At 55.4% G+C, this 115,343-nt stretch carries 98 protein-coding genes and 1 pseudogene (1 of these 99 running past the window's edge); 32 read left to right on the top strand and 67 right to left on the bottom strand.

The annotated features are described in order from the left end of the window. A protein-coding gene (ompF, locus tag ACQG1K_RS07880; RefSeq protein ID WP_022647640.1) for a porin OmpF crosses the window boundary here: on the top strand, window positions 1-889 show its 3' portion. The gene continues 170 nt to the left of window position 1, outside the view; 889 of the gene's 1,059 nt are visible here — the last part of the coding sequence; the start codon falls outside the window, past its left edge; the stop codon is at window positions 887-889. Window positions 890-1,073: 184 nt separating this feature from the next. Next, complete coding sequence (locus ACQG1K_RS07875; protein WP_023299734.1) at window positions 1,074-2,264, top strand: amino acid aminotransferase; 1,191 nt, start codon at window positions 1,074-1,076, stop codon at window positions 2,262-2,264. A gap of 52 nt (window positions 2,265-2,316) precedes the next feature. On the opposite strand, the gene ACQG1K_RS07870 is transcribed toward ACQG1K_RS07875, so the two are convergent. From ACQG1K_RS07870 to cmoM, 7 genes are all read right to left on the bottom strand, one after another. Then, window positions 2,317-2,964: an MBL fold metallo-hydrolase gene (locus tag ACQG1K_RS07870; RefSeq protein ID WP_023299733.1), complete on the bottom strand. Its 648-nt coding sequence runs from the start codon at window positions 2,962-2,964 to the stop codon at window positions 2,317-2,319. 20 nt (window positions 2,965-2,984) lie between these two features. Continuing rightward, window positions 2,985-3,536, bottom strand: a complete 552-nt coding sequence (locus tag ACQG1K_RS07865; protein WP_003858202.1) for a YcbK family protein — start codon at window positions 3,534-3,536, stop codon at window positions 2,985-2,987. A gap of 175 nt (window positions 3,537-3,711) precedes the next feature. Further along, window positions 3,712-5,535 (bottom strand): L,D-transpeptidase, encoded by a 1,824-nt coding sequence (gene ldtD / locus ACQG1K_RS07860; protein WP_063199515.1) that lies wholly within the window; start codon window positions 5,533-5,535, stop codon window positions 3,712-3,714. Between the two features lie 179 nt (window positions 5,536-5,714). Further along, window positions 5,715-10,163: a chromosome partition protein MukB gene (mukB, locus tag ACQG1K_RS07855; protein WP_023299731.1), complete on the bottom strand. Its 4,449-nt coding sequence runs from the start codon at window positions 10,161-10,163 to the stop codon at window positions 5,715-5,717. Further along, window positions 10,163-10,867: a chromosome partition protein MukE gene (mukE, locus tag ACQG1K_RS07850; RefSeq protein ID WP_003858208.1), complete on the bottom strand. Its 705-nt coding sequence runs from the start codon at window positions 10,865-10,867 to the stop codon at window positions 10,163-10,165. Before mukE ends, mukB begins: the two co-directional genes overlap by 1 nt. After that, window positions 10,848-12,170, bottom strand: coding sequence for a chromosome partition protein MukF (gene mukF / locus ACQG1K_RS07845; RefSeq protein WP_022647635.1), 1,323 nt, complete (start codon window positions 12,168-12,170; stop codon window positions 10,848-10,850). Before mukF ends, mukE begins: the two co-directional genes overlap by 20 nt. A gap of 3 nt (window positions 12,171-12,173) precedes the next feature. Next, entirely contained in the window at window positions 12,174-12,953 is a 780-nt protein-coding gene (gene cmoM, locus ACQG1K_RS07840) for a tRNA uridine 5-oxyacetic acid(34) methyltransferase CmoM (RefSeq protein ID WP_006809373.1), read from the bottom strand. A gap of 120 nt (window positions 12,954-13,073) precedes the next feature. Here cmoM and elyC point away from each other — a divergent pair, with 120 nt between their 5' ends. Then, window positions 13,074-13,853 (top strand): envelope biogenesis factor ElyC, encoded by a 780-nt coding sequence (gene elyC / locus ACQG1K_RS07835; RefSeq protein WP_063137586.1) that lies wholly within the window; start codon window positions 13,074-13,076, stop codon window positions 13,851-13,853. Here the strand turns inward: elyC and ACQG1K_RS07830 are convergent. From ACQG1K_RS07830 to ACQG1K_RS07770, 13 genes are all read right to left on the bottom strand, one after another. After that, window positions 13,830-14,723 carry a YcbJ family phosphotransferase gene (locus ACQG1K_RS07830; RefSeq protein WP_023299729.1) on the bottom strand — a complete coding sequence of 298 codons (894 nt, stop codon included), beginning with the start codon at window positions 14,721-14,723 and terminating at the stop codon, window positions 13,830-13,832. The two genes, elyC and ACQG1K_RS07830, sit on opposite strands and share 24 nt — an antisense overlap. Window positions 14,724-14,853: 130 nt before the next feature. Next, a complete protein-coding gene (kdsB, locus tag ACQG1K_RS07825) occupies window positions 14,854-15,600 on the bottom strand; it encodes a 3-deoxy-manno-octulosonate cytidylyltransferase (protein ID WP_063150010.1) in 747 nt (248 codons plus the stop codon). Then, window positions 15,597-15,779 (bottom strand): protein YcaR, encoded by a 183-nt coding sequence (ycaR, locus tag ACQG1K_RS07820; RefSeq protein WP_003858220.1) that lies wholly within the window; start codon window positions 15,777-15,779, stop codon window positions 15,597-15,599. Before ycaR ends, kdsB begins: the two co-directional genes overlap by 4 nt. Before the next feature lie 45 nt (window positions 15,780-15,824). After that, window positions 15,825-17,054 (bottom strand): winged helix-turn-helix domain-containing protein, encoded by a 1,230-nt coding sequence (locus ACQG1K_RS07815; RefSeq protein ID WP_063150009.1) that lies wholly within the window; start codon window positions 17,052-17,054, stop codon window positions 15,825-15,827. Window positions 17,055-17,097: 43 nt separating this feature from the next. Beyond that, entirely contained in the window at window positions 17,098-18,075 is a 978-nt protein-coding gene (gene lpxK / locus ACQG1K_RS07810; RefSeq protein ID WP_063150008.1) for a tetraacyldisaccharide 4'-kinase, read from the bottom strand. Continuing rightward, the gene (gene msbA, locus ACQG1K_RS07805) at window positions 18,072-19,820 is read right to left on the bottom strand and encodes a lipid A ABC transporter ATP-binding protein/permease MsbA (RefSeq protein ID WP_003858227.1); all 1,749 of its coding nucleotides are present in this window, start codon (window positions 19,818-19,820) and stop codon (window positions 18,072-18,074) included. Before msbA ends, lpxK begins: the two co-directional genes overlap by 4 nt. A gap of 36 nt (window positions 19,821-19,856) precedes the next feature. Further along, window positions 19,857-22,121, bottom strand: coding sequence for a ComEC family protein (locus ACQG1K_RS07800; RefSeq protein WP_161177747.1), 2,265 nt, complete (start codon window positions 22,119-22,121; stop codon window positions 19,857-19,859). A gap of 212 nt (window positions 22,122-22,333) precedes the next feature. Continuing rightward, window positions 22,334-22,621: an integration host factor subunit beta gene (ihfB, locus tag ACQG1K_RS07795; RefSeq protein ID WP_003858233.1), complete on the bottom strand. Its 288-nt coding sequence runs from the start codon at window positions 22,619-22,621 to the stop codon at window positions 22,334-22,336. Window positions 22,622-22,791: 170 nt separating this feature from the next. Further along, window positions 22,792-24,465 carry a 30S ribosomal protein S1 gene (gene rpsA / locus ACQG1K_RS07790; protein ID WP_003858235.1) on the bottom strand — a complete coding sequence of 558 codons (1,674 nt, stop codon included), beginning with the start codon at window positions 24,463-24,465 and terminating at the stop codon, window positions 22,792-22,794. 111 nt (window positions 24,466-24,576) lie between these two features. Continuing rightward, on the bottom strand, window positions 24,577-25,260 hold the full coding sequence (cmk, locus tag ACQG1K_RS07785) for a (d)CMP kinase (protein WP_015570968.1): 684 nt from the start codon (window positions 25,258-25,260) through the stop codon (window positions 24,577-24,579). A gap of 185 nt (window positions 25,261-25,445) precedes the next feature. Further along, window positions 25,446-26,729, bottom strand: a complete 1,284-nt coding sequence (aroA, locus tag ACQG1K_RS07780) for a 3-phosphoshikimate 1-carboxyvinyltransferase (RefSeq protein ID WP_426720887.1) — start codon at window positions 26,727-26,729, stop codon at window positions 25,446-25,448. A 68-nt stretch (window positions 26,730-26,797) separates the two neighbouring features. Then, complete coding sequence (gene serC / locus ACQG1K_RS07775) at window positions 26,798-27,886, bottom strand: 3-phosphoserine/phosphohydroxythreonine transaminase (RefSeq protein ID WP_022647627.1); 1,089 nt, start codon at window positions 27,884-27,886, stop codon at window positions 26,798-26,800. Window positions 27,887-28,048: 162 nt separating this feature from the next. Next, window positions 28,049-28,741: a DUF421 domain-containing protein gene (locus ACQG1K_RS07770; protein WP_023299721.1), complete on the bottom strand. Its 693-nt coding sequence runs from the start codon at window positions 28,739-28,741 to the stop codon at window positions 28,049-28,051. Between the two features lie 127 nt (window positions 28,742-28,868). Between ACQG1K_RS07770 and ycaO the strand changes: the two genes are divergently transcribed. The 4 genes from ycaO to pflA all read left to right on the top strand — a co-directional run bounded on the left by ycaO (window position 28,869) and on the right by pflA (window position 35,170). Continuing rightward, a complete protein-coding gene (ycaO, locus tag ACQG1K_RS07765) occupies window positions 28,869-30,629 on the top strand; it encodes a 30S ribosomal protein S12 methylthiotransferase accessory factor YcaO (RefSeq protein WP_199008407.1) in 1,761 nt (586 codons plus the stop codon). 405 nt (window positions 30,630-31,034) lie between these two features. Next, complete coding sequence (gene focA / locus ACQG1K_RS07760; RefSeq protein WP_017384832.1) at window positions 31,035-31,892, top strand: formate transporter FocA; 858 nt, start codon at window positions 31,035-31,037, stop codon at window positions 31,890-31,892. A gap of 51 nt (window positions 31,893-31,943) precedes the next feature. Then, on the top strand, window positions 31,944-34,226 hold the full coding sequence (gene pflB / locus ACQG1K_RS07755; RefSeq protein ID WP_022647624.1) for a formate C-acetyltransferase: 2,283 nt from the start codon (window positions 31,944-31,946) through the stop codon (window positions 34,224-34,226). A gap of 203 nt (window positions 34,227-34,429) precedes the next feature. After that, the gene (gene pflA / locus ACQG1K_RS07750; protein WP_003858250.1) at window positions 34,430-35,170 is read left to right on the top strand and encodes a pyruvate formate lyase 1-activating protein; all 741 of its coding nucleotides are present in this window, start codon (window positions 34,430-34,432) and stop codon (window positions 35,168-35,170) included. Between the two features lie 36 nt (window positions 35,171-35,206). On the opposite strand, the gene ACQG1K_RS07745 is transcribed toward pflA, so the two are convergent. From ACQG1K_RS07745 to lrp, 10 genes are all read right to left on the bottom strand, one after another. Beyond that, the gene (locus ACQG1K_RS07745) at window positions 35,207-35,728 is read right to left on the bottom strand and encodes an anti-virulence regulator CigR family protein (protein WP_032624534.1); all 522 of its coding nucleotides are present in this window, start codon (window positions 35,726-35,728) and stop codon (window positions 35,207-35,209) included. 123 nt (window positions 35,729-35,851) lie between these two features. Then, entirely contained in the window at window positions 35,852-37,000 is a 1,149-nt protein-coding gene (locus ACQG1K_RS07740; RefSeq protein WP_022647622.1) for an MFS transporter, read from the bottom strand. Between the two features lie 274 nt (window positions 37,001-37,274). Then, window positions 37,275-38,138 carry a dimethyl sulfoxide reductase anchor subunit family protein gene (locus ACQG1K_RS07735; protein WP_367074716.1) on the bottom strand — a complete coding sequence of 288 codons (864 nt, stop codon included), beginning with the start codon at window positions 38,136-38,138 and terminating at the stop codon, window positions 37,275-37,277. Between the two features lies 1 nt (window position 38,139). Next, window positions 38,140-38,757: a DMSO/selenate family reductase complex B subunit gene (locus ACQG1K_RS07730; protein ID WP_017384545.1), complete on the bottom strand. Its 618-nt coding sequence runs from the start codon at window positions 38,755-38,757 to the stop codon at window positions 38,140-38,142. Between the two features lie 10 nt (window positions 38,758-38,767). After that, window positions 38,768-41,212 carry a dimethylsulfoxide reductase subunit A gene (gene dmsA, locus ACQG1K_RS07725; RefSeq protein WP_023299718.1) on the bottom strand — a complete coding sequence of 815 codons (2,445 nt, stop codon included), beginning with the start codon at window positions 41,210-41,212 and terminating at the stop codon, window positions 38,768-38,770. 211 nt (window positions 41,213-41,423) lie between these two features. Next, the gene (gene serS / locus ACQG1K_RS07720; RefSeq protein WP_003858266.1) at window positions 41,424-42,716 is read right to left on the bottom strand and encodes a serine--tRNA ligase; all 1,293 of its coding nucleotides are present in this window, start codon (window positions 42,714-42,716) and stop codon (window positions 41,424-41,426) included. A gap of 92 nt (window positions 42,717-42,808) precedes the next feature. Further along, on the bottom strand, window positions 42,809-44,152 hold the full coding sequence (gene rarA, locus ACQG1K_RS07715; RefSeq protein ID WP_022647619.1) for a replication-associated recombination protein RarA: 1,344 nt from the start codon (window positions 44,150-44,152) through the stop codon (window positions 42,809-42,811). 9 nt (window positions 44,153-44,161) lie between these two features. Next, window positions 44,162-44,776: an outer membrane lipoprotein chaperone LolA gene (gene lolA, locus ACQG1K_RS07710; protein ID WP_022647618.1), complete on the bottom strand. Its 615-nt coding sequence runs from the start codon at window positions 44,774-44,776 to the stop codon at window positions 44,162-44,164. Window positions 44,777-44,903: 127 nt separating this feature from the next. After that, window positions 44,904-48,587 (bottom strand): DNA translocase FtsK 4TM domain-containing protein, encoded by a 3,684-nt coding sequence (locus ACQG1K_RS07705; RefSeq protein ID WP_367074712.1) that lies wholly within the window; start codon window positions 48,585-48,587, stop codon window positions 44,904-44,906. 135 nt (window positions 48,588-48,722) lie between these two features. Then, window positions 48,723-49,217, bottom strand: coding sequence for a leucine-responsive transcriptional regulator Lrp (gene lrp / locus ACQG1K_RS07700; protein WP_000228469.1), 495 nt, complete (start codon window positions 49,215-49,217; stop codon window positions 48,723-48,725). Window positions 49,218-49,760: 543 nt separating this feature from the next. Between lrp and trxB the strand changes: the two genes are divergently transcribed. The 5 genes from trxB to infA all read left to right on the top strand — a co-directional run bounded on the left by trxB (window position 49,761) and on the right by infA (window position 55,584). Further along, complete coding sequence (gene trxB, locus ACQG1K_RS07695; RefSeq protein WP_022647616.1) at window positions 49,761-50,729, top strand: thioredoxin-disulfide reductase; 969 nt, start codon at window positions 49,761-49,763, stop codon at window positions 50,727-50,729. Window positions 50,730-50,843: 114 nt separating this feature from the next. Next, window positions 50,844-52,610, top strand: coding sequence for a heme ABC transporter permease/ATP-binding protein CydD (gene cydD / locus ACQG1K_RS07690; protein ID WP_022647615.1), 1,767 nt, complete (start codon window positions 50,844-50,846; stop codon window positions 52,608-52,610). Next, entirely contained in the window at window positions 52,610-54,331 is a 1,722-nt protein-coding gene (cydC, locus tag ACQG1K_RS07685) for a heme ABC transporter ATP-binding protein/permease CydC (RefSeq protein WP_367074710.1), read from the top strand. The genes cydD and cydC overlap by 1 nt, the downstream gene beginning before the upstream one ends. Before the next feature lie 45 nt (window positions 54,332-54,376). Further along, window positions 54,377-55,081 (top strand): leucyl/phenylalanyl-tRNA--protein transferase, encoded by a 705-nt coding sequence (gene aat / locus ACQG1K_RS07680; protein ID WP_069596401.1) that lies wholly within the window; start codon window positions 54,377-54,379, stop codon window positions 55,079-55,081. Window positions 55,082-55,365: 284 nt separating this feature from the next. Continuing rightward, complete coding sequence (infA, locus tag ACQG1K_RS07675) at window positions 55,366-55,584, top strand: translation initiation factor IF-1 (protein ID WP_002211347.1); 219 nt, start codon at window positions 55,366-55,368, stop codon at window positions 55,582-55,584. 71 nt (window positions 55,585-55,655) lie between these two features. Here infA and ACQG1K_RS07670 read toward each other — a convergent pair whose 3' ends face one another. The 3 genes from ACQG1K_RS07670 to clpS all read right to left on the bottom strand — a co-directional run bounded on the left by ACQG1K_RS07670 (window position 55,656) and on the right by clpS (window position 58,986). Then, window positions 55,656-56,105, bottom strand: coding sequence for a hypothetical protein (locus ACQG1K_RS07670; RefSeq protein ID WP_367074708.1), 450 nt, complete (start codon window positions 56,103-56,105; stop codon window positions 55,656-55,658). Window positions 56,106-56,358: 253 nt separating this feature from the next. After that, window positions 56,359-58,638 carry an ATP-dependent Clp protease ATP-binding subunit ClpA gene (gene clpA, locus ACQG1K_RS07665; protein ID WP_022647611.1) on the bottom strand — a complete coding sequence of 760 codons (2,280 nt, stop codon included), beginning with the start codon at window positions 58,636-58,638 and terminating at the stop codon, window positions 56,359-56,361. 27 nt (window positions 58,639-58,665) lie between these two features. Beyond that, complete coding sequence (gene clpS, locus ACQG1K_RS07660; RefSeq protein WP_006174393.1) at window positions 58,666-58,986, bottom strand: ATP-dependent Clp protease adapter ClpS; 321 nt, start codon at window positions 58,984-58,986, stop codon at window positions 58,666-58,668. 267 nt (window positions 58,987-59,253) lie between these two features. On the opposite strand from clpS, the gene cspD reads away from it, so the two are divergent. Then, entirely contained in the window at window positions 59,254-59,475 is a 222-nt protein-coding gene (gene cspD, locus ACQG1K_RS07655) for a cold shock-like protein CspD (RefSeq protein ID WP_006174390.1), read from the top strand. Window positions 59,476-59,545: 70 nt separating this feature from the next. Here cspD and macB read toward each other — a convergent pair whose 3' ends face one another. Genes macB through ACQG1K_RS07640 form a run of 3 tightly spaced genes read right to left on the bottom strand, consistent with a single transcriptional unit; the run spans window position 59,546 to window position 62,768 of the window. Next, a complete protein-coding gene (gene macB / locus ACQG1K_RS07650; protein ID WP_367074705.1) occupies window positions 59,546-61,486 on the bottom strand; it encodes a macrolide ABC transporter ATP-binding protein/permease MacB in 1,941 nt (646 codons plus the stop codon). Next, a complete protein-coding gene (gene macA / locus ACQG1K_RS07645) occupies window positions 61,483-62,598 on the bottom strand; it encodes a macrolide transporter subunit MacA (protein ID WP_022647609.1) in 1,116 nt (371 codons plus the stop codon). Before macA ends, macB begins: the two co-directional genes overlap by 4 nt. Then, window positions 62,595-62,768, bottom strand: coding sequence for a hypothetical protein (locus tag ACQG1K_RS07640; RefSeq protein WP_154817112.1), 174 nt, complete (start codon window positions 62,766-62,768; stop codon window positions 62,595-62,597). The genes macA and ACQG1K_RS07640 overlap by 4 nt, the downstream gene beginning before the upstream one ends. Between ACQG1K_RS07640 and ACQG1K_RS07635 the strand changes: the two genes are divergently transcribed. Further along, a complete protein-coding gene (locus ACQG1K_RS07635; protein ID WP_367074703.1) occupies window positions 62,758-63,714 on the top strand; it encodes a VirK/YbjX family protein in 957 nt (318 codons plus the stop codon). The two genes, ACQG1K_RS07640 and ACQG1K_RS07635, sit on opposite strands and share 11 nt — an antisense overlap. On the opposite strand, the gene ACQG1K_RS07630 is transcribed toward ACQG1K_RS07635, so the two are convergent. After that, window positions 63,711-65,369, bottom strand: a complete 1,659-nt coding sequence (locus tag ACQG1K_RS07630) for an ATP-dependent endonuclease (RefSeq protein WP_023299709.1) — start codon at window positions 65,367-65,369, stop codon at window positions 63,711-63,713. The two genes, ACQG1K_RS07635 and ACQG1K_RS07630, sit on opposite strands and share 4 nt — an antisense overlap. Before the next feature lie 291 nt (window positions 65,370-65,660). On the opposite strand from ACQG1K_RS07630, the gene aqpZ reads away from it, so the two are divergent. From aqpZ to ACQG1K_RS07590, 8 genes are all read left to right on the top strand, one after another. Beyond that, the gene (aqpZ, locus tag ACQG1K_RS07625; protein WP_026080729.1) at window positions 65,661-66,356 is read left to right on the top strand and encodes an aquaporin Z; all 696 of its coding nucleotides are present in this window, start codon (window positions 65,661-65,663) and stop codon (window positions 66,354-66,356) included. A 177-nt stretch (window positions 66,357-66,533) separates the two neighbouring features. Further along, window positions 66,534-67,433, top strand: a complete 900-nt coding sequence (locus ACQG1K_RS07620) for a lysine exporter LysO family protein (protein ID WP_367074700.1) — start codon at window positions 66,534-66,536, stop codon at window positions 67,431-67,433. Window positions 67,434-67,577: 144 nt separating this feature from the next. Continuing rightward, the gene (gene hcp, locus ACQG1K_RS07615; RefSeq protein ID WP_367074698.1) at window positions 67,578-69,230 is read left to right on the top strand and encodes a hydroxylamine reductase; all 1,653 of its coding nucleotides are present in this window, start codon (window positions 67,578-67,580) and stop codon (window positions 69,228-69,230) included. A 10-nt stretch (window positions 69,231-69,240) separates the two neighbouring features. Next, window positions 69,241-70,209 (top strand): NADH oxidoreductase, encoded by a 969-nt coding sequence (gene hcr / locus ACQG1K_RS07610; protein WP_161177789.1) that lies wholly within the window; start codon window positions 69,241-69,243, stop codon window positions 70,207-70,209. Between the two features lie 238 nt (window positions 70,210-70,447). Then, window positions 70,448-72,166, top strand: coding sequence for a ubiquinone-dependent pyruvate dehydrogenase (gene poxB / locus ACQG1K_RS07605; protein WP_023305792.1), 1,719 nt, complete (start codon window positions 70,448-70,450; stop codon window positions 72,164-72,166). A gap of 38 nt (window positions 72,167-72,204) precedes the next feature. Next, window positions 72,205-73,206 (top strand): low-specificity L-threonine aldolase, encoded by a 1,002-nt coding sequence (gene ltaE / locus ACQG1K_RS07600; protein WP_032624552.1) that lies wholly within the window; start codon window positions 72,205-72,207, stop codon window positions 73,204-73,206. Between the two features lie 10 nt (window positions 73,207-73,216). Then, window positions 73,217-74,653 (top strand): SDR family oxidoreductase, encoded by a 1,437-nt coding sequence (locus tag ACQG1K_RS07595; protein WP_045623357.1) that lies wholly within the window; start codon window positions 73,217-73,219, stop codon window positions 74,651-74,653. Window positions 74,654-74,745: 92 nt separating this feature from the next. Further along, window positions 74,746-75,759, top strand: coding sequence for an NAD-dependent epimerase/dehydratase family protein (locus ACQG1K_RS07590; protein ID WP_367074696.1), 1,014 nt, complete (start codon window positions 74,746-74,748; stop codon window positions 75,757-75,759). Between the two features lie 144 nt (window positions 75,760-75,903). Here the strand turns inward: ACQG1K_RS07590 and ACQG1K_RS07585 are convergent, their stop codons facing one another. The 15 genes and pseudogenes from ACQG1K_RS07585 to gspC all read right to left on the bottom strand — a co-directional run bounded on the left by ACQG1K_RS07585 (window position 75,904) and on the right by gspC (window position 92,145). Then, window positions 75,904-77,730, bottom strand: a complete 1,827-nt coding sequence (locus ACQG1K_RS07585) for a chitinase (RefSeq protein ID WP_022647599.1) — start codon at window positions 77,728-77,730, stop codon at window positions 75,904-75,906. A gap of 134 nt (window positions 77,731-77,864) precedes the next feature. Then, window positions 77,865-78,305, bottom strand: coding sequence for a type III secretion system invasion protein IagB (gene iagB / locus ACQG1K_RS07580; RefSeq protein ID WP_367074693.1), 441 nt, complete (start codon window positions 78,303-78,305; stop codon window positions 77,865-77,867). 101 nt (window positions 78,306-78,406) lie between these two features. Beyond that, window positions 78,407-81,130, bottom strand: a pseudogene (locus ACQG1K_RS07575) (glycosyl hydrolase family 18 protein). A 253-nt stretch (window positions 81,131-81,383) separates the two neighbouring features. Further along, window positions 81,384-82,181 (bottom strand): prepilin peptidase, encoded by a 798-nt coding sequence (locus tag ACQG1K_RS07570; protein WP_367074692.1) that lies wholly within the window; start codon window positions 82,179-82,181, stop codon window positions 81,384-81,386. After that, on the bottom strand, window positions 82,178-82,663 hold the full coding sequence (gene gspM / locus ACQG1K_RS07565; RefSeq protein ID WP_048966129.1) for a type II secretion system protein GspM: 486 nt from the start codon (window positions 82,661-82,663) through the stop codon (window positions 82,178-82,180). The genes ACQG1K_RS07570 and gspM overlap by 4 nt, the downstream gene beginning before the upstream one ends. After that, complete coding sequence (gene gspL / locus ACQG1K_RS07560) at window positions 82,660-83,793, bottom strand: type II secretion system protein GspL (protein ID WP_367074691.1); 1,134 nt, start codon at window positions 83,791-83,793, stop codon at window positions 82,660-82,662. Before gspL ends, gspM begins: the two co-directional genes overlap by 4 nt. Before the next feature lie 15 nt (window positions 83,794-83,808). Beyond that, the gene (gspK, locus tag ACQG1K_RS07555) at window positions 83,809-84,819 is read right to left on the bottom strand and encodes a type II secretion system minor pseudopilin GspK (RefSeq protein ID WP_023299700.1); all 1,011 of its coding nucleotides are present in this window, start codon (window positions 84,817-84,819) and stop codon (window positions 83,809-83,811) included. Beyond that, window positions 84,816-85,469, bottom strand: coding sequence for a type II secretion system minor pseudopilin GspJ (gene gspJ / locus ACQG1K_RS07550; RefSeq protein WP_023299699.1), 654 nt, complete (start codon window positions 85,467-85,469; stop codon window positions 84,816-84,818). Before gspJ ends, gspK begins: the two co-directional genes overlap by 4 nt. Then, window positions 85,466-85,846 carry a type II secretion system minor pseudopilin GspI gene (gspI, locus tag ACQG1K_RS07545; protein WP_022647591.1) on the bottom strand — a complete coding sequence of 127 codons (381 nt, stop codon included), beginning with the start codon at window positions 85,844-85,846 and terminating at the stop codon, window positions 85,466-85,468. Before gspI ends, gspJ begins: the two co-directional genes overlap by 4 nt. Continuing rightward, window positions 85,839-86,324, bottom strand: a complete 486-nt coding sequence (gene gspH / locus ACQG1K_RS07540; RefSeq protein ID WP_023299697.1) for a type II secretion system minor pseudopilin GspH — start codon at window positions 86,322-86,324, stop codon at window positions 85,839-85,841. The genes gspI and gspH overlap by 8 nt, the downstream gene beginning before the upstream one ends. Beyond that, a complete protein-coding gene (gene gspG, locus ACQG1K_RS07535; RefSeq protein ID WP_038415752.1) occupies window positions 86,324-86,773 on the bottom strand; it encodes a type II secretion system major pseudopilin GspG in 450 nt (149 codons plus the stop codon). Before gspG ends, gspH begins: the two co-directional genes overlap by 1 nt. Before the next feature lie 3 nt (window positions 86,774-86,776). Next, window positions 86,777-87,985: a type II secretion system inner membrane protein GspF gene (gene gspF, locus ACQG1K_RS07530; protein WP_023305783.1), complete on the bottom strand. Its 1,209-nt coding sequence runs from the start codon at window positions 87,983-87,985 to the stop codon at window positions 86,777-86,779. Then, a complete protein-coding gene (gspE, locus tag ACQG1K_RS07525) occupies window positions 87,985-89,463 on the bottom strand; it encodes a type II secretion system ATPase GspE (protein WP_023299694.1) in 1,479 nt (492 codons plus the stop codon). Before gspE ends, gspF begins: the two co-directional genes overlap by 1 nt. A gap of 14 nt (window positions 89,464-89,477) precedes the next feature. Then, window positions 89,478-91,400, bottom strand: a complete 1,923-nt coding sequence (gene gspD, locus ACQG1K_RS07520) for a type II secretion system secretin GspD (RefSeq protein WP_023299693.1) — start codon at window positions 91,398-91,400, stop codon at window positions 89,478-89,480. Window positions 91,401-91,413: 13 nt separating this feature from the next. Then, window positions 91,414-92,145, bottom strand: a complete 732-nt coding sequence (gene gspC / locus ACQG1K_RS07515) for a type II secretion system protein GspC (RefSeq protein ID WP_032621712.1) — start codon at window positions 92,143-92,145, stop codon at window positions 91,414-91,416. A 300-nt stretch (window positions 92,146-92,445) separates the two neighbouring features. Between gspC and ACQG1K_RS07510 the strand changes: the two genes are divergently transcribed. Both ACQG1K_RS07510 and ACQG1K_RS07505 read left to right on the top strand, forming a co-directional pair. Beyond that, entirely contained in the window at window positions 92,446-94,008 is a 1,563-nt protein-coding gene (locus ACQG1K_RS07510; protein WP_367074687.1) for an ExeA family protein, read from the top strand. Next, window positions 94,008-94,640, top strand: a complete 633-nt coding sequence (locus ACQG1K_RS07505; RefSeq protein WP_367074685.1) for a hypothetical protein — start codon at window positions 94,008-94,010, stop codon at window positions 94,638-94,640. The genes ACQG1K_RS07510 and ACQG1K_RS07505 overlap by 1 nt, the downstream gene beginning before the upstream one ends. A 3-nt stretch (window positions 94,641-94,643) precedes the next feature. On the opposite strand, the gene ACQG1K_RS07500 is transcribed toward ACQG1K_RS07505, so the two are convergent. From ACQG1K_RS07500 to ACQG1K_RS07490, 3 genes are all read right to left on the bottom strand, one after another. After that, on the bottom strand, window positions 94,644-95,267 hold the full coding sequence (locus ACQG1K_RS07500) for a helix-turn-helix domain-containing protein (protein WP_022647582.1): 624 nt from the start codon (window positions 95,265-95,267) through the stop codon (window positions 94,644-94,646). 261 nt (window positions 95,268-95,528) lie between these two features. Further along, window positions 95,529-96,359: an N-acetylmuramoyl-L-alanine amidase gene (locus ACQG1K_RS07495; RefSeq protein ID WP_023299688.1), complete on the bottom strand. Its 831-nt coding sequence runs from the start codon at window positions 96,357-96,359 to the stop codon at window positions 95,529-95,531. Beyond that, window positions 96,356-96,679, bottom strand: a complete 324-nt coding sequence (locus ACQG1K_RS07490) for a heavy metal-binding domain-containing protein (protein ID WP_003858361.1) — start codon at window positions 96,677-96,679, stop codon at window positions 96,356-96,358. The genes ACQG1K_RS07495 and ACQG1K_RS07490 overlap by 4 nt, the downstream gene beginning before the upstream one ends. A gap of 97 nt (window positions 96,680-96,776) precedes the next feature. Between ACQG1K_RS07490 and ACQG1K_RS07485 the strand changes: the two genes are divergently transcribed. From ACQG1K_RS07485 to artJ, 6 genes are all read left to right on the top strand, one after another. Then, window positions 96,777-97,295 (top strand): lipoprotein, encoded by a 519-nt coding sequence (locus ACQG1K_RS07485; protein WP_022647580.1) that lies wholly within the window; start codon window positions 96,777-96,779, stop codon window positions 97,293-97,295. A gap of 226 nt (window positions 97,296-97,521) precedes the next feature. Then, on the top strand, window positions 97,522-98,250 hold the full coding sequence (gene artP / locus ACQG1K_RS07480) for an arginine ABC transporter ATP-binding protein ArtP (RefSeq protein ID WP_367074684.1): 729 nt from the start codon (window positions 97,522-97,524) through the stop codon (window positions 98,248-98,250). Between the two features lie 18 nt (window positions 98,251-98,268). Continuing rightward, window positions 98,269-99,000, top strand: a complete 732-nt coding sequence (gene artI, locus ACQG1K_RS07475; protein ID WP_006174322.1) for an arginine ABC transporter substrate-binding protein ArtI — start codon at window positions 98,269-98,271, stop codon at window positions 98,998-99,000. 6 nt (window positions 99,001-99,006) lie between these two features. Next, window positions 99,007-99,723, top strand: coding sequence for an arginine ABC transporter permease ArtQ (gene artQ, locus ACQG1K_RS07470; RefSeq protein WP_003858367.1), 717 nt, complete (start codon window positions 99,007-99,009; stop codon window positions 99,721-99,723). After that, window positions 99,723-100,391 carry an arginine ABC transporter permease ArtM gene (gene artM / locus ACQG1K_RS07465; protein ID WP_022647579.1) on the top strand — a complete coding sequence of 223 codons (669 nt, stop codon included), beginning with the start codon at window positions 99,723-99,725 and terminating at the stop codon, window positions 100,389-100,391. Before artQ ends, artM begins: the two co-directional genes overlap by 1 nt. 173 nt (window positions 100,392-100,564) lie before the next feature. After that, on the top strand, window positions 100,565-101,296 hold the full coding sequence (artJ, locus tag ACQG1K_RS07460) for an arginine ABC transporter substrate-binding protein ArtJ (RefSeq protein WP_015571008.1): 732 nt from the start codon (window positions 100,565-100,567) through the stop codon (window positions 101,294-101,296). A gap of 75 nt (window positions 101,297-101,371) precedes the next feature. On the opposite strand, the gene ACQG1K_RS07455 is transcribed toward artJ, so the two are convergent. The 11 genes from ACQG1K_RS07455 to nfsA form a co-directional block, all read right to left on the bottom strand. After that, window positions 101,372-102,841 carry a sensor histidine kinase gene (locus ACQG1K_RS07455; RefSeq protein ID WP_023299687.1) on the bottom strand — a complete coding sequence of 490 codons (1,470 nt, stop codon included), beginning with the start codon at window positions 102,839-102,841 and terminating at the stop codon, window positions 101,372-101,374. After that, the gene (locus ACQG1K_RS07450; protein ID WP_023299686.1) at window positions 102,825-103,532 is read right to left on the bottom strand and encodes a response regulator transcription factor; all 708 of its coding nucleotides are present in this window, start codon (window positions 103,530-103,532) and stop codon (window positions 102,825-102,827) included. Before ACQG1K_RS07450 ends, ACQG1K_RS07455 begins: the two co-directional genes overlap by 17 nt. Window positions 103,533-103,604: 72 nt before the next feature. Beyond that, window positions 103,605-104,732, bottom strand: coding sequence for a 23S rRNA (uracil(747)-C(5))-methyltransferase RlmC (gene rlmC / locus ACQG1K_RS07445; protein WP_032676348.1), 1,128 nt, complete (start codon window positions 104,730-104,732; stop codon window positions 103,605-103,607). Between the two features lie 40 nt (window positions 104,733-104,772). Then, entirely contained in the window at window positions 104,773-105,270 is a 498-nt protein-coding gene (locus ACQG1K_RS07440; protein WP_087878582.1) for a YbjO family protein, read from the bottom strand. A gap of 42 nt (window positions 105,271-105,312) precedes the next feature. After that, window positions 105,313-106,158 (bottom strand): putrescine ABC transporter permease PotI, encoded by an 846-nt coding sequence (gene potI / locus ACQG1K_RS07435; protein ID WP_022647574.1) that lies wholly within the window; start codon window positions 106,156-106,158, stop codon window positions 105,313-105,315. Continuing rightward, entirely contained in the window at window positions 106,155-107,108 is a 954-nt protein-coding gene (gene potH / locus ACQG1K_RS07430) for a putrescine ABC transporter permease PotH (protein ID WP_022647573.1), read from the bottom strand. The genes potI and potH overlap by 4 nt, the downstream gene beginning before the upstream one ends. A gap of 9 nt (window positions 107,109-107,117) precedes the next feature. Beyond that, the gene (potG, locus tag ACQG1K_RS07425) at window positions 107,118-108,251 is read right to left on the bottom strand and encodes a putrescine ABC transporter ATP-binding subunit PotG (RefSeq protein WP_006809449.1); all 1,134 of its coding nucleotides are present in this window, start codon (window positions 108,249-108,251) and stop codon (window positions 107,118-107,120) included. Between the two features lie 143 nt (window positions 108,252-108,394). After that, window positions 108,395-109,507, bottom strand: a complete 1,113-nt coding sequence (gene potF, locus ACQG1K_RS07420; RefSeq protein ID WP_022647572.1) for a spermidine/putrescine ABC transporter substrate-binding protein PotF — start codon at window positions 109,505-109,507, stop codon at window positions 108,395-108,397. A 350-nt stretch (window positions 109,508-109,857) separates the two neighbouring features. Further along, the gene (locus tag ACQG1K_RS07415; protein ID WP_022647571.1) at window positions 109,858-110,334 is read right to left on the bottom strand and encodes a YbjN domain-containing protein; all 477 of its coding nucleotides are present in this window, start codon (window positions 110,332-110,334) and stop codon (window positions 109,858-109,860) included. A gap of 63 nt (window positions 110,335-110,397) precedes the next feature. Further along, on the bottom strand, window positions 110,398-111,300 hold the full coding sequence (rimK, locus tag ACQG1K_RS07410; protein WP_032621711.1) for a 30S ribosomal protein S6--L-glutamate ligase: 903 nt from the start codon (window positions 111,298-111,300) through the stop codon (window positions 110,398-110,400). A 64-nt stretch (window positions 111,301-111,364) separates the two neighbouring features. Further along, window positions 111,365-112,087, bottom strand: a complete 723-nt coding sequence (gene nfsA, locus ACQG1K_RS07405; protein ID WP_023299683.1) for a nitroreductase NfsA — start codon at window positions 112,085-112,087, stop codon at window positions 111,365-111,367. 185 nt (window positions 112,088-112,272) lie between these two features. Between nfsA and ACQG1K_RS07400 the strand changes: the two genes are divergently transcribed. After that, on the top strand, window positions 112,273-112,542 hold the full coding sequence (locus ACQG1K_RS07400; RefSeq protein ID WP_014169305.1) for a GrxA family glutaredoxin: 270 nt from the start codon (window positions 112,273-112,275) through the stop codon (window positions 112,540-112,542). Window positions 112,543-112,572: 30 nt separating this feature from the next. On the opposite strand, the gene ACQG1K_RS07395 is transcribed toward ACQG1K_RS07400, so the two are convergent. After that, complete coding sequence (locus tag ACQG1K_RS07395; RefSeq protein ID WP_367074679.1) at window positions 112,573-112,947, bottom strand: inner membrane protein YbjM; 375 nt, start codon at window positions 112,945-112,947, stop codon at window positions 112,573-112,575. A gap of 274 nt (window positions 112,948-113,221) precedes the next feature. Here ACQG1K_RS07395 and ACQG1K_RS07390 point away from each other — a divergent pair, with 274 nt between their 5' ends. Then, entirely contained in the window at window positions 113,222-114,907 is a 1,686-nt protein-coding gene (locus tag ACQG1K_RS07390; RefSeq protein ID WP_367074678.1) for an aspartate:alanine antiporter, read from the top strand. Window positions 114,908-115,343 lie beyond the last annotated feature (436 nt).

Genomic DNA, 115,343 nt, shown 5'->3' with positions numbered 1-115,343 from the left:
CGCGCGTCTGGGCTTCAAAGGTGAAACTCAGATCAACGATCAGCTGACTGGCTACGGTCAGTGGGAATACAACTTCCAGGGTAACAACTCTGAAGGCGGCGATGCGCAGAACGGCAACAAAACCCGTCTGGCATTCGCAGGTCTGAAATTCGGTGACGCAGGCTCCTTCGACTACGGTCGTAACTACGGTCTGGTCTATGACGCAATCGGCATCACCGATATGCTGCCTGAGTTCGGCGGCGACACCGGCGCGAGCGATAACTTCTTCGCAGGCCGTACGGGTGGTCTGGCGACTTACCGTAACAGCAACTTCTTCGGCCTGGTTGACGGTCTGAACTTTGGTGTTCAGTACCTGGGCAAAAATGAACGTGATGACGCGGTACGTTCCAACGGCGACGGCTGGGCGACCTCTCTGAGCTATGACTACGAAGGCTTCGGCATTGTCGGTGCTTATGGCGCCGCTGACCGTACCAACAACCAGCAGACTCTGGAATGGGGTGAAGGCGACAAAGCTGAACAGTGGGCAACCGGCCTGAAATACGACGCGAACAACATCTACCTGGCAGCCATTTATGGCGAAATGCGTAACGCAGCGCGCCTGGGCAGCCGTGGTTTCGCTAACAAGTCTCAGGACTTCTCTGTTGTCGCTCAGTACCAGTTCGATTTCGGCCTGCGTCCATCCATCGCTTACTACAAATCTAAAGCGAAAGACGTAGAAGGTATCGGTGACGAAGACTACATCAACTACGTTGATATCGGTGCGACCTACTACTTCAACAAAAACATGTCTACCTATGTTGACTATCAGATCAACCAGCTGAAAGACGACAACAAGCTGGGCATCAACAACGACGACATCGTGGCTCTGGGTCTGGTTTACCAGTTCTAATCAGCACACATCGTTGCTATATGCTTAATGAACAGGGCTTCGGCCCTGTTTTTTTATTCCCGAGAGAAAATAATAGCGACTTTTGAAAAGCCGCACGCTTTTCGTCGCAAACGGTTGGCATTTTGTAAATCTACCGTTAACCTGATAGCGGATTTCACTTCTGTAATCACAATGGAACTTCGTCATGTTTGAGAACATTACTGCCGCTCCTGCCGACCCAATTCTGGGCCTGGCCGATCTGTTTCGTGCCGACGACCGCCCTGGCAAAATCAACCTGGGTATTGGTGTATATAAAGATGAAACCGGCAAAACTCCGGTACTGACCAGCGTCAAAAAAGCTGAGCAGTATCTGCTGGAAAACGAAACCACCAAAAACTACCTCGGTATTGATGGTATCCCTGAATTTGGTCGCTGCACCCAGGAGCTGCTGTTCGGCAAAGGCAGCACCATTGTGAGCGAAAAACGCGCCCGCACGGCGCAGACCCCAGGCGGTACCGGCGCACTGCGCGTGGCGGCAGATTTCCTGGCGAAAAACACCTCTGTGAAGCGTGTCTGGGTAAGCAATCCAAGCTGGCCGAACCACAAGAGCGTGTTTAATTCTGCGGGTCTGGAAGTCCGTGAATACGCCTACTATGACGCGGCAAACCATGCGCTGGACTTCGATGGTTTGCTGGCCAGCCTGAGCGAAGCCCAGGCGGGCGATGTGGTGCTGTTCCATGGCTGCTGCCATAACCCAACTGGTATCGATCCTACGCTTGAACAGTGGGAACAGCTGGCTAAGCTGTCCGTTGAAAAAGGCTGGCTGCCGCTGTTCGACTTCGCTTACCAGGGCTTTGCCCGTGGTCTGGAAGAAGATGCTGAAGGTCTGCGCGCATTCGCCGCCGTCCATCAGGAGCTGATTGTCGCAAGCTCCTATTCCAAGAACTTTGGTCTGTATAACGAGCGTGTCGGCGCCTGTACGCTGGTGGCCGCTGACGATCAAACTGTCGATCGCGCATTCAGCCAGATGAAGTCCGTGATCCGCGCTAACTACTCCAACCCACCGGCACACGGTGCGTCTGTAGTTGCGACGATCCTGAGCAACGATGCGCTGCGCGCAATCTGGGAACAAGAGCTGAACGATATGCGTCAGCGCATTCAACGCATGCGTCTGCTGTTTGTGAACACGCTGGCTGAGAAAGGCGCCGACCGTGACTTCAGCTTCATCATCAAGCAGAACGGCATGTTCTCCTTCAGCGGCCTGACCAAAGAGCAGGTGCTGCGCCTGCGTGAAGAGTTTGGCGTCTATGCCGTTGCCTCTGGCCGCGTGAACGTTGCAGGTATGACGCCTGACAACATGGCGCCACTGTGCGAAGCCATTGTCGCGGTGCTGTAACCTGCACCCATAAAAAAAGCCTGCATCGCGCAGGCTTTTTTATTGAAAGGGTTTACCAGACAGGCATTTCATCCTGAAGGAACGGGTTATGCAACCGCTCATCGCCCAGCGTTGACATTGGTCCGTGTCCAGGGATAAACGTCACATCATCACCTAACGGTAATAACTTCTGCTTAATCGACTGAATCAGCTGACCGTGATCGCCGCGTGGGAAATCGCTGCGTCCTACGCCCCCTTTGAAAATCACGTCACCGGAAATCAGCAGGCGTGACACGTCATCAAAGAAGACAATATGGCCAGGCGTATGCCCGGGGCAATGCAACACCTGTAAAGTTACATTCCCTACGTTAACGCGATCGCCTTCGTTCAGCCAGCGGTCCGGTGTCAGTGGCTGACAGTCATCCAGACCAAACATGCGGCTTTGGGCAGGCAGCCCCTGAAGCCAGAACTCATCTTCTTTTTCCGGGCCGATAATCGGCACACCGTAGTGTTCAGCCAGTTCAGCCGCTGCACCCACATGGTCAAGATGGCCATGGGTCAGTAAAATCTGCATCAGCGTTACACCGCTGGCAGCGACCTCCTGCTTGATTGTCTCAGCGTCGCCACCGGGATCAACAAGCGCGGCCAGTTTAGTTTGTTCACACCAGATCAATGAACAGTTCTGTGAGAACGCGGTAACCGGAATAATACGATAGTTCATACTGCTCCTGTGTTTCGTTATTACCAGTGCCGAACCGGCCCGGTATCAATATGCACAAAGTTGCTACGTGGGTAGTATCCTACACCACCTGCGCGCATAGATAACGCCGCTTTGCGAATATTGGCTAACGAAACGCCTTCAATATGGAAATCCATCGCCTGCCCTTTGGTGTGATAGCTTTTTTTCGCTACCCCACGGCTGTGGGCGCGCAGTTCATTGTTGGTATCCAGAGAGCGATAGCCAGAAATGAGTTGCACCGGCCTTTTGGTCCCCAGCAGTCCCTGCAAGCGGTAAAGCTGATCGAATAATCCAGGGTCGATGGCTTTGATTTTGTTCGCGCGGAAATCACGGAAAAAATGGTTGAGTCGTGCTAATTCATCCTGAATATAGCCTCTGCCATCGAAAAATTCCGCTTTAAGCGTCTCACCAGTATGCAGATTGTTGAGCGTTAAAATACGCGGACGAGGTGTCGAGAGGGTGGCAAATGCTGGCGTCGGAAGGATGGCTGCTGCGCCCAGCGCAACGCCACCTAACGCCAGCAATTTGCGGCGATTAGCGTCAAATTTGTCCATGATAATCAGGTCTACAGGTAAAAGAAATTGTCAATATGCTTAGCGCACGAAGGGCACCATAACTGGCAAAGCCTGCTACGTCAAGGCGCCCAATCCCAGTGAATACGCGGCTTTCAGCCAGATCGCCTCATATTCACCATAACTTACGACAATCATTTTTACCGAACTACTTCATTTACCTGATTAATTGTTCCGCTTTTGGCAAGATTTGTGCGCCGGATCGCGCTGTCAGATCATAATTGTAAATATCTGTACGATACTGGGTACGTCCGTCCGCGCCCACAAACGCCGTCAGATAGTAAAGATTGACCGGAATATTGTGGCGGATATTGACGTAACGCGTATCCCCCTGCTTCAAGGCATCTGATATCCGCGTATCGTTCCAGCCTGCATCCTGCAACAGCATATTCGCCAGCTCCGAGGCCTTATTCACGCGAACGCAGCCAGAACTGAGCGCGCGTGCGTCTTTCTGGAACAGATTATGGTTCGGGGTATCATGCAGATAGATTGCGTCCGAACTTGGCATATTGAATTTGTAACGTCCGAGCGAGTTATGCGCACCCGGTGCCTGCTGGAAACGGAACGGCAGGTTCGAAGGCGTAATCGTTGACCAGTCGACCATCCAGGGGTCAATCGCTTCTTTGCTGTTCCAGCCACGCATCACCGTATAGTTATGTCGCTCCAGATATCCCGGGTCATTCCAGACCTTAGGCAGGATATCTTTGCGCGCCAGCGTCGGCGGCACGTTCCACGGCGGGTTAACCACCACGTTATTCAGCGCGCTGCTCATCATCGGCGTTTTGCGGTCAGGTCGACCCACAATCACGCGGGACGCCAGCACTTCGCTACCGTCCTGATAGTAGACCAGGGAGTACGCCGGAATGTTGACCATAATGCCGGTGGATAACGTGCCCGGCAGCAAGCGCAAGCGCTGGATATTCAACGCCAGCACCCCTGCCCGCTGGGCCGGAGAGACGTTCAGCCAGTCGCGAGTCGATGGACCAATCACGCCGTCGGCGCCCAGCCCCTGCGCGGCCTGGAACTGCTTCACTGCCGCGACCAGCTCGCGATCGTAAGCGGCGGGCTTATTGCTCAGCGCAACGGCGGTTTTCTCTTTTACCGGCGCCGACGGGCTGACGACTGCGTTTTGCGTCTCGTCGCCGGGCAGCGCAATTTTAGGGCCCCTGTCAAGCATGCCAGACCGTTTCATAATTTCGCGAATCGCAGGCACATCGCTGCTCCATTGTCCCGGACGCAGCGTTGCTGTTCCACGCAACTGAGGCCACGGGCGGGAATCCGCGACCAGCTCAAGAAGCGACTGATGCATCGTGGCATACTGCGGGTGGGCGGGCGCAAGGCTTGCGATAAAGCGCGGCAGTTCACCGTTGTCCAGCGACAGCTGCCACTGATTAATGACGGACAGCGCGGGCGTCGCCAGCTTGTACGGTTTACTGCTGTATAACCAGCGGTTGCCGTTCACCGAAATCCCCGCCACAAACTGCAAGTAGCCCATCATGGCATCAGACAGCACCACGTCACGCGCCTGTCCGGTAACGGCAGGGTCGGTCAGGAGTTCAACCCAGGTCGTGAACTGTGGCTGAAAACCTGCAATCGCCACTTCAGCCAGCTGCTGCTGGAAAGCACGTACCGCCTCGCGATTTTCCCACATCGGTTTCATATCGCGCGCAGCGTAAAGCAGCGTGAGCTGGTTAATATAAGCGGGAGTATAGCCCAAGGGCAGCCCGGTCATCAGCTGCTGGCGTAATGATTCAGTATCGATGCCTTCCGGCAGCGGTTTAATGCCGGCCATGATGGCCGTCGCCGGAGACTGATCCAGCGGTTGTGACAGCGACGTCGGCTGCGCGCCCATCGTCGCGGAGCTGTCAGTCGGTACAATTTCAGGCTCATCGGCCTGAGCGGTAAACAGTGGAGCAAACATCACTGTCAGGCACAAACTCAGCGCAGACAGCTGACGACCACGATCTTTCTTAAGCAACATCCCTTGCCCCCTGTTTTTCACGACATGCCCAGTATTCTGGAGCTTTCCTTCAGTATAGGAAGGCATACACGCTGCTGCCTTACCTTATGTAAAGAAGTTTAAAGATAACGCAGCCCTGAACACAAGTTAAGTGAATAAAAAAAGCGACGCCTGAGCGCCGCCTTTTATCATACCCGGGGTTAAGAGGCGTCAGCCGTGCCCGGTAAAGACTCCGGAGGCTGCGGCGCAAAGCCACGCAGACCTACGACGTGTACATGTTCACTGTTCTGGAACACTTTACGCACCAGCTTATAGGTGGTCCCTTTTTCCGGACTGATGTTTTCCGGCGCCGCGATGATGAGCTGCATATCGAGTCGCTCGCAAAGCTCAAACAGCGTGGCGATGGAGCGGGCGTCGAGACGCGCGGCTTCATCGAGGAACAGCAGACGGCATGGAGAGATGTCCTTGCCGCGCAGACGACGCGCTTCATCTTCCCAGCTCTGCACCACCATCACCAGAATCGACATACCGGTACCGATGGCTTCACCGGTAGAGAGCGCACCGGATTCCGCGCGCAGCCAGCCGTCTGAGCCACGGTTAACCTCAACTTCCATTTCCAGATAGTTGCGGTAGTCCAGCAACTCCTCGCCGATGGTTTGCGGCGTACGCTGGCCCATGTCAATCTGCGGATTCAGACGCTGATACAGCTTCGCCAGCGCTTCGGAGAAGGTCAGGCGGTTACTGTTGAACAGATCCTGATGCTGCTCATGCTGTTCAGACAACACGTCAAGCAGCGTGGAGTGCGCCTCACGCACGTTCACGTTCAGCCGCACGCTGTTGACCTGGCCAAACGACACGCTTTGCAGGCCCTGGTTCAGCTGACGGATACGGTTCTGCTCGCGCTGAATGGTTTTACGAATAATATTCGCCACGCTGCGGGAGCTGATTGCCAGCTTCTGCTCGCGGGAGGTCAGCTCCTCCGTCAGACGGCCCAGCTCGATCTCCATCTGTTCGATCGCTTCAACCGGATCGTCGGTACGGATGATGTCCTGACGAATACGCTCGCGTAAGTGCTGATAAACCGCCACGAAGAACTGAATTTTGCGCTCAGGACGCTTCGGATCTTCGGACATGCGCAGCACGTCGCGCAGGTGTTCATTGTCCGCCACGGCCAGACGCAGCGCACCCAGCGCCTTATCCGACATAGAGCGCAGTTCATCGGCTGACAGGTACGCCAGCTCGCGACGGTGCAGACGACGCTCCACGTTGTTGTCTTTCACCATGCGCATCACCGCGCACCAGCCCGCCTTCGCGGTCACAACCTGTTCACGCATCTCAAAATAGTCGCGCTCCAGCTTGCGCAGACGACGCGTCAGGTTGTCCATCTCCGCTTCACAGAAGGTCAGCGCTTTTTCGAGCTGATTACGACGCGCACGGTTGTTGCTGAGCTGAGCATGCAGCTCATCGCGGCGAATACGCGCCCGCTCTTCTGCTCCGCTGTCGGCGCGCACACCAATGTCCTGCAACTCTTTATGCAGGTCATTTAACAGCTCTTTCTTGGTGTCGAAGGAGCTTTTCAGCGATGCCATGACCTGGCTGTACTGGCTCAGCTGTGCAGCGTGAGTACGCATCGCTTCACGGGCGCGCGTTCGTTCCGCTTCGGCCTGCTCAAGACGCTGGCGCAGCTTTTCATTCAGATCGCTGTTCCCGCTCAGCATTTCTGCTGAATCGGAGTAGCCGAAGTGTGCGCGACGTTGCACCACTTCCGTGAGGGCAAACGCCTGCTGACGCGCTTCGCGCTGCACCTGCTGTGACCAGGCGTAATCTTCTTTTAACTGCTCAAACTGTTCCGGGTCGCTCTGGAGAACGGAAACCATCGGCTCCAGTTTTGCCAGCTGATTGCCGTGTTGCTGCACAAAGCGCGCCGCTTCCTGCGCTTCGTCCAGACGCTCCTGAATCTCATCCACGCGGTCGGCGAGCGTATCGTCCGCCAGCAGGTTCAGGCGCGGCAGGATGCGGTTAAGGGCCGCAACGCCTTCTTTCGCCTGCTCAAACTGCACGCGGCTTTGCTGGTTGTCATTTTCATGGCTGGCAAGCGCACGCTCCAGCTCACCGCGGCGGGTGTTGAGCTTACGAATTTCGGCTTCCGGATCGGGCTGGAAGGCAACGCCCAGATGGCTGCCGATAAAGCGGCTGAACGCCTGATGCAGACGCTGGGTTTTCTGCACGTCAAACGACAGGGTCGCAAAACGCTCTGAAAGCGTTTCACGCTCGGCGTGCAGGCTTTCAATACGGTTTTCACGCGCGGCGCGGCCAAACAGCGGCAGTTCCGGGAAGCGCGAATAGCGCCACTGGCGATCGGCGATTTTAACCACCACCGCTTTTTCCAGCTCGTCGACGCTGAATACGCTGTCATCAAACGACTGCGGATCCCCTTCGATGAGGTAGAGATCTTCCGGGCAGTCTTCCAGCCCTGCAAGCTGGTCAGAAATCAGCGACAGATCCGGCACTACAATCGCGTTACGGGACGGACCGTACAGCGCGGAGAAGTACGGCGCATCGTCCAGGCCGACGTCGTCGTAAATTTCAGACAGCAGCACGCCGCCGAAACGCTCGGCTAACGCATTCAGGCGCGGATCTTCTGAGCCGCCAGGCTGGCTTAAACGCTCGATTTCTTCATCGACGTCACGCTTGCGCGCGCCCACTTCGTCACGCTCAACAATCGCTTCGCGTTCGCGCTCCAGCAGCTGTTGCATGTATTCGGTGACGTCCTGGCTGGAGGCAAACTCCTGACCACACTGCTCGCTGAGCTGGTTCAGGCTGCTTTGTGCGGCCAGCCAGATCGGCGCACGCTGTAAGAGCGTCTTCGAACGGGACTGAAGCTGTTCCAGCTCCTGACGCAGCGTCATGCGCTGTTCGCTGGCGTTCGATACGGTATCGGACAGGGCCGCAATACGCGCTTCCAGCTCCTGATGCAGAGCCTCAAGCTCGTCGAAATCGTAATTTTTACCCTGACGTTTGCAGAATTCCGCCAGCAGACGCTCAGCTTCCTGCTGTTCACGCAGACGCTGTTCCAGCTCGTTCAGGCGCATGCGCAGCGGCTGCACCTGCTCGGCCAGATGGCGTTGATTGACGCCGTCGCGCAGTAGCTCACGGGCAACGTCCCATGCTTCGTTACGCGCCAGCGGACCGTTGATCGCCACCACCAGCTGGTACGCCTGCTCAAACTGGCTGTGTGCCGTTTGCGCCACGCTCATTTTCTGATCGAGAGAAAGCAGTTTCTCAGTGGCTTCCTGCTCTTTGGCCTGGAAGGTATCCAGCCATTCGTCAGCGCTTTCAGGGGTCAGGTCCGGCAGGTGGCACAGCTCTTTGGCACGCTGCAACGCCTGCAGCGCCTGGTTGTATTGGATCGCGCGGGTCTGCTGCACGTCCAGCGCCTGCTGGTAGTCTGCGAGCTGGCTTTTCAGCTCATCCACTTCCAGCTCGGCGGCTTCCGCGCGGGCTTCGTTCTCTTCCTGCAAATCGGCGGCTTCTGCCACCACTTCATTTTGCTCTTCAAGACGAATTTGCAGCTCATCGAGATCGGCTTCATAGCGCTCGATTTTTTCCTGCTGACGCAGCGCGGTTTGCACCAGGTTCAGATGATCGCTGGCCGCCTGGTAATCGGCTTCCAGATCCCCTTCGGCACCGTTGTGCTCGCCCAGTTCGCGCGCCATTTCGACATGCTTATACTGCTCGGCGACCAGCTGTTTGCGGGAGGTAAACAGCTCGCGGCGGTATTCCAGCGCCTGATCGAGATGAATACGGCGCTCGTTGGCGTGACGCATATAGTCTGCCGCCACGTAGTTGGTGGCTTCGCTGATCAGGTGCTTAAACAGATCGCGGTCAGATTGCGTAACGCGAATCGCTTCCAGCGTCATGCGGTTTTCACGCAGCGCGGCTTCCATATCCTGGAAGGCCTTACGCACGCCGCTGTTTTCCGGCAGCAGGTAGTCGCGCAGGGAGCGGGTAATGGCGCTTGAGATACCGCCGTACAGGGAGGCTTCAATCAGACGGTAGTATTTACTACGATCTGACGCGCTGCGCAGACGACGGGCCACCACGCCGAGATCGAACATCAGAGAGTGGTAGTCGGTAATGGAGTTAAACTGCTTAAACTGCACGCCTTCGATGGCTTCCAGCTTGTCCTTCAGCTCCTGGAGCGTCAGAACGCGCGCCTGACGTTCATTCAGGGTTTCCGTCAGCAGCGCGGTCGGCTGCACGGAGGTTGGCAACCCCTGGATCGCAAACGGTTTGATATCTACTTTACGGTCGCGGCCGGCAACCTGCTGCAGGCGCACGCCTACAACCACGCGCTGATGACGGGAGTTGATCACGTCCAGCACCGAATAACAGACGCCCGCTTTCAGCTTACCGTGCAGCCCTTTATCTCGGGAGCCGCTCGTTGCACCCGCTTCAGTGGTGTTACGGAAGTGCAGCAGGGTCAGGTCAGGGATCAGCGCCGTCACGAAGGCCGCCATGGTGGTGGATTTACCTGCCCCGTTACCGCCGGAGAGCGTTGTCACCAGCTCATCCAGATCGAAGGTTCGGGCAAAGAAGCCGTTCCAGTTAATCAGCGTTAGTGAGCGAAATTTACCGCGTTCAATCATTACTCTTCCTCCCCGCTATCCGGCTGATTCTCTTCGTGCTCGTCATTGAGCTGCAAATGGTTTTCCACCGGCATCGCTTCACCGTCACGGATCATGCGCAGCTGTGCTTCACGCGCATCGTCACCCGCACGCACGTCGGCACCAAAGCGGAAGACCGATTCGGTAATGCGGAACTTGCTGCTGTCGTGACCCATGAACCAGACCATTCCCAGACGGCGCAGACGGTTCAGGGAAGAGCGAACTTTTTCCTGTAATTTCTGACGGTCCAGATCGGACCCCGTCGAGCGGTTATTTACCAGCTTGAGCAGCTTGCTTTCATCCGCCAGCGACAGCAGCTCATCGTAAAGCTCCTGCTGGGTGAAGATCCCTTCATTCGCCAGACGTTCCGGGCTGAGGTAGAGGTAGCAGAGAATTTTGCCGACCATCATATCCAGTTCGGAAAGCACCGAGCGCGGAATAAGCGTAGTAGAGCGCGGACGCAGGTAGAAAAACCCTTCCGGCGCGCGGATCAGCTCAACGTTATAGCGAGCGTAAAACTCTTCCAGATACTCCTGAAAGTCCATCAAAAAGGCGTGATTATCCAGCTCGTCAAGGCCAATGTGACGACCGGCACGCAGCTGGCTGTCCAGCGCCGGAAACAACGGATTCGCCAGCGCCTGTGCCAGCTTAACTGGCATCACTTGTTCAATATTTGTCAATGACATGCGCCTGTACCTTGGCTCCGTAATCGTTAATCGGCTGCCACTTCGGCGGCAGTCCGGTGAAATCGGCTTGTGCGATGCCCAGGCGCACCGCCTGGTCTACAACAATGCGGGCTACATCGAAGTGGCGCGCTCGCGGATACTGCGCCAGATAGTCGCGTACCACGAGGCCAAGATCCAGCGGTGCTTGTCTGGCTTTATAGACAGCGAGCTGTTCTTCGATCATCGCCGCAAGCTGCTCGCGAATTTCGTTAAATTCTTCGTATTCCAGATCCGGCGGCAGTTCACCGGTGACCTCTTCATCACGCAGCGCCATCTCTTCGTCGCGCATATCCAGAAGACGATCGGCGTTGGCGTAGGTCAGCGCCCACGGCGCATCAAAGTAGGTCTGTACCGACTGGCGCAGACGCTGAGCAAAGACGCGGTTCTTATCCATATCGATGGCGGTACGGATAAATTTATGCACGTGGCGGTCGTAACCGATCCACAGGTCGATCGACTGCTGGCCCCAGCTGATAATGCGGTCAAGCTTACTCTGCAAATCAAACACCAGACGGTCGATAAAATGCAGATCGTCGTGCGCCATCGTCGCGTCCTGGATGCGCAGCAGGTTGGCCTGTAGCTTATCCCCAGCCGCCTCCAGCGTATCCTGCAACTCACGTAGCGTACCGGACGTTTCTGACAGCAAAAGTTCACAGCTGGAGATGGCCGCACGCCAGTCTTTATTCAGCAGTTGAGCGATATCGTCTTTGACCTGCTGCTGCTGTTCGTCCATCAGACGTTGAGTCAGATCGATACTGTCGAAAATCTCGGCGACCGAGTATTTTAGCGGCGCGTAAACGTTGCGATGCCAGTGGAATTCGTCACCGTTTTCATCAGCCGCGTCGGCGGCACGCTTCAGCTCGCCTGCAACAATGGAGAGCTGCATGGAGAGACGCAGCGTGGAAAATTCGCGCTGGCGGATGTAATAGTCGGTAATGCCAATGCCCAGTGGCGTAAGACGATAGATGGCGTTTCCTTCCGCCTGCTCGCTGGTAAAGCGGTTCAGCAGACGTTGACGCACCATATCATTGATTGCGTTGTTGGCACGCACGCTAATGGTTTCGCTGGTTTGCTCAAACGCATCACTGACGTGGCGGAACGCATCCACCAGTTCGCCTTCACTCATTTCGCCATCCAGGCGTTCGCCGTTTAGCGTCGCAACCGCCAGCAGGAATGAGAGTCTGTCTACCGGCAGCGAGATGGAGAAATCGTTTTTCCTGGCCCAGGCAACCAGTTCGGGGACTGTCTGGGAAAATTCACTCATAGATTATCCTTGCATCTGCGGCTTGCGCGCGGTGACGTGGATATACCGGCCAAGGCTCAGATAAGGCTCCTGGCGGCAGTACCGCGTCTCTATTTCTGTTAAGGCGTCTAAACAGTCATCCTGTTTTTGTTTATCACGCAGATAATCATGAAACACCCTCACGCCGGTTTTGCCGGTAATTTCCCAACCGATCTCCTCCAGCCAGCCATAGACCTGCTGCGGTTCACGGGGGAAATCCGGTGAAAGCGTGCGTCGTTTCTTTTTATACATGCCCTGCTGTACATAGCCAAAATTGCCGACCAGCACGTTTCGCATTAGCAGGCCGTTGGCATTGTAAAACATCAGCGATAACGCACCGCCCGGGCGCAACATCGACCACAGCGTTTTTAACATCGCTTGTGGTTCGGCGACCCATTCGAGCACAGCATGAAACAATATCAGATCAACCTGCGTTTCCAAATGCTGCGGAATGTCCTGAGCGGCGCAATGTATAAAATGCATGTTGTCGCTCACACCTTTCTCTTCTGCCGCTCGCCCGGCGCGCGCAACCATCTCGGCAGAAAGATCGCAAAGCGTGACGTGATGTCCCCGCTGTGCCATCAGAATCGCAGTCTGCCCTTCCCCACCGCCGGCATCCAGTACGCGCAACGGTCGGTCACCAAATTCAGCCAGCAGCTTATCCAGATCCTGCCAGAGGATCGTCTGACGAAGCTGACCTTTGGTGGTGCCATAAATGTTGCGCGAAAACTTTTCCGCGATGTCATCAAAATTGCGATCCCGCATTGGGAGGGTTCCACTCACTGCAAAACCGCTATTTTGTCACACCCGCGCGGAGAATGAACCACTCTGGTGTAATATCACGGGCAATCGCCTGCTGTATGGTTAAAAAAGGAACCAAAAAGGATGCTTTTTACCCTAAAAAAATATATCGGAGGCATGATGCTTCCCCTTCCCCTGCTGTTGCTTCTCATCGCGCTGGGGCTGGCATTGATATGGTTTAGCCGCTTTCAGAAAAGCGGTAAATCCCTCGTCACCGTGGGCTGGCTGGCGCTGCTGTTACTCAGCCTGCAACCGGTCGCTGACGGTTTGTTACGCCCGATTGAAAACACCTACCCGACGTGGCAGGGAAACCAGAAGGTGGACTACATCGTGGTGCTGGGCGGCGGGTATACCTGGGATCCGAACTGGGCGCCCAGCTCGAACCTGATCAACAACAGTCTGCCGCGTCTGAACGAGGGGATCCGCCTGTGGCTGGCCAATCCGGGATCGAAGATGATCTTCACGGGCGCTGCGGCAAAAACCAACCCGGTAAGTACCGCTGAAGCAGGGGCAAGAGTGGCTGAATCGCTTGGCGTACCACGTTCCGCCATCATCACGCTGGATAGCCCAAAAGATACCGAAGAAGAAGCTGCTGCGGTGAAACAAGCCATCGGTGATGTGCCGTTCCTGCTGGTGACCTCTGCTTCACACCTGCCGCGCGCAATGATTTTCTTTGAGAATCAGGGCCTGCATCCGCTTCCTGCTCCGGCAAACCAGCTGGCCATTGACGCCCCGCTCAACCCGTGGGAACGGATAATCCCGTCCCCGGTATGGCTGATGCACAGCGACCGCGTCGGTTACGAGACGCTTGGCCGCCTGTGGCAGTGGCTTAAGGGTTCGTCAGGCAAGCCAGGGCAGGAGTGATTTTGCGGCCAGATCGAAACTGGCTCGATTAAAGCGCCCGGTGTTGACCAGTTGCGCCACCTCATCCCAGAGAAGATAGAGCCAGCGTCGCCAGAGAAAGGCCTCCGCAACGGGGGCGCGCTGAAGATAGTGCCAGAGCAAATCTTCCGCCGCCCCGCCCTCGCTCAGCCTGAACAGTTCGTACTCGCGCGGCGCCCAGAGCATGATCCCCGGCCCGACCATTGCCAGAAGCTGATCGCTGCGCGAGTCTTTAAGCATACTGCGCAGCGTGAAGTTGCCGTGAACCAGCACGCAGTTGTCGTTAAAACCCTCAAACAGCGTCGGAAGACATTCCCGGGTGCGGAACAGAATACGTTTGTCCTGCATCGTTAAACCGGTGTTGTTGAACTGGTTCAGCGTGCCCCAGAGCACTTCGACACGCTGGCGATACCATAGCGGCCACAGGTTTTCCTGAGTGCTGTCTACCGCGCCAACAAGACCCCGGCTGTCCTGCCGATGCCAGGCTAGCAGGGCCTCGACAATCTGATCTTTCAGCTGTTCCCAGCGCTCCGGTGTACGCGTCGGAGCTTCAACAGAAACCCCGCGTAAACGTTCAATAAGCAGAACATCCGGGCCGGGATGCTCCTCATGGGTCATCACGCCGTAGACCGTCGGCATACGGACAGTCCCTTCCCGCGCCAGCATCGACATTTTCCAGGCCAGCTGTCTGGCGACGCCCGGCGATGTAAAACTTCTGGCCATCAGCGGCATGGGGTTTCCCTGACTGTCGTACAACGACCAGAGTGCGGTATCGGCCTTTTCATTCACGCATTCCACCCGGCTTAGCTGTTCGCCAAGGAGATGGCTGAGTTCAGCACGCAGCTGTTCCATATGAGATTACCCCCATTAAGACTACTGCTTTTATAATGAGCGCGCGAACCCCGGATGTCACCCGGTCGAGATCAATAATGAAAAAGAAAAGGAAGATAACATCCCCCCAGAAAGAGGGGATGGCAGCGAATTAACGCAATTCGACGCGTACGCGCTCGAGATCTTCAGGCGTATCCACGCCGGTGCCAGGGACTTCCTGGGCAACCGCAACGTGAATTTTCTCGCCGTACCACAGCACGCGAAGCTGTTCGAGCATTTCGATATGCTCAAGCGGGCTTGGTGCCCAGGCGACATAGCGACGAATAAAGCCGGCGCGGTAGCCGTAAATACCGATGTGGCGCAGGAAGGTTTCGCCGATCGTCTCTTTCGATTGCGCGAAACGATCGCGATCCCACGGAATGGGGGCGCGGGAGAAATAGAGCGCGTAGCCCTCTGCGTCCATGACCACTTTCACCGCATTCGGATTGAACGCCTCTTCAGCGTGGTGAATCGGCACCGCGAGGGTCGCCATGCCAACCTTACGCTGGGCCAGGTTGTCGGCCACCTGACGGATAATAGCCGCCGGGATCATCGGCTCATCGCCCTGCACGTTCACAATCACCGTCTCGTCACTGAAACCGCATTTTTCGACGACTTCCGCCAGGCGCTCGGTGCCTGACTGGTGGTCGGCACGGGTCATGCACACTTCCCCACCCGCGGCCTCAACCGCTCGCGCGACATCCGGGTGATCGGTGGCGACGATGACGCGTCCGGCGCCCGATTCGCGTGCCCGTTCAAGGACATGCACAATCATCGGTTTACCGTTGATATCCACCAGCGGTTTACCTGGCAGGCGCGTTGAAGCATAACGCGCAGGGATAATGACAACAAAACTCATGGTTTGATCTCTTCTGCCACCAGGGAACGGGCTTCATTTTCCAGCAGGACCGGAATACCGTCACGCAGCGGGAACGCCAGGCTGTCCAGTTTGCAAATCAGCTCTTGTTTATCCTGGCTGTAATACAGTTTGCCGTTGCACACCGGGCAGGCAATAATTTCAAGTAAACGGTGATCCATAGTTCCTCCGTATGGGTAATTGCTAAAGCTTACCACATTCTTTTTTCAGGGAGTGCCTGTTTCCCAGCCACCTCGACAGGTCGTAAACAGCCCCGCAGGCACGCGACCGAGTACAATTTCATACGCCCCCTGCCAGCGCGCAAATTCACTGAGCGCAGACGTTAGCCCTTTTTCCAGGCCAGCCGTGACTTTTATGCCCTCTTCCAGCCAGAGCGCGATAATTTCAAGAGTGCCGGTTTTACGGTGCATTTTAGCGTCCATGCGCCCGACAAGCTGCCCTTTATGAAGCAACGGCAAAACAAAATAACCGTACTGACGTTTTTGCGCCGGGGTGTAGCATTCCAGACGGTAGCTGAAATCAAACAGCTGTTCGGCCCGCTTTCTGTCCCAGACTACGGGGTCGAATGGCGAGAGCACGGCACTGTGGGTCGCCTGGAGTTTGCCCTCTTGCGCCTGCGCCAGCAGAGGGAACAAATCCGCATGCAGCCACATTTCACCTAACGACTCAACCGAGACCGGCATCACGCGCTGTTCACGCTGCCACGTTTCCAGCAGCGGTTTTAGCTGCGGCTGACGCAGGCGATAATAATCCGCCAGCCACTGTGGGCGGAATATGCCCAGGCTGCGGGCGCTGTTCCCGAGCATGATGGCTTCGGCTGCGGCCTGAGACAGCAGGTCACGCGTATCGTCCCAGTGAGGCATAACGCGGTGCGTGAGGTCATAAACGCGCTGAAAGTTGCGGCGCTCGACCACCATCACTTTGCCCGACGTAAACAGCCCTTCAAGATGGCGTTTGTGCGGTTTCCACTCCCACCATCCGCTTGCGCCTTTTCGCGGGTGTTCAAAATCCGCGGAGCGTACCGGACCGTTTTCCTGAATATGGGCAATCAGTTGTTCTATTTCATCCGCGTGTTCCACCATCCACTCCTGACGGTATTTCCAGCCCATTTTGTCCGGGGCGAGCATGCGGTGACGCACCAGTGCAAAATCGCTGCGCGGGAGAAAACAGGCTTCATGCGCCCAGTATTCCATCAGTTCGCCCTGACTTAGCGCATTATCCAGCCACTGCGGAGGATAGTTTCCCAGGCGGCTAAACAGGACCAGATACGGGCTACGCGCCACGATGTTAATGGTGTCGATTTGCAGCAACGACATGCGTTGCACGGTAGAGAGGATATCAGCTGGCTGCGCGCGGCGGCGGGACTTCTTCAGAAGCCCCTGGGCGGCAAGATGCAGGTTGCGTGCGGCTGCAAGTGAGAGTTGCGGTAGAGACATGCGTTTTCCTGTCAGTCAAAGCGCCACCGGAACTGCGTAGAAGTTACTGCACTAACGCGAGCAGTTCCTTGAGCAAATGTTCCGGCTGTTCGCCGCTGAGTTCAGCATCAACCGGCAGATACCACCAGTTTTCTTTCGCAAAGGCCCGGCATTTTACCGCGTCTTTTTCCGTCATGATCAGCGTCTGGCCCGGTGCGGCCAGCCTCTCAATCTCTTCGGCAACCAGCGCCTGGTGATCGGCCAGCGGTACCCGTTTCTCCAGCCGCGCGCCGCACTGCTCCAGCGTCGCGAAGAAACGCGGCGGATGACCAATCCCGGCCATCGCAATCAGATGATCCAGTAACGCGACGTCTTTACGCTCGCCGGTCAGCATATTCACTGCCTTTCCGGGACGAAGATGCATCGGGATCTCACCCGCTCTGGCTTCACCACCGTTTACAATCACGGCATCGACGCTCTTCAGGCGCGACGCACGCTCACGCATTGGACCGGCTGGCAGCCACCAGCCGTTGCCAAAACGCCGCACGCCGTCAATAACCACGATCTCTTTGTCACGCGCCAGCGCGTAATGCTGCAAACCATCATCGGTAATTATGATTTGTACGTCATGCTCTGCAAGCAGTGCCTTTACGGCATCACTGCGCATCGGCGATACCGCAACCGGCGCGCCAGTACGTTGGTAAATCAGTACCGGCTCATCACCGGCTTCAGCGGTTGACGTAGCTGGGCTCAGCACCAGTGGATACTGCGCCGCTTTACCACCGTAACCGCGTGAGACAACTCCCGGGCGGATACCGCGCTTCTGGAGCTGTTCTACCAGCCAGATCACCACCGGCGTTTTGCCGTTTCCACCCGCCGTCAGGTTGCCGACCACCACTACCGGTACCGGTGCGCGCCAGGCGCGCTTGATCCCGATGCGATAAAGCAGACGAATAGCACCGCTCACCAGGCCATACAGCCAGGAGAGCGGGAGAAGCAGCACCCACAGAGGGGATTCACCCGACCAGATGCGTGCAATCATTGACCGAACTGCATTTTATGAAGCTGCGCGTATACACCACGTTGTTCCAGCAGGTCCGCATGGCTGCCGCGTTCAACGATAACGCCGTCTTCCACCACCACGATTTCGTCAGCCTGTTCGATGGTCGACAGACGGTGCGCGATAACCAGCGAGGTACGGTTTTTCTGTAATTCATCCAGAGCCGACTGGATAGCGCGTTCAGATTCCGTATCCAGTGCGGACGTTGCTTCATCGAGGATCAGAATCGGGCTGTTGCGCAGCAGCGCTCGGGCAATCGCGATACGTTGACGCTGACCACCGGAGAGCAGCACCCCGTTTTCGCCAATGATCGTATCCAGACCGTTATCCATTTTGTTAATGAAGTCCATCGCATAGGCCATACGCGCCGCATTCTCGATCTCTTCACGGCTGTACTCTTCGGTACGGGCATACGCAATGTTGTTCGCCACCGTATCGTTGAACAGATGCACGTTCTGCGAAACCAGCGCGACCTGGTTACGCAACGACTGTAGGGTATATTCCCGCAGGTCGTGACCATCAAGCAGGATTTCGCCCTGGTCGATATCGTAGAAACGGGTAATCAGGCTGGCAATAGTCGACTTGCCCGAACCGGAACGACCGACCAGTGCAACGGTTTTACCCGCCGGAATGGACAGGCTGATATCACGCAGCGCCGGCACTTCACGGCCTGGATAGGTAAAGGTCACGTTGCGGAATTCCAGGTCACCTTTAGCGCGCTCGATCACGCGTGTACCTTCATCTTTTTCCTGTTCGGAATCGAGGATGCTGAACAGCGTCTGACAGGCTGCCATCCCGCGCTGGAACTGGGCGTTGACGTTTGTGAGCGATTTCAGCGGACGCATCAGCGCAATCATGGATGAGAACACCACGGTAATGGTACCCGCAGTCAGGGTTTCCATGACGCTCGGGAAGCTTGCTGCATACAGGACGAAGGCCAGGGCCAAAGAGGCAATCAGCTGAATGATCGGATCGGAAATCGACGAGGCCGATACCATTTTCATCCCTTGCAGGCGCATTCTGTTGCTGACCTTGTCAAAGCGTTTGGTTTCGACTTCCTGACCGCCGAAGATCAACACTTCCTTATGGCCTTTCAGCATCTGCTCGGCGCTGGTAGTCACCTGCCCCATCGTATTCTGCATATTTTTACTGATGTTGCGAAAACGCTTTGATACCACGCGGATCGCGATGGAGACAATCGGCGCCAGCACAATAAGGATCAGCGACAGTTGCCAGCTGTAATAGAACATCATCGCAAAAAGACCGATGATGGATGCGCCTTCACGCACAACGGTAATCAGTGCGCTGGAAGAGGACGACGCCACCTGCTCTGAATCGTAGGTAATACGCGACAGCAGGGTACCGGTTGACTGTTTGTCAAAGAATGAGACTGGCATCCCCATCATATGGCTGAATAACCGACGGCGCATGGTCATCACCACTTTACCGGATACCCAGGAGATGCAATAGCTGGATACATAGCTGGAGATTCCGCGTAAGATCATCAGCCCAATAACCACCAGCGGCATCCATAGCAGCACTGAACGATCCGTTTTACCAAAACCGTCATCCAGTAACGGTTTGAGAAGCGATAACATAAACGTATCGCTGGCTGCGTTGAGGATTAACGCTACGCCCGCCACGATCAAGCCTGCTTTGAAAGGTGCAATCATCGGCCAGAGCCGGCGGAACGTTTGCCACGTGGAGAGATCTTTGTCGTTATGCATTCAAAAAACCAGCATTTGTTGAAATAGCCGCATATTCTACCCGTTATCTACGGGCGCGCCAAACCACTGATGATACCAACGCGGTAAATAGTGTTCACGTAAGCGGCGAATTTGCCGACTTTGGTGCGAAAACGTCACAGTTATCTGTCCGGACTGCGGGGTATCAAGCCAGAGATATCCCTCAGTTCGATAGCGCCTGACTACTTTGATGGAAGGGAAACGCCACGCGTTATAGCGGGCCATCGAGGCCAGCGAAACCTGCCCCTCCACGCGCTGTAGCAGCGGTGTTGAAGATGACGTGTTACTCCCATGATGCGGCACCTGAATCAGTGTAGCCGCAAGTTGACGCCAGCGGTGGCTCAACATTGCCAGTTCTGCCTGCGCTTCAATATCTCCGGTCAGTAAAACGCTCTGTTCGCCGTCATCGATTTTTACCACGCAGGAGCGGTTGTTACCTTTCGCCGGGGTGTTTTCGGGTGGCCAATGCACGGAGAACGTTAACCCATGCCACTGCCATCGCTGTCCACGAAAGCATGGAAGATGTCCGGCCCAGGCTAAGGGGCTTCTGATCCACATTGCAGGCCAGGCAGCTTTTAGCGATGTCAGTCCCCCCGCGTGGTCGAGATGTTCATGGCTCAGGATCACCCCTTCCGGCCTCAGATGATGCCAGCGTAGCCAGGGGATAATCAGCTGCTGCGCGCTGTCCCCACCGGGCCATGCCAGCCCGGTGTCATACAGAATGGCCTTCCCGTGACGCTCAATGACCATCGCCAGCCCTTGCCCTACATCCAGCATATGCAGGGACCAGCTGTCAGTTTTAATCCTGTGCCAGAGGGGAAATGCCATCACCACGCTGCCTGCCAGACATACTGCGGGTACTGCGCTGAAGGCCCTGAATCGCCAGCCAATGATCAGCAGCCACGACAGTAACGTCAGGTATTGCCAGCGTTCATCCACGTCCTGCCAGCCATTCGGTAAACGCATCAATAGCCAGAAAAGTCCTGCCAGAGATTTATCGGCTGCCAGCCAGACGATACTTTCCAGCGTCGCCACCGGAAACAGATGCAGAAACATGCCGAGCAGGATCAGTGGAACTGAGATAAACGTTACCAGAGGAACAGCAAACAGATTCGCCACCAGCGAGGAGAGACTGAAACCATGGAAAATCAGTACCTGAAGCGGCAACAGAAGCAGCAGCATTCCAACCTGCAAATACAACAGCGTAACCAGCGGCCGCAGGCACCGGCCACGTTGCCAGTGCGGGAGAGGCAACCACTGATACCAAAAAATAAGCGCGGCGACCGCAAACGCGGATAACGCCAGGCTTTGTGACAGTACCGCCAGCGGATCGAAAAACAGGATCGCCGCCACGCAAGTAAGCCATACCTGCCAGGGCGACCACTGGCGACCACTCATTTTTAATGCAGCCAGTACCACAAGCGCCATAACCGTACGCAGCGCGGGCGGCTGCAAGCCCGTTAGCCATGCGTAAAACGCGGCAAAAAGCAGACCTGCCAGTAAGGGCACTTGCCAGATAATCCAGCGGCCCGGCAGGAAAAATTGGATGCCCCGAGCCAGTAGCCAGACAGCAGAAGCGGCCAGCGCAATATGCAATCCCGAGATTGCCATCAGATGCATCGTTCCGGTCTCACGCATCAGGTTTTTTATCTCCCGCGAGACCGACAACCGCTCCCCCATCCCCAGCCCCAGGATCACGGGCCCCCACTGATATGCTGAAAGCGTATTCTGTAGTGATGTCAGGTATTGCGAACGCAGGCTACAGCGTGCGTCGATAATCTCCGCATGGGTAAACCGTCCGCTCAGCGTCTGGTGTCGGGCAAAGGCGTTTTTCTGCGAATCATAGCCGCCATCGTTGAGTTCTCCGTGTACCGCCCTGAGCCGCAGGGTCATCACCCAGCGTTGACCCACGCAGACATTTTGAGGCAGGTAGTTGCCGTAGAGTGACACGCCCATGGCAGCCCACACGCGTTCTCCATTGAGGCTGATAATCCTTCCCTGATGCATCGTTGCGCCGTCCGTTGCGGTAATAACCACCTCGGCCTGCTGCGGAACTTTCGTTAAATGGTTCATCGGCCACACGCTTTCCTGAGCGGCCAGGATCCCCCAGCACATAAAAAGCAATGCGAGGCCTGAAAACCTGAGCCATTTTCTCTGCTGTACGGATAACGCAATTCCTGCGGCAATCAGCAACCAGACAATATGCAAGTCTGGCAAAACGGGTAACCAATAGAGCGGGATTATGGCCAGAATGGCGCACATACTGATAACGTGGATCCCCATCTTCACCTCCATGTTTCAGGCGATTATGCGACGGGAGTGATGCGTCGTCAGACAGAAAAGGCGTGATTTACAGCGGGCGCTGCAACGTTTTTAAGCGTTTACAGCAAGGAGAAAATGAGAATGCGGCGCGTATTCAGAAATGCAGGGGCGGGATACAAAAAAAGCACCCTAAGGTGCTTTCTTTAAACTCAGTTTAACCCTGATGATTAAACTCAGTTACCGTAAATATTGGCGCGATCGCGCAGTTCTTTACCCGGCTTAAAGTGCGGAACATACTTTCCTTCCAGCTCCACTTTATCGCCAGTCTTCGGGTTACGCCCGGTACGTGGTGCACGATAGTGCAGGGAAAAACTACCGAAACCGCGGATTTCAATGCGCTCGCCCTGGGCAAGAGTGGTAGCCATATGCTCCAGCATCTCTTTAACGGCATCTTCCACAGCCTTGGCAGGGATATGCGGTTGCTGACTGGCAAGTCTTTCAATCAATTCTGACTTGGTCATGATTCCTCCGGTTCCTTTCAAACCCATTAGCTGAACAGCTTATTAAACAAGGGCGGCCGTAGCCGCCCTTTGTTATTGATTACAGGACGAATCCTGCAATCTGTCAAGTCTGCTCTCCATCCTTCGCGCTGTAAATGCGTTACAGCTCAAATGATGGTGCGAACCTGAACTTACTCGCCTTTAGCTGCTTTGAAAGCTTCAGCCATTGCGTTGTTAGAGAAGTTTGCATCTTCCTGTTTGTTCACAGTTGCGATTGCATCTTTCTCATCAGCTTCGTCTTTAGCACGAACAGACAGGCTGATTGCACGGTTCTTACGGTCAACACCGGTGAACTTAGCTTCAACGTCGTCACCAACGCTCAGAACCAGAGTTGCATCTTCAACGCGGTCACGTGAAGCTTCGGAAGCGCGCAGGTAACCTTCAACGCCGTCAGCCAGTTCTACGGTTGCGCCTTTAGCGTCAACAGCAGTCACTTTACCGTTTACGATTGCGCCTTTCTTGTTCAGTGCAACCCAGTTGTTGAACGGATCTTCTGCGAGCTGTTTAACGCCCAGGGAGATACGTTCACGCTCTGCGTCAACCTGCAGAACAACTGCTGCGATTTCGTCGCCTTTTTTGTATTCACGAACTGCTTCTTCGCCTGCAACGTTCCAGGAGATGTCAGACAGGTGAACCAGGCCATCGATGCCGCCGTCCAGGCCGATGAAGATACCGAAGTCAGTGATAGACTTGATTTTACCTTCAACACGGTCGCCCTTGTTGTGGGTTTCCGCGAACTGCTGCCATGGGTTGTTTTTGCACTGCTTCAGGCCCAGGGAGATACGACGACGTTCTTCGTCGATATCCAGAACCATCACTTCCACTACATCACCAACGTTAACAACTTTGGATGGGTGGATGTTTTTGTTGGTCCAGTCCATTTCGGAAACGTGCACCAGGCCTTCAACGCCTTCTTCGATTTCAACGAAGCAGCCGTAGTCGGTCAGGTTGGTAACGCGACCAGTCAGTTTAGTACCTTCTGGGTAACGCTTAGCGATAGCTACCCATGGATCTTCGCCCAGCTGTTTCAGGCCGAGGGATACACGAGTACGCTCGCGGTCGAACTTCAGCACTTTAACAGTGATTTCGTCGCCCACGTTCACGATTTCGCTTGGGTGCTTAACGCGTTTCCACGCCATGTCGGTGATGTGCAGCAGGCCATCAACGCCGCCCAGGTCAACGAATGCGCCGTAGTCAGTGAGGTTCTTAACGATACCTTTGACTTCCATGCCTTCCTGCAGGTTTTCCAGCAGCTGATCGCGTTCTGCGCTGTTTTCGGATTCGATAACGGCACGACGGGAAACAACAACGTTGTTACGCTTCTGGTCCAGCTTGATTACTTTGAACTCAAGCTCTTTGCCTTCGAGGTGCAGGGTGTCACGGACTGGACGAACGTCTACCAGAGAACCTGGCAGGAACGCACGAATACCATTCAGCTCAACAGTGAAGCCACCTTTAACTTTGCCGTTGATAACACCGACCACAGTTTCAGCTTCTTCGTAAGCTTTTTCCAGCGTGATCCATGCTTCGTGACGTTTAGCTTTCTCACGAGACAGCAGGGTTTCGCCGAAGCCGTCTTCTACTGCGTCCAGAGCAACGTCAACTTCGTCACCTACCTGGATTTCCAGCTCGCCCTGGGCGTTTTTGAACTGCTCAGCCGGGATGGCGGACTCAGATTTCAGACCGGCGTCAACCAGTACTACGTCTTTGTCGATAGCAACAACAACACCGCGAACGATGGAACCCGGACGGGTTTCGATTTCTTTTAAGGATTCTTCAAACAGTTGAGCAAAAGATTCAGTCATGTTTAATCTTCAGGTTAATATTAACGTCCACCTGGCTCCGTGCCGGATGGGGTTGTTTCACATACCCGCCGTCAATCCATTGCAGCGGGGGTACTGCTAAATCGGTCGCGATTACGCGAGTGCCAGTTTTTGGCGCGCATATTGTAGCGCTTTTTCAATCACTTGCTCAATAGTTAAACTGGTTGAATCCAGCACTAATGCGTCTTGCGCGGGAACAAGTGGTGCGACGGCGCGGTTACGATCGCGGTCATCGCGCTCTTTTATCTCGGATAAAAGGCGATCAAAGTTAACACTAAACCCCTTTTCCTGCAACTGAAGCATGCGGCGTTGAGCACGTTCTTCCGAAGAAGCGTCAAGGAAAATTTTCACTGGCGCATCAGGGAATACCACGGTTCCCATGTCGCGGCCGTCGGCGATCAGCCCCGGCGCTTCGCGGAAACCGCGCTGGCGACGTAACAGCGCTTCACGAACGCGTGGGAAAGCCGCCACCTGAGAGGCCGCATTGGCCACTTCCTGCGTACGGATTTCACCGCTGACATCTTCCCCTTCCAGGATCACTTCAAGGTTGCCATCAGTAGAGACAAAGCGCACATCCAGATGTGCAGCCAGCGGTACCAGCGCTTCTTCAGACGCAACATCTACATGATGATGCAGCGCAGCCAGCGCCAGCACGCGATAGATTGCTCCCGAATCTAAAAGATGCCATTGCAATGCTTCCGCCATCGCTTTGCACAGAGTACCTTTCCCTGCGCCACTTGGCCCATCAATGGTGATTACCGGGGCAATTGCCGTCATCTTTTTCTCCTTAATTAAGGCATACCGTTTACATGAACGCCGCGCATTATACGCGCCAACGTGCGCAACTGTTACCTTTGCGTGCAAATTACGGAATGATTGAAGCAGAGTGTAGAAGAAATGAAAGAGGATGACTGTCAGAAAGCGTAAGGAAATGCCGCATCAGGAGATGCGGCACACGATCGTCAGGCCAGGGTGCTAATGCGCGCCAGCTGTTCGAAGTAGTCCGGGAAGGTTTTCGCCGTGCACTTCGGGTCAAGGATGGTGACTGGCGTATCTGACAGCGCCACCAGCGAGAAACACATCGCCATGCGGTGATCGTTGTAGGTGCCAATTTCTGCAAATTGCAGTTTTGCCGGCGGCGTGACGCGAATGTAGTCTTCGCCCTCTTCTACCACCGCCCCCACTTTACGCAGCTCGGTTGCCATTGCGAACAGGCGGTCAGTCTCTTTTACGCGCCAGTTATAGATGTTACGCAGCGTGGTGGTGCCTTTCGCAAACAGTGCAGCGGTGGCGATGGTCATTGCCGCGTCAGGAATATGGTTCATGTCCATGTCGATGGCGTTCAGCTCACCGTGCGTACAGGAGATGAAGTCATCGCCCCAGGTCACAACCGCGCCCATTTTTTCCAGCACGTCGGCAAAACGAATATCGCCCTGCACGCTGTTGCGACCAATACCCGTCACTTTTACCGTACCGCCTTTAATCGCACCCGCGGCCAGGAAGTAGGACGCGGATGACGCATCCCCTTCAACCAGGTAGTTGCCCGGAGACTGGTACTGCTGTGCCCCGCGCACCACGAAGCGCTGATAAGTCTGGTTTTCCACCTCAACACCAAAGGTTTTCATCAGGTGCAGCGTGATATCAATGTACGGCTTAGAGACCAGATCGCCTTTAATGCTAATCACGGTATTATTTGGAGCCAGCGGTGCGGTCATCAGCAGTGCCGTCAGGAACTGGCTGGAGACGCTACCATCAACCTCAACATTACCGCCAGTGAAACCACCGCGCAGACGCAGTGGCGGGTAATTTTCTTGCTCAAGATAATCAATCTGCGCGCCGCCCTGACGCAGGGCATCGACCAGGTGGCCGATCGGACGCTCTTTCATGCGCGGCTCGCCGGTCAGCACAATATCGTTGCTCCCAAGACACAGCGCAGCGGCCAGAGGACGCATCGCCGTACCGGCGTTACCCAGGAAAAGCTCCAGCGCTTCAGCGGAATGTAATGCGCCGCCGTTACCGGTGACTTCACAACGGGTACGATCGTCTGACAGCGCGTACTGAACGCCCAACGCTTTCAGTGCATTGAGCATATGGCGCACGTCATCGCTGTCCAGCAGGTTGGAAAGGACGGTGGTGCCGTTTGCCAGAGCTGCCAGCAGCAGAGCGCGGTTCGAGACACTTTTTGAACCAGGCAGATTAATGGTGCCATCTACCCGCGCGATAGGTTGTAACGTCAGGGATTCCATGAAACTTAACTCTCAACTCAACATAATAAAAACCCCGCAGGAACGCTGCGGGGGTGAAAAACAGCCAATTAACCGTGACGACGTTCGAAGTCGATCATGAAATCAGTCAGGGCTTTAACGCCTTCCAGCGGCATCGCGTTATAGATAGAGGCACGCATACCGCCTACCACACGGTGACCTTTCAGCGCATGCAGACCCGCCGCGAAGGACTCTTCCAGGAACACGTTATCCAGGTTGTTGTCCGCCAGCTGGAACGGCACGTTCATGCGCGAACGGTTAGTTTTGGCGACATCGTTACGGTAGAAATCGCTCTTGTCGATTACGCCGTACAGCAGTTCAGCTTTTTGCTGATTGATCTTGTCCATCTGCGCCACGCCGCCTTTTTGCTTCAGCCATTTGAAGACCAGGCCGGAGAGATACCAGGCGAACGTTGGTGGAGTGTTGAACATGGAATCGTTGTCGTTCAGGACGGTGTAATCCAGAATTGACGGGCAAGACTTATGGGCTTTCCCCAGCAGGTCTTCACGCACGATAACGATAGTCAGACCCGCAGGACCGATGTTTTTCTGGGCACCCGCGTAGATGACGCCGTAGCGGCTGACGTCCAGCGGCGTGGACAGAATGGTGGAGGAGAAGTCCGCCGTCACAATGACATTTTCGCCAAAGTCTGGCTCTTCGTGAATAGCGATACCGTCGATGGTTTCGTTCGGGCAGTAATGAAGATACGCGGCGTTGTCAGAAAGCTGCCACTCACTCATCGGCTTCACGGCGCGCATACCGTCAACGGTCACTTTGGCATCGATAACGTTCGGCGTGCAATATTTGTGCGCTTCTTTTACCGCACTGGCCGCCCAGTAGCCGGCATCAACGTAATCAGCGGTGGATTTGTCGCCCAGTAGATTGAGCGGAATACCCGCAAACTGACCGCGTCCACCGCCGTGACAGAACAATACTTTGTAGTTCGAGGGAATGTTCAGCAGATCGCGAAAATCCTTTTCTGCCTCTTCCGCCACCTGAATAAACGCTTTACCCCGGTGGCTGACTTCCATCACCGACGTACCCAGACCGTTCCAGTCACACAGCTCCTGTTGAGCCTGTTTGAGCACGTCTGCCGGTAACATTGCCGGACCTGAACTGAAATTAAAGACTTGAGCCATTTCCCCTCACCACGCTAAAAGCCATAAGTTATAACTGTGGATATCGGTTTTATCATTCAGTGACACGCGCCGCAATGTCTAAAACTTATGGCCGAAGAAATGTGCCCCTCGTCACACAAAACAATCTGCCGTACCGTTGTCGCAATACCGACAATATCGCTGTCAGGTAATGCGTTTAGCCCGGCTAACCTTCGTCCATTCTGGATTTGTACAGCGAGGGCATAATTGATGATCGCCCGCCTGCATGACCACCACGTGGCTGCATTTTATGCAAGCATACTGGCCCGCATCAGGGACGGTTTTGTATCGCTCGATAAGCATATCCGGCAGTATGCACAGGCCGGGCTTGACCTCATCGTCAGGATAGTAATAAACGCTGATTTGACCGTTCGTTTCCATAATCGCCAGACGCACCTGCCCCAGCTGTTCAACGCTGCTTATACGTAGCTCCATAAAGAACTCAAACTCCGTCATATTGGCGCTTTGCACATTCTCCCAGGCCAGTTGACCATCTTCGACAATCACCACCGGTTTTCCTTCGAACAGATCTTCCAGTTTTTCACTTTTCGACATCAGCCACATGACCAGCCGGTACAGCAGCGCAAGCGTCACGAAGACGATAAAAACCGGCACCATCGGCACATCGTCATAAAAGGCAACGTCCCCTGCCGCCGAACCCAGCGTCAGGATAATCAGCACTTCAAACAGTGACATCTGCCGCACGCCGCGACGTCCGGTGATTTTCAGAAACAGGAAGACGAGTACAAAGGTGTACAGGCTACGCAACGCCACTTCGCCTAAAAACTCAGGTGGGACTTTATCAAACGCCATCCGCTGGAGATCAAATGCTTTCATTTTTTTATGCCTTAACAGTAGGTTACTGCTTATAAGCATAGCCCAGCCATTTATTTTCGCCGGAGATAGCACCCGTCACGCAAAACCCGTATCATTGCGCGCTTTACGTACGATAAAAGTGAACGCCATGACTCAAACGTTTATCCCCGGCAAAGACGCCGCTCTGGAAGATTCCATCGCTCGCTTCCAGCAGAAACTGACCGACCTGGGCTTTAATATCGAAGAAGCCTCCTGGCTGAATCCGGTGCCTCACGTCTGGTCCGTGCATATTCGCGACAAAGACTGTGCGCTGTGCTTTACCAACGGCAAAGGCGCGACCAAAAAAGCGGCACTGGCCTCTGCGCTGGGTGAGTATTTTGAGCGTCTGTCCACCAACTATTTCTTCGCCGACTTCTGGCTGGGTGAAACGATTGCCAACGGCCCGTTCGTTCACTACCCGAACGAAAAATGGTTCCCGCTACCCGAAGACGACGAACTGCCGGAAGACATTCTCGATGCCCGCCTGCGCGCGTTCTACGATCCGGAAAACGAACTGACCGCCAGCATGCTGATCGACCTGCAATCCGGCAATGAGGATCGTGGTATCTGCGCCCTGCCGTTCACCCGTCAGTCTGACGAGCAGACCGTTTACATTCCAATGAACATCGTTGGCAATCTGTATGTGTCTAACGGTATGTCTGCCGGTAACACCCGTAACGAAGCGCGTGTACAGGGGTTGTCTGAAGTTTTCGAGCGTCACATCAAAAACCGTATTATTGCTGAATCCATCAGCCTGCCGGAGATCCCGGCTGACGTGCTGGCGCGCTACCCGGGCGTGGTGGAATCCATCGCCAAACTGGAAGCGGAAGGTTTCCCAATCTTTGCTTATGACGGCTCTCTGGGCGGCAAATATCCGGTTATCTGCGTGGTACTGTTTAACCCGGCAAATGGCACCTGCTTCGCCTCTTTCGGCGCGCACCCGGACTTCGGCGTGGCGCTGGAGCGTACCGTGACCGAACTGCTGCAAGGTCGTAGCCTGAAAGATCTCGACGTATTCACCCCGCCAACCTTTGATGATGAAGAAGTCGCCGAGCACACCAACCTCGAAACGCACTTCATCGACTCCAGCGGTTTGATCTCCTGGGATATGTTCAAACAGGACGCAGACTATCCGTTCGTGGACTGGAGCTTTGCCGGTACGACGGAAGAAGAGTTCGCCACCCTGATGGCGATCTTCAACGCGGAAGATCAGGAAGTCTATATTGCCGACTATGAACACCTCGGCGTTTATGCGTGCCGTATTATTGTGCCGGGTATGTCGGACATCTATCCGGCAGAAGATCTGTGGCTGGCGAACAACAGCATGGGCGCGCATCTGCGTGAAACCCTGCTGGCCCTGCCGGGCAGCGAGTGGGATAAAGAAGATTATCTGAACCTGATCGCCCAACTGGACGAAGAAGGACACGATGATTTCACCCGCGTACGCGAACTGCTGGGTCTGGCAACCGGAAAAGATAACGGCTGGTACACGCTGCGCATCGGCGAGCTAAAAGCGATGCTGGCGCTGGCGGGCGGCGATCTGGATCAGGCTTTGGCCTGGACCGAGTGGACGATGGAGTTTAACCAGTCCGTCTTCTCCGCCGAGCGCACTAACTATTACCGTTGCCTGCAAACGCTGCTCTTGCTTTCTCAGGAAGACGACCGCGAGCCATTGCAGTATCTGAACGCCTTCGTCCGCATGTACGGTGCAGATGCCGTTGAAGCTGCCAGCGCGGCGCTGAGCGGTGAAGAACCGTTCTATGGCCTGCAAGCGGTTGACAGCGATCTGAAAGCCTTCCCGGCGCATCAGTCGCTGCTGAATGCGTATGAAAAATTGCAGAAGGCTAAAGCCGCTTACTGGTCAAAATAAGCGCATATAACATTAATGGCTGTAGGCGTATTCAATCGCCTGAGCTATATTACGGGGCAATTTCATTGCCCCTTTTTTTTATTTTTCCGCAATGACGTTTAATTGTAATAATTAAGTTAACCACGGGTAAATATAAAAACGCTTACCTGGGCTTTACTGTTACTAATTCTAATAAATACTCCATTTTAATTAACTGTTCCACGGGAGGCTGAAGGAAAAAATTCAACTCTTTTCATAACTTTTAAAATTTATTTTTATACGGATAATCAAATACTTACTCCGCTTTTGCTGTAAAACCATACACACTGCGGGCCTATAAGCCAGGCGAGATATGATCTATATCAATTTCTCTTCTATAATGCTTTGTTAGTATCTCGTCGCCGACTTAATAAAGAGAGAGTTAGTGTGAAAGCTGACAACCCTTTTGATCTATTACTCCCCGCTGCGATGGCGAAAGTTGCCGAAGAAGCGGGTGTCTACAAAGCAACGAAACATCCGATGACGACGTTCTTTCTGGCCATTACGGCTGGGGTGTTCATCTCCATCGCTTTCGTCTTCTATATCACAGCCACCACCGGCACTGCCGGGATGCCTTTCGGCATAGCGAAACTGATTGGTGGTATTTGCTTCTCACTGGGCCTGATCCTCTGCGTCATCTGCGGCGCCGACCTCTTCACCTCAACGGTGCTGATTGTTGTGGCAAAAGCCAGCGGAAGAATTACCTGGGGTCAACTGGGGCGCAACTGGCTCAACGTCTACGTTGGCAACCTGATTGGCTGTCTGCTCTTTGTTCTGTTGATGTGGCTTTCTGGCGAGTACATGACCGCCAACGGCGGCTGGGGGCTTAACGTCCTGCAAACCGCCGACCACAAAATGCACCATACATTTATCGAAGCCGTTGCTCTCGGCATCCTTGCAAACCTGATGGTCTGCCTGGCGGTCTGGATGAGCTACTCTGGTCGTAGCCTGATGGATAAAGCCATGATTATGGTTCTGCCGGTTGCGATGTTTGTTGCCAGCGGCTTTGAGCACAGTATTGCGAATATGTTCATGATCCCGATGGGGATTGTTATCCGCAACTTTGCAAGCCCGGAGTTCTGGACTGCTGTTGGTTCAACCCCGGAAAGTTTTTCACACCTGACTATTATGAATTTCATTACTGATAACCTGATCCCCGTCACTATCGGGAACATTATCGGTGGGGGTCTGTTAGTTGGGTTGACATACTGGGTCATTTACCTGCGTGGCGGCGATCATCATTAATGGTTGTCTCAGGCAGTAAATAAAAAATCCACTTAAGAAGGTAGGTGTTACATGTCCGAGCTTAATGAAAAGTTAGCCACAGCCTGGGAAGGTTTTACGAAAGGTGACTGGCAGAATGAAGTCAACGTCCGTGACTTCATTCAGAAAAACTATACCCCGTATGAAGGTGACGAATCCTTCCTGGCTGGTGCGACTGATGCAACCACCAAGCTGTGGGACAGCGTAATGGAAGGCGTTAAACTGGAAAACCGCACTCACGCGCCAGTTGATTTTGACACCTCCGTTGCTTCTACCATCACTTCTCACGATGCTGGCTACATCAACAAAGCCCTTGAGAAAATCGTTGGTCTCCAGACTGAAGCACCACTGAAACGCGCAATCATCCCGTTCGGTGGCATTAAAATGGTTGAAGGTTCCTGCAAAGCGTATAACCGCGAGCTGGACCCAATGCTGAAAAAAATCTTCACCGAATACCGTAAAACCCATAACCAGGGTGTATTCGATGTTTACACCAAAGACATTCTGAACTGCCGTAAATCTGGCGTTCTGACCGGTCTGCCAGATGCCTATGGCCGTGGCCGTATCATCGGTGACTACCGTCGCGTTGCGCTGTACGGTATCGACTTCCTGATGAAAGACAAATACGCGCAGTTCGTCTCTCTCCAGTCTGACCTGGAAAACGGCGTAAACCTGGAAGCGACTATCCGTCTGCGTGAAGAGATTGCTGAACAGCACCGTGCGCTGGGTCAGATCAAAGAGATGGCGGCTAAATACGGCTGTGATATCTCTGGTCCTGCAACCAACGCTCAGGAAGCTATTCAGTGGACCTACTTCGGCTACCTGGCCGCGGTTAAGTCTCAGAACGGTGCAGCAATGTCCTTCGGCCGCGTATCCACCTTCCTGGATGCGTATATCGAACGCGATATCAAAGCAGGCAAAATCACCGAGCAAGACGCTCAGGAAATGATTGACCACCTGGTCATGAAACTGCGTATGGTTCGCTTCCTGCGTACTCCAGAATATGATGAGCTGTTCTCTGGTGACCCAATCTGGGCAACCGAATCTATCGGCGGTATGGGCGTAGATGGCCGTACTCTGGTAACCAAAAACAGCTTCCGCTTCCTGAACACCCTGTACACCATGGGTCCTTCTCCGGAGCCGAACATCACCGTTCTGTGGTCTGAAAAACTGCCACTGAACTTCAAGAAATTCGCCGCTAAAGTGTCCATCGACACCTCTTCTCTGCAATACGAGAACGATGACCTGATGCGTCCGGACTTCAACAACGACGACTACGCTATCGCGTGCTGCGTAAGCCCAATGGTTGTTGGTAAGCAAATGCAGTTCTTCGGTGCGCGTGCAAACCTGGCGAAAACCATGCTGTACGCAATCAACGGCGGCGTTGACGAAAAACTGAAAATGCAGGTTGGTCCTAAGTCTGAACCGATCAAAGGCGACCTTCTGAACTTCGACGAAGTGATGGAGCGCATGGATCACTTCATGGACTGGCTGGCTAAGCAGTATGTCACTGCGCTGAACGTCATCCACTACATGCACGACAAGTACAGCTACGAAGCCTCTCTGATGGCGCTGCACGACCGTGACGTCGTTCGCACCATGGCGTGTGGTATCGCAGGTCTGTCCGTTGCGGCTGACTCCCTGTCTGCAATCAAATATGCGAAAGTTAAGCCAATTCGTGACGAAGATGGTCTGGCTATAGACTTCGAAATCGAAGGCGAATATCCGCAGTTTGGTAACAACGACGCTCGCGTTGATGACATGGCGGTTGACCTGGTAGAACGTTTCATGAAGAAAATTCAGAAACTCACTACCTATCGTAACGCTATCCCGACTCAGTCTGTTCTGACCATTACCTCTAACGTTGTGTATGGTAAGAAAACCGGTAACACCCCAGACGGTCGTCGTGCTGGCGCGCCATTCGGCCCAGGTGCTAACCCAATGCACGGTCGTGACCAGAAAGGTGCGGTTGCCTCTCTGACCTCCGTTGCTAAACTGCCGTTTGCATACGCGAAAGATGGTATCTCTTACACCTTCTCTATCGTGCCAAACGCGCTGGGTAAAGACGACGAAGTGCGTAAAACTAACCTCGCGGGTCTGATGGATGGTTACTTCCACCACGAAGCGTCCATCGAAGGTGGTCAGCACCTGAACGTGAACGTGATGAACCGTGAAATGCTGCTCGACGCGATGGAACATCCTGAGAAGTATCCTCAGCTGACCATCCGCGTATCTGGCTACGCAGTACGTTTTAACTCCCTGACGAAAGAACAGCAGCAGGACGTTATCACCCGTACTTTCACTCAGTCCATGTAAGTGGAATTGACTGAAATCACGCGTTAAAAAGCGTACAATAAAGGCTCCACGCAAGTGGGGCCTTTTTAACACCCTCGCTTCATCAGTCTCTTTTGTCCGCTATCTATACTTAATGGATAACAGCCAAAACAGACTCGACATAGCCTTTGAGCTGTGCATCTACATAGGCCCCCGGATGGGCCAAATTCGGAGATATCACCGCAATGTCAATTATTGGTCGCATTCACTCCTTTGAATCCTGTGGCACCGTCGATGGCCCGGGGATCCGCTTTATCACTTTCTTCCAGGGCTGCCTGATGCGCTGCCTGTACTGCCATAACCGTGACACCTGGGACACCCATGGCGGTAAAGAAGTCACCGTTGAGGATCTGATGAAAGAGGTGGTGACCTATCGCCACTTCATGAACGCGTCCGGTGGTGGCGTGACGGCATCCGGCGGTGAAGCTATTCTTCAGGCTGAATTTGTGCGCGACTGGTTCCGCGCCTGCCATAAAGAAGGTATTCATACCTGCCTCGACACCAACGGCTTTGTGCGCCGTTACGATCCGGTTATTGATGAACTGCTTGAAGTGACCGATCTGGTGATGCTCGATCTCAAGCAGATGAACGATGAGATCCACCAGAATCTGGTTGGCGTCTCAAACCACCGTACGCTGGAATTTGCCAAATACATTGCCAACAAAGGCGTCAAGACCTGGATCCGCTACGTGGTGGTGCCGGGCTGGTCAGATGATGATGATTCTGCACATCGTCTGGGCGAATTTACCCGGGATATGGGTAACGTGGAGAAAATTGAACTCCTGCCCTATCACGAGCTGGGTAAACACAAATGGGTGGCAATGGGTGAAGAGTACAAGCTCGATGGCGTGAAGCCGCCGAAAAAAGAGACGATGGAGCGCGTCAAAGGTATTCTTGAGCAGTATGGCCACAAGGTCATGTATTAACGAAAAGGCCCGGTGAAAACCGGGCCTTTTTATATTCTATTTAAAGACGCCGTTAATCACGGAAGTCACAATCGCGGTACTCAGCGCAATTAAGACCAGGTCGTCACCCACCACGCGCCATTCATAGCCCGGATAAGAAGGAAGCTGACCCAGCATATCGGCTGGCACGGTTTTCTTCGCAATGCCCGGAGGCAGTGGCTTACCGCGCGCCAGGTTTTTCGCAATACCCGGAGGCAGAGAGTCGTAGCCCGTTAAGCCGTAATTCAGTGCCAGATGGCGGGCATGATCGAAGCTCACGCGGACGTCAACATCATGACCAACATCGTTGCTGTTTTTAAAGCTCTTATCCGATTTTCCTGGATTATCCTGGCCGTTATTGTGCTTATTACCATGGTTACCAGCGTTCCCGTTACCATGATTGCCGCTATTACCTTGTCCGCCACCGTTTCCGTGACCACCGCCATTCCCGTTTCCAGGATTAGCCATGGCCGGAGCCGTTGCAAACGTTAAAGCCAACACTACGGCAAGTGCGGTAGTGGAAAAACGACGAGTAGACATGATTGCTGCCTTTTAGTGGTAGAACTCATTTGAATTATCGCCAGGCAGTAAAAACTCACAATAAGTAAAAGTCTTATATGTGACAGGGACAAAAAAGCCTGTCATCGACAGGCTTTTATTTAATCAGGCATGTGCCACTGGCGTTGGGTGCTCGCCCGCTTTGCGCAGCAGCATTAACAGATAAATAAACGATACGCTGGCGATCATGATAAACAGCAGATTATCAGAGTAATTTTGCATGAGCATAGCGGTAAAAGTCGGCCCCAGTAAACTGCCGATGGTGTAACTCAGCAACAATGCCTGGTTCATCGCCACCAGCTGGTGATGCTCAACTTTCTCACAGGCCCAGGCCATCGCGACCGGATAGAGCGTAAAACCCGCAGCCCCCAGAATGAACAGCGCAGGCGCCATCGCGGCGTTGCTGAGCATGGCGAGACAGCCCATGATGACCACGAAAACCTGGACGCGCAGCACCAGCAGACGACCAAAGCGGTCCGCCAGGCGGCCAATCGGCCACTGGCCGACAATCCCCGCGCTGACCATCACCGCCATCCAGAAACCGATCCCGGAATCGCTGACGCCCTGATGGTTGAGATAGAGCGGCATCAGGCCATAGAGCGACCCCAGCACAATCCCGGAAATAATACAGCCGTTAATCCCCAGGCGCGCCTGACGCAGTCTCAGCATCGGCCAAACGTGCGTGGCCTCCTGATGCTCACTGCTCTGGTTCACGATACGGGTAAAGAGCAGCGGCAGAATTGCGGCCAGCACCATCCCTGTTACCCATGGCAGAACGCTCATCAGGTCGGTTGGGAATTTGCTGACCATCAGTTGTCCCAGAACGGTACCGACGTAGTAAACCATCATATAAGCCGCCAGCAGACGCCCGCGATTACGGGACGTGCCGCTGCACATCAGCGCACTTTCAACCACCACCCAGATCATGGCGCAGCCAACGCCCGCAATAAAGCGCCAGACCATCCAGCTCCAGAAGCCGACCATCAGTCCTAAACCGGCGCATCCGACGGCAAAGATCAGTGACGCCAGATAATAACTGCGGTTAAAACCAAAGCGCTTAATAAGGCTGCCCGTTAATAAGGTACCCAGCAGATTGCCCGTAAAAAAGGACGAGCTAACCATACCCACCTGCCAGGTTGGTAAGTTTTCATGGGCGAGCCATAGCGGGACGAGTGTGTTCAACACCGCGATCGCCAGGGTCAGCAAAAGCAGGCCACAGAGCAACAAAAGCACCGGGCGGGTATAGGTGGTCATGGATTAAAAACCGTGAGGAAGTTCAGATTTCGTGCGCATCATGCCACTGGCAAAAACAAAGTCAATCCACCGATTCAGGCGTCACGCACGATATGCGCCTTGTCGATTTAAAAAACTCATCCTGCTAATGCAAAGCCTGCTACCAATATTAATTATCTATTTGTTTTTATTTATTTCCGGGAATTTTTACAACGAAACATCAGTCGAAAAATTTCATGAATGAAAAAAGAAAAGCCGGGCACTATGTCCCGGCTTTTTATAACAAAATCTAAAATTAGCTGGCGACAGCCATACCGACCGTCATATGCAGACCGTAAAATACGCCGCGACCAATTAACTCCCCTGCCAGCACCAGCACAAAGGCCAGTGACAGCAACGGTAGCGCAGGCGCGTAACCTTTAAGCTGAGGGGCAATCCAGCACACCAGCGCCGCCGTCAGCAGCACCACACGCCAGGCCATCAGAGAACCGTAATCCGGTACCAGCGCCGAAGCCTGTTGGATAGAGCTGTGAATCGTCGCCAGCTCCGCTCCCTGCATAAGCGCTACAACGGTACTGATGACCAGTGCCAGCAGCGAGACCGCGGGCAGCAGGCGCATCGCCCAACCATTAATGCCAGCTACACGCAGAAGCAGATAACCCAGCAGCGGCCCGCCAATAAACATGGTCAGGAAGAAGCTCATCGGCGTCCAGACGCTGTACCAGGTCGGAACGGTATCGATGGTGTTGTACACCCGGACCATCATCCAGACGAAGACAACGCCCAGTACCATGGTGACGATGAGCCACAACGCACGTAACCCTGACGGCAGCTTTTTCAGCGCTGCCAGTAACCACCCCAGCCCGCCAACTGCAAAGAAGATTGCGCCGCTGGTAATCTCGTTACTCAGCGAAGAGGCACCTACGCGGTTCAGGGAGTTAAACGCGCGCATCGGTGAGCCCAGGTGCAGAGTAGAGGCGATAAACCCAATCCCCATCAACACCCACAGGCCAAACATGCTCAACACTAAACGCTGCTGCTGTTCAGCATTGAGGTTCCCTTTTAACAGCGCCAGCGCAAGGACGATAAACCCGCCTGCAACACACTGCCCAAAGACCGTGAAGATCATAAGCGGCCATTCATGCCATCCACTTCCCATCTCACACCTCCTTCGGGTTTGCCAGGTAGCCGGTGGTATCACCCGTCGGACGGCTGTTGGCGTTAGGTTTAATCACAATACTCGGCTTCGTGAAGTGCGCAGACGGCAGCGGCGCGACCGCAGCAAGCTGACCGTGTTTTTTACGCAGCTCTTCAATCGGGCCAAAGTCCAGCGCGCGCAGCGGGCAGGACTCGACGCAGATGGGCTTTTTGCCGTCCGCCACGCGGCTGTGGCAGCCGTCGCACTTGGTCATGTGGCCTTTAGCCGCGTTATACTGCGGCGCACCGTACGGGCAGGCCATGTGGCAGTAGCGACAGCCAATGCAGACATCCTCGTCCACCACCACAAAACCGTCGTCGCGCTTGTGCATTGCCCCGCTCGGGCAGACCTTGGTGCAGGCCGGATCTTCGCAGTGGTTGCAGGCAATCGACAGGTAATAGGCGAAGACGTTCTGATGCCAGACGCCGTTATCCTCCTGCCAGTCGCCGCCCGCGTATTCATAAATACGACGGAAGCTGACGTCCGGGGTCAGGTCTTTATAATCCTTGCAGGCCAGCTCGCAGGTTTTGCACCCGGTGCAGCGGCTGGAATCAATAAAAAATCCATACTGGGTTGTCATCGGTTACTCCTTACGCCTTTTCAACCTGAACGAGGTTTGTGTGGGATGGGTTGCCCTTCGCCAGCGGCGATGGACGCTGCGTAGTGAGAACGTTGATGCAGCCAGCCTGATCGATACGGTTCGCATCCGGGTTATACCAGGCCCCTTCCCCCAGCGCGACAACGCCAGGCATCATGCGCGGAGTCACTTTAGCTTCGATATGCACTTCGCCACGTCCGTTGAAGATACGTACGCGATCGCCATTACTGATGCCGCGCGCTTTCGCATCCATCGGGTTGATCCACATCTCCTGTCGGCAGGCCGCTTTCAGAACGTCAACGTTGCCGTAGGTGGAGTGAACACGCGCTTTGTAGTGGAAACCGGTTAACTGAAGTGGGAATTTCTCCGTCAGCGGATCGTTGTAGTTTTCGAAGCCAGGCGTATAGATCGGCAGCGGATCGATAACGTCCCCTTCCGGCAATTCCCACGTTGCGGCAATTTTTGCCAGCTCTTCGGAGTAGATCTCGATTTTGCCCGACGGCGTGGTCAGCGGATTGGCCTGCGGATCGTCGCGGAAGGCTTTATACGCCACGTGATGCCCTTCCGGATCGCGCTGCTTGTACATGCCCTGCTTGCGGAAGGTATCGAAGTCCGGCAGGTCTGGAATGGCTTTGCGTGAGAGCTCGTGCAGATGGCGCATCCACTCTTCCTGAGTACGCCCCTCTGTGAACTGCTGCTCAACGCCAAGACGTTTCGCCAGCTCGGACGTCATCTCATAGATGGTTTTGCACTCGAAGCGCGGTTTGATGGCCTGGTCTGTGAAGATCACATAGGACATGTTGCCGCAGGAGGCGTCCAGCGCGAAATCCATCTGCTCAGAGGCGGTGCAGTCTGGGAGCAGAATATCGGCATACTTCGCCGATGAGGTCATGTGGCAGTCGATCACCACAATCATTTCGCACTTCTTGTCGTCCTGCAAAATTTCATGGGTGCGGTTGATCTCTGAGTGCTGGTTGATCAGGCAGTTACCGGCATAGTTCCAGATCATTTTGATTGGCACATCCAGCTTATCTTTGCCCCGAACACCGTCGCGTAGCGCGGTCATTTCCGGGCCGCGCTCAATCGCGTCCGTCCACATAAACATGGAGATGCTGGTCTGAACCGGGTTATCCAGCGTTGGCATACGTTCAAACGGTACTTCATACGAGCCTTCACGCGCCCCGCTATTACCGCCGTGAATGCCGACGTTGCCAGTCAGAATCGAGAGCATAGAAATAGCGCGGGTGGCAATTTCGCCGTTCGCGTGACGCTGCGGTCCCCAGCCCTGGCTGATATAAGCCGGTTTTGCTGAACCAATTTCACGGGCCAGCTGAACAATACGTTCGACTGGAATGCCGGTGATGGTGGATGCCCACTCAGGGGTTTTCGCTACCCCGTCGCTGCCCTGACCAAGAATATACGCTTTGTAATGCCCGTTAGCCGGTGCGCTGGCTGGCAGCGTCTTCTCGTCATAGCCGACGCAGTATTTATCAAGGAACGGCTGATCGACGAGGTTTTCAGTGATCATCACATACGCAAGCGCATTGACCAGCGCCGCATCGGTACCAGGGCGGATAGGGATCCACTCGTCTTCTCGCCCCGCGCCGGTATCGGTGTAGCGCGGATCGACGATGATCATACGTGCGTTGGATTTGGCGCGCGCCTGCTCAAGATAATAGGTTACCCCACCGCCGCTCATACGCGTTTCGCCCGGGTTGTTGCCGAACAATACCACCAGCTTGCTGTTTTCTATATCCGACGGGCTGTTACCGTCTGCCCAGCCGCCATAGGTGTAGTTCAGGCCCGCGGCAATCTGTGCGGAAGAGTAGTCGCCATAATGGTTGAGATAGCCGCCGCAGCAGTTCATCAGGCGCGCTACCAGCGTTTTACCCGGCGGCCAGGAGCGGGTCATGGTGCCGCCCAGCGTCCCGGTGCCATAGTTCAGGTAGATGGATTCGTTGCCGTATTCTTTGATCAGGCGCTGCATGTTGGTCGCGATAATATCGTAGGCTTCGTCCCAGCTAATGCGCTCGAACTTCCCTTCCCCACGCTTACCGACACGCTTCATCGGATATTTCAGACGATCCGGGTTATAAACGCGACGGCGCATTGAGCGGCCACGCAGACAGGCACGAACCTGGTGTAACCCTTCGTAGTTATCATCGCCGGTATTGTCGGTTTCAACGTATTTGATTTCACCGTCCACAACATGCATACGCAGGGGACAACGGCTACCACAGTTAACGGTACAGGCACTCCACACCACTTTTTCCGGGGCTGAAGCGGGAGACAGAGCCTCCGCCGCCGACGCCAGACGGGTAAAAGGAAGCGTAAAGGCGCTGCTGGCAACCGCCAGACCACCTATTGCCGTGGTTTTCATCAACCCACGGCGAGTGACCTCGGCAGCCATTAACGCTTCAGGCGCTTTGATTTTCATAAAGACTCACTTTGGTTGCTCACAAAGAAAAGAGAGGCGGCGCATACCGCTATGTAGTTTTATATATAACGAATTTCTTCGTTACAGGTGTTTTATGCTAACTTTCGTTCGGAGGAGTATTACTACTTTAGAGGGAGGGAATATTGCGTCGTATCAAATCAAAGATATAAAAAAAGCGCCCTGAGGCGCTTTTTTGTTTTGCAGCAAAATATTAGCCGATGAACTGCTGGCCTTTCATGTAAGGACGCAGCACCTCAGGGATCTCAATACGACCATCTGCCTGCTGGTAGTTCTCCAGCACGGCAACCAGCGTACGGCCAACCGCCAGACCAGAACCGTTCAGGGTATGAACCAGACGGGTCTTCTTGTCGGACTTGCTGCGGCAACGCGCCTGCATACGACGCGCCTGGAAATCCCAGACGTTAGAGCAAGAGGAGATTTCACGGTAGGTGTTTTGCGCAGGCACCCAGACTTCGAGGTCGAAGGTTTTGCAGGCGCCGAAGCCCATGTCACCGGTGCACAGCGCCATACGGCGGTATGGCAGCCCCAGCAGCTCCAGCACTTTCTCTGCGTGACCTGTCATCTCTTCCAGCGCGTCCATAGACTCTTCCGGACGAACGATCTGCACCATCTCAACTTTATCGAACTGGTGCATACGGATCAGACCGCGCGTATCACGACCGTAAGAACCGGCTTCAGAACGGAAACATGGAGAGTGCGCAGTCAGTTTGATTGGCAGATCGTCTTCGTCGATGATCTCATCACGCACGAGGTTGGTCAGCGGCACTTCCGCGGTTGGGATCAGCGCGTAGTTGCTGCTGTCAGCTTCTTCGTCCAGCGGACGGGTATGGAACAGATCGCCGGCAAATTTCGGCAACTGGCCTGTACCGTACAGCGTATCGTGGTTAACCAGATACGGAACGTAGGTTTCGCTGTAGCCATGCTGCTCGGTGTGCAGATCCAGCATAAATTGCGCCAGCGCGCGATGCAGGTGAGCAATCTGACCTTTCATTACCACGAAGCGAGAACCGGTCAGCTTAACCGCAGCCGCAAAGTCCAGGCCCGCGTGCATTTCGCCCAGCGTCACGTGATCGCGCACCTCGAAGTCAAACTCGCGAGGCGTACCCCAGCGTTTCACTTCAACGTTGTCGTTTTCGTCTTTGCCGACAGGGACGCTGTCGTCAGGAATGTTCGGGATCGCCAGAGCGATATCACGAATTTCAGCCTGAAGAACGTCCAGTTCAGCTTTCGCCTGATCCAGCTCTTCTCCCAGTTTGTTCACTTCCAGGCGTAATGGCTCAATATCTTCCCCGCGCGCTTTCGCCTGGCCAATGGATTTCGATCGAGAATTACGCTCTGCCTGCAGATTTTCAGTTTGTACCTGCAAAACTTTACGACGCTCTTCAAGAGCGCGCAGCTTATCTACATCCAGCTTAAAGCCCCGGCGTGCCAGTTTTTCAGCGACTGCGTCTGGCTCATTACGCAGCAGATTGGGATCGAGCATGCTTATCCTGTGCTTATCGAATTAAAAGAGGAAAAAGTGACCACAGCCTGCGGCCACAGAGATATATTGCCAACATTACCGCAACGATTGAACTAACGGTAGCGTTTTATAGGGCTATTTTGATCCTGTCCGGCAAGCCAGGCGAGCTTTTCGCCAATCTTACCCTCAAGACCTCTGTTTGTGGGGTGATAATAGCGGGTTTGTGCCATCTCCTGCGGGAAATACTCCTCGCCGGCGGCGTAGGCGTTGGGTTCGTCATGGGCGTAGCGATACTCCTGCCCGTAACCCATCTCTTTCATCAATTTGGTTGGCGCATTGCGCAGATGAACCGGCACATCGTAGTCCGGACGTTCACGTGCATCCGACATCGCCGCTTTGAAGGCGGTATACACCGCGTTACTTTTCGGTGCGCAAGCCAGATACACAATCGCCTGCGCAATGGCACGCTCGCCCTCCGCAGGCCCGACGCGGGTAAAGCAGTCCCAGGCGGAAATAGCGACCTGCATGGCGCGTGGATCGGCATTACCGACATCTTCTGACGCAATCGCCAGGCAGCGACGCGCGACATATAACGGATCGCCACCGGCGGTGATGATACGCGCATACCAGTAGAGCGCCGCATCCGGAGCGCTGCCGCGCACGGACTTATGTAAAGCAGAGATGAGGTCGTAAAAACGATCGCCTTTATTATCGAAGCGCGCGCTGCGCTCACCGGCAATTTCGGTGAGCAGTTCAGGCTTTAATACGCGCTTGCCCGCATCGTCCACTTCGGCCATATCGGCCATCATTTCGAGCGTGTTCAACGCACGACGGGCATCACCGTTAACCAGTTCGGCGATAGCAAGACGCGTCTCGTCCGGCAGAACGATATCCTGTCCGCCGTAACCACGCGCGTTGTCCTCCATCGCCTGCGTCAGAACTTTTTCGATATCTTCCGTGGTCAGCGATTTAAGCAGATACACGCGCGCCCGGGAGAGCAGCGCAGAGTTCAGTTCAAACGACGGGTTTTCCGTGGTGGCGCCGATAAAGAAAATCGTACCGTCTTCAATGTGCGGCAGAAAGGCGTCCTGCTGGCTCTTGTTGAAGCGGTGAACTTCGTCGACAAACAGAATGGTGCGACGTCCGGCATTGCGGTTTTGTCGCGCCCGCTCGATCGCCTCGCGGATCTCTTTCACCCCCGACGTGACCGCCGAGATGCGCTCAACGTCCGCGTTGGCATAGCGGGCAATCACTTCAGCGAGCGTGGTTTTTCCGGTGCCGGGTGGCCCCCAGAGGATCATGGAGTGCAGATGTCCCGCCTCAATAGCGCGCGGCAAGGGTTTCCCCGCAGCCAGCAGATGTTGCTGACCGATGTACTGCGCTAAATTTTCTGGCCGCATACGGGCGGCCAGAGGTTGAAACGCATTATCTGAAAAATCGAGCGACAGGTTGCTCACTCATGCCTCTTACTTATTGCGTTGGTCGTCCACCGTTACGCCCTGCGGCGGGGTAAAGGTGAATTTCGATGCATCAATGGCGCCGTTTTGCTGAGACTTCAACTGATAGCTGCTGCGCTGATCGTCCTGCTCAACCGCGCCGAACTGATTGATGGTACCGTTGCTGCTCACATTAATGGTGAACTGCTTCAGATTACCGTTGCTGCCTTTTGGCGTAAGGACGAACTCATCACCGTTTTGTTTTATGTTGTACTGCTGCCAGTCGCTGGACTGGTTACGGGCAATGAGCATAAACGGCGTATTGCTGGTCGCGTCTTTGAGCCAGGTGGCGGTCGCCTGCTCAACAAACGGATTGTAGAACCACAGGGTTTTACCGTCAGACACCAGAACGCTTTCATCCGGCTGGGTCATGTGCCAGTTGAACAGATTTGGGCGTTTTACCCACAAATCTCCCTGGCCTTCCTGCACCGCGTTGCCGCTGCCGTCAGTCACTTTTTGCGTGAAGCTGGCGTGGAAACTGCTCACTTTATCCAGTCGGCTTTTAAGGTCGCTGGCTGCATCAGCCCAGACGCTGCTGGCAACAAAACTGGAGAGTAATGCACAGGCGATGGCGATTTTTTTCATTGTTATTCCTTAAAATACGTCTTCCCGATATGGGGGTTCCGTTTCTATTCTGTACCTGCCCGAAGGCAGGCGACAGAAGAATATGCTTAATTTTTGCTGATTTACCCTTCTTTGCAATCGCTGAAGATTACTCAAAAGGCGGTGGCGCCAGCACCTCACGGTTACCGTTGTGCCCCTGTTCGCTCACGATGCCCTGGGCTTCCATCTGCTCAATGATACGCGCCGCGCGGTTGTAACCGATACGGAACTGGCGCTGCACGCCGGAGATGGACGCTTTGCGTTTTTCGGTGACGAAATTAACCGCCTGGTCGAATAACGGATCCAACTCTTCGCCGCCGTCAAAACCACCGCCGCCACCTTCGTTTTCGCTGTCAGAGGTGATGCCGTCAACATATTGCGGTCGCCCGCGCGCTTTCCAGTCTTGCACAACCGCGTGCACTTCCTGGTCGCGAACAAACGCACCGTGAACACGCACCGGCGAGGTGGAGTTCGGCCCGGAATAGAGCATATCACCCATCCCCAGCAGCGACTCTGCTCCGCCCTGGTCAAGGATAGTACGGGAGTCAATTTTACTCGACACGGTAAACGCGATACGGGTCGGGATGTTTGCCTTAATAAGACCGGTGATTACATCCACGGACGGACGCTGCGTTGCCAGTACCAGGTGGATGCCCGCCGCACGCGCTTTCTGTGCCAGACGCGCAATCAGCTCTTCCACTTTCTTGCCAACGGTCATCATCAGGTCGGCAAATTCATCCACCAGCACCACGATGTAAGGCAGTTTTTCCAGCACCGGATGCTGGGCATCCATGCTGTCACCTGGCTTCCAGTATGGGTCCGGAATCGGACGGCCCATACGCGCCGCCTCGGCGATTTTCTCGTTATAACCGGCCAGGTTACGCACGCCCAGCGCCGACATCAGCTTGTAGCGACGCTCCATTTCATTGACGCTCCAGCGTAATGCGTTGGCGGCGTCCTTCATGTCGGTAACCACTTCCGTTAACAGATGCGGAATGCCTTCGTAGACGGACAGTTCGAGCATTTTTGGGTCGATCATGATGAAACGCACGTCTTCAGGCTGCGCTTTGTAGAGCATACTGAGGATCATGGCGTTCACACCGACCGATTTACCCGAGCCTGTTGTACCCGCAACCAGCAGGTGCGGCATCTTCGCGAGATCGGCAACCACCGGATCGCCGGCGATATCTTTACCCAGCACCACGGTCAGCGGGGACGGGTTGTCGCGGAATTTGGTGTTATCCAGAACTTCACGCAGATAAACGGTCTGGCGTTTCTTGTTTGGCAGCTCAAGGCCAACGTAAGGCTTGCCTGGGATCACTTCCACCACGCGTACCGCCACGGTGGACAGAGAACGCGCCAGGTCGCGGGAGAGGTTAGAAATACGCGCCGCTTTTACGCCCGGTGCCAGGTTCAGTTCGAAACGGGTGATCACCGGGCCCGGTGAGTAGTTCACCACGTCCGCTTTAATGCGAAAGTCAGCCAGACGCGCTTCCACCAGACGGGCCATCTGCTCAAGGGCAAAGGTATCCACCGGCTCGACTTCCGCTGGCGGTGGCGTTAACAGATCCAGCGACGGTAGCGGCGTACTTGGTCGTTGCAGCGGTCGGCTGTCTCCGTTACGCATCAGCAGCGGGTGAATCAGGCTCTCCTGCGGCTGTGGTGCTGGCTGCTGGAACTGTGGCTGAGGCGGTTGAGAAGGTGTCTGCGGCTGCGCATACGCCTGCGGCGCCGGCTGTTGCGGCTGCCCGTAAGCCTGTGGTGCAGGCGGCTGACGCACCGGCTCCGCTTCCGGCATTACGCTCGGCGTGAACAGCGGTTCGCTTGGGCCATCATCCACCAGATCTTTCATTGGTGAGAATTCGAAATCCGACAGCGAGAACGGGTTTGCCCCCGAAGGTTGCTCACCGGAATAACGCTGCTGCTGCGTTGCTGCAAACTGGCGCGCCAGCTCCGCTTCGGCCGCATCATCGTCGTCCTGCTGTGAAGGCACGTGATGCTGTGAAGGCACGTCATGCTGATACTCTTCGCCGTAACGCTGATTCTGCTGGGCAGCAAACTGACGCGCCAGCTCATCCTGATGCAGTTCGTCGGCATCATCTTCGTAGTCGGACTCACGGGCTTTTTCTTCCGCCATACGCTGGGAAGGCAATTTAATGCCATAAGAGGCCAGCTCCCGGCGAGTCGGTACGCGCACGCGGTTAGGGCGCGGCAGCTGTGGACCAATGCCCTCTTTCACCTGAGGACGCGGGGCGCTGTCGGTTGCCGGGCTGAATAGCGGAGCGGACGCGGCAGCTGCTGCCGTTGCCTGCTTCACGGCTTCTGCACCCGACGCAACGGCTGGCGTAGGTTCTACAGGTGGAACGCTGACCGAAGGCGCTTTTGCAACAGGCTCCTGCACCGGCTCGGGCACGGGCTGATACCAGGCGGCAAGCTGCTCGCGCTCACGGGCGCGGCGCTCTTCCACTTCTTCAAAATAGTATAATGGCGGACGGGATGGCTTCGCTTCCTCCACCACTTCGGGTTCAGACACCGGTGCAACGTATGGCTGTTCAGGTACAGCGGGTTCGGGCGTATAAGCCTGATACGGTTGTTGCGGCACGCTGGCAGGCTCAGGCGGCTGATACGTTTGCTGCCACTGTTCCTGCTGCACAGGAATATAACTTTCAGGCTCAGGTGCAATGGTCGGTTCAGGCGTATGGACGCCTGGCGCAGTCTGCCAGTCTACCTGCGGTTGCTGGATCGCGGACTCCGGTGCCGGAACAGGCGAGGACGGCATCACGGCTTCAACAGGCGCAACATGGGCCTGAGCAGCCGTCGTTGCGGCAGCAGCAGCGGCTACCGGTTCAGTCACGGAGTGGCCATTCAGCAGCGGATCGTATTCGTCATACTCTCCCGGCGTGGCTCGATGGCCAGAGAACAGTACGTCATCAGGGTCGACGGCCGCACCGCGATACTCAATCTGCTCGTCTTCATCCATACGTTTGCCGGAGAACAGCGCGGCATCCGTTTTACGGCCTAACGGGTTAGCAAATTTTTCAGCGACGCGCTGGCGGCGCGCCAGAGCACCGCGTAGAATACGCGCGCGGCGAGATTCACGCCGCTGTACAGGCGCCTCGTATTCCTCTTCGTACTCATCTTCATACTCGTCTTCATCGACCCACGTATCGTCACGACGGGTACGGTTGCTGGCGGACGTCAGCAGCGTCAGAATAAAGCTGCCGATCTTCTCAGCAATGCTCACCCAGGACCAGCCGGTAAACAGCGTCAGGCCCGCCGCCCAGATACAGAGCAGCGCCAGCGTGCCGCCGCTGCTATGAAGCATCGGTTGCAGCGCGGAGCTCAACAGGCTGCCGATCACCCCGCCGGAGGCGAAGTACCAGATATCATCAGCGTTGATCGCCGCCAGCCCACAGGAGGTGAGGATCAGCGCCAGGGCGCCAATCAGGCGCAGCGTAACGGCAAAATAATCGATGTAGTCGTCGTTCTGTCGATGACGCCAGGCAAACCAGCATCCGCCAATAATGATGACGGGAAGGGTATAAGCCATCACTCCGAAAATGAAAAAGAGCGTGTCCGCAAGCCAGGCACCGGGAACGCCACCTAAGTTATGAATAGGCTCATGCCATGCGGTTTGCGACCAGCTGGGATCTGAGGGGTTGAAACTGAGTAAGGCGGCCATCAGCCAGACGGCAAAAAGGGCAATAACAATCAGTAACGCCTCGAGGAGACGACGTCCGCTGCTTAGCTTAGATAATGTGACTTCTTTGTCTTCAGTGTATTCCTGGCTCAAGAAAGGCTCTCCAGGTATCAGGCATGTCCTGCCTGTGTGCTAAAACGGACAACAGCGCCGGGTATCCTCGGCACTGTTGCTGTATGGATTAACAGGAGTGTAATCAAACTACACTGATTTTGCACCTGTTCCGTGTTAGCGCGTCTTAATAACCAGACGATTGCTCTGTTTGACCTCTTCCATCACCACATAAGTACGGGTGTCGTTCACGCCTGGCAGACGCAGCAGGGTTTCACCCAGCAGCTTACGGTAGGCGGACATATCAGGCACACGGGTTTTTAACAGGTAGTCAAAATCACCGGAAACCAGATGACACTCTTGAATTTCTTCAAGTTTTTGTACAGCGGCGTTAAATTGCTCAAACACATCCGGCGCACCACGATTCAGAGTAATCTCAACAAATACCAGAAGTGAGGCATCCAGATAATGCGGGTTTAGCAGAGCCGTATAGCCCTGAATAAAACCCTGTCTTTCCAGTCGACGCACACGCTCAAGGCACGGCGTCGGGGAAAGTCCCACACGTTTTGAAAGCTCGACGTTGGAAATACGCCCATCCTTTTGCAATTCATTAAGAATGTTACGATCGATACGGTCGAGATCTTTGCCAGGGCGCTTCTTGCTATCTACCATTATTATTGTCTCTCTGTATTCCTTCCCTACTCCTGCCTGGACCCTGTGCACATCACTGTTCAGAGCCTGCACCCGTTATTCATCACATCGCCTGGTTATGTATTAGACGCGATGTGGATTCGGGGTCTGCGGTAAGAAGACCGTTGCCCGAAAGCAGTCACAGACATCACGTATGGCGTCTGTCCACACCATGCGTAGATTTCACTGACCCGGTAAAAATGGCATTTACGTGCATGTCTATTCGGCATGCAGTTCATGCGTCTTTTTTTCTTCCTTGAATGTTTTCGCAAAAGCGCAGGGGATTGTCAAAGCAAAACATCGATTTTTAGTACAAGATGCCGGATATTCATTACGGGGGGGTATTAATCATCATTTTATTGCCTTATAAACGCGCGATTTTCAGTAGCAGACGTGATATGACCGTGTCTGATCCATAGGGCGTGACTATTGCATATATCGGAAGCAAAACTGTCGTGCTCTTTTTTTACGGCAACAAATTCCCTACAATCCAGCCCATTGCCTGCCAACAACAATGGGGATCTCATGGGCACGACCAAACACAGTAAGCTGCTAATCCTTGGTTCTGGACCTGCGGGATATACCGCAGCGGTCTATGCTGCACGCGCTAACCTGCAACCGGTACTGATTACCGGGATGGAAAAAGGCGGTCAGCTGACCACCACCACGGAAGTGGAAAACTGGCCGGGCGACCCGAACGACCTGACCGGGCCGCTGCTGATGGAGCGCATGCACGAGCATGCTGCTAAATTCGAAACCGAAATCCTGTTCGACCACATTAATAAAGTGGATTTGCAGAACCGTCCGTTCCGTCTGACCGGCGACAGCGGTGAATACACCTGCGATGCGCTGATCATCGCTACCGGTGCCTCTGCCCGTTATCTCGGTCTGCCGTCTGAAGAAGCATTCAAAGGGCGCGGCGTATCAGCCTGCGCGACCTGCGACGGTTTCTTCTATCGCAACCAGAAAGTTGCGGTGATCGGCGGCGGCAACACCGCTGTGGAAGAAGCGTTGTATCTGGCGAACATCGCCTCAGAAGTACACCTGATCCACCGTCGCGACACCTTCCGCGCCGAGAAGATCCTGATCAAACGCCTGATGGATAAAGTGGCGAGCGGCAACATTGTGCTGCATACCAACCGTACGCTGGAAGAAGTGACCGGCGATCAGATGGGTGTGGCGGGTCTGCGAATTCGTGATACGCAGAACACCGACACCGTCGAAACGCTGGAGGTGGCAGGCCTGTTTGTGGCAATCGGTCACAGCCCGAACACGGCCATTTTCGAAGGCCAACTTGAGCTGGAGAACGGCTACATCAAAGTGCAGTCTGGCATTCACGGCAATGCGACGCAGACCAGCATCCCAGGCGTCTTCGCGGCTGGCGACGTGATGGACCATATTTATCGTCAGGCGATCACCTCTGCGGGCACCGGCTGTATGGCCGCGCTGGACGCAGAACGCTATCTGGACGGACTGGCAGAACAAGGTAAATAATCTTTACAAGTCAGTAACAAACGTAAATAAAGGCGGCCACTGGTCGCCTTTATTTTTGCTCACGTGTAACATGCAGATGTCTAATTTCTTATAACGTCACCTGCAAAGTACGCAATGGAAAAAACCCGTCAACAAGAGTTAACGCGCTGGCTGAAACAGCAAAGCGTTCTGTCCCGCCGCTGGCTTATGATTTCCCGCGTTCTGGGATTTATCAGCGGTCTGTTGATTGTTGCCCAGGCATGGCTGCTGGCCCGCATTCTCAATCATATGATCATGGAGAGCATCCCGCGCGAAGCGCTGCTGCTGCCGTTTATCGTTCTGGTGCTGGTTTTCGTCCTGCGTGCGTGGGTGGTCTGGCTGCGCGAGCGGGTTGGGTTCCATGCCGGCCAGCACATCCGCTATGAGATCCGCCGCAAAGTGCTCGACCGGCTTTCGGAAGCCGGGCCTGCGTGGATCCAGGGCAAACCGGCCGGTAGCTGGGCGACGCTGATCCTTGAGCAAATCGACGATATGCACGATTACTATGCGCGTTATCTTCCACAGATGACGCTGGCAGTGTTTGTGCCTCTGATGATTGTTATCGCCATCTTCCCTGTTAACTGGGTAGCGGCTCTGATCCTGATGGGGACCGCCCCGCTCATCCCGCTGTTTATGGCGATGGTCGGCATGGGTGCGGCAGATGCTAACCGTCGCAACTTCCTTGCGCTGGGTCGGTTGAGCGGTCATTTCCTGGACCGTCTGCGCGGAATGGAAACCCTGCGGATCTTTGGTCGTGGTGAAGCGGAAACCGAAAACATTCGCCTGGCGTCGCAGGATTTTCGTCAGCGCACCATGGAAGTGTTGCGCATGGCCTTCCTTTCTTCCGGCGTGCTCGAGTTCTTTACCTCCCTGTCGATTGCGCTGGTGGCGGTTTACTTTGGCTTCTCCTACCTCGGCGCGCTGGACTTTGGCCACTACGGTACGGCGGTCACGCTTTCCGCCGGGTTCCTGGCGCTGATCCTGGCCCCGGAATTTTTCCAGCCGCTTCGCGATCTCGGCACCTTTTACCATGCCAAAGCGCAGGCGGTGGGTGCTGCCGACAGCCTGAAAACCTTTATGGAAACGCCGCTGGCACATCCGGAGCGTGGTGAGGTGACGCTGAATACGAACGATCCGGTGACCATTGAAGCACAGGATTTTTCTGTTCTGTCGCCTGAAGGCAAAGTGCTGGCCGGCCCGCTGAACTTTACCCTGCCTGCCGGGCAACGTGTGGTGCTGGTGGGTACCAGCGGCTCAGGTAAAAGCTCATTGTTGAATGCGCTGTCAGGTTTTATGGCGTACACCGGATCGCTGCGTATCAACAAAACGGAGCTGCGCGAGCTCGATCCTGATGCCTGGCGTAAACAGCTAAGCTGGGTGGGTCAAAACCCTCAGCTGCCTGCCCCGACGCTGCGCGAGAATGTGCTGCTGGCAAGGCCGGATGCACGTGACGATGAGCTGCAATCGGTCCTCGACCGCGCCTGGGTCAGCGAGTTTTTGCCGCTGCTTGCGCAGGGTGTCGATACCGTCATTGGCGATCAGTCTGCCGGGCTGTCAGTGGGCCAGGCACAGCGCGTCGCGGTTGCCCGTGCGCTGCTGAACCCCTGTTCGTTAATGCTGCTGGACGAACCCGCCGCCAGCCTGGACGCTCACAGCGAGCAGCGCGTGATGGATGCGCTTAACGCAGCCTCACGCCAGCAAACTACCCTGATGGTGACCCACCAGCTGGAAGGTATTGCCGACTGGGATCAGATCTGGGTGATGGAAAACGGACACATTGTTGAGCAAGGCGATTACGCCGCGCTTGTTGCCGCGCAGGGGCCCTTTGCGACCCTGCTGGCGAACCGTCAGGAGGATATCTGATGCGCGCCCTGCTTCCCTATCTTGCTTTGTATAAACGCCACAAATGGATGCTGACGCTCGGGATCGTACTGGCGATTATCACTCTGCTCGCCAGCATCGGCCTGCTTACGCTTTCTGGCTGGTTCCTCTCCGCGTCTGCGGCCGCAGGCTTTGCCGGGCTATACAGCTTTAACTACATGCTGCCTGCCGCCGGGGTGCGCGGCACGGCGATTACGCGAACTGCCGGGCGCTACTTCGAACGCCTGGTCAGCCACGACGCGACCTTCCGCGTGCTGCAACACCTGCGTATTTATACGTTCAGCAAATTGCTGCCCCTCTCCCCTGCCGGGCTGGCACGTTTTCGGCAGGGCGAATTACTCAACCGCGTAGTTGCGGATGTGGATACGCTGGATCACCTCTATCTGCGCGTCATCTCGCCCATGGTGGGCGCGTTTGTGGTGATTGTCGTGGTCACGCTGGGGTTGAGTTTCCTGGATGTTCCCATCGCACTGACGCTCGGCGGCATCATGCTGATGACGCTGATTATTCTGCCGCCCCTGTTTTATCGTGCAGGTAAAACCACCGGGGAAAACCTGACGCGTCTGCGCGGGGAATACCGCCAGCAGCTCACCTCCTGGTTGCAGGGTCAGGCCGAGCTCACCATTTTTGGTGCCAGCAAGCGCTACCGCACCCGTATGGAAAATACGGAACTGAACTGGCATGAAGCCCAGCGTCGCCAGTCTGAACTGACCGCGTTTTCTCAGGCGCTGATGATGTTAATCGGTGGGTTTGCCGTTATCGCCATGCTCTGGATGGCCTCCGGTGGCGTGGGCGGTAACCCGCAGCCTGGCCCGCTGATTGCGCTGTTTGTTTTCTGTGCCCTGGCAGCCTTCGAAGCCTTAGCCCCAGTCACCGGCGCCTTTCAGCATCTCGGCCAGGTGATTGCCTCTGCGCTGCGCATTACGGATATTGCAGAGCAGGAGCCGGAAGTGAAGTTCAGCGCGGGTCAAACCGCTGTGCCGGAGCAGGTCGCGCTGACGCTCAGCAACGTCACCTTCGCCTACGACAAGCAGGCGCAAAACGCGCTGGAAGACATCAGCCTTTCTGTTGATGCCGGGCAGCGCATTGCGATCCTTGGCCGTACGGGATGTGGCAAATCGACGCTTCTGCAACTCCTCACGCGCGCCTGGGACCCGCAGCAGGGCGAGATTCGGTTTAACGACCTTCCGCTGTCTGATTTTAGCGAAGCGGCCTTGCGTAAAACGGTCAGCGTCGTGCCCCAGCGTGTGCACCTGTTCAGCGCTACGCTGCGCGATAATCTTCTTCTGGCGGCACCGGACGCCTCTGACGATACGCTGCGGGCGATGCTGGAACAGGTTGGGCTGTACAAGCTGCTTGAGGACGACGGGTTGAACAGCTGGCTGGGTGAAGGGGGCCGACAGCTTTCCGGCGGCGAACTGCGTCGTCTGGCCATCGCGCGCGCCTTGCTGCACGATGCTCCGCTGATGTTGCTGGATGAACCGACAGAAGGTCTGGATGCGACAACCGAGAGTCAAATTCTTGATTTACTGACAAAGGTGATGAAAGGCAAAACCGTGCTGATGGTCACTCACCGCCTGCGCGGGCTGGTGAATTTCGATCGAATAATTGTGATGGACAACGGACACATAATTGAGCAAGGTAATCACGCAGAGCTGCTGGCAAAACAGGGTCGCTACTACCAGTTTAAACAGCGCCTGTAGACTATATTTGTAGCGTCCTCTCTCGCGTACTGGAGTTCTGTTGTCATGCGCCTGGTGCAGCTTTCTCGCCATAATATTGCGTTCCCTTCTCCGGAGGGGGCGCTGCGTGAACCTAACGGATTGCTGGCTTTGGGCGGCGATCTCAGCCCGGCGCGTCTCTTAATGGCTTACCAGCGCGGCATCTTCCCGTGGTTTTCTCCCGGCGACCCGATTTTATGGTGGTCTCCGGACCCGCGAGCCGTGCTGTGGCCCGGGCAGTTTCACCTGAGCCGCAGCATGAAGCGTTTTCACGCAAATTCGCCCTATCGCGTCACGCTCAATCACGCCTTCGGGCAGGTAATCGAAGGCTGCGCTGAAGATCGTCATGAAGGCACCTGGATAACCCGCGATATCATTATCGCCTACCACCAGCTTCATGAGCTGGGCTACGCGCACTCCATCGAAGTATGGAAAGAGGATAACCTCGTTGGGGGGATGTACGGGGTGGCGCAGGGCACGCTGTTCTGCGGTGAGTCGATGTTCTCCCGCGCCACGAATGCGTCGAAAACCGCGCTGCTGGTTTTTAGCCAGGAATTTGCCCAACGCGGCGGACAACTGATGGATTGTCAGGTGCTGAATGAGCACACCGCCTCGCTCGGCGCGGTTGAAATTTCCCGCCGACGCTATATCGAACATCTTGAACAGTGCCGACAGGAGACTCTTCCGCGCGATTTTTGGGTTCCCAGAATGCTCTTTATGCCCAATGCCTAAATGTTTTCCGCATATTTTTTATGAGGGTGTTATAATTACGCCGCAGAGTAGCTTCTGCCTGTTGCCCCGCCGCCGTTTGGGACCCTCGCTTCAGATAACGTCCTGACGTTTATCCTGTCGTATCCCCTTTACGAATGCGCTTTCCGTTCGGTTGTACCGTGACGCTTGGGCAATACGCTGAAATTGTTTTGCTGCGTTTTAAACGCGCAATTCTTTACTTAATTGATGAATTTCGGCATTATCTTGCCGGTTCAAAACTTGGTAGTGATACCCCAGAGGATTAGATGGCCAAAGAAGACAATATTGAAATGCAGGGTACCGTACTTGATACGTTGCCTAATACCATGTTTCGCGTAGAACTGGAAAACGGTCACGTGGTAACTGCGCACATCTCCGGTAAAATGCGCAAAAACTATATCCGCATTTTGACGGGCGACAAAGTGACTGTTGAACTGACCCCGTACGACCTGAGCAAAGGCCGCATTGTCTTCCGTAGTCGCTAATTGTTTTCGCCTGTAATGGCAGATGAATATTTAAAAGGTCGGGACAATCCCGGCCTTTTTTATTTATGGCCTTAGTGTGGCTGTGTCGGCAGATGTATTGTCATGCACGGGTTCATGGGTACGATTAAATCTTCAGCTATCGCGTGGGTAATGTCATGCAACAGTCCCGTCAGGTGCGGCAACATATCGCGGTCAAAATGCGAAACCAGCAGCACGTGGTTTAACGCCCGGCAGTAGTCACATTTCGTTTCTGTATCTTCCAGCAACCACTCTTTTTGTCGCGGCTTTTCCGCTTCGTCCTCAAATTCCACCACCTGAAAATCACGCATGGATTCTGTGAGGCCGTATTTTACCTCTTCCAGATAAGCTCCGAGACAGCGGCAAACGGGCTGCGTTTGTGGGAGAGATTTGCAGTCGAGAAGGATTTCGGTGAGCAGCTTGCAGCGCTCGGCCAGGGTTGGGAGATCGGGGTTGAGGGAGAGTTCGGTGTAGAGCTGGGCGAAGCTATTAATATTAGTCATATGTAATCCTTTATGCACGCAAGATTGTCTGTGCACACACTTTCAGGACGCCAATCCCGGCACCCGATTTTGCAGGTGCGACGCCATTTTATTACTGTAGATTTATCCAGCAACTGACTTCGAAAGAAACTGGAAAGCGCCTCGCAAAATTCCTCTGCGGCCTGATGCCCTCACCCCAGCCCTCTCCCACTGGGAGAGGGAGCAAACAAAAAAAACGGCAACCGAAGTTGCCGTTTTGCTTTTACCTTTCAACTCAGTGAGCCGCTTCCGGCTTGTGCTTCGCCGCACTCTGGAAATCGTACGTCAGCTCGTTCTTCGCCTGATCCAGCGCCACGGTCACCTGGCCGCCGTCCACCAGCGAGCCAAACAGCAGCTCGTTCGCCAGCGGTTTCTTCAGGTTGTCCTGAATCACGCGCGCCATCGGACGGGCACCCATCGCACGGTCGTAGCCTTTCTCGGCCAGCCAGTTGCGGGCCTCCTGGCTCACTTCCAGCGACACGCCTTTCTGATCCAGCTGAACCTGCAGCTCGACGATGAACTTATCCACCACCTGATGGATCACCTCGGTAGACAGGTGATCGAACCAGATAATGTTGTCCAGACGGTTACGGAACTCCGGCGTGAAGATCTTCTTGATCTCCTCCATCGCATCGGTGCTGTTATCCTGATGGATCAGGCCGATGGATTTGCGCTCGGTTTCACGTACCCCGGCGTTGGTGGTCATCACCAGCACCACGTTGCGGAAATCGGCCTTGCGCCCGTTGTTATCGGTCAGCGTCCCGTTGTCCATCACCTGCAACAGGATGTTGAACACGTCCGGGTGCGCTTTCTCGATTTCATCGAGCAGCAGGACCGCGTGCGGATGCTTGATCACCGCGTCGGTGAGTAGGCCGCCCTGGTCAAAGCCCACGTAGCCCGGAGGCGCACCAATCAAACGGCTGACGGTGTGACGCTCCATATACTCGGACATATCAAAGCGCAACAGCTCAATGCCCAGCGCTTTGGAGAGCTGCACCGTTACCTCGGTTTTACCCACACCGGTCGGGCCGGCGAACAGGAAGGAACCGACAGGCTTGTGGTCATGCCCCAGGCCAGCACGGGCCATCTTAATCGCTTCGGTTAAGGCCTCAATGGCTTTATCCTGACCAAAGACCAGCATTTTCAGGCGATTGCCGAGGGTGCGCAGCGTATCACGGTCGCTCTGAGAGACGCTCTTCTCAGGGATACGTGCGATACGGGCCACCACGGACTCGATATCCGCTACGTTCACGGTTTTCTTACGCTTGCTCGCTGGCATCAGGCGCGCACGCGCACCCGCTTCATCAATCACGTCGATCGCTTTATCCGGCAGATGACGATCGTTGATGTATTTCACCGCCAGCTCCACCGCCGCACGCACCGCTTTCGCGGTGTAACGCACGTCATGGTGCGCTTCGTACTTGGTTTTCAGGCCGTTGATGATCTGCACCGTTTCGTCAACCGACGGCTCGGTTACGTCGATTTTCTGGAAACGACGCGCCAGCGCACGATCCTTCTCAAAGATGTTGCTGAACTCCTGGTACGTCGTAGAGCCCATCACGCGGATCTTGCCGCTGGAGAGCAGCGGTTTGATCAGGTTGGCGGCATCTACCTGACCACCGGAAGCCGCGCCTGCGCCGATGATGGTGTGGATCTCATCGATAAACAGGATGCTGTTGGTGTCCTGCTCCAGCTGTTTTAACAGCGCTTTGAAACGTTTTTCAAAATCACCGCGGTATTTGGTGCCCGCCAGCAGCGAGCCGATATCCAGCGAGTAGATGGTGCAGTCGGCAATCACTTCCGGCACGTCACCCTGCACAATGCGCCAGGCCAGACCTTCGGCAATCGCGGTTTTACCCACGCCAGATTCCCCCACCAGCAGCGGGTTATTCTTACGGCGACGGCACAGCACCTGGATGGCACGCTCCAGCTCTTTGTCGCGGCCAATCAGCGGGTCGATACCGCCAACGCGAGCAAGCTGGTTAAGGTTGGTGGTGAAGTTTTCCATACGATCCTCCCCGCCTGCTTGCTCTTCATTGCTGTTGATCTGTCCGCTGGGATCCGATGCCTGGTTAGGCTCGTCTTTCCGCGTTCCGTGAGAGATGAAGTTGACCACGTCGAGCCGGCTGACTTCGTGTTTACGCAGCAGGTAGGCCGCCTGGGACTCCTGCTCACTGAAGATGGCGACCAGCACATTGGCGCCCGTCACTTCGCTACGTCCGGAAGACTGGACGTGGAAAACCGCGCGCTGCAGCACGCGCTGGAAGCTGAGCGTCGGCTGTGTGTCGCGCTCTTCTTCACTGGCTGGCAGCACCGGTGTGGTTTGTTCGATGAAGGCTTCGAGTTCCTGACGTAGCGCCACCAGATCCACGGAGCAGGCTTCCAGCGCTTCGCGGGCAGATGGGTTGCTAAGCAGTGCGAGCAGCAAATGCTCGACGGTCATAAACTCATGTCGGTGCTCACGCGCTCTGGCGAAAGCCATATTTAAACTGAGTTCCAGTTCTTGATTGAGCATAGGCACCTCCCCCAATTTTATGCCTTATCAGGCCTTTTCCAGCGTACACAGCAACGGATGCTCGTTCTCCCTTGCATAGTCGTTCACCATCGCTACTTTGGTTTCCGCAACTTCGGCAGTAAAGATGCCGCAGATCGCTTTGCCACGATAATGAACGGTAAGCATCAGTTGCGTTGCACGTTCAACATCATAAGAAAAGAACTTTTGTAGCACGTCAATAACAAATTCCATCGGCGTGTAATCATCGTTCATTAACATAACTTTATACATAGATGGCGGTTTTAGCGCGTCGCGCACTTTATCTTCCGCCAGCTGGTCAAAATCCAGCCAATCGTTGGTCTTACCCATTACGCATAACCACTTTGAATCTACCTCAGATGTTAGATAACAATCATCTATTACTGTCATCCGCGATGTCTGTCACAAACTGTTGCAATAGCGTTAACTGCCTCAAATTTTGGTTGATTATTGTCCCAACTCCAGCGCCAAACGCTTGACGGCTTCTTCCGTTTCTCTAAATTGTACAAGCGTGAGTTGGCGAGGTTTTGAACAGCCCCCACTCCACCACCGGTTCATTCCATCTTAATTTATAAGATTTACGAAGGATGTCGAAGCATGGAAATGGGTACTGTTAAGTGGTTCAACAACGCCAAGGGGTTTGGCTTCATTTGCCCCGAAGGCGGCGGCGAGGATATCTTCGCTCACTATTCCACCATTCAGATGGATGGTTACAGGACGCTCAAAGCCGGGCAGTCCGTCCGGTTCGATGTACACCAGGGGCCAAAAGGCAATCATGCCAGTCTGATCGTCCCCGTTGAAGCAGAAGCGGTTGCATAGCTCTCTGATTCATTGTGTACACCCTGCAGGCAAAATGCCAGCCCGATCGGCTGGCATTTTTATTTTCGGGTTATTCGCGCGCCAGCGCATCCACCGGATCCAGCCGCGCCGCGTTTCGCGCCGGTAGCCAGCCGAACAGAATTCCGGTGAAGGTGGAACATAAAAACGCCGTCAGGATCGCCATCGGCGAGAAGCCAATCTCCCAGCCCGGTAAGACGAGCTGGAGCGCAAAGGCGATCATCATCGAGAGCGCAATCCCCATCGCACCGCCCACCAGACACACCAGCACCGCTTCAATCAAAAATTGCTGCAGCACGTCGCTGGCTCTGGCTCCGACCGCCATGCGGATGCCGATCTCCCGCGTACGTTCGGTCACCGACACCAGCATAATGTTCATCACCCCTATCCCGCCGACGACCAGCGAAATCACCGCCACCAGCGTCAGGAACAGCTGAAGAGTACGTGTGGTCTTTTCCGCCGTTTTCAAGAGGCCATCCATATTCCAGGTGAAGAAATCCTTTTTCCCGTGGCGCAGGGTTAACAGCCGCTCCAGCTGCTGTTCCGCCAGCCCGCTGTCGTAGCCCTCCTTCACTCGAACGGTAATAGAGTTAAGCCATGACTGCCCCATGATGCGCCCGGAAATGGTGGTGTACGGCAGCCAGACGCGCAGGATTTTACTGCTGCCGAACATCGACTGCTTCTCTTCCGCCACGCCGATCACCGTCGCTGGCATGTTGCCTACGAGGATCACTTCCCCCACCACATTGGTCTTATTCGGGAACAGCTGCCTGCGGGAGTTAGCGTCTAACACCACCACCTGCGCCCTGCCCGCCAGCTGTTCAGCGTTGAAGGTCGCCCCTTCGCTGAAGGTCATGCCGTAGACGTTGAAGTAATCTCCGCTGACGCCGTTAGCGCTGGCCGCCACGTCGATGTTGCCGTAGCGCAGACGCAGGTTTTGCGAGACGGCAGGCGTGGCGGAGTTCACCCACGGCTGCTTCTGAATAGCCGCCAGATCGTCATACTTCAGCGCCTGCTGATACTGCGGCTCGTCGTCGCCAAAATCTTTGCCGGGGTAAACGTCGATGGTGTTAGTCCCGATGGCGCGAATATCTGCCAGCACCAGCTGTTTCGCCGCATCGCCCACCACCACAATCGACACCACTGAGGCAATACCAATAATGATGCCAAGCATGGTCAGCAGAGTGCGCATTTTGTTGGCCGCCATCGCCAGCCAGGCCATGGTCAGCGCCTCGCGGAAACCGCTGGAAAACTGGCCCCAGCCAGTTGCGGCCGGCAGCGCCTCTTTCGCCGCCGCCGCTCTGGACTGACCTGGCGGCGGGTTGCTGACCAGCTCGCCGTCGTGGATCTCGATAATGCGTTCCGCCTGCGCTGCCACCTGCGGATCGTGGGTGACGATAATCACCGTATGCCCCTGATCGCGAAGCTGATGCAGGATCGCCATCACCTCTTCACCGGAATGGCTGTCGAGCGCACCGGTTGGCTCATCGGCGAGGATCACCTGCCCACCGTTCATCAGCGCGCGGGCAATACTCACGCGTTGCTGCTGACCGCCGGAAAGCTGCGAAGGCTGATAATCAACACGCTCCGCCAGCCCAAGACGCGTTAATAGCGCCTTCGCGCGTTCGAGGCGTTTTTTGCGCTCGACGCCCGCATACACCGCCGGCACTTCCACATTCTGCGCCGCGCTCAGGTGTGAAAGCAGATGGTAACGCTGGAAGATAAAGCCAAAATGCTCGCGACGCAGCTTCGCCAGCGCGTCGCCGTCCAGGGTGGAAACATCCGTCCCGGCCACGCGATAGGTGCCGCTGGTAGGCTTATCCAGACAGCCGAGAATGTTCATCAGCGTTGATTTACCCGAGCCCGATGCCCCGACAATCGCCACCATTTCACCGGCTTCAACGCGCAGGGAGATGCCTTTCAGCACCTCCACCGGCCCGTCGCCGGACGGATAGCTGCGACGAATGTCATTCAGCTCAAGCAGCGCCGTCATTGCGCGGCTCCAGGCAGGCTTTCGCTGGTGACCACTTCCTCACCCTCTTCCAGCCCTTTTACCACCACCACGTCGGTGTCGTTACGTGCGCCAATCACCACTTCCCGCTCGCGGGTTTCACCGTTGCGCAGCACTTTCACCTTGTAGCGATTGTCCCCGGCGGATTCGCCCAGCGCGGAGAGCGGAACCGTCAGCACGTTTTTCACGCCGGTCAGCTGGATATGCACCTGAGCGGTCATGTCCAGACGCAGCACGCCCTGCGGGTTAGGCACCTCAAAACGCGCATAGTAGAAGATGGCGTCGTTGACCTTCTCCGGCGTCGGCAGGATATCTTTCAGCACCCCTTCATAGCGGGTTTGCGGATCGCCCAGCACCGTAAACCAGGCTTTCTGCCCCGGCTTAAGGTGAATGACGTCCGCTTCAGATACCTGGGCTTTCACCAGCATGGTGCTCATATCCGCCAGGGTCAGGATGTTCGGCGCCTGCTGCGCGGCGATGACCGTCTGGCCTTGCAGGGTGGTTATCTGCGTCACTTCCCCGGCCATTGGCGCAACGATTTGCGTGTAATCGAGGTTGGTTTTCGCCGTATCCAGCGAGGCCTGATTCCGCTTGATTTGCGCATCGATGGTGCCAATCTGCGCCTGCTTCACCGCCAGCTCCGTGGCGGCTGTGTCCAGATCCTGTTTCGAGATGGCCTGCGTTTTCGCCAGCGCCTGCTGGCGCGACAGGGTGACCTGAGCGAGATTACGCTCCGCCTGAGCCTGAGCGCGCTGCGCGCGCAACTCCATCAGCGTCGCTTCCACTTCGCGGATCTGGTTTTGCGCCTGCTCAGGATCGATCACGCCAAGCAACTGGCCTTTTTTAACCTTATCGCCAATCTCAACCGACAGGGTTTTAAGCTGACCGCTGACCTGCGCGCCCACGTCAACCTTACGCAGGGCATCCAGCTTCCCCGTCGCCAGCACGTTTTGTTGCAGCTCGCCCGGACGAACAATCAGCGTTTGATACTGTGGTACCGGCGCGTTCAGTACCTTCCATAACCAGAATCCGCCTGCTAACACCACTACCGCCAGCAGCAGAAACAGCTTTCTGCGTTTTCCCTTCAGGTTCATAAATATTCCAAATAATTGTTCTGGCTATCATCACCGTTGATTTTATCTAAACCACTCCTCAACGAAACCCCCGATCCCCGTAATCGTCGGGAATTGTTTACCCGATGTTGATAAAGCGCCTGCTGAAATAGCGAAATTCCACCAGAAGCAGGATCTAACATGTCTTCCATCGTCGATACACCTTATTCAACGCTGTCCCAGCCTAAATCGGGCTGGCAACTGTTTAAAAGCCTGGCATCGGGTTCCCTCACGCCGGGGCTGGCGTGGCAAAATCCGGCCTATCGACGTAAGTTTATGTTGCGCTCGCTGGCAACGCCGTTCACCACTGCGCGCCTGCTCGGAAACCTTGCAAAACAGCCCCGTCTGATGCAGATCCTGCGCGTGCAGCCCGGCCTGCCGTGCCGCCTGCACCGACCGTGGCTGACCGTCAATATGGGCCGTCAGACTACGCTGGACGCATTGGACAATCACTATCAGATGATGAGCCGCCATCTTCCGGCGTCACTGCTGAACGGCTACCTTTCCAGCCAGGGCATCACGCTGGTGACGTTAACGGGCAAAGAGGAGCAGCAGTTTAGCGTTCGCCTGAGCGCGGATGCGTTTCTGGACAAAGAAGGGGAAGCGACCCTCACTTTTTGTGACCACCAGAACACGGTGCTGGCCGAGCTGACCTTTACGCTGTGCAAATACCAGGGCAAGTCAACGCTCTTCATCGGCGGAATGCAGGGGGCGAAAGCGCATGTCCCGCACGAGCACATTCAGCTGGCGACCAAAGCCTGTCACGGACTGTTCCCAAAACGTCTGCTGGTTGAAGCGGTCATGACGCTGGCAGGCGCCTTCCGCGTCGAGCAGATCCTCGCGGTGAGTAACGCCACCCACATCTACCGCAGCTGGCGCTATCGCAAGAAAAAAGAGGGAAAATTGCTGGCTGACTATGACAGCTTCTGGCGCTCCCTTGGCGGACAGCAGCAGGAGAACGGCAACTTTGCCCTGCCACTGACCATGCCACGCAAACCGATGGAAGAGATTGCGAGTAAAAAACGGTCCGAGTACCGCCGCCGCTATATCCTGCTTGATAGCCTGCACCAACAGGTATCGCAGGCGACTGCCCGTTAATCGGCTCTCCCGCGTGCCAGCCAGAGGACGCGGGAGAACATTTTACGCAGCAGCGTGGGCACCGACTCCACGCCCCGCCTGCCCGCTTCCGTCGCGACTTCAATGGCCAAATCCGGTTTTGACGACCGATGGATAGCTTTGGCGATCACCCGACGCATATTCATGGGCACATCCACCGGGATCATCGCCACGCGGTGAAAGACGTCGTCAAATCCCTGGCGGTACATAAAGTGCTCCATGTCCATCGCGGGCAGCGTGGTCAGATGTTCCCGCTCCTCTTCACGATCGTTATTGAGCAGGCTGCGCACGGTCGCCGCATATTTTTTACCCGCCTCATCGCCATCCACCAGCACGTGCCACTCTATCCCCATCCGGCGCGCAAATTTGATCAGCGGCTTTAAGCCAGACTGAGCAAATTCGATCACTTTGATGCCTTCGGCATCAAAGTGGTGTCCGCACTGGCGAGCCAGCTCGTTTATCACCCAGGTTTCGGTTTCCCCTTCCACCAGCAACCAGCAGCGGGCAAACAGGGAAGAGGCACGGTTAAAACGGATATGAAACGCAATGCGTCGGCCATCTTCGGCATTTAACCCGCCGGGCCCGAGCCGGTAGGCGGTGACCCGCGAGGATTCACGCACCAGGCGGCAGACATACTCCACCGGCGTCAGGGAGAGCAGCTCGCCGGAATTCGTGGTGGTGACACGCTGCAACGGCAGCAGATTAAGAAGATGCCACGCCACGGAAAGCATAATCGGGTGCAGCCGCGTTTCCGGATCTTCCACCAGCAGCAGAGGGCGCGCGTCCCGATCCAGGCGCACCGTCCCTTTCGCCTGTAAAAGCGTGGAGAATAATCCCAGCAGGATCACCCGATGCGTGCGCCCGCTGGGGCGGTCGATCATGCGGTTGATAATATCGAGATAGCGCCAGCTTCGTTGCTCGTCGTGCGAGCGGCGGCGCATCAGGCGGTGGCGCGCCTGCCCCGTTCCCTGCTCGGAGAAGTAGTGCTCCAGCAGTTGGACCATGGCAGACAGTCCCTGACGGATCTGGCCGTCGGTGAGATTCTGCGGCCGCGAGACCAGTTCACGGGCGAGGAAATCCAGCTCGCGGGCGGTTACTTCCACCTCGGGCATATTCGGTACGGTGCCGTTACGGATCCGCCGCATAAAGCGCGCGTCTCGTAAGCGCAACACGGGGGAGAGGCGGATAAGATGGCGGGCAAGCTCGTCAATATTATCGAGCGGGATCGGATTCCCCTTCTCATCAAGAAATTCACGCAGGGTTAATACCCCGTCGTTTTGCGCCATTTCGCCCTCAAGGCGATAGAAAATACGCTGGAACCCATCTTCACAGGGCACCCAGCAGGGCGACATAGGGCGAAAACGACGCACGCGATGGCGACCGGGCTCGGATTCGCGGAAGGTCAGAATGATATGCAGGTGTTTCTCGCGCCCGTTGACATCCCCCGGCGGAAACCAGAAGTCATCATGGACGAAGTGGTACAAGTTCTCTTCGGGCGAAAGCAGCAGCGTCAGGGCATCCAGCAGGCTGGATTTACCCCAGGCGTTTTCGCCTATCAGGACGTTGTTCTGTTCCAGTTGCAGCGACAGGCGGTTAATCCCGCGAAACCCGACAATCTCCACACGTTCGAGTAGCATACATCCCCCGCATTTCGGCCACTTTTTCCTTCAAGTTATCAGCAGTATAGCGGCAGGCTGTAGGTCACGACAGCAGAATATACGCCCCCTTAATTATTGGGCTATGCTCTAATTACCTCCGTTCTGAACAAGGATTGACATCACATTGCCTTAAATCAAATTTAGTGAATTTATTTGAGTGGCGAAGGGATGTTGATGGTTTCAAAATACTGGCTCTTTGAGTCGTCATCCCTTTATGGCGATATAACCCGCGCGCAGGAATGGGCGCGGACGTTTATTATTGAGGTGGTTATGTTCAGAAAATTAGCGGCAGAATGCTTTGGTACATTCTGGCTGGTGTTTGGTGGCTGCGGTAGCGCAGTACTGGCAGCCGCATTTCCGGAATTAGGTATTGGATTTGTCGGCGTCGCGCTGGCATTCGGTTTAACCGTATTAACCATGGCATTCGCCGTGGGGCATATTTCCGGCGGTCATTTCAACCCGGCCGTCACGTTAGGTTTATGGGCGGGCGGACGTTTCCCGGCGAAAGATATTATTGGCTATATTATTGCCCAGGTTATTGGCGGTATTATTGCCGCGGCGGTGTTGTACGTCATTGCCAGCGGGAAAGCCGGGTTTGACGCCGCGGCCAGCGGATTTGCGTCAAACGGCTTCGGCGAACACTCTCCAGGCGGCTACTCAATGCTGTCTGCTATCGTGATTGAAATTGTGCTCACCGCAGGTTTCCTGTTGGTGATCCACGGCGCAACGGACAAATACGCGCCTGCGGGCTTTGCCCCCATTGCTATTGGTCTGGCGCTGACGCTTATCCACCTGATCTCCATCCCGGTGACCAATACCTCCGTTAACCCGGCACGTAGCACCGCGGTGGCTATTTTCCAGGGCGGCTGGGCGCTTGAACAGCTGTGGCTGTTCTGGGTGATGCCAATTATTGGCGGTATTCTGGGCGGCGTGCTGTATCGCACCCTGCTGGAAAAACGCGATTAATTAAGTGCGGCCTGTAATGTCGGGTGGCGCTAAAGCTTACCCGACCTACGTGAGTGTGCACTTTGTAGGCCGGGTAAGGCGCAGCCGCCACCCGGCTTTCTTTTGCCGCTTTACTGTACAGCCTTTATTGGGTAGTGTCTCTGGCGCTTAAATGATACTCAAAAGGACCGGCTGTTCATGTTCTCAGGACTCCTCATCATTCTTCTGCCCCTGATTGTGGGCTACCTTATTCCGCTGCGTCATGAATCGGCCTTAAAGCTTATTAATCGTTTTCTCAGCTGGATTGTTTACGTCATTCTGTTCTTTATGGGGATCAGCCTGGCCTTCCTGGATAATCTGGCGACGAACTTGCTTTCCATCCTGCATTATTCTGCGGTTACGGTAGTGGTTATTCTGCTGTGCAATATTGCCGCGCTGTTCTGGCTGGAACGCACTATTCCCTGGAAAAATCACTACCATCAGGAAAAGCTTCCCTCCCGAATTGCGATGGCGCTGGAATCATTAAAGCTGTGCGGCGTGGTGGTGCTCGGTTTTTTACTGGGGCTAACCGGATGGGCTTTTTTACAGCACGCTACGGAAGCCAGCGAATATACGCTGATTTTCCTGCTCTTCCTGATCGGTATTCAGTTGCGAAATAATGGCATGACGCTGAAACAAATTGTCCTTAACCGCCGGGGCATGATGGTTGCCGTTATCGTTGTGGCCAGCTCAATGGCGGGGGGAGTGATTAACGCCTTTATTCTCGATCTTCCGCTGAAAACCAGCCTGGCGATGGCATCCGGTTTTGGCTGGTATTCGCTCTCCGGTATTCTGCTGACCGAATCGTTTGGTCCGGTGATCGGCAGCGCCGCCTTCTTTAACGATCTGGCGCGCGAGCTGATAGCCATCATGCTGATCCCCGGCCTGGTACGCCGCAGCCGCTCTACCGCGCTGGGCCTGTGCGGGGCCACCTCAATGGACTTTACCCTGCCGGTGTTACAGCGCTCGGGAGGGCTTGAGATGGTCCCTGCCGCTATTGTACACGGCTTTATTCTGAGCCTGCTGGTCCCCATCCTGATGGCGTTCTTCTCAGCCTGATACTGCTTTGGCGGTAGTGAACCTGCCGCTAAAATTGCGCTAAATCAATAACCCTCCACTTAGTATAAGAAAGCACTTTTCTCCGTTGTGGCACAGGCATAACCTTAAACATGTATCTAAAATATAACTTTAACAGGTGTGATTATGTTTTGTGTGCAATGTGAACAAACCATCCGTACCCCGGCAGGCAACGGCTGCTCTTACGCGCAGGGTATGTGCGGCAAAACCGCAGAAACGTCCGATCTCCAGGACCTGCTGATTGCGGCGCTGCAAGGCTTATCCGCCTGGGCCTTCAAGGCCCGTGAATATGGCCTTGTCGATCACTATGTCGACAGCTTTGCCCCGCGCGCATTTTTCTCCACGCTGACTAACGTTAACTTCGATTCGCCACGCATTGTGGGCTATGCCCGCGAAGCGATTGCCCTGCGTGATGCCCTAAAAGCGCAATGCCTGAATGCCGACGCCAGCGCCCGCGTGGACAACCCGATGGCGGAACTACAGCTGGTGAGCGACGACCTGGGCGAGCTACAGCGTCAGGCCGCCGAATTTACTCCCAATAAAGACAAAGCGGCGATTGGCGAGAACATCCTCGGCCTGCGCCTGCTGTGCCTGTACGGTCTGAAAGGTGCTGCGGCGTATATGGAGCACGCGCACGTACTCGGCCAGTACGACAACGACATTTATGCCCAGTACCACAAAATCATGGCATGGCTGGGCACCTGGCCTTCCGACATGAACGCCCTGCTGGAATGCTCGATGGAAATCGGCCAGATGAACTTCAAAGTGATGAGCATTCTGGATGCCGGTGAAACCAGCACCTACGGCCACCCAACGCCGACGCAGGTCAACGTCAAAGCGACCGAAGGTAAATGCATCCTGATCTCCGGCCATGACCTGAAAGATCTCTACAACCTGCTGAAGCAGACCGAAGGCACCGGCGTTAACGTTTATACCCACGGCGAAATGTTGCCCGCGCACGGCTACCCGGAACTGCGTAAATTTAAGCATCTGATCGGTAACTACGGCAGCGGCTGGCAGAACCAGCAGGTGGAGTTCGCCCGCTTCCCTGGCCCAATCGTCATGACCTCTAACTGCATCATCGACCCTACCGTGGGCGCGTATGACGACCGTATCTGGACCCGCAGCATCGTCGGCTGGCCGGGCGTGAGTCACCTTGAAGGCGATGATTTCGGTCCGGTTATCGCGCAGGCGCAGCAGATGGCAGGCTTCCCGTACAGCGAAATTCCGCACCTCATCACCGTCGGTTTTGGCCGTGAGACCCTGCTGGGTGCGGCGGATTCCCTGATTGACCTCGTCAGCCGTGAAAAACTGCGTCACATCTTCCTGATCGGCGGCTGTGACGGCGCGCGCGGGGAACGTAACTATTTCACCGATTTCGCCACCCGCGTTCCGGAAGACTGTCTGATCCTGACACTGGCCTGCGGTAAATACCGTTTCAACAAGCTGGACTTCGGCAACATCGAAGGTTTGCCACGCCTGGTGGATGCTGGTCAGTGTAACGATGCATATTCAGCCATCATTCTGGCGGTCACGCTCGCAGAGAAACTGGGCTGCGGCGTGAACGATCTGCCGCTGTCGCTGGTGCTCTCCTGGTTCGAGCAGAAAGCGATCGTTATTCTGTTGACCCTGCTCTCTCTCGGCGTGACCAACATCGTCACCGGGCCGACCGCGCCAGGCTTCCTGACGCCGGACCTGCTGGCCATCCTGAACGAGAAATTTGGTCTGCGTTCCGTGACCAACGTTGAAGATGATATGAAGCAACTGCTGAGCGCGTAAGGAGTAACTCATGACCATGCCAACCTCACAATGTCCGTGGCGGATGCAGGTTCATCACATCCAACAGGAGACGCCGGATGTGTGGACACTGTCGCTGCTGTGCCATGACTACTACCCGTACCGCGCAGGTCAGTATGCGCTGGTGAGTGTGCGTAATTCGGCGGATACCCTGCGCGCCTACACGATCTCCTCCACGCCGGGCGTGAGCGAATACATAACGCTCACCGTCCGTCGTATTGATGACGGCGCAGGCTCCCGGTGGCTGACCCGTGACGTGAAGCGCGGGGATTACATCTGGCTGTCTGACGCGCAGGGCGAGTTCACCTGTGACGACAAGAAGGAAGACAAATTCCTGCTTCTGGCGGCAGGCTGTGGCGTAACGCCGATTATGTCGATGCGCCGCTGGCTGGCGAAATACCGTCCTCAGGCCGACGTGCAGGTGATCTTTAGCGTGCGTTCCCCGGAAGATGTGATTTTTGCCGAGGAATGGCGAAATTATCCGGTGACCCTGGTGGCTGAGCACAACGCGACGCACGGTTTTGTCGCGGGGCGTCTGAGCCGCGAAATGTTGCAAAGCGTGCCGGACATTGCGGATCGTACCGTGATGACCTGCGGCCCGGCGCCGTACATGGAGATCGTGGAGAAAGAAGTGAAAGCGCTCGGCGTGACCCGCTTCTTTAAAGAGCAGTTCTTCACGCCTGTAGCGGCAGCGGCGACCAGCGGGATGAAGTTCACGAAGCTGCAACCGGCGCAGACCTTCTTTGGTCGCGTGGGCGCCACGCTGCTTGAAGCGCTCGAAAGCAATAACGTGCCGGTAGCGGCAGCCTGTCGCGCGGGTGTGTGCGGCTGCTGTAAGACGAAGGTGGTTTCCGGTGAATACACCGTCACCAGCACCATGACGCTGACCGATGCGGAAATTGCAGAGGGTTACGTGTTGGCGTGTTCATGCCATCCGCAGGGGGACCTGGTGCTGGCATAATCTGGCGCAGTGCCTCCATTTGTTGCCGGGTGGCACTGCGTTTACCCGGCCTACTTTGTACATGTTGGCTCTTCGTAGGCCCGGTAAGCGTTAGCGCCACCGGGCTTTTTGCCGGGTGGCACTGCGTTTACCCGGCTTACGTTGTGCCTACTGCCTGTGCGTATGGAATACCAGGCAGCCAATACAGTGACTTTCTTCTAAGCTTGTAAGCGATATCACATAAAGGAGAAGGACCACCATGAAACAAACCGTGGCTGCATACATAGCGAAAACCCTGGAGCAGGCTGGCGTAAAGCGTATCTGGGGCGTCACCGGCGATTCGCTGAACGGACTCAGCGACAGCCTCAACAAGATGAAGACCATTGAATGGATGCCCACCCGCCATGAAGAGGTCGCCGCCTTTGCCGCGGGTGCCGAAGCGCAGCTCACGGGCGAACTCGCCGTCTGTGCAGGTTCCTGCGGACCGGGAAACCTGCACCTTATCAACGGTCTTTTCGACTGTCACCGCAACCATGTTCCGGTGCTGGCGATTGCCGCACATATTCCGTCATCCGAGATCGGCAGCGGCTATTTTCAGGAAACGCATCCTCAGGAGCTGTTCCGTGAATGCAGCCACTACTGCGAGCTGGTCTCGTCGCCGGAGCAGATCCCACAGGTGCTGGCGATAGCCATGCGTAAGGCGATCCTGAATCGCGGGGTTTCGGTGGTTGTGCTGCCGGGGGACGTGGCGCTGAAGGCCGCACCTGAAACCGCCACCACCCACTGGTACTCTGCGCCACAGCCAACCATTACCCCTGCGGATGAAGAGCTTAAAAAGCTGGCGCAACTGCTGCGATACTCCAGCAATATCGCCCTGATGTGCGGCAGCGGCTGCGCCGGCGCGCATAAAGAGCTGGTGGAATTTGCCGCTAAGCTGAAGGCGCCAGTTGTGCACGCCCTGCGCGGGAAAGAGCACGTTGAATACGATAACCCGTACGATGTGGGCATGACCGGGCTGATCGGTTTTTCCAGCGGCTTCCATACCATGATGAACGCCGATACGCTGATCCTGCTCGGCACCCAGTTCCCGTACCGCGCGTTCTACCCGACGGATGCCAAAATTATCCAGATCGACATTAATCCCGGTAGCATCGGCGCGCACAGCAAGGTGGATATGGCGCTTATCGGCGATATTAAATCCACCCTCGCCGCCCTCCTGCCGCTGCTGGAAGAAAAAACGGACCGCAAATTCCTCGATAAAGCCCTGAGCGACTATCGCGATGCGCGTAAGGGGCTGGACGATCTCGCCAAACCGAGCGAAAAAGCGATCCACCCGCAGTATCTGGCGCAGCAGATCAGCCACTTCGCCGACGACGATGCCATCTTCACCTGCGACGTGGGTACGCCCACCGTCTGGGCCGCGCGCTATCTGAAAATGAACGGCAAACGACGCCTGCTTGGCTCGTTCAACCATGGCTCAATGGCCAACGCCATGCCGCAGGCGCTGGGCGCGAAAGCAACGGCACCGGAACGTCAGGTGGTGGCGATGTGCGGCGACGGCGGGTTCAGTATGCTGATGGGGGATTTCCTGTCGGTGGCGCAGATGAAGCTTCCGCTGAAAATCGTGGTCTTTAACAACAGCGTGCTGGGCTTTGTGGCGATGGAGATGAAGGCCGGAGGCTACCTCACGGACGGCACCGAGCTGCACGACACCAACTTCGCCCGCATCGCCGAAGCCTGCGGTATCACCGGTATTCGGGTGGAGAAAGCCTCAGAGGTGGACGAAGCCCTGCAACGTGCCTTCGCCATCGACGGCCCGGTGCTGGTGGATGTGGTGGTCGCCAAAGAAGAGCTGGCAATCCCGCCTCAAATCAAGCTGGAACAGGCTAAAGGTTTTAGCCTCTACATGCTGCGCGCCATCATCAGCGGGCGCGGTGACGAAGTGATCGAACTGGCAAAAACCAACTGGCTCAGGTAAAACATTTCACAAGACCTCTTAAATGAAAGGGATGTGAAATGATTGATTTACGTAGTGATACCGTTACCCGTCCGGGCCGCGCCATGCTCGAAGAGATGATGGCCGCCCCGGTCGGGGACGACGTCTACGGCGATGACCCGACGGTCAACGAACTCCAGCGCTATGCGGCCGAGCTGAGCGGTAAAGAGGCTGCCCTGTTCCTGCCCACCGGCACGCAGGCTAACCTGGTGGCGCTGCTGAGCCACTGCGAGCGCGGCGAAGAGTATATCGTCGGCCAGGGGGCGCATAACTACCTGTACGAAGCCGGCGGCGCGGCGGTGCTTGGCAGCATCCAGCCGCAGCCGATCGATGCTGCGCCGGACGGTACGCTGCCGCTGGACAAAGTCGCGGCAAAAATCAAAGCCGATGATATTCACTTCGCCCGCACTAAACTGCTGAGCCTCGAAAACACCCATAACGGTAAAGTCCTGCCGCGCGAATACCTGAAAGCGGCATGGGATTTTACCCGCGAGCGCAAGCTCGGCCTGCACGTTGACGGCGCACGTATCTTCAACGCCGTGGTGGAGTACGGCTGCGAGCTGAAAGAGATCACCCAATATTGCGACTCGTTCACCATTTGCCTCTCTAAAGGGCTGGGCACGCCGGTAGGTTCCCTGCTGGTTGGCAGCGCGGACTACATCAGACGCGCCAACCGCTGGCGCAAAATGACCGGCGGCGGGATGCGTCAGGCGGGTATTCTGGCGGCTGCCGGACTGTACGCCCTGAAAAATAACGTGTCACGCCTGAAAGACGATCACGACAATGCGGCGTGGATGGCAGCGCAGCTGCGTGAAATCGGCGCTGATGTCATGCGTCATGACACCAACATGCTGTTTGTCCGCGTCGGCAATGAGCATGCTGCCGCGCTGGGCGAATTTATGAAAGCCCGAGGCGTGCTGATCAACGCCTCCCCGGTCGTGCGACTGGTGATGCATCTTGACGTTAACCGCGAGCAGTTGACCGAGGTGGTGAAACACTGGCAGGCGTTTTTACAGCGTTAAGGAGCATACCGTGCCGCAACGTATTCTGGTGCTCGGCGCCAGCGGGTACATCGGTCAGCACCTGACCACTGCGTTAAGCCAGCAGGGGCACCAGGTGCTGGCAGTGGCACGCAACACGGAACGCCTGCAAAAGCTACATTTGCCTGGCGTGACGTGTCACAACGTTGACCTTAACTGGCCGAAAGCGCTTCCTGCGCTGCTGGAAGGGGTCGATACGCTTTACTACCTTGTTCACAGCATGGGCGAAGGCGGCGATTTTATCGCCCACGAGCGTCAGGTGGCGATGAACGTACGTGATACGCTGCTGCAAACGCCGGTAAAGCAGGTGATCTTTCTAAGCTCGCTTCAGGCGCCTGAGAACGAGCAGTCAGACCATCTGCGCGCCCGGCAACTGACGGCAGAGACATTGCGAAGCGCCCGTATCCCCGTCACCGAACTGCGGGCAGGGATCATCGTCGGCGCGGGTTCCGCCGCGTTCGAAGTGATGCGCGATATGGTCTACAACCTGCCTGTGCTGACACCACCGCGCTGGGTACGCTCGCGCACCACGCCCATTGCGCTGGAGAATTTACTCCACTATCTGGTGGCATTGCTGGATCATCCGGCGGCGGCGCATCGCGTACTGGAGGCGGCTGGCCCGGAAGTGTTGAGCTATCAGGCGCAGTTCGAACATTTTATGCGGGTGAGTGGCCGCCGCCGCTGGCTGGTGCCCGTCCCTTTTCCGACCCGCTGGATTTCGGTGTGGTTTTTGAATGTGATCACCTCCGTGCCGCCGACGACTGCCAAAGCGCTTATACAGGGACTGAAACACGATCTGCTGGCGGACGATCGTGAACTGCGTGCCTTGATCCCTCAGGAATTGATCCCCTTCGACGATGCCGTACGCAATACGCTGAAAGAAGAAGAGAAGCTGGTGAACTCCAGTGACTGGGGCTACGATGCGCAGGCGTTTGCCCGCTGGCGGCCCGAGTACGGCTATTACCCAAAACAGGCGGGCTGTACGGTAAAAACCACTGCCAGCCTCTCAGCGCTGTGGGACGTTGTGAACCAGATCGGCGGCAAAGAGCGCTATTTCTTCGGCAATATCCTCTGGCAAACGCGCGGCGCGCTGGATCTGCTGGTGGGTCACCGGCTGGCAAAAGGCCGTCCTGCCGCCCCGTATCTGAACGTGGGCGATACGGTCGACAGCTGGAAGGTGATCATCGTTGAGCCGGAAAAACAGCTGGCGCTGCTGTTTGGCATGAAGGCACCGGGGCTGGGGCGGCTCTGCTTCACCCTTAAAGACAAAGGCGATCACCGCGAGCTGGACGTTCGGGCGTGGTGGCACCCGCACGGAATGCCCGGCCTGTTTTACTGGCTGCTGATGATCCCGGCACACCTGTTTATCTTCCGCGGAATGGCGAAACGGATTGCGCAACTGGCAGAAGAAAAGCGGGAAAGTAACTAAATAAAACTCTTAATCTTTCACCTTTCCCATTGCAACACATCGTAATTCACGAAAGAATGCGCACGAAATTCTTTTCAACACAGTGGATTGTTATGAAGGTACTGGTTACCGGGGCGACCAGCGGCTTAGGCCGAAATGCGGTCGAATTTCTGCGCAACAAAGGCATCAGCGTGAGGGCCACCGGTCGCAACGAGGCGATGGGCAAGCTCTTGCAAAAAATGGGCGCTGAGTTTGTCCATGCCGACCTGACGGAGCTGGTCTCCTCTCAGGCCAAGGTGATGCTCGCCGGTATCGATACGCTGTGGCACTGCTCCAGTTTTACCTCCCCGTGGGGTACCCAGGAAGCCTTCGATCTCGCCAACGTGCGCGCCACGCGCCGTCTGGGCGAATGGGCCGTCGCCTGGGGCGTGCGTAACTTTATTCATATCTCTTCCCCGTCGCTCTATTTTGATTATCACCATCATCGTGATATTCAGGAAGATTTCCGCCCTGCGCGCTTTGCCTGTGAATTTGCCCGCAGTAAAGCGGCTGGCGAAGAGGTGATCGACCTGCTGGCCCAGTCAAATCCGCACACCCGCTTTACCGTGCTGCGACCACAGAGCCTGTTTGGGCCGCACGACAAAGTCTTTATCCCGCGACTGGCCCAGATGATGCACCATTACGGCAGCGTGCTGTTACCACGCGGCGGCGATGCGCTGGTAGACATGACCTATTACGAAAATGCCGTTCACGCCATGTGGCTGGCGAGCCAGCCGGAGTGCGATAAGCTGGTGTCGGGCCGCGCCTATAACATCACCAACGGCGAACCCTGTACCCTGCGCAGCATTGTGCAAAGGCTGATTGATGAGTTAAAAATCGACTGCCGGATCCGTTCCGTTCCCTACCCGATGCTGGACATGATTGCCCGCAGCATGGAGCGCTTTGGCAGTAAATCGGCGAAAGAGCCTGCGCTGACGCATTACGGTGTGTCGAAGCTCAATTTTGATTTTACGCTGGATATTTCTCGGGCGGAGAACGAGCTGGAGTATAAACCGATTATCTCGCTCGATGAAGGGATAGTGCGTACCGCGGCGTGGTTGCGGGATCACGGGAAGTTACACCGGTAAGCGTTCCAGCCTCATGTAGGCCGGGTAAGCGCAGCGCCACCCGGCAAAAAACAGAGAGTGCGGACTGATGCCCTCACCCCGGCTCTCTCCCACAGGTAGAGGGTGCAAACATTAAAACGGCAACCCGAAGGTTGCCGTTTGCTTTTACAGAGCCGTCCAGGCTTCAGCCCATGCCAGGCCTGCACCCGGCTCATAGTACGTCGGCGCACTGTTACACCAGCCGCTGTACGGGAACGGTTTGCACTGGAACAGTTTACCGTGGTTGTTCACGATATCACCGGCGTTGTACTTGCTGTTCGCGCTCCATGCCGGGTAAGACGTATCTTCTCCGGATGGCGTTGCCGCTTTCGCTTTCACGTTCAGCAGGTAAGACGTGGTGCTGCTCAGCTCGCCATCGCTGACGGTCAGGCTCACTTCATACTGCTGCGCCGTTGCAGACTCAGGCGCCTTAAAGGTCACCACCGCTTTATCTTCGCCGGTCACGGTCTGGCCATCCTGAGAACGCCAGGTGTAGGTCAGCTTGTTGCCGTCTGCGTCGGTAGAGCCTTCCGCGCTCAGAGAAACCTGCGCGCCCGCTTCAACGGCACCTATTGGGCCCGCAATCTGCGCAACCGGCGCGTGGTTCACCGCGACAGGTTCAACCGGAGTTTCATCCGGAACTGGCGCTGGCGTTGGGGCCGGCGTAACATCTTCAGAAGGTGTTGGCGTTGGCGTGACCGGGGTTTCGTCCGGCGTCACCGAGGAACCGTCGTCATTCACGATATTCACGTTATAGAACTTCTGCACGCACTTGCTGTAGTCGCCCTCTTTGAACGCGCTGAACGGTGTCTGATAGCCCACCAGCTGGCAAGAGTAAGTCTTGCCGTCCGGGGTATCCGCGCTCCATCCCCAGTCCTGTTCCCAGTAAATCTTCAGGGCGCCTGCGCCACCTTCGTCGAACTGCTTCATGTTGGCGCAACCCAACACTTCGTTCGCCGGAACAGGGACTTTCAGGTAGTTCGCAAATTCTTTGTAATACTTGATACGGTTCTGAGACTGCGCAATTTCAGTCGGGCCGCCGCACTCAACGCCGCCGTTGATGATCTGGGTTGTTACACCGAAGCCCGGGACCAGGCCGTTGGCTTTATCGTGATCGTTCGGCTGCCATGTACCGTCGATCACCTGCAACATGCTTGGTTTTGGCGGCTGTGGATAGGCGAAGAAGAAGATAGCACTGGCCAGGTTCAGCCAGGTGTCCGCCACCAGCTCAGGTTTATCGAGCAGGGTACGCACGTCGCCGTACATCGCTTCAGAGAATGGACCGTAGTTGTAGTTGTAGGACAACTGTTTCGCACCGCGTCCGAAATAGCTCAGGAAATCGCCGTCTTTGTCTTTACCGCAAGGCCAGGTCTGTCCCTGCCAGACGTCCGGGTTACATTCACCGTTATAGCCCCCCTTCTGCCCTTCGCTCCAGCCCATTTCACGCACGTGGACCAGCGCCTGACGCCATTCGGCTTCCGGACGCCAGCTTTCGTGGCCGCCGGTTTCCTGGGCAAAGTGGGCAAACATGGTCGCCAGCTCTTTGCGGCAGATAGCGTCGCTGTCACGACCGTCGTTGTAGGTCTTACACAGCGCCGGGAATTTACCCACGGCTTTCAGGAAGTTGCTGTAGGTATAAGCCTGTGCACGCAGCGGGAAGAGATATTCCCAGTCGCTGGCTTTCACAATCCCTTCAACGCGTTTGACGTTGTCCGGGTTCGCCGCGCGGCCTGGCTCAATCAGTTCGACCTGCGCGTTGTCCAAAGTCTGAATAGTCTCTTTAACGGAGGCCATCAGCGGGAAGTTAGTGAGCTCATGCTCTTTCTTCGCCAGATCGCTGGCTTTCATGGTGTACGGCTCGCCGGTGGTCGCCTGCAAAGAGGCGGCCTGCGCCATAAAAGGTGCAACGCAAGCACCAGCAACAAGTACACTCAGTAACGTCCTTTTGTTCATTTCAGTTTTCCTGTTCGTTTCAAATTAAATGTTAATATCCCGGCTTAGGTATTATTCCGTTAATACATAAACCACATTCAGCTGTTTTCACTTTTCGAAGAACACCTTCAGGAATTCTTCAAAAATAAAAAACGTTAATCACGTGCTGCTAATTTTAATTGCTGATATTTAGCCCAGACCTTATGGGCATATTTCATCCGCTGCGGATAATTCTCTTTCTTCAACCCGGCGTTATAAGCACCTACCGCTTCCCAGTTATAGCCATATACTCTTATCATTCCGGAGAGAATGGAGGCACCCACCATGATGGAGGTACACGGCTCGGTCATTAAGCGATACTCATCGATGCCTCTGCTTTCCAGCGCGGTAAAATGCGAGCTGTTGATTTGCATCAGCCCGACATCCCGCGTGCCATCGCGGTTTTGCCCAACCGCGTACGGATTCATACCGGATTCCACATTCGCTATCGCGTAGAGTAAAAAAGGGTCGACATGATAATAACGCGCCGCTTTATCCCAACAGTTTGCCAGAGCGCCCTGGCTTATTATTAATAACAACAAAATGAGCTTTTTCATTTTTACCTGCTGACTTTATTGGTTATTTCTCCTTAGAAACATCCTGTAAATGAATTTCTAATTACTCCCCCTCAGAAGGGGGGAGTAATTAATGGGTTAGATTATTTGCAATCTGTTGATGCGCCTTCTTTTACCCATACGTCGCTATTTGCTGGGTTATCGCCACGGGTCCACCATTTCGCACGGTAAACGTTACCTTCATAGGTGGTGGTGTCGCCGCCGTTGTAGACCAGGTCAGAACGCCAGTTCATCTTCACGTTGCTTACCAGCTCCCACGCGTCCATACCGAAGCCAGGCTGATTGCCCTGAGTCCAGTATTTCGCTTTCCACACGAGGTGGTCGAAGCTTACGGTATCGCCGTTGTTATAGATTTTGCTCGCGTCCCACGCAGCGTATTTGCTGGCGTTGTCATCGACAGGTGCGTCGCAGCTGCCAGCGGTATCATCAGCTGGCGGGGTTACGTCGTCAGCCGGTGGTGTGACGTCATCGGCAGGAGGCGTTACGTCGTCAACCGGTGGGGTTACGTCATCGGCAGGAGGCGTTACCTCGTCAGCTGGCTTAGGCTCCACCGTCACCTGCACGTCAGACTGCACGCTGGTTTTACCGTCCGTCACAATAACGCTCAGGGTGTAGGAAGAAGTATTGTGCACTTCTGGCGCAGTGATGCGAACGTTGGCCGAATCAGTGCCGGTCGCGTTCATATCAGCCGGTACGCTCCAGCTGTAGGTCAGCGCGTCACCATCAGGATCGGATGCCTGTGCGTGCAGAGAAATTGCTTCACCGGACTGAACGGTAACGGCTTCCATAGCATTGATTACCGGCGCCTGGTTGGCTTTAGGCGCTTTATTCACAACCTGGACGTCAACAGCATTGCTCAGCCCTTTAGCGTCGGTTACGGTCAAACGGAAGACCAGGTTCTGGTCGCTTGTCACAGCCGGAACGCTAAAGCTGGCTTTCGCTTTGGTGCTATTGGCGATGGTCACAGAAGGGCCTGAAACCTGCGTCCATTTATAGGTCAGCGCATCGTCGTCCTGGTCGCTGGAAGCAGAGCCATCCAGGGTCACGGTTGCAGGACCGGTGACATTTTGATCGGCAGCTGAAGCCACTGGCGCATGGTTAGTCTCAACAGGCAGATCCGGGATGGAACTTCCGCCCAGCAGGCTTTCGTTCATGGCGTTCAGGATATCGCCGTTATCAGACTCGATAGACCATGCGAACAGTCCGCCCAGGTTTTTGTTCAGTACGTATTTGCCTTTCGCCATAACGGAACGGGCGTTATCGTACGTCACCAGCTCACCGGTGGACTTGTTGAACACGTACGGCGCTTCAGCCGCTTCGTCATATTTGTATTCCCAGCCCGGTTTGCCCAGCATCTGGTTGACGATTTGACGATAGTCAACGATACCGTTTTCCCATGTCCCTTTAATTGGTCCGGTTGCGGTGCCGGTAAATGGATTATCGCCGGTATAACCATGAACGCCGGTCCAGCCGCGGCCATACATACCTGCGCCTACCACGATCTTGCCTGGCTTAACGCCCTGCTCCAGCATCGCTTTCACCGCGTTATCGGTGGTGTAGTTAGTGTCTGGTTTCCAGGAAGCACCGTACAGGGCGGTCTGGTGGCCCAGATCGGTATTGCTCCAGGCACCGTAGAAGTCGTAGCTCATCAGGAAGATATGGTCGAGGTACTGCTGCGTGGTGTTATAGTCCACGTCTTCGATCTTATCTTTACCGGCACCGATTGCAGTAGTCAGCTCGTAGGTACGACCGGTTTCCGCAGACAGTTCATTCAGCATCTGACGCAGGTCGTGCATCAGCGCGGTGTAGGTGGCTTTATCGGTCTGAGGATTGCCGAGTTTGGCGTTTTCACCGCCGCCGCCCGGGAATTCCCAGTCAATATCCACGCCGTCAAACACTTTCCAGGTGGTCAGGAAGTCTTTTACCGACGCCACGAAACGGTCACGCAGTACTTTGTTATCCATCTGATAGAACGGATCGGACAGGGTCCAGCCACCAATGGATGGCAGAATTTTCAGGTCAGGATGGGCTTTTTTCATCGCCATCAGCTGCCCATAGTTACCTTTGTAGGGATCGTCCCAGTTGCTTACGCCTTTCTGCGGTTTCTGCAATGCAGCCCATGGATCGTGAATGGCCACGGTGTAGTCCTGACGGCCAGCACAGGCGCGTTTCAGGGATTCCAGTGCACCTGAAGATTTGGCGCTGTCGTTAATACCGTCACCGCCGCAAATTGGAATAAAGCCGTACAGCAGGTGGTTAATGTTCGCGACCGGGATCTTATCCGCAGAGAAGTTTCGATCGTAAACGCCTCACTCAGGGAAATAGGCACCGACGACTTTATCGGTATGCTGAGCGAAAGCTTTGTTATTTTCCAGCAGCGGCGTATTCAGCGGCAGCAAATGGCTTCCGTCGGTATCCGCAACGATAATCAGTTTGCTTGCGCTTTTGGTACAGCCGCTGTCGTTACACAGTTCGACCTGTTCCTGATAGCGGCCCCCTTTTTTGACTTTGAAGGTCGCAGAACCCGCCGCGCTGCCCGCGCCGGTCCAGACGGTCTTGCCGTCCAGCAGCACTTTTGCAGACGTTGGGGCGTCACCGCTCCAGACGTTCCATTCCACTTTTACATCAACACCCTCTTTATGCACTTTGATGAGGTTGTTGTAATCCTGTGCCGCCTGATCCACTTCTACCAGCGCAAATTTATCATTGCCCGATGTAATAGAAGGCGTACCCGGCGCAGCTGCAAATGCGGAGCTGGTGGCCGCCGCAATAAAGAGCGCCAGATATTTTGGTTTCATAAATTTCATTTTTATTTCCTGATAAATTTATTTATAACGTAATAACCCATGCCTTCCGTGAGATCATGGATGCGTTTCGCGTAATGCGTATTTAACCAACGTGAGTGCCGTGAACAAAAAATTGTTGCTGCGCTGTATTCCTCCATAAAAAGATACAAGCCAAATCCCGTGTAGCTTATATCTCCTACGATACACCGAGCGTAAAGAGTCGTCCTTCTCTCCCAGCATCAAAAAGATTTATAAAAAACCTTGACCAGTATATTTAAAATGTGAAAGCAAACTGCTGGCTAATAAACACCACGATTCCAGAAAAGGCGAGGTAAGGACCAAAAGAAATAGTGAGATTATTTTTATTTAAATTATTGACGGCGAAATAACCGACAATACCGCTTAACGCTGCCGCCAGTTCAATGGAGGGTAATGCCTGCCAGCCGCACCAGGCGCCCAGCGCCGCCAGTAGCTTAAAATCCCCATAACCCAGCCCTTCTCGTCCGACGATCAGACGAAAAGCCCAGTAGAGCAGCCAGAGCGACAGATAGCCCGCCACCGCGCCAAACAGCGCATCACGTAGCGGCAATGTGTGGTCAATAGCATGGAGCACTAACCCCGCCCACAGCAGCGGCTGGGTCAGGCAGTCCGGCAACAACTGATGCTGCCAGTCGATCATGGCCAGCGGCAGCAAAAAAGCCGCCAGTAACCACAAAGAGAACAGCGCCTGAACGTCCGGCATGCACCAGGCCGTGATGCCAAAAAACAGCGCGGAGAACAGTTCCACCATAAAGAGTCGCAGCGGGATCGCGCTGCCGCACTGGTGGCAGCGCCCCCGTAATAACAGCCAACTGAGCAGCGGGATATTTTCCCATGCAGCAAGCGTGTGCTGACACACCGGGCAGTGCGAGGCAGGAAAGAGCAGATTGCCGCTCCCCTCCTCATCCATCACCATTCCCGGTACGCGCTCGGCAACAACGCCGAGAAAACTGCCCATAATCCCGCCCAGGATAGCACTCATCATCGGGAAACCGAGCGGACAGGCCTCCCGCATCAGCGTGAAGGTATTCATGCGCTTTTTGACCAGGTAAGCTGCACCTGTGCTTTCACATCGCTGAGGTGGTCAACCGTCGTGAGGTTTATTTTTTGCAATGTCACGCCGGAGGTCTGATTAATTTCACGCAGCCAGCTTTTTAATTCATATACATTTACCCGATTCACCACGAACGATAAAGTTTGCCCCTCCTGGCGCACATCCGTCAGTGAAAGATTAATTTCATGAGCGCTGTTCTCGACCACCGTACGCGGATTATTCGATTTAACTAACTGGACCTGAAGATGATTTTTATCAATTTCACTGCGCATCCAGTTAAGCGTCTCTTTTTGTCTTTTAAGCGTCGATTTACTATTTTGAATCATATTATCCAGGGGAATTACTCCTGTGTAATACACCGCAGCCGCCACAATGGCAACGGCACATATTTTTAAAATGATTTTTTCCCGGGCGCTGTAATTCTGATAGCGTGATTTCAGCTGCGCGATTCGCTCTTTCATTTATGTTTCCCTGCGATCATGGCGGTATACGGTTCGGTTGTTGAAACAGGTTGTAAGGTAAAATCAAAATTCTCACTGGTCTGGTTCACAAACGCCTGCAACGCGGGCTGGCTTTGCGCGCTAACGCTCAGCGTCAGGGTGTTTTGCTGCGCATCGTATTCCAGCAGATCGATCTCCATCGCAGGGACTGACTGCCTGGCTTTCTCCAGCTCCTCAAGCTGAAGAAAGAACCCCTTGCTCTGTTTTTTCAGGCTTTGGCCAAAGTGATATTTGATATTGGTCTGCTGGTGCATGCTGGGGAAATGGTGCTGATAAACCTGAACGATCTCCTGCTGAACCCGATTTTCCTGCTGTACCAGCATCCAGGCCATCGCAATGCGCGGCCCCAGCAGCAGACCAACGGACAGCAGGCCCGCCGCTATCATCGCTGCTTTCATGCTTTTTGCGGCCTGGCCATGACCGGCCTTAAGGCTGAATTCACCGTGAAGCAGATTCACACGACAGGTTTTCCACTGCGGCTGGATCAGCACCAGCGGGTGCTGCCAGGCATGCTGTACGTCAACGTGAACGTCCGCAGGCGCGTCGCCGTAGCAACACACTTCCCCGTCTCCGGCTTTCTGCATCAACAGCGGCAGCAGGGTTCCCTCCATTTCACCCGCCACGTGGGGAGATAAACGCAGCCAGTAGCCTTTATCCTGTGCGACCAGCGTGCTGCCCCCTACCGCCACGGGCAGCAGCCAGGCATCAGGCAGGGCCTGAATCACGTTTAATCCGGCCTCGTGACAGCGGGTCAATGCCGCACGCAGGCGGTCGGCGTCAATGGCAACGGCGTCGACGTCAGCGCCTTTTTTGTAGAGCACTGTCCAGTGGAGGTTGTCCACGTCGCCAATCAGCGTCTCTTCCGCCATCCACGAGAAGGCCATCGCCTGAGAAGCCACCTTTTTCGGCAGCGTGAAATGGCGGAAAATCATGTCGCTGGCGGGCAGCAGGAGACAAACGCGTGTAGCCAGCGGGTGTTCGGCCAGCATCTCCAGGCTGTCGAGCACCTCGACGCGCTCGCTGCCGGACTCACAGCACATTATTTTCCCGCCCTCGCGGCTGTCGGGGCGAACAAAAAGTACCTGTTTCATAACGTTCTACTTTTCTTATTCAATCATTCGGTAACGACGCTGCCACGTCACGATCTCACCGGCTTCGTTATTCATCTGAAGCTGGCTGACCACGCGAAGCGTTAATTCATCGGTATTGCCGCTGTAATTCACGCGGAAGTACCGGCTGTTTATAGAAAATTGATCTGCCACCTGCGGGAGATCGTCTTTTAACTGCGGGAAGGTCTGCTCCAGCGCTTTGCTGAACGCGTCCATATTTTCCCAGCCCGATTCCGGACGTTTATCCAGCAGACGAACGGCGTCATCCTGCGTGAATTTTCCCGGAAACATGGCCGCCAGCACCACGGCCTGTTCCGGTTGCAGGGTGTTAACGTCCACCTTGCTGGCGGCGTCCGGCAGCGCGCATAACAGCTTGCTCACCTTCGGATATGCCGTAACCGGGAACGCTGGCAGCAGTTTGATCTCCGCGATGCTGCGCATCATCTGGTTTGCCGGTTTCCGGGCGGGCACGATGCCAGCCCACGCATCGCTTTCGGCACCCTCTTTCGCCGTGGTGCTGTCACCATCGAGATAATCCACCAGCTGGAAATAGACCGCCTCCGCCGTGCCCGGACTGAGCCCGCTTTCCGTCAGGAGTTGTTCAACAATCCGCTCTTTACGCGGTTTTTCCGTCACCGCGGGAGCGCTTTGCCCCTGGGGCGCGACGTCGGCGGTCAACAGGTTATTGACGTTAAAGCAGTCCTGAGCGTCTTCCACCTGGCTCACGACCGTGTAGTCTTCTCCCTGCGTCTCCAGCGGCTGATGCCAGTCGCCGTCCAGCGCCAGCGGCTTGCTCTCGCCGCTGGCATCGGTCTGTAACCTGTCCTTCACCACTTTTTCCTGGGCCTGCATCGCCCAGCGCAGTTGCTGCTGGCTTATCTGATAATGCGTTTTCTGCAAATTACGGCAGAACTGCTGGCTGATTTTGGCGGCCAGCGCCGACATCATCACCAGCAAAATCAGCACCACCAGCAGGGCGACGCCCTTTTGTTGACGGATTCGGTTCATGGTCTGGTCTCCGGCGAAGGCGCAGGGGCTGCGTCCGGAGTCGTCGCAGGCGCGTCGGCGGCTTTCTCTGGGGCAGCGGCAGCGGCCACCTCCGGCATATCCCCCGGCGTGGTGAACACCCAGCGCCAGGTATCCCCGTTTTCCATCGTCAACGTAACCTCCACGCCGTCCGGCAGATGGGCGGCGTCGTGCCAGGCTGTCTGCCAGCCCTGACGATAAAACCGCCACTGCAATGCTTTTACGCCGCTGACAATCGGCACTTCGTCAGGCTTAACGTCCACCGGGCCGTCAATGACCGGCCAGACGTCGCGGTACAAACGCCCCTCTTCCAGCCGCCAGCGCACGCGCTCCAGGTGGACCGTTCCGCTCACGCCATTCAGGGTGGTCAGTTCAAGGGCATCGCCCTCCTGACGGAACCGCTCTGGCTCATTACGCGGCGCTCGCGCCTGTAGCTGGAAAAAGTCGCGCTCCATCAGACTCCAGCCGCGCTGAAGCTGGTTGAGCTTAGCGGCGCTGGCATCGGTGGCCGAGCTGGTACGCATCGCGCCGTCCAGAATTTGCCAGGCCAGGGTGCTGATTACCGCGAAAATAGTCAGCGCAATCATGATCTCCAGCAGGGTAAATCCGCGCTGGCGTCGCGTTTTCTTCACTTGCTCTCTCCCGGCGGAATGATGTGCAGGGAAATAACCGGCTGGCTCTCATCGCCTTCCGCATAGACGCGAATGGAGTTCGCCCAGCCGTTGTCGGCGGTTTTCACCCGCTGCTTACGCCAGTTCCAGCTGCGCCCGCCCATGATTTCCGTCCCCTGCTGCTCAGCATCCGGGAAGTCGGTTTTGGTGAGTTGCGCTTCTGCCAGCTGATTTTCCGCTACCCAACTGGCCTGCAAGGTATCGGCCAAGCCATGGGTAAAACGCACGTTCAGGGAGACCGAGTTCATTAGCGCCAGCGCGGCGGTGGAGAAAATCACCAGCGCGACCATCACCTCCAGCAGCGTCATCCCCTTTTGCTTTGTGTTGTCGTTAGCCATCGTTTTCTACCGATACCGGCGCCGCACCCTGCGACACCACGCGGAAATGGTGCTGTTTGTCGTAACTTTGCAGCGTCAGCGTAAAGCGGCTGATTTCACCGTCCGGTAAAAAGATCACCTGTGGCTCGGACGCCACCGTCGCGGCCAGGCGCTGCGGCGAGAGCGACACGTGCATCTCTTCCGGAAAATCACCTTTGGTGGTAATACGTCCGGCAGATAATGGCACCCAGTGACGCTCGCCATTTTTATCCGCGATCGTCACCAGCTGATATTTATCAGTGGCGATCACCAGCCCGACAATATTTCCGTCCATCACCGCACGGTCTGAACCATAATCAACGAGCGCTTTTAATTGCTGGCCAAATATATCCGCGCCGCTGCGCGAAGGAATGGTGGACACCACCATCATGGCGCAGCTGGCAAATATCACCAGCGCCAGAATAATTTCCAGCAACGTAAAGCCGCGTTGATTTTTCATTACTTCTCGTTCTTATCCAGAGACCAGTTGGTAATGTCATCGGCAGTATTCGCTTCGCCGTCCGGACCCGCAGAGAAAATGTCCACCGCACCGTGTTCACCTGGGCTGACCAGAATATAATCGCTGCCCCATGGATCCTGCGGCAGGCGGCGAATATAGCCATCCGTGCGATAGCCGTTCGGGATTGGTGCGATTTCCGGCTTCGTCACCAGCGCCTGCAAACCCTGCTCTGTGGTCGGGTAGCGGTGGTTGTCCAGCTTATACATATCCAGCGAGCCTTCGAGCGCGACAATATCGCTGGTCGCCTTTTGCGTATCCGCTTTTTCTTTATTACCCATTAAGTTTGGCACTACCATACTCGCCAGAACGCCAAGAATAACAATCACCACCATTAATTCGAGCAATGTGAAGCCCGCCTGGCGAGCCAGGTTTTTACGTTTTAGAGCCATGATTTAACCTACCATATTATTAAGTTGCAGAAGCGGTTGTAATATTGAAAGAACGATGAATAAAACAATCGTCGCCATGGATACCACCAGCGCCGGTTCAAATACCGACAGCGTTAATGTAATTCGATGCTGTAATGCCGATTCCTGATTTTCCGCCGCGCGATCCATTAAATTACCTAATTCCCCGCTCTCTTCACCGGAGGCAATCATATACAGCATGGTTGGCGGGAATAATTTCGCCTGTTCCAGCGCCGCATACAGCGACGCCCCCTGACGTACGGTATCGGCGGCCTGCTCCAGCACCTGCCGGGCATAGAGATTTTCAATACCGTCCATCGCGATATACATCCCCTCCAGCAGCGGCACGCTGCTGGCCTGCAAAATGCTCAGGGTACGGATATAGCGGGCGCTGTTGATGGCGCACACCAGCTTTTTAATCGGCGAGCCGTTCACCAGCCAGCTGTGCCAGCGAAAACGGTTTTTCACGTTTCGCACCCAGGTTTTGAAGCCGACGAACGCCCCCGCCAGGCTGCCGACAATATAGATACCCCAGGCTTGCAGGAAATCACTTACCGCAATCAGCGTCCGGGTGGTGATCGGCAGTTGCTGTTTCATGTGGGTAAACTGCTCAATCACCTGCGGCACCACCGCCACCAGCAGAATGCCGATCACCGCGATAGCGACCACGGTGAGGGTAATCGGGTAGACCATCGCCTGCGTCAGCTTGCTTTTCATCTTCTGGCGCTGCTCGTTGTACTCCGCCAGCTTCTCCAGCACGTCGCCCAGGTGGCCGGTCTTTTCACCGGCCATCACCAGCGTGCAGTAAAGTTTGTCGAAGGTGCGTGGAAACTGGCTAAAGGCGTCGAACAGCGTATGCCCCTCGACCACCTTCTCGCGGATCTCCACCACCATCGCCGCCAGCTTTTTATCTTCCGTCTGCTTAGAGATCGCCTTCAGCGCACTTTCCAGCGGCAGCGCGGCGTTCACCAGCGTCGAAAGCTGACGGGTAAACATCGACAGCACCGGGGTAGAGAGCTTCGCCCCGGTTTTCGCTTTCCCGCCTGTCGCCGTTTCGCGGGTTTCGGTGATACTCACGGGCATCAGCTTTTGCTCGCGAAGCCACTGGCGAACCTGCTTCTGCCCCTCGGCCTGTAATGTCCCGCGCTGGGTTTTTCCCGCGGCACTCGTCGCCGTCCAGGCGTAGAAAGCCATTACGCATCCCCCCCACGCTCGGCGGTGACGCGCATGACTTCTTCCAGAGACGTCACGCCGCCGATCACCTTCAGCAGCCCGTTTTCACGCAGGCTGTAGGCCTGCTTAAAGAGCTGCGTTTCGATGGACATTTCGTCCTTATCTTCATGGATGGCGCGGCGCATGGTACTGTCCACCACCAGAAACTCATGAATACCGGCGCGGCCCTGATAGCCGCTCTGACGGCAGTGTTCACACCCCACCGCGCGATAAATCGCTTTTGGTGGCGCGTCCATAAAGCTGAACAACGCTTTTTCATTGGCATCCAGCGGACTGGTGGTCCGGCAGTGCGTACACAGCCGACGCACCAGACGCTGGGCAATGACACCGAGCAGCGATGAACCGATTAAAAACGACTCCAGCCCCATATCCCGCAGACGGGTTATCGCCCCAGCGGCACTGTTGGTGTGCAGCGTCGACATCACCAGGTGACCGGTCAGCGACGCCTGCACCGCGATCTGGGCGGTCTCACCGTCGCGAATTTCCCCGATCATCACCACGTCCGGGTCCTGACGCAGAATCGCGCGCAGCCCGCGGGCAAAGGTCATGTCCACGCGCGGGTTAACCTGCGTCTGCCCCACGCCTTCCAGCTCGTATTCGATCGGGTCTTCCACGGTCAGAATGTTGCGCTCGTGACCGTTCAGCGCCGAAAGAATGGCGTACAGCGTGGTACTTTTACCGGAACCCGTCGGGCCGGTAACGAGGATGATCCCATGCGGGCGGTCAATCAGCCCTTTCAGCTTCTCCAGCTCTTCATCAATCAGCCCAAGCTTGTTGATGTCGGGCTTGAGATTGCTTTTATCGAGCAGGCGCATGACCACGCGCTCGCCGTACTGGGACGGAATGGTCGACACACGCACATCGATGGCCTTACGGCCAATGCGCAGGGAGATACGTCCATCCTGGGGAAGACGTTTCTCGGCGATGTCGAGTTTCGACATCACCTTAATACGCGACACCAGCAGCGGCGCGAGCTTACGCGCCGGTTGCAACACCGGGCGCAGCACGCCGTCAACACGAAAGCGGATGCTCAGCGTACGCTCGAAGGTTTCGATATGAATATCCGACGCGCCGTCCTTCACCGCCTCGCCGAGAATGGCGTTGATCAGGCGGATCACCGGTGAGTTTTCGTCGTTATCGAGCAGATCTTCGTTATCCGGGATCTCCTCGGTTAAGGCCATCAGATCGATATCCGCGTCCATGTCGTCCACCAGCTGCTGCGACACGCCGCTGCTCTGCTGCCAGATTTTGGCCAGCATCTCGTCAAACGCTTCCGGCGTCACAGTGACGGGGATGAAAGCACGGCCCAGCACCCGGCGCACCTCCAGCAGAGCATGCGCAGGAGTGTCGTCCCGGATATAGACATCATTGTTGTAAAACAGAACGCCGTTATCTTTTGCGTAGTTGCTGCTACACAGTGTTTTACTCAGTTCGTCCACGTTACCCCTCCGCGCTATTCTTTAAACGGATTGCGCGTGGCGCTGGTTTTCACCGGTGCGGCGCCAGTGCTTGCAGAGGGAAACGCGGGCAGGACGGCGTTGTCAGTCGGCTCAACAATACCGAGCTTTTTCTCCTCCACTCGCTGCATCTGGCGCACCCGGATCTGGTCATATTTCTCTTTCGAGGCCGCGCTGTAGTTGTCGTCGTCACGCAGGACGGTGGTATGAATAAACACCATCAGGTTGCGTTTGGAAGTATCCTGCGAGGTGTAGCGGAACAGCTGACCGACCAGCGGGATATCGCCGAGCAGGGGCACTTTGGACACGGACTGTTTGGTCACATTTTCCATCAGACCGCCAAGCACCACCGTCTGGCCACTGTGGACCATCACTTCGTTATTAATCGTGCGCGTGTTGAAGGTTGGGCCGAGGCTGGAGTCTTCCGTCGCGCTGTTGTCGACACTCGACACTTCCTGCTCAATCTTCAGATGGATCATGTCGCCATCGTTAATCTGCGGCACAATCTTCAGCTTGGTCCCTACGGTTTTACGCTCAACCGAGTTAAAGACGTTGTCGCCGCTGGTGGTTTGCGAACCGGAAAGCACCGGCACATCCTGACCGACGTTGAACGACGCTTCTTTGTTATCCAGCGTGACCACGCTTGGCGTGGAGAGGATGTCATTTTTGCCGTCAGTGGAAAGCGCGGTCACCAGCGCACCGAAGTCACCGTTAAAGAAGCCGGTCGCAAGGCCAGTGAAACTTGCCCCTTTCATGGTGCCATTTTTAATCTGGCTGATTGGCAGGCCGGTGGAGCCAAACTGCACCCCGCCGTGCTTGCTGGTCCACTGCACGCCAAGATCCAGGCCGTTACCGTCCTGCACTTCGGCAATGATCGCTTCCACCAGCACCTGCGGACGGCGAATATCCAGCTTGTCGATCACTTTCTCGAGGGAGTTCATCACGTTAGGCTGTGCGGTGATCACCAGGGAGTTGGTTGACTCGTCGGCGGTAATATTCAGATCGGTTGAGGCGCTCGCGGATTTCGCTTTGGCCGCACCCGGCTTGTCTTTCAGCTGCTCACCAATCCCGGTGAGAACCGGCACCACTTTGGTGGCGCTGGCATACTTGAGGTAGAAGACGCGGGTATTACCCTCGTTATTCTGCTCACGATCCAGCTGATGAATAAGGGAACGGGTGCGCGCCCGCGCATCTTCCGCGCCGCTGATCACCAGGCTGTTGGTTTCGTCATCCGCGACGACTTTAGTCGCCAGCTGCGGCGCGTTCTGCCCTTTCTGTTCTTCATTGTTGAGGTTATTCAACATCTCCGAGAGTTCTTTGGCGGACGCAAAGCGCAGCGGGATGATTTCGCGACGCTGGATGCCGTCTTTATCGACGCGCTGCACCAGATCCACCAGCCGGTTCACCACCGAGGCTTTACCGGTTAACAGCAGGACGTTGGACGGCTCAAAGTGGACCACATTCCCGATACCGGTGGCATCGTTGAGCTGACGCAGCAGCGGGGCTAGCTCACGAACAGGCACGTTTTCCATGCGCACCACGCGGGTGATGATCTCGTCACCTTTGCCCGGATTTTTGCTGTCTGCCAGCGGCGCACCGGCGGTACGCGCCACGCTTGAGCGCACCACTTTGACCATGCCGTTGTCCATCGGGATCACCGACAGGCCGTAGAGATCCAGCACGCTCAGAAAGAATTGATAGTACTCATCTTCCGTCAGCACGTTGTAGGTTCGGACCGAGACGGTTCCCTGGACGGACGGATCGACCAGAATGGTTTTATTGAGATTGCGGCCTACCGTATCGATAAACTCGCGAATATCAGTATTTTTAAAACTCGCGCTAAAGTTAGCTGCAAGCAGCGAACTGGAATATAACGACAATGCGGTCAGCGCCACGCACGCCCAGGGAATTTTTTTCATGTCTGCACACTTTTTAATTGTTTAGAACATTAATCCGAATATTTTCAAGGTGAGCGTGACGTCGTACGATGACCTCCGCTTCTTTCATTTTTGACCAGTTGGCAATAATGCTTTTCGCTTTTGCTTCATCGGTCATATCGACAGAGTTAACCTGAACCGCCACATCGCCTTTTTCCAGACCTGACTGGCTGTAAAAGGCGGAGGCATTCCTTGGGTTTATCCTGTAGCCTTCCAGTCGGCCCTTTTCAATTATGGGTTTTAACACCAGATAATCATCAAGATGCACACTCTCTGCGCCAACATCTTTTGTCGATTTCGTTACCGGGCCGCTATCCACGCCACCCTTAAAATAGTCCGGTTTATTTAATGCCAGAACCTGCGTAGTACCTTCATAATTAACCACCACATTATCTTTGTTTATTTCCTGAATAAATGCGTCGTTAAATCCAGAGAGAGGTTCACCCTCACGGTAGCTTCTCTGACCGCCTGGCGTTTTGATGACAGCAAAGGAGAGCCAGGCGTCATCGCTGTTCACAATACCTTCGATTTCAGCTGCCAGCGGGGCTTTCACCGCACCCGGTAAGATTTCCTGACGCACGGCTGCCGTAAAAAGCGAAAAGGATTTCTCTTCGCGCGTTTTTTTCAGCGGCTGTTGATCGGCATTAGCCAACTTATTCATAACTTTTTTATAATCTTTAAAGGTGAGATACCCTTGCTGGCCGCAAAAGATCAGCAGCACAAACATAATACAAGGCGTTATCCACCGTGAAAGAAATGAGAACCTCATTTTTTATCCGGCCTATAGCAAAGCAAAAATAAGCAGCGTCATACTGCGCCAATATGGATGAAAATAGTAATAAGCTGATGCAAATGCGACCACTGACTTCGCCGCTAACTTTCATAAAGAAAAATATTGACCGTATAAAATCCAAATGTTAGACGCTGCCAGCAGGATATTTTTACCCTGTTTGCAAATTGACCGTTCAGGGGCGTTACCTTACTTTCTGATGCTGTTGCTATTCCTAATCAGAGACGGTAAGTCGTTATGTATCAGAGCCACTTTAATTTTAAAAATCCGCCATTCAGATCGATCGCCCGTTTATCCGGGGATTTTCTGGTGCCTTATCATCAGGATGTGTTCAACCTGTTGAAAGAGAAAACCCAGCAGGCGGGAATTATCGGGCTCTTTTGCGACGACGCCCCGCTTCTGGGTCACTTCAGCGATGCGCTAAAAACCCGCCACAGTAACGTCCTTGTTATCAATGCGTTTCCCAAACTGAGTGCCAGTAGCCTGCTGTACAAGCTCAATCCGGTAACGAAAGAGAGCAAGAATCGCCTGCAGGCGGTGGATGCCATCCTGCGCCAGTGGCACGAGGGAAAAGCGAAAACCAGAGTGCTGGTGATTTCACACGCCGAAGCCATGAAAGAGAGCTGCCGTGAAGTCCTGGGTACGCTGCTCACGCGAGCCCAGGAGCTGAACTTCCGGCTCTCCGTGGTGCTGACGGGCACTGCGGATCAGGAAATCCTGCTTAAGCAACCTGAACTGCGCGAATATACACACACTCGTCATGTCCTGCGCCCCCTGACCTGCCGCGAATTCCTGGGCTATGTGCAGGCGCAATGCGAAGAACACGGCTGTGAAAATTCGCCGTTAACGCCGGCCCGCGTGCGCAAAATGCACACGTTGACCAAAGGCGACATCAGCAAACTTAACGAACTGGCGCACCTGTCAATGCTCGCTGCCTGGACGGAACGCGCGTCGCAGGTCAGCCCGCGTCATTTACGCCTGGCGGCGGGAGAGATCCTGCCCGCGAAAAAACACGGTAAGCGTCTGGCAACCGTGGGGCTGTTCGCTTCGGTGCTGTTTGCCGCCTGCGGCTGGTATTTAACCTCGTCCATCAGCGGGCACCTTCCCATCCAGCTGCCGGTCCCCGTTAGCTGGAAACAGCCGACGCGAAAAACGGAGGCGCCCGTGGTGCCGGTTATCGACAATGAAATGGTTAATCAGCCGGATGCGATGCACCAGCTCTATCTGATGTGGGGATATGACGCCTCGGCCGAAGATGCGCTGTGCCAGAATGCCGCTAAAGTGAACCTGATGTGTAAACAGGGGAACGTGTCGCCGGAGACGCTGGCGCAGGAAGGGTATCCGTGGGTCAGTGAACTGAAAACCAGCGGTCACCTTAACTATGCGGTGGTCGCCAGGGTCGGAGATACATCAATTGACCTGTTAATGAATAACCGGACCTGGCAGGTGAGCCGCAGCTGGTTTAACCGGCATGCGACCGGCAACTTCACCCAGTTGCACCGCCTGACACCGGAAGGAAAAGACGCGATCGGCGCGGCCAGCGACAGCAAAGACATGGCCTGGCTCGATCAGCAGTTAAGCATCGCGCTGAACCAGCCCGAAACGCATGCCCGGATCTGGACCGCTGAGATGATGAAACGCACCCGTGAGTTTCAGCAAAAAATGCATCTGCACGTGGATGGCATCCCCGGCGAAGAAACGCTGATGCAGCTGATGCGCGTAACCAACAGCACGCCGAGCGTACTGATTCAGGCCACCCGCACTACCCCGGACGCAAAAATGCAGGAGAAGAAAGCCTAATGTCGACCATCTGCCTTGCGGCCCAGCGCAGCTATACAACCGGGGAAGCGGTCTGGTTTTCGTACCGCCTCCCCAGCCTGAAAAACGTTTTCGGCAAAACAACATTATGGATGGTCGGCCTTTGCGCCATGCTGGTTGTCGGCCTGTATATGCATGTCTACTGGAACATGCGCCACCCGGCGCCTGAACCGGTCAACGCCAGCGTTGCCAAACCGGAAACCCAGCTTTCGGAGATGCACTACGTGTACGTGAGTAAACCGTTCCCGCATCCGCAGCCTAAAGCTGCGCCAGTGCCTGTTGATGTTCCACCGATGCAGGATCTGCCGATCATCAGTGATGATGCCGACTGGCAGCAGGCGCCCGACGGCGCGGTGCCGCAAGAACCCTCGCGGGATACCCTACCCGGAACTGAGGCGCATGAGCACGATACCGCCCCCGCCAGCACGAGCAGTGAAGAGTCATCATTAACGGAATTATTTAAACAGGCATTAAAAGAGCAGGAGCAGGATTATTCTCAAGGAAAAATTCCCGCACCGCCGGTTGACGAAACGCAGGATAATTCACAAGCAAGTGTTAAAAACAGTGAAAACAGCCGTTCCCCTTTCAGTGAAAAAGGAGACCGGCGGGAGTAGACATTAATATTTTTCAGGCAGTGCGGTGAGGTTAAGCAGTCGACCTTTTTCCACCACAATATATTGACCTTTTTTCAGATCGGAGAGGATTTTAATAATGGTGCTACGTGCCAGGTTAGTGTATTCCTGAATGTAATCATAAACGTTAATATCACGCTGATGCTGTACAATCAGGTCGTTGATCTCATATAAAAATTCGCGAACAACAGAATATGCGCTGCGAGCGACCAGAATATCATCGCGCTTGCTCATCAGGCATATGTACCAGGAAAGCACTTTTGTCAGCTCAGGCCACAGGTTTTTCTCGGTCATCAGCTGGGCGAAGACCTCTTTCTTGATCGAGCGAACAACCGTATTCGACCGAACAAGGCCGTACATATGGGTGGCGTTGTAATACATCGACGACAGGCCGAAAATGCATTGCCCGGTAACGGTGAACAAGCACAGTTCGTCAGAGTCACGTCGAAATTCGACTTCGCCGCTGACGATAATATGAATTAAACCGGAATCAGCAGTGGAAATCTTCTGCCATTTTTTTAACGTTCTTTCTTCAACGCATGAGGTTGCAGAAATAATCTTTTCCATTTCATGTTGCGGACGTAATTTTTTTCCATAGATGCTTAACATTGTTATACCCGTTTTAAGATGTGATTTTAAAAAAACATGGCAACGGCATTCATACCGAACCATAAATATTTTCCTGATGAAAAACTCAAGAATAAAAAAAAGAGTAAAGTTTTTTATTCGCTAAATTGCTTAGCGTGCTATGTGTCCATCTTAAATCCGAATAATTTTAAGTCAATTAACTAAAAATGAAATGAGATTGTACTTAGGATTAATCTAATAGAAACTTGCGGAAATATACTCATTTGGGGGTAAGCCAAAGGTTTACCCCTGCCCGTATTTCTCTAAAAGTGCTTCGGCAATCGCCATGGTTTCAACATCCGCTACGCCATTCCATAACTGCGGACGGAAATGCATCTGGAACACCATGATGATGCGTTTTTGCTGTGCAGGCGTGCTGTTTTCTGGCACCTCGTAACCGTAGCGCGCCAGCAGATCGAGCAGTGCTGCGGTATCAACCTGCTGATAATGCGGTCGCCCGTTGATATAAAAATTTACCCGCGCCGGTTCAGGCCAGGCTCCGATGCCCTGCTGCGCCAGCTCGCGCCACGGAAACAGCGGGCCAGGGTCGTCTTTACGCTGCGGGGCGATATCCGAATGGGCCACAACGTTCTGCGGTTTAATGTCGTAGCGGGCGATGATGTCTCTGGCAAGCGGGATTAGCGCCGCAATTTGCCCCGGTTCGAAGGGGGTAAAGGTTTTCACACCATCGGTTTTCCGCCAGCCGCGGTTTTCCAGCTCAATGCCGACGGAGGTATCATTTATGCGGTTGGTCCCACGCCAAAAGCTAATACCTGCATGCCAGGCCAGCTCGCTCTCCGGCACCAGCTGCCAGATACGCGGTTTGCCCTGCGGAGCTGGGGGCTTTGCGGGGATGAGATAGTGAGAGCTGACGTTTTTATCGGTTAAGGTCGCAAGCGAGGTGTCGAAATCATCGGCGGTGTAATGGATCACCAGCACCTTTATGCGCGGGTAGGCCGCCTGCGCCTGATGGCGCGTATCAAGTTCGTACGCGCCTTTATCAACAACGCCCTCTTCCGAGGCGCATCCTGCCAGCAACAATGCCAGCAGGAGGGTTGAGAGCGAACGCTTCATCGACGGGTTTTCACCGCCGTGCCGCTTACGCTCACCATCAGCATGCTGGCATCTTTCCCGACCGTTTCGTAGTCGATATCAATGCCCACCACCGCATCCGCGCCCAACGCTTTGGCCTGCTCGCCCAGCTCCTTAAACGCAATGTCACGCGCTTTACGCAGTTCTTTCTCGTAGGCACCGGAGCGCCCGCCGACGATATCCCGAATGCCGGCAAAGAAGTCCCGGAAGATGTTGGCGCCCAGAATCGCCTCACCGGTGACCACGCCGCAGTACTCGGTAATGGGTTGACCTTCCAGGGTTGGTGTTGTTGAAAATTGCATACTTCCTCTCCGTCTTTAGCGTTCAATGCGTTAGCAACTGCATTATCGGTTCGTTACGCTATGATTGAAAGGATAGTTAATAAATAAGGAAATCAACATGCGCTACTCTGCTTTAACGCTTTTAGTGCCCTGCGCGCTGGTGCTCAGCGCCTGCACTACGCCGGTCACGCCAGCCTTTAAGGATATCGGTTCCCGCAGCGGCCCCTGCATTGAGGGCGGCCCGGACGCCGTGGCGCAACAGTTCTATGATTACCGCATTCAGCATCGCGGTAATGACCTCACCGCCCTGCGCCCGTACCTGAGCGATAATCTGGCGAAACTGCTTAATGACGCCTCGCGCGATCCGCAGCAAAACGCGCTGCTTTCATCCGATCCGTTCTCCAGCCGCGCCACGCTGCCGGACAGCGCCGACGTCGCCAGCGCGTCCACCATTCCGAATACCGACGCACGGAATATTCCTCTGCGCGTGAAGCTAACCCAGGGGACGCAAACCTGGCAGGATGAGGTGCTGATGATCCGTGAAGGCCAGTGCTGGGCAATAGATGATGTGCGCTACATTGGCGGCAGCGTTCATGCTCCGGCGGGCACCCTTCGCCAGTCGATTGAGAACCGCTAACGCATACGTTAAATAAACGTTAACCCCGTAAAATGTCCGGCATTTCATGCGGAATGCCGACATTTATTCTCGCCCCCCTTTCCCGTCGCTATTTTGTGCTATGTTTAAGAGGAAACACGGGTTATATTTAACTTTTAACGCAGAAATATTGCATAACTATTCTGTCAACGGTACTATCTGCGGCCTCAATTGCTATAGATTGCCTGGATGAGTAAAGACTGCCCCGATGAGTATTAAACTAAACGGCATTAACTGCTTCTACGGCGCACACCAGGCGCTGTTCGACATTACGCTGAGCTGCCCGGAGGGCGAAACGCTGGTTTTGCTCGGCCCAAGCGGCGCGGGAAAAAGCTCCCTTCTGCGTGTTTTAAATCTGCTTGAAATGCCCCGTTCGGGAACGCTGGCCATCGCCGGTAACCATTTTGACTTCGCGAAAACCCCTTCTGATAAAGCGATTCGTGAACTGCGTCAAAACGTGGGCATGGTTTTCCAGCAATATAATCTCTGGCCGCATCTGACGGTGGTGCAAAACCTGATTGAAGCCCCGTGCCGCGTGCTTGGCTTAAGCAAAGACCAGGCGATGGCGCGAGCTGAAAAGCTGCTGGAACGTCTGCGTCTGAAACCGTACAACGACCGTTATCCTCTGCATCTCTCTGGTGGTCAGCAACAGCGTGTGGCGATCGCCCGTGCGCTGATGATGGAGCCAGCGGTGCTGCTGTTCGACGAACCAACCGCAGCGCTGGACCCGGAAATTACTGCCCAGATCGTGAGTATCATTCGTGAACTGGCGGAAACCAACATTACCCAGGTCATCGTGACCCACGAGGTGGAAGTGGCGCGCAAAACCGCCAGCCGCGTGGTCTACATGGAAAACGGGTATATCGTTGAGCAAGGTGATGCGAGCTGCTTCACCAACCCGCAAACCGATGCCTTCAAAAACTACTTATCACACTGATGTGTTAGGGAAATTATAATGAAAAAAGTATTGATTGCCGCGCTGCTTGCTAGCGTCAGCCTTTCCGCTACCGCAGCCCAGACCATCCGTTTCGCCACTGAAGCGTCCTACCCTCCGTTTGAATCCATTGATGCGAACAACAAGATTGTTGGCTTCGACGTGGATCTGGCAAATGCCCTGTGTAAAGAGATCGACGCGACCTGTACCTTCAGCAACCAGGCGTTCGACAGCCTGATCCCCAGCCTGAAGTTCCGCCGTATCGACGCCGTGATGGCCGGTATGGACATCACTCCGGAGCGTGAAAAGCAGGTTCTGTTCACCACCCCTTACTACGACAACTCGGCACTGTTTATTGGTCAGAAAGGTAAATATGCCTCCGTTGACCTGCTGAAAGGCAAGAAAGTCGGCGTGCAGAACGGCACCACGCACCAGAAATTCATCATGGATAAGCACCCGGAAATCACCACCGTGCCGTATGACAGCTACCAGAATGCGAAGCTGGACCTGCAAAACGGCCGTATCGATGCGGTGTTCGGGGACACGGCTGTCGTGACTGAATGGCTGAAAGCGAACGACAAGCTGGCCGCCGTGGGTGACAAGGTGACAGATAAAGACTACTTCGGTACAGGTCTGGGTATTGCCGTACGTCAGGGCAACACCGAGCTGCAGCAGAAATTCAACGCTGCGCTGGAAAAAGTGAAGAAAGACGGCACCTACGAAACCATCTACAAAAAATGGTTCCAGAAGTAATTCCTGATGAATGAAATTTTTCCTTTAGCAAGCGCCGCCGGGATGACCGTCGGCCTTGCCGTTTGTGCACTGATTATCGGCCTCGTACTGGCGATGTTCTTTGCGGTGTGGGAGTCCGTTAAGTGGCGCCCTGTCGCATGGCTCGGTTCAGCGCTGGTAACTGTGCTGCGTGGACTGCCGGAAATTCTGGTGGTCCTGTTTATCTATTTCGGCTCCTCACAGCTGCTGTTAACGCTGTCGGACGGCTTTACGATTAATCTCGGCTTTGCGCAGATCCCGGTGCAAATGCAGATTGAGAACTTCGACGTCAGTCCGTTCCTGTGCGGCGTAATTGCGCTCTCCCTGCTCTATTCGGCCTATGCGTCACAAACGCTGCGCGGCGCGCTGAAAGCGGTACCGCAGGGACAGTGGGAATCCGGTCAGGCGCTGGGCCTGTCGAAAGCGGCGATCTTCTTCCGCCTGGTGATGCCGCAGATGTGGCGTCATGCCCTGCCAGGGCTGGGCAACCAGTGGCTGGTACTGTTGAAAGATACCGCGCTGGTGAGCCTGATCAGCGTGAACGATTTGATGCTGCAAACCAAAAGTATCGCCACCCGTACGCAGGAGCCATTTACCTGGTACATCGTCGCGGCGGCTATCTACCTGGTGATCACGTTGCTGAGCCAGTACGTTCTGAAGCGTATTGATCTGCGCGCAACGCGTTTTGAACGGAGACCAGGCTGATGCTGGATTATTTACCCGAACTGATGAAAGGGCTGCACACCAGCCTGACGCTGACCGTTGCGTCTATCATCGTAGCGCTGATCCTGGCGCTGTTCTTCACCATCGTCCTGACGCTGAAAACGCCGGTGCTGGTGTGGATTGTCCGTGGCTACATTACGCTCTTTACCGGTACGCCGCTGCTGGTGCAGATCTTCCTGATTTACTACGGTCCAGGGCAGTTCCCGTCGTTACAGGAATATCCGGTTATCTGGCATTTGCTCTCTGAGCCATGGCTCTGCGCCCTGATAGCTCTCTCACTGAACAGCGCGGCCTATACCACGCAGCTGTTTTACGGCGCGATCCGCGCGATCCCGGAAGGCCAGTGGCAGTCCTGCGGTGCGCTGGGCATGAGCAAGAAGGACACGCTGGCGATCCTGCTGCCATACGCCTTTAAGCGTGCGCTCTCTTCCTATTCCAACGAAGTCGTTCTGGTGTTCAAAAGCACCTCTCTGGCCTACACCATCACCCTGATGGAAGTGATGGGCCACGGGCAGCTGCTGTACGGACGTACCTACGACGTGATGGTGTTCGGTGCGGCGGGTCTGGTCTATCTGGTGGTCAACGGTCTGCTGACACTGATGATGCGTCTTATCGAGCGTAAGGCGCTGGCGTTTGAGCGCAGGAATTAATCACGCCAATGCATAAAACGGTATTCATTGAGCGGGTAACCTGATGGGTTATCCGCTTTTTTTTGCAACAAAGGTAATATTTAATCATTTTTATTGCATATAAATTCAGTAAATGGCATTGTATATCCAGGCCGCAGACACGGCGCATAAATAAGACAGACGGGAGCATTACAATGAAAAAGTTAGTTCTGGCCGCATTACTCGCAACCTTCGCCGCAGGCGCATCCGCCGCAGATAAAATCAATTTTGGCGTTTCTGCCACCTATCCGCCGTTTGAATCGCTGGATGCCAGCAACCAGATCGTCGGCTTTGACATTGACCTGGCGAAAGCGCTGTGCAAGCAGATGCAGGCCGACTGCACCTTTACTAACCACGCGTTTGACAGCCTGATCCCGTCCCTGAAATTTAAAAAATACGATGCGGTGATCTCCGGCATGGATATCACCCCAGAGCGCAGCAAGCAGGTCGCGTTCACCGACCCGTACTACGCGAACTCTGCGGTAGTGATTGCGAAGAAAGGGGCTTATAAGTCTTTCGACGAGCTGAAAGGCAAGCGCATCGGCATGGAAAACGGCACCACGCACCAGAAATATCTCCAGGACAAGCATCCTGAAGTGAAAACCGTGGCCTATGACAGCTACCAGAACGCAATTATCGACCTGAAAAATGGCCGTATCGATGGCGTATTTGGCGACACCGCGGTGGTGAATGAGTGGCTGAAAACCAACCCGCAGCTGGGTACAGCGACGGAGAAAGTGACCGATCCGCAGTACTTTGGTACCGGCCTCGGCATCGCGGTACGTCCGGATAACAAAGCCCTGCTGGAAAAACTGAACGGCGCGCTGAAAGCGATCAAAGCTGACGGCACATACCAGAAAATCAGCGAGCAGTGGTTCCCGCAGTAATCTCTTTTTGCCGGGTGGTCTGGCCTACGGGGGTGGTCTGTAGGCCGGGAAAGCGCAGCGCCACCCGGCAATTTCTCATAGCGGCACAAAGAACCTGAACCGCGCCCCGCTCACGGACTCCATCAGCCTGATCCCGCCACCGTGCAGCTCCAGCATTCTCTTCACGATTAACAGCCCTAATCCCCCACGGTTCTCCCGCGACGCCTGAGGATTTAACGCTGACGGTCGCTGGAACAAATCGTCGCGCAGCGAGGCATCTACGCCCGTACCATTGTCTGCCACTTCGACCTGAAGTCGTTCATTCTCCTGCCAGACCGCCAGACGAATTTCTCCGCCGCTCGGCGTATGACGGATGGCGTTATCCAGAAGATTAGTGACCACGCGCTCGATCATCGACACGTCGGCGTTCACCAGCGGCAATCGCCCCGGCACATCAATACGCAGGTTCACCTCGCGCGTGCGGGCGGTAAGTTCAAACTTCTGCGCCACGTCGGAAATCAGTTCAGCCATGGCAAAACGCTCGCGCTGGGGCTTGATGCCGCCGTGCTCAAGACGCGCCAGCTCGAACAGCTGCTGCGACAGATGGCGTACCTTTTGCCCCTGACGCAGCGCGGTAGCGAGGTACTGCTGATGCTCCTGCGGCGACAGCGTGGCGGATTTCAGCGACAGCGTTTCCAGATAACCCAGCAGCGACGTCAACGGGGTGCGTAAGTCGTGCGAAATGTTGGCGATAAACTCCCGGCGCTGGCGGTCGCTGTCGGCCAGCCGATCCCACTGAGAGGTGATTTTGCGCGCCAGCTCGATAAAGGTATTGCGCAGGATCGCCACTTCATCCTGGCCGGCAGGCTCGAGCGGCTGGGCCGCCAGCTGCTTAATCGCGCTGATGCTGTCCTGCTCCAGCCCGGCCACGTCCAGCGTGAGCTGTTTAACCGGGCGCGTCACCCAGTACCAGAGCAGCAGCCCGGCCAGCAGACCAAACAGCGCCACCAGCAGCATCGACCACAGCGCCGTACTCCAGAGCGCTTTGTGCCAGGCCATCTCCGCCAGCGCGTTGGACTCCTCCCCCTGCAAAATAATGTACAGATACCCCTTCAGCTCGCCGTCCTGTCGCAGCGGGGTGGCGCTGAAGACTTTCTTATTCTGGCTTCGGGGATCGTCGCCAAACACCGGCATCACCGTCCCGCTCAGGAAATTCTGTATCGGCGCGAGGTCAATTTTTTGCCGCTGAATGTGCCCCGGCGGGGCGGCATCGGCCAGGATATCGCCATCAGGCGAGACAACATACAGCTCGACGCTCGGATTAAAGGTCATCAGCCGGTCGAACAGCGGCTTTAAGGCGCTGCGATCCACCCTGCCCTGCGTATCCAGAATCGCTTCCCGCTGCGCAATCTGCTGCGCCAGCCCGCCTGAGAGACGCTGCACCATCGCATTGCCGTACTGCATGCTAACGTAGAGCTGCACCGCACAGGCGACGGTGGCGCAGAGCAATAGTAACACCGTAAACAGCAGCGTCAGGCGCTGGCTCAGGCTAAAGCGACGCATCATGATTCTGCTCCGCAAATTTGTAGCCTTTGCCCCAGACGGTGCGAACGATCTCCGGCTCGGCGGCATCTTTCTCTATTTTGATGCGCAGGCGGTTAATATGAGTGTTGACGGTGTGTTCGTAGCCTTCGTGCTGATACCCCCACACCTGCTCCAGCAATGCCAGCCGTGAAAAGACCTCTCCGGGATGGCGGGCAAAAAAATAGAGCAGTTCAAATTCACGCGGGGTGAGATCGACGTGTTGACCGTTAAGACGCACGGTGCGCGCCAGCGGATCGATAGTCAGACCGTGCGCCTGAATAATGCCGTCCGTCTGCGCCTGGCCCATCGCCTGCTGTCGGCGGAACAGCGCCTTAATGCGGGCAATCAGCTCCTGCACCGAGAAAGGTTTTGCCAGATAATCATCCGCCCCGGTTTCCAGGCCGGTAATACGGTCAGTTTCACTGCTGCGGGCGCTAATGATGATAATGGGCAGGTAGCGGGTCATCTGGCGGATACGGCGGCAAATCTCCAGACCATCAACATTCGGCAGCATCAGATCGAGGATCACCGCGTCCCACGGCTGTTTTTCCAGAAGCGGTAACGCCTTTCCCCCGTCCGGCTCGTGGGTAATGGCGTAGCCTTCATCTTCCAGGTTAAGACGCAGGAGTGCAGCGATATCGTGGTCGTCTTCTACCAGCAGGATCTGCTTCATGGGTAAGCCTTCAATCATTTGTTATGACGTAAGCTTACCTGATTTCGAGCGGGGGAAGAGTTCACATTTTGTTTAAGATTTCACGAGCAACGTCAGCACTTCGTAATGCGCAGTGTGCGGGAACATATCAAAGAGCTGAACGCGCGCAATGCGGTAGCCCGGCAGGCTGGCGATATCCTTCGCCATGGTCTGCGCGTTACAGCTGGAGTAGACGATGTACTCCGGCGCCATCTGGCTCAGGTAGTCGCAGAGCGCCTGGCCGATACCCCGGCGCGGCGGGTTCACCAGCACCAGCTCCGGCACGTTGCCCTGGCCGGTGGCGAACCGGGTCGAGTCCAGCGCTTGGAAGTGCAGATTCGTCAGCCCCAGCTCCGCGGCGGACTGTTTCGCGCAGGCGATGGCCTCCGCAGAAATTTCAATCCCGGTGAGCTGCATGTCTGGCGTGGCACAGTGCAGGCCAAAGCCGCCGACGCCGCAGAACAGATCCCACATGTGATGAACCTGTAACGCACGCACCCAGTCGCGCGCGGTCGCGTACAGCGCGCTGGCGACGGTGGGGTTAGTCTGGAAGAAGCTTTGCGGACGGATCCACAGCGGCACGCCGTTGAAATTCTCCGCCAGCGCATGCTGTTCGGTGAAGAAAATCTCTTTCTCTCCTTCCATGATCGCCATATGCACCGGCTGAATATTAGCGGTAATGACCTTGAGCTGCGGAAGCTGTTCCTGCAGCCACGGCAACACCGCGCGAAGCTGCTCCAGTTTAGTTTCCGAACGCAGCACAAAGCGCAGCATCATCCCGCCGTCGATTTGGCTTTCGGTCAGCAGAAGGTACTTAAGCTCGCCGCGCCTACGGGCAACGTTATAGGGCGTTAACCCCGCGCGGGCGATAAAGGGTTTCAGGGCGGTAAACACCGGCTCAAACGAGGCGGGATACAGCGGACAGCCGGTGAGATCGACGGGCGTGCCGTCACGGTGCAGCATGCCCAGCAGCGGCTTTTCGACGCTGCCGCTGACCACCATTTTGGCTTTATTACGAAAGCCCTGCTCCGGCCCGCTGACGGGTGCGCACCACTCGCCCACCGCGTGTGCTGCCAGCAGCTGTTGCAGGTCGGCCATTTTGGCGGTGAGTTGTTGAGGGACCGGCTGTTCTATCCACTGACAGGAGCGGCAGCGTCCGGCGTCATAGAGTGCGCACTGCATATGAAAACCTTAAGAATCACGAGGGCTGCGATTATACACATTATTGCAGGCGGAAGAACCGCCGACTGGAGGCGGGAACATAGAGCAGGCAGAGCACCAGCATGTCCGGCAATTTTTGCATCACTAAGGAATGGAAAATCTCGCGGCGGGAGCCGCCGGGAATGCTGAATAGCTCCGGATAGCCATAGCCCAGCGAGGCGGCCCACAGATAGCTGGCGGCGGTGATCTGCGTAAGAAAATATACCCAGCGCGCCCAGTTGCGCCCCTTTACCAGCGAGAACGCACAGTAGATCTCAATAAACACCAGCATCAGGCTGCTGAGAAACACCAGCGTCAGATTCCACGTCTGCGCACTGCGGTGAATGAACTCCCCCATGCCTCGCGGGCCCAGCGTGTTCATAATCATCAGCACATCCAGGCAGCGGATCATAATAATGGCGAGCGCCGCCACCTGCACCAGCGCAGGGACGTTCGGACGGGCGTGCGAATGACGTGTTTTTTGCAAGAATCCCAATGTTTTTACTTCCCTGAAAAACAGTGCCGCGTCATACGCGGCACATCACTGGAAATAATAATTCCTTCAGCCGCGTCTTGCACGCTGGATATCGCGCACGCGCTGCTTTTCCGCGCGCGCCATCAAATACCAGGCGATAAATCCGACAATTCCGACCACGCCGAGGATGATGGAGGCCAGGGCATTAATCTCCGGATTCACCCCCATGCGCACGCTGGAGAAGACCAGCATCGGCAGCGTCGTCGCGCCTGGGCCCGAGACAAAACTGGCAATAACCAGATCGTCGAGCGAGAGCGTGAACGCCAGCAGCCAGCCGGAGATCACCGCCGGCATAATCATCGGCAGCGTAATGATAAAAAAGACCTTCAGCGGCGTGGCGCCAAGATCCATCGCCGCCTCTTCAATGGAGCGATCCAGCTCGCGCAGCCGCGAGGAGATGACCACCGCCACATACGCCGTACAGAAGGTGACGTGCGCCAGCCAGATGGTGAGCATCCCGCGATCCGCTGGCCAGCCGATGGCGTGCGCCAGCGCGACAAACAGCAGGAGCAGCGACAGACCGGTGATGACGTCCGGCATCACCAGCGGGGCGGTGATCATAAACGCAAAACCATTTGCTCCGCGAAAACGGCCGAAGCGCACCATCACCAGCGCGGCAATCGTGCCCAGCACGCAGGCCATCGTCGCCGCCAGCGCCGCAATGGTCAGGCTCAGCCCCACCGCGCTCATCATCGCATCATCGTGGAACAGCTCGCTGTACCAGCGCGTCGACCAGCCCGCCCAGACGGTGACCAGCTTAGAGCTGTTGAACGAGTAGATCACCAGCATCAGCATCGGCGCATACAGGAAGGTAAAGCCGATAATCAGGATCAGAATTCGCCACGGGGAGCGTACTACCGGTAAGTTGTTCATCCGTGGTCTCCCATCTGTTTCTGCTGATGTTTGTGGAACCACATGATCGGCACGATCAGCAGCAGTAACATGACAATCGCCACCGCCGAGGCCACCGGCCAGTCGCGGTTATTGAAAAACTCCTGCCACAGCACGCGGCCAATCATGATGCTGTCCGGCCCGCCGAGCAGTTCGGGGATCACAAACTCCCCGACCGCCGGGATAAACACCAGCATCGATCCGGCGATGATCCCGCCTTTTGTGAGCGGCACAATGACGCTGAAGAACGTCTTCAATGGGCGTGCGCCGAGATCCAGCGAGGCTTCCACCAGCGAGTAATCGATTCGCGTCAGCGCCGTATAGATTGGCAGCACCATAAACGGCAGATAGGCATAGACAATCCCGATATACACCGCAAGGTTGGTATGCAGGATCGTCAGCGGCTGGTCGATCACCCCAAGCCACAGCAGGAAGTTATTCAGTATGCCGTTATTCTTCAGGATCCCCATCCACGCGTACACGCGGATCAGGAACGATGTCCACGACGGTAAAATGACCAACAGCAGTAAAATATTTCGCGTCGACGGCTTGCTGTGCGCCACTGCCCACGCCAGCGGGTAGCCCATCAACAAGCAGCAGATCGTTGAGATCGCCGCAACCTGTAACGACTGTAAATAGGCTTCGAAATAGAGCGGATCCTCAGTCAGTTGCAGGAAATTCCCGAGGTTTAAGGTCAGCGTCAGCTGCCCGTCGGCCCACTCCCACAGATCGGTATACGGTGGGATCGCCCGCGCCATCTCCGCCAGGCTGATCTTAAAGACGATCAGGAACGGCAGCAGAAACAGCAGGATCAGCCAGATATAGGGCATGGCGATGACCAGCTTGCGGCCATGCGCCATCTGCACGCGCGCCAGCCAGTGCGAGAAACCGCCCGGTTTTTTGACGCGGGCTGGAGGTTCAAGTGTGCTCATGACCGCTCCTTATACCGTCAGGACTACGCAACTGTCCGCATCCCAGCACAGGCTCACTTCGTCGCCCCAGGTTGGCTGTCCCTTGCGATACCGGTGTTCGTTCTGTAACTGGGCGCTGAGCATCTGCCCGCTTTTCAGGCGGACATGGTAAATCGACAGATCGCCGAGATAGGCGATGTGTACCACTTCGCCCACGGCAAAGTTATAGCCATCGGCGGGCGGCTCATCGCAAAGCATGATTTTTTCCGGGCGCAGGGCAACGTAAACCGGCACGTTGTCCACCACGGAATTATCAGAATCAACCTTAAGCGGGTGCACCAGCCCCGGCGATTCAATCACCAGACCGTCTTCCTGGCGTTCCTTCAGCAGCCCTTCGAAGACGTTTACCGAGCCGATGAACTCCGCGCTGTAGCGGGTTGTCGGGTGTTCGTAAATCTCCTCCGGCTCGCCTATCTGCACGAACTTACCGCGATTCATGATCGCAATGCGCCCGGCCATGGTCATCGCCTCTTCCTGGTCGTGCGTCACCATCACGCAGGTCACCCCTACGCGCTCAAGGATATCCACCACTTCCAGCTGCATCCGGTCGCGCAGCTTTTTATCCAGCGCGCCCATCGGCTCGTCGAGCAGGAGTAATTTCGGCCGTTTGGCCAGACTTCTTGCCAGCGCCACGCGCTGACGCTGGCCGCCGGAAAGCTGATGCGGCTTACGCTTCGCGAACTCCTGCATGTGCACCAGGCTCAGCATCTCCGCCACGCGCGCGGTGATTTCGGCTTTCGGCAGTTTGTCCTGCTTCAGGCCGAAGGCGATGTTCTGCTCGACAGTCATGTGCGGGAACAGGGCATAGGACTGGAACATCATGTTAATGGGCCGCTGGTACGGCGGCACGCTGGAGAGGTCTACCCCATCCAGCACGATCTGCCCGGCGGTAGGTTGTTCAAACCCGGCCAGCATGCGCAGCAGGGTCGATTTACCGCAGCCAGATGCGCCGAGCAAAGCAAATATTTCACCTTTGTAGATCGTCAGGCTGACATCGTCCACGGCATGCTGGCCGTCGAAGGATTTGGTGAGGTTACGAATTTCAAGAAGCGGGGTCAGCGCTTTACGGACTTTCGCCTGCGGGCGGGGGATCGCGTCATTCACGGGGTGCTCTCCGGCATAGATCAACACTGGTGCAAACGCACCGTCAGGGTGCGTATCGCCGGGCGGCGCTAACGCTTGCCCGGCCTACGGGATTTGTCGGCCCGGTAAGCGACAGCGCCACCGGGCAACGATATCAAACGCCGTTACTTACCGCTTTTCACCTTCGTCCACGCGCGGGTACGCACACGGTCAATTTTCGGTTCCTGCACTTTCAGGGTGAAGAGCTTGGCAAACACATCGGCTGGCGGGTAGATCGCCGGATTATTGCGGATTTCTTCGCTCACCAGCGGCACGGAGGCCTTGTTACCGTTGGCGTAGTAGACGTGGTCGCTGATGTGGGCAATCACTTCCGGACGCATCAGGTAGTTGAGGAACTGATACGCTTCCTCTTTGTTTTTCGCATCAGCCGGCATCGCGAAGACGTCGAAGAACGCCAGCGCCCCCTCCTTCGGAATGAAGTAGGAAACATTCACACCGTTTTTCGCCTCTTTCGCACGGTTCGCTGCCTGCCAGACGTCACCCGCCCAGCCAATGGCCACGCAGATATCCCCGTTAGCCAGGTCGTTGATGTACTGAGAGGAGTGGAAGTAGCGAATATTCGGACGCAGCTTCAATAGCAGGTCGGTCGCCGGACCGGTGTAGTCGTCGGCCTTGCTGCTGTTTGGATCTTTGCCGAGATAGTTAAGCACGGTGGCGAAAATCTCTTCCGGCGCATCGAGGAAAGAGACGCCGCAGCTTTTCAGCTTCTCGAGATTTTCCGGCTTCAGCACCACGTCCCAGCTGTCCAGTTTGACGTCCGGGCCCAGCGCCGCTTTGACTTTATCCACGTTAAAGCCAATACCAGTGGTCGCCCACAGGTAAGGCATGGCGTATTTGTTGTCCGGATCATGCTTCGCCACCAGCTTCAGCACTTCCGGATCGAGGTTTTTCCAGTTCGATAACTTGTTCTTGTCCAGCGGCTGGAAGACACCGGCGGTCAGCTGACGCTCCAGGAAGCTTGCAGAGGGCACCACCAGGTCGAAACCGGTACTGCCCGCCATCAGTTTGCCTTCCAGTACTTCGTTGGAATCGAATACGTCGTAGACAACCTTAATGCCGGTCTCTTTTTCAAAATTCGCGACGGTGTCCGGCGCAATATAGTCAGACCAGTTATAGACGTGCAGCGTTTTTTGTTCCGCAGCGAGCGTGCCGGCAGAGACGGCCATCAGAGCACCCGCAACCAGACCCGATAACCATTTTTTATTCAAGGCGATCATATTGTTATTCCTTCTGAAAGCTCGTTAACAAACGAACCAAAACTGTGCAGCCTGAAGATATGCAATATTCATGCATAGTTTGTCGCTCTGCCCGAAATAAAATACACCCCTCTTCCCGGCAGGTTCCGCTCGCTTTTTTAAGCACCGCAAGAATAACTGTAGCCCGTGTCTCCGGCTATAGCCCAGACGAAAAAACGCCTTTTATCAATTTTTTATGCAGATTATGTCTACGTGATAAGCCGAAACGGCCTGAGAGGAGGTGAAAAATTCTTTAAAGAAAGGTTAAAAGCAGCAGAAAAAGCGGTGTTATGCAGCCGCTCTGGTAGCGACTGCGCAAAAGTCAGACAGGCTTAGTGGAGAAAATTGGAAGATGCATCATTATTCTCGGCATCATCTTCCGCGCTATACAGCAGGTGATGTGCGTTGGCTTCCATCATTACCATGGAAATTTGCTCTTCGCTCAGGCGCATAAACCAGGCGAACTGTTTGAAGGAGAGCCCCGCGCCGGAGAATAAAGACTGGCAAACCACCAGCTTCGGCAGATTATCATCCTGTATGTCGAGAAACGCTTTCACGGTCAAAGAACTGGCGTTAATCGCTGACAGATCGGATGCCAGTGCAAGCAGCGCTGAAGGCTTCACTTCAGCCAGCGCCGAGAACAGGATCACGTCGTTAATCAGATCGATTTTGGCATCAAAAATACCATCGAAATTTTGCATGTGAGGCAGATGCAGCGCCTGGCAGGAGTCGCATTCGAAAAAAGTAATACCGGCATCATCGAGCCATTGACGTAACGTATCCAGTGTAGGTACGACCTGTAAATCCATCGCTGTGCAGCCTCTTAAATAAAAACGTTGTCCAGCTTACGCAAAAAGTGCGCGCCGATCCATTTAACCGCCCGTTTTCAGGCAAAATCCCGGCGTCGCATGGCGTTCAATCCATGCGATCATTTTACCTGCAATATCGACGCCTGTGGTTTTTTCCACCCCTTCCAGCCCCGGCGAGGCGTTAACTTCCATCACCAGCGGCCCGCGGTCGGCACGCAGCAGATCGACCCCCGCCACGTCCAGGCCCAGCGTCTGCGCCGCTTTCACCGCAATCTCGCGCTCGCGCTCGCTGATAAGGGCCACCCGCGCGATACCGCCGCGGTGCAGGTTAGAGCGGAAGTCGCCCTCTTTCGCCTGCCGCTCTATGGCGGCCACCACTTCATCGCCCACCACAAAGCAGCGGATGTCGCACCCTTTGGCCTCTTTAATATACTCCTGCACCAGAATATGGGCATTCAGACCGCGAAAGGCGTCAATCACGCTTTCCGCCGCCTGACGCGTCTCCGCCAGTACCACCCCAATACCCTGCGTGCCTTCCACCAGCTTAATGACCAACGGCGCACCACCCACCATGTCGATTAAATCGCTGGTGTCGTCCGGGGAGTGAGCAATCCCGGTGACGGGCAAATCGATCCCCTGGCGCGCCAGCAGCTGCAGCGAGCGCAGCTTATCGCGGGCGCGTGAGATCGCCACGGACTCGTTGAGCGGATAGCTTCCCAGCATTTCAAACTGGCGCAGCGCGGCCGTGCCGTAATAGGTGATCTGGGAGCCAATGCGGGGAATTACCGCATCAAAATGCGGGAGTTTGCGGCCTTTGTAATGAATCGACGACGCCGCAGGGTCGATGTTCATATAGCAGGACATCGGATCGAGGATCTCAACCTGATGTCCGCGTTTCGCCGCCGCTTCTCGCAGGCGTTTACATGAATAGAGCGTTCCATCCCGGGACAATATGGCAATTTTCACCCTGCACCTCTCTAAAGACATGGGAAAAGCCTGCCTATCATACACGAGGCGCAGGAGGAAGGGACTATCGCGTTGCCCAGCCCTGTTTGTGCAGGTAATCAAGAATGAACGGGCGGTTTTCTTTAATGATGGTGCGACGAATATGGTCGCTCCAGGTATCGCGGCGGTTGTTGCTGTCGCGCGTCAGATAGTAGTTCGCCAGCTCTTCATCGTATTGATGCAGAACGTCCTGATCGACCGGCTGGTAGTGGTTTTCATGCACCAGCATCGCAGCAGGAATACGCGGCTTCAGATCCGGGTTATCCGCCGGCCAGCCGAGGCACAGACCAAACAGCGGCAACACGTGTTTCGGCAGCTTCAGCAGTTGCGTCACGCTTTCGATGTTATTACGCAGCCCGCCGATATAGACGCCGCCAAGCCCCAGCGATTCCGCCGCCGTGAACGCGTTTTGCGCCATCAATGCCGTATCCACCACGCCCAGCAGCAGCTGTTCCGCCAGCCCCAGCTCCGCCTCAGGACAGATTTGCAGGTGACGGTTAAAATCGGCGCAGAACACCCAGAACTCAGCCGCCTGGGCAACGTGCTTTTGTCCGCCCGTCAGCGTTACCAGCTGTTCACGCATCGCCGGATCGGTGATGCGGATAATGGAGCTGCACTGCAAAAAGCTGGAGCTGGAGGTGCCTCTTGCGCTGTCGATGATCGCGTCCCGCTGCGCCTGGGTGATCGGCTCATCGGTGAAATGGCGAATGGAACGGTGGGAACGAAGCAGGTCAATGGTTGGCGTCATTTTGTCTCTCTTTGTATTGCGTAAAACGTATGGCAGCCAGTATAGGCAATGATCCACCTGATGTAATTGGCGAAACATAGCCTGACTGTATCAAAGTGACAGGTGAAACCTTCTTTCCATGACGGCAGGTTATCGTGCACTATAGGGATTATTCGCCGTCAGGCTTGTTTTTTGAGGAGAGAGAAATGTTTGCAGTAATTTTTGGTCGTCCAGGATGCCCTTACTGTGTGCGCGCGAAAGAGCTGGCTGAGAAACTGACTGAAGAACGTGATGATTTCAACTTCCGTTACGTGGATATCCACGCGGAAGGCATCAGCAAAGCCGATCTGGAAAAAACCGTGGGTAAACCGGTTGAAACCGTGCCGCAGATCTTCCTCGATCAGAAACACATCGGCGGCTGCACCGATTTCGAAGCGTACGCCAAAGAGCACCTGGGCCTGTTTGCCGCTCAGTAATGCTAAGACGCCCTCACCCTGAGGGCGTTTTTATTTATGATGCTTCCGCTGTTGCAGCAGGCTGCGCATAAATAAGAAACAGAGCGCCCCCAGCGCACACCAGAAAACGCCACTTAGTAGCCACGCCACTTCCTGCCAGACGCTTCTCGACGAGAGAAACAGCACGCGCATCAGAAGCAGGCAGAGGGGCGCCGCAAGGATGGCCCCCAGCAGCGGCATTATCACCTCGCCTTTGCGCGAGAGAAAACTGGCCACTACCCCCGGCAGGATAAAGAACAACAGGCCCAGCTCGGGATGACCGGACGCTCTGAAGGCGCCCTTAACATTAAAAGCAAGCGACATGCAAACGACCGTAAACAGCAAAAAGCAGCTGATTACGCCAACCCAGTTTCGTTTAAAGTTCAAACTATCCTCCTGACTTATCTCTATCAAATACAAAAATCGTCCGGTGGACGCCCAGTCAGATAAAGCATTGCGGCAATCCTTGCCAAAGCACGCACACAAGTCGTGCGATAATAGGTGGCTGTCGGTAGCTATTACGATTAAACTAACCGCCTGCTAGTGTTTAGGGTATTTATCAGGAAGCAGGGAGGTGCAAAGTGATTCCCTGACTCTGAAAACAGTAGCCCAAATAGTCCTTTCATTCAACAACTTACTGGTAAACAAGAAGTTAGCCTCCGTGAATATAAACGTCGCAGACTTGTTAAATGGGAATTACATCCTGTTATTATTTGTGGTACTGGCACTGGGCCTTTGTCTGGGTAAATTGCGCCTGGGTTCAGTTCAACTTGGTAATTCCATTGGCGTTTTAGTCGTCTCCCTGTTATTAGGTCAGCAACATTTCAGTATTAACACGGACGCGCTTAACTTAGGTTTCATGCTGTTTATTTTTTGCGTAGGCGTGGAAGCCGGTCCGAACTTTTTTTCCATTTTCTTCCGAGACGGCAAAAATTATCTGATGCTGGCGCTGGTGATGGTCGGCAGCGCCCTGCTGATTACGTTAGGGCTGGGCAAACTGTTTGGCTGGGACATCGGCTTAACGGCCGGCATGCTGGCAGGCTCGATGACCTCCACGCCGGTGCTTGTTGGCGCGGGGGATACGCTTCGTCATTCAGGCATGGAAGGCACGCAGCTTTCCGCCGCGCTGGATAACCTGAGCCTGGGCTATGCCCTGACCTATCTGATTGGTCTGGTGAGCCTGATTGTTGGCGCGCGCTATCTGCCAAAACTTCAGCATCAGGATCTCCAGACCAGCGCCCAAACCATTGCCCGAGAGCGTGGTCTGGATACGGACTCCAAACGTAAAGTATACCTGCCGGTGATCCGCGCATACCGCGTCGGTCCGGAACTGGTTGCCTGGACCGACGGGAAAAACCTGCGCGAGCTGGGGATCTACCGTCAGACCGGCTGCTACATCGAACGTATCCGTCGTAACGGCATTCTGGCAAACCCGGACGGTGACGCGGTGCTCCAGATGGGCGATGACATCGCCCTTGTTGGCTACCCGGACGCCCACGCGCGTCTCGATCCGAGCTTCCGTAACGGGAAAGAGGTATTTGACCGCGACCTGCTGGACATGCGTATCGTCACCGAAGAGATTGTGGTGAAAAACCACAACGCCGTGGGCCGCCGTCTGGCACAGCTGAAGCTGACCGACCACGGTTGTTTCCTCAACCGCGTGATCCGCAGCCAGATTGAAATGCCTATCGACGATAACGTGGTGCTTAATAAAGGCGATGTGTTGCAGGTCAGCGGCGATGCCCGACGTGTTAAAACCGTTGCCGACCGTATCGGCTTTATCTCGATTCACAGTCAGGTGACGGACCTGTTAGCCTTCTGCGCCTTCTTCATTGTTGGCCTGATGATCGGAATGATCACCTTCCAGTTCAGTAACTTTAGCTTCGGCATCGGTAACGCTGCCGGTCTGCTGTTCGCCGGGATCATGCTGGGCTTCCTGCGAGCGAACCATCCCACCTTCGGCTACATCCCTCAGGGAGCGCTGAACATGGTGAAAGAGTTCGGTCTGATGGTCTTTATGGCGGGTGTCGGCTTAAGCGCCGGGAGCGGCATTGGCAATGGCCTGGGTGCGGTCGGCTGGCAAATGTTGGTTTCCGGACTTATCGTCAGCCTGGTACCGGTAGTCATCTGCTTCCTGTTCGGCGCCTACGTGCTCCGCATGAACCGCGCCCTGCTCTTCGGCGCGATGATGGGCGCGCGCACCTGCGCACCGGCAATGGAGATCATCAGCGACACCGCGCGCAGCAACATCCCGGCGCTGGGCTATGCAGGCACCTACGCCATCGCAAACGTGCTGTTGACGCTGGCAGGTACGCTGATCATCATTATCTGGCCAGGACTCGGATAAATCTCAAGTTTGGGTGTGGCGCAAAAAATTTTCGTTACGCGCAGAACTTTTTACGCAGGGTGCAGTCATAACTAGTGCCACTGCTTTTCTTTGATGTCCCCAATTTGTGGAGCCCATCAACCCCGCCATTTTTGGTTCAAGGTTGATGGGTTTTTTGTTCCCTGAAATTAATACCCTTCCCTATCAATTACTTATAACACTACCTTATTTTCCATGGCGGTATAGCTGATCTTCTTGCGCGGTTAAATTTTGCCTGGTCAATATCTTGAAAGAACAACGATTGAGCGTAGATATGATCGGGTTTGAACTTCGATACAGGCAGCTGGCATAAGCTGGAACGAATTAATCCACCTGATGACAGGAAAAGGAATGAAGGCTTCATCCGGGGATAGCGGCAGAAGTCTACATAAAGCTCGCTCACCACTCCAATTTCGGA

This window comes from Enterobacter cloacae complex sp. 402C9, from assembly GCF_050030745.1.
Classification (GTDB): Bacteria; Pseudomonadota; Gammaproteobacteria; order Enterobacterales; family Enterobacteriaceae; genus Enterobacter; species Enterobacter intestinihominis.
Note: the sequence above shows the minus strand (reverse complement) of the source record. Positions and strands in the feature narration are given on the sequence as shown.

What these genes read in the sequence shown, in the direction of transcription:
- ACQG1K_RS07455 (WP_023299687.1), bottom strand. Translation starts at nt 102,841, where the DNA reads ATGATGCGTCGCTTTAGCCTGAGCCAGCGCCTGACGCTGCTGTTTACG.
- ACQG1K_RS07815 (WP_063150009.1), bottom strand. Translation starts at nt 17,054, where the DNA reads ATGTCTCTACCGCAACTCTCACTTGCAGCCGCACGCAACCTGCATCTT.
- trxB (WP_022647616.1), top strand. Translation starts at nt 49,761, where the DNA reads ATGGGCACGACCAAACACAGTAAGCTGCTAATCCTTGGTTCTGGACCT.
- ACQG1K_RS07590 (WP_367074696.1), top strand. Translation starts at nt 74,746, where the DNA reads ATGAAGGTACTGGTTACCGGGGCGACCAGCGGCTTAGGCCGAAATGCG.
- kdsB (WP_063150010.1), bottom strand. Translation starts at nt 15,600, where the DNA reads ATGAGTTTTGTTGTCATTATCCCTGCGCGTTATGCTTCAACGCGCCTG.
- ACQG1K_RS07510 (WP_367074687.1), top strand. Translation starts at nt 92,446, where the DNA reads ATGTATCAGAGCCACTTTAATTTTAAAAATCCGCCATTCAGATCGATC.
- serC (WP_022647627.1), bottom strand. Translation starts at nt 27,886, where the DNA reads ATGGCTCAAGTCTTTAATTTCAGTTCAGGTCCGGCAATGTTACCGGCA.
- ACQG1K_RS07495 (WP_023299688.1), bottom strand. Translation starts at nt 96,359, where the DNA reads ATGAAGCGTTCGCTCTCAACCCTCCTGCTGGCATTGTTGCTGGCAGGA.
- clpS (WP_006174393.1), bottom strand. Translation starts at nt 58,986, where the DNA reads ATGGGTAAGACCAACGATTGGCTGGATTTTGACCAGCTGGCGGAAGAT.
- clpA (WP_022647611.1), bottom strand. Translation starts at nt 58,638, where the DNA reads ATGCTCAATCAAGAACTGGAACTCAGTTTAAATATGGCTTTCGCCAGA.
- ACQG1K_RS07740 (WP_022647622.1), bottom strand. Translation starts at nt 37,000, where the DNA reads ATGACCACCTATACCCGCCCGGTGCTTTTGTTGCTCTGTGGCCTGCTT.
- pflA (WP_003858250.1), top strand. Translation starts at nt 34,430, where the DNA reads ATGTCAATTATTGGTCGCATTCACTCCTTTGAATCCTGTGGCACCGTC.
- ACQG1K_RS07400 (WP_014169305.1), top strand. Translation starts at nt 112,273, where the DNA reads ATGTTTGCAGTAATTTTTGGTCGTCCAGGATGCCCTTACTGTGTGCGC.
- cydD (WP_022647615.1), top strand. Translation starts at nt 50,844, where the DNA reads ATGGAAAAAACCCGTCAACAAGAGTTAACGCGCTGGCTGAAACAGCAA.
- cydC (WP_367074710.1), top strand. Translation starts at nt 52,610, where the DNA reads ATGCGCGCCCTGCTTCCCTATCTTGCTTTGTATAAACGCCACAAATGG.
- pflB (WP_022647624.1), top strand. Translation starts at nt 31,944, where the DNA reads ATGTCCGAGCTTAATGAAAAGTTAGCCACAGCCTGGGAAGGTTTTACG.
- gspM (WP_048966129.1), bottom strand. Translation starts at nt 82,663, where the DNA reads ATGAAAGAGCGAATCGCGCAGCTGAAATCACGCTATCAGAATTACAGC.
- potI (WP_022647574.1), bottom strand. Translation starts at nt 106,158, where the DNA reads ATGAACAACTTACCGGTAGTACGCTCCCCGTGGCGAATTCTGATCCTG.
- aroA (WP_426720887.1), bottom strand. Translation starts at nt 26,729, where the DNA reads ATGGAATCCCTGACGTTACAACCTATCGCGCGGGTAGATGGCACCATT.
- cmk (WP_015570968.1), bottom strand. Translation starts at nt 25,260, where the DNA reads ATGACGGCAATTGCCCCGGTAATCACCATTGATGGGCCAAGTGGCGCA.
- msbA (WP_003858227.1), bottom strand. Translation starts at nt 19,820, where the DNA reads ATGCATAACGACAAAGATCTCTCCACGTGGCAAACGTTCCGCCGGCTC.
- artM (WP_022647579.1), top strand. Translation starts at nt 99,723, where the DNA reads ATGCTGGATTATTTACCCGAACTGATGAAAGGGCTGCACACCAGCCTG.
- ACQG1K_RS07830 (WP_023299729.1), bottom strand. Translation starts at nt 14,723, where the DNA reads ATGGAACAGCTGCGTGCTGAACTCAGCCATCTCCTTGGCGAACAGCTA.
- ACQG1K_RS07640 (WP_154817112.1), bottom strand. Translation starts at nt 62,768, where the DNA reads ATGGAAGACATGTTAGATCCTGCTTCTGGTGGAATTTCGCTATTTCAG.
- poxB (WP_023305792.1), top strand. Translation starts at nt 70,448, where the DNA reads ATGAAACAAACCGTGGCTGCATACATAGCGAAAACCCTGGAGCAGGCT.
- ihfB (WP_003858233.1), bottom strand. Translation starts at nt 22,621, where the DNA reads ATGACCAAGTCAGAATTGATTGAAAGACTTGCCAGTCAGCAACCGCAT.
- ACQG1K_RS07490 (WP_003858361.1), bottom strand. Translation starts at nt 96,679, where the DNA reads ATGCAATTTTCAACAACACCAACCCTGGAAGGTCAACCCATTACCGAG.
- ACQG1K_RS07875 (WP_023299734.1), top strand. Translation starts at nt 1,074, where the DNA reads ATGTTTGAGAACATTACTGCCGCTCCTGCCGACCCAATTCTGGGCCTG.
- artP (WP_367074684.1), top strand. Translation starts at nt 97,522, where the DNA reads ATGAGTATTAAACTAAACGGCATTAACTGCTTCTACGGCGCACACCAG.
- mukE (WP_003858208.1), bottom strand. Translation starts at nt 10,867, where the DNA reads ATGTCATTGACAAATATTGAACAAGTGATGCCAGTTAAGCTGGCACAG.
- hcp (WP_367074698.1), top strand. Translation starts at nt 67,578, where the DNA reads ATGTTTTGTGTGCAATGTGAACAAACCATCCGTACCCCGGCAGGCAAC.
- hcr (WP_161177789.1), top strand. Translation starts at nt 69,241, where the DNA reads ATGACCATGCCAACCTCACAATGTCCGTGGCGGATGCAGGTTCATCAC.
- ACQG1K_RS07500 (WP_022647582.1), bottom strand. Translation starts at nt 95,267, where the DNA reads ATGTTAAGCATCTATGGAAAAAAATTACGTCCGCAACATGAAATGGAA.
- dmsA (WP_023299718.1), bottom strand. Translation starts at nt 41,212, where the DNA reads ATGAAAATCAAAGCGCCTGAAGCGTTAATGGCTGCCGAGGTCACTCGC.
- ACQG1K_RS07630 (WP_023299709.1), bottom strand. Translation starts at nt 65,369, where the DNA reads ATGCTACTCGAACGTGTGGAGATTGTCGGGTTTCGCGGGATTAACCGC.
- ACQG1K_RS07870 (WP_023299733.1), bottom strand. Translation starts at nt 2,964, where the DNA reads ATGAACTATCGTATTATTCCGGTTACCGCGTTCTCACAGAACTGTTCA.
- ACQG1K_RS07635 (WP_367074703.1), top strand. Translation starts at nt 62,758, where the DNA reads ATGTCTTCCATCGTCGATACACCTTATTCAACGCTGTCCCAGCCTAAA.
- ltaE (WP_032624552.1), top strand. Translation starts at nt 72,205, where the DNA reads ATGATTGATTTACGTAGTGATACCGTTACCCGTCCGGGCCGCGCCATG.
- macB (WP_367074705.1), bottom strand. Translation starts at nt 61,486, where the DNA reads ATGACGGCGCTGCTTGAGCTGAATGACATTCGTCGCAGCTATCCGTCC.
- gspC (WP_032621712.1), bottom strand. Translation starts at nt 92,145, where the DNA reads ATGTTTGTGCTGCTGATCTTTTGCGGCCAGCAAGGGTATCTCACCTTT.
- artJ (WP_015571008.1), top strand. Translation starts at nt 100,565, where the DNA reads ATGAAAAAGTTAGTTCTGGCCGCATTACTCGCAACCTTCGCCGCAGGC.
- ACQG1K_RS07570 (WP_367074692.1), bottom strand. Translation starts at nt 82,181, where the DNA reads ATGAATACCTTCACGCTGATGCGGGAGGCCTGTCCGCTCGGTTTCCCG.
- cspD (WP_006174390.1), top strand. Translation starts at nt 59,254, where the DNA reads ATGGAAATGGGTACTGTTAAGTGGTTCAACAACGCCAAGGGGTTTGGC.
- potH (WP_022647573.1), bottom strand. Translation starts at nt 107,108, where the DNA reads ATGAGCACACTTGAACCTCCAGCCCGCGTCAAAAAACCGGGCGGTTTC.
- gspI (WP_022647591.1), bottom strand. Translation starts at nt 85,846, where the DNA reads ATGGCTAACGACAACACAAAGCAAAAGGGGATGACGCTGCTGGAGGTG.
- ACQG1K_RS07865 (WP_003858202.1), bottom strand. Translation starts at nt 3,536, where the DNA reads ATGGACAAATTTGACGCTAATCGCCGCAAATTGCTGGCGTTAGGTGGC.
- macA (WP_022647609.1), bottom strand. Translation starts at nt 62,598, where the DNA reads ATGAACCTGAAGGGAAAACGCAGAAAGCTGTTTCTGCTGCTGGCGGTA.
- ldtD (WP_063199515.1), bottom strand. Translation starts at nt 5,535, where the DNA reads ATGTTGCTTAAGAAAGATCGTGGTCGTCAGCTGTCTGCGCTGAGTTTG.
- ACQG1K_RS07450 (WP_023299686.1), bottom strand. Translation starts at nt 103,532, where the DNA reads ATGAAGCAGATCCTGCTGGTAGAAGACGACCACGATATCGCTGCACTC.
- serS (WP_003858266.1), bottom strand. Translation starts at nt 42,716, where the DNA reads ATGCTCGATCCCAATCTGCTGCGTAATGAGCCAGACGCAGTCGCTGAA.
- ACQG1K_RS07485 (WP_022647580.1), top strand. Translation starts at nt 96,777, where the DNA reads ATGCGCTACTCTGCTTTAACGCTTTTAGTGCCCTGCGCGCTGGTGCTC.
- cmoM (WP_006809373.1), bottom strand. Translation starts at nt 12,953, where the DNA reads ATGCGGGATCGCAATTTTGATGACATCGCGGAAAAGTTTTCGCGCAAC.
- iagB (WP_367074693.1), bottom strand. Translation starts at nt 78,305, where the DNA reads ATGAAAAAGCTCATTTTGTTGTTATTAATAATAAGCCAGGGCGCTCTG.
- ACQG1K_RS07670 (WP_367074708.1), bottom strand. Translation starts at nt 56,105, where the DNA reads ATGACTAATATTAATAGCTTCGCCCAGCTCTACACCGAACTCTCCCTC.
- artQ (WP_003858367.1), top strand. Translation starts at nt 99,007, where the DNA reads ATGAATGAAATTTTTCCTTTAGCAAGCGCCGCCGGGATGACCGTCGGC.
- ycaO (WP_199008407.1), top strand. Translation starts at nt 28,869, where the DNA reads ATGACTCAAACGTTTATCCCCGGCAAAGACGCCGCTCTGGAAGATTCC.
- rlmC (WP_032676348.1), bottom strand. Translation starts at nt 104,732, where the DNA reads ATGCAGTGCGCACTCTATGACGCCGGACGCTGCCGCTCCTGTCAGTGG.
- ACQG1K_RS07415 (WP_022647571.1), bottom strand. Translation starts at nt 110,334, where the DNA reads ATGGATTTACAGGTCGTACCTACACTGGATACGTTACGTCAATGGCTC.
- ycaR (WP_003858220.1), bottom strand. Translation starts at nt 15,779, where the DNA reads ATGGATCACCGTTTACTTGAAATTATTGCCTGCCCGGTGTGCAACGGC.
- gspH (WP_023299697.1), bottom strand. Translation starts at nt 86,324, where the DNA reads ATGAAAAATCAACGCGGCTTTACGTTGCTGGAAATTATTCTGGCGCTG.
- potF (WP_022647572.1), bottom strand. Translation starts at nt 109,507, where the DNA reads ATGATCGCCTTGAATAAAAAATGGTTATCGGGTCTGGTTGCGGGTGCT.
- infA (WP_002211347.1), top strand. Translation starts at nt 55,366, where the DNA reads ATGGCCAAAGAAGACAATATTGAAATGCAGGGTACCGTACTTGATACG.
- gspK (WP_023299700.1), bottom strand. Translation starts at nt 84,819, where the DNA reads ATGAACCGAATCCGTCAACAAAAGGGCGTCGCCCTGCTGGTGGTGCTG.
- elyC (WP_063137586.1), top strand. Translation starts at nt 13,074, where the DNA reads ATGCTTTTTACCCTAAAAAAATATATCGGAGGCATGATGCTTCCCCTT.
- lpxK (WP_063150008.1), bottom strand. Translation starts at nt 18,075, where the DNA reads ATGATTGCACGCATCTGGTCGGGTGAATCCCCTCTGTGGGTGCTGCTT.
- ACQG1K_RS07770 (WP_023299721.1), bottom strand. Translation starts at nt 28,741, where the DNA reads ATGAAAGCATTTGATCTCCAGCGGATGGCGTTTGATAAAGTCCCACCT.
- aat (WP_069596401.1), top strand. Translation starts at nt 54,377, where the DNA reads ATGCGCCTGGTGCAGCTTTCTCGCCATAATATTGCGTTCCCTTCTCCG.
- nfsA (WP_023299683.1), bottom strand. Translation starts at nt 112,087, where the DNA reads ATGACGCCAACCATTGACCTGCTTCGTTCCCACCGTTCCATTCGCCAT.
- ACQG1K_RS07745 (WP_032624534.1), bottom strand. Translation starts at nt 35,728, where the DNA reads ATGTCTACTCGTCGTTTTTCCACTACCGCACTTGCCGTAGTGTTGGCT.
- gspG (WP_038415752.1), bottom strand. Translation starts at nt 86,773, where the DNA reads ATGGCTCTAAAACGTAAAAACCTGGCTCGCCAGGCGGGCTTCACATTG.
- mukB (WP_023299731.1), bottom strand. Translation starts at nt 10,163, where the DNA reads ATGATTGAACGCGGTAAATTTCGCTCACTAACGCTGATTAACTGGAAC.
- gspF (WP_023305783.1), bottom strand. Translation starts at nt 87,985, where the DNA reads ATGGCTTTCTACGCCTGGACGGCGACGAGTGCCGCGGGAAAAACCCAG.
- aqpZ (WP_026080729.1), top strand. Translation starts at nt 65,661, where the DNA reads ATGTTCAGAAAATTAGCGGCAGAATGCTTTGGTACATTCTGGCTGGTG.
- ACQG1K_RS07620 (WP_367074700.1), top strand. Translation starts at nt 66,534, where the DNA reads ATGTTCTCAGGACTCCTCATCATTCTTCTGCCCCTGATTGTGGGCTAC.
- ACQG1K_RS07800 (WP_161177747.1), bottom strand. Translation starts at nt 22,121, where the DNA reads ATGGGGATCCACGTTATCAGTATGTGCGCCATTCTGGCCATAATCCCG.
- lrp (WP_000228469.1), bottom strand. Translation starts at nt 49,217, where the DNA reads ATGGTAGATAGCAAGAAGCGCCCTGGCAAAGATCTCGACCGTATCGAT.
- mukF (WP_022647635.1), bottom strand. Translation starts at nt 12,170, where the DNA reads ATGAGTGAATTTTCCCAGACAGTCCCCGAACTGGTTGCCTGGGCCAGG.
- gspL (WP_367074691.1), bottom strand. Translation starts at nt 83,793, where the DNA reads ATGAAACAGGTACTTTTTGTTCGCCCCGACAGCCGCGAGGGCGGGAAA.
- artI (WP_006174322.1), top strand. Translation starts at nt 98,269, where the DNA reads ATGAAAAAAGTATTGATTGCCGCGCTGCTTGCTAGCGTCAGCCTTTCC.
- ACQG1K_RS07735 (WP_367074716.1), bottom strand. Translation starts at nt 38,138, where the DNA reads ATGGGAAGTGGATGGCATGAATGGCCGCTTATGATCTTCACGGTCTTT.
- gspD (WP_023299693.1), bottom strand. Translation starts at nt 91,400, where the DNA reads ATGAAAAAAATTCCCTGGGCGTGCGTGGCGCTGACCGCATTGTCGTTA.
- ACQG1K_RS07585 (WP_022647599.1), bottom strand. Translation starts at nt 77,730, where the DNA reads ATGAACAAAAGGACGTTACTGAGTGTACTTGTTGCTGGTGCTTGCGTT.
- ACQG1K_RS07730 (WP_017384545.1), bottom strand. Translation starts at nt 38,757, where the DNA reads ATGACAACCCAGTATGGATTTTTTATTGATTCCAGCCGCTGCACCGGG.
- ACQG1K_RS07505 (WP_367074685.1), top strand. Translation starts at nt 94,008, where the DNA reads ATGTCGACCATCTGCCTTGCGGCCCAGCGCAGCTATACAACCGGGGAA.
- rpsA (WP_003858235.1), bottom strand. Translation starts at nt 24,465, where the DNA reads ATGACTGAATCTTTTGCTCAACTGTTTGAAGAATCCTTAAAAGAAATC.
- lolA (WP_022647618.1), bottom strand. Translation starts at nt 44,776, where the DNA reads ATGAAAAAAATCGCCATCGCCTGTGCATTACTCTCCAGTTTTGTTGCC.